Genomic DNA, 99,626 nt, shown 5'->3' on the forward strand with positions numbered 1-99,626 from the left:
TCCGCGGTCCGCCGCGGTGCAGGGCCACATCAAGGAGGATGGATGGACATCACAGGCAGCGTCGCGCTCATCACCGGAGGTGCGTCCGGCCTGGGTGCGGCCACCGCCCGGACCCTGTTCGACGCCGGAGCCTCCGTGGTGCTCCTGGACCTCCCCACGTCCGGCGGCGCGGACCTCGCCGACGAGCTCAATCGTTCAGCGGACGGAAGGACGGCTGTCTTTGCCCCCGCTGACGTGACCAGCGAGGCGCAGGTGCAGGCCGCCGTCGACACCGCTGTTGGGCTGGGACCACTGCGGATCGTGGTGAACTGCGCGGGCATCGCCACACCCGGAAAGGTGCTGGGGCGCGAGGGTGTGCTGCCCCTGGAGGCCTTCAACCGGGTGGTCCAGGTCAACCTCCTCGGAACGTTCAACGTGCTGCGCCTGGCGGCAGCGGCAATGGTGGCCACCGAGCCGGCCGTCACGGAACTGGGCGGGCCGGAACGGGGGGTCATCATCAACACCGCTTCCGTGGCGGCGTTCGAAGGGCAGATCGGGCAGCCGGCGTATGCGGCGTCGAAGGGCGCCGTGGCGGCCATGACCCTGCCCATCGCCCGGGAGCTGGCGCGCTCGCTGGTACGGGTGGTGACCATTGCGCCGGGAATCTTCGAAACTCCCATGATGGCCGGCCTGCCCCAGGACGCTCAGGCCTCGCTGGGCGCCCAGGTTCCGCACCCGTCGCGGCTGGGGAAACCGCAGGAATACGCCAGGCTAGTGGCGCACATTGTGGAGAACGCCATGCTGAACGGGGAAGTTATCAGACTGGACGGCGCCATCCGGATGGGGCCGAAATGAGCCCGGCCGCCGGGAACCTCGTGGACCTGCCCACCGCGGACTTTTTCGCCTACGAATCCCTGCTGAGCCAGCCGGAGCGGGACAAGCTGGCCGAACTCAGGGCCTTCCTGGCCACCGAGATTGCACCTTATGCGGGGGAGTGGTGGAACAAGGCCGAGTTCCCGGCCCACATCCTGCCGAAGCTGGCCGCCCTGGAACTGAGCACCCCGGCGCAGCGCGGCTACAGCCACTTGTTCGCCGGGCTGGTCATTGCCGAAATGACCCGCGTGGACACGTCCATCGCCACCTTCTTCCTGGTCCACCACGACCTTTTCGTGGAGTCCCTCTACGCCTTCGGCACCCCCGAACAGCAGCAGCGGCTGCTGGCGGACGCCTCCAGCCTGCGGATCACCGGCGCGTTCGCCCTCACCGAGCCGAACCATGGCTCGGACGTGGCCGGCGGGATGGAAACCCGCGCCAGGCGGATCTCCTCAGCAACAGGCCGGCCCGACGGCGGCGGGGACACCTGGGTGCTGAACGGCGCCAAGCGCTGGATCGGCAACGGGACGTTCTGTGACTACATGCTGGTGTGGGCGCGGGACGAGGCTGGCGGGGCGGTCCGCGGCTTCATCGTGGATGCCACCCTTCCGGGCGTCAGCCGGACCCGGATCGAGAACAAGATCGCCCTGCGGACAGTGCAGAACGCGGACATCGTGTTCGAGGATGTCCGGGTGTCGGAAGCCGACCGCTTCGCCGCGATCAGCAGCTTCGAGGACACCAAGGAACTCCTGCGCGGCTCCCGGATCATGGTGGCGTGGCAGACCGTGGGCCAGCAGTTGGCGGCGTTCGACGTCGCCCGGCAGTACGCCGTCGAACGCCACCAGTTCGGCCGTCCGCTGGCGCAGTTCCAGCTGATCCAGCAGCAGCTGGTGACCATGCTCGGCAACGCGGTGGCAAGCATGGCGATGATGGCGGGCCTGGCGCGGCTGCAGGACGAAGGCGCCGCGGACATGCCCCAAGTGGCTTTGGCCAAGTCCTACCTCAGCGCCCGGATGCGCGAGAGCGTGGCGCTGGGCCGCTCCATCCTGGGCGGCAACGGGATCCTCACCGACTACCGGATGGCCAGGATCTTCTCCGATGCCGAGGCCATCTACACCTACGAGGGGTCCTTCGAGATCAACACCCTGATTGTTGGCCGCGCCGTCACCGGGGTGTCGGCCATCGCCTGACTGCCGGTGGTTGAGCCTGTCGAAACCGGATTTCGACAGGCTCAATCGTTCGGGAACGGCAGCTTTTCACCGGCTTCCACCCGGATGTCCAGGCTGTTGTTCTTCACGGGCATGGGGCAGGTGCCGTACGGCGTGAAGGCGCTGGGGTAGTTGATGGCCCGGTTGAAGTCGAGCACCACCGTGGCACTTCCATCCACGCCGGGCCGGGGCCGGGGCGCCGAGAGCTTCCGCCAGTCGTCCGTGGTGTCCCCGTTGGTCTCATCGTGGAAGGTGACCGTGAGGGCGCCGAGCTTTTCCTCCTCCGCCTGGAGCCGGAATTCGTGTGGGCTGCCGGGCAGGCGGAACACCACCTCGCCCACGGTCCTGTGGACGCCGTCCACCAGCGGGTTGGCCGTGGCGATGGGCACCTCCACCGGCTCGGGGTACGGCTCGAAGCGTGCAGTGACTTCCCAGTCCGGGTCGTAGCCGTAGGTGGGCACGCCGTCGAACTCGGTGAACACGGGCGAGCCGGAGTCCCTGGTGCGGATCGCGTAACGCCCACCCCGCATGGCGAGCTCGACAACCACCCCGGCGCCGTCCGCCCCGCCGAACTGCACCCACATCAGCGACTCCTCGTCGGCGAGCACGGCTGTAATGATGCCGTCCACTGCTTCCCCTGTCTCCGCCAGCGTCAGCCCGTCCGCCGGGACCGCGGTGAGTGCCGCCGTCGTACCGTCCGTTGACCACAGGCCGGGAGCCAGGTCGACGGCGGCGGGGGAGGCGTCCAGCCACTGGAAGGAGGTGAGGGTGAGCCAGCCATGGGGAGCGGCGAGCGCTTTGTCCCGGTTGGCGCGGAAGCGCTGCCAGCGCTCCACCTTGGCGTCTGGGGTGATGGACATGATTCCTTCCGGTTGGCTGTGCCCACGCTACAACTGCCGCCACGGCGTCTTCATTCCTTATCCCGAACCTTGCCTGCCACGGACCGCAGAGTACCCTCGGAACAGCAGGTCCGGGTCAAACCATCAGACGGCCCGCTGCCCGTCAACGGGAGATGCCATGAAGATTGCCGTCCTGGGAACCGGAACAGTGGGACGCACCCTCAGCGTTGCGCTGGTCAAACTGGGGCACGAGGTAACCCTGGGCACGCGGGACCCCGAAAGTACCGCCGCCCGGAGCGTACCCGGCCGGACCGGCGGGCCGACTTTCAGCGAGTGGCATGCGGGCCACCGGGACGTCGCCCTGGGCACCTTCGCGGAAGCCGCCGGCAACGGCGAAGTGGTGGTGAACGCCACCACCGGCGCCGGTACCCTTGCGGCGCTGGGCGCGGCAGGGGCGGCCCGGCTGCGCGGAAAAGTCATCATGGACGTCGCGAATGCGCTGGACTTTTCGCAGGGGATGCCGCCGGTCCTGAACCCGGTCAATACAGACAGCCTGGGGGAGAGGATCCAGCGGGCGTTCCCGGACGCCCGGGTGGTGAAAACCCTCAACACCATGAACGCCCGGCTGATGGTGGACCCGCAGCGGCTTGCCGGCGGGGACCATTCGGTGTTTGTTTCCGGCGATGACGCGTCGGCCAAAGCCGTCGTCAAGGAGTTGCTGGAATCGCTGGGGCACCGGGACATCATCGACCTGGGCGACATCACCACGGCCAGGGGAGCGGAGATGGTGCTTCCCCTATGGCTGCGGCTTTACGGTGCACTGGGCACGCTGGACTTTAACCTCAAGGTGGTCCGCGCGGTTGAATAGGTGGTGTGGACATCCTGGCAGGAATCAGCAGCGAGTGGCTCAAAGCGTTGACATGGATCGCTGCGCTGGCCTGTGCCGCGGCACTGCTCTTCTGGCGGCCCCGCCGTCCGGACCTCGCCGCGCTCGCCGCCGTCATCGCCTACATGGCCGCCAGCGTCGGCGCCGGCATCTATGTCCTGAACCACCTGGGCGATGGGCGCTGGGGCGGCGACAAGGAAGCAAGGCTGGACCCGCCGTCGTTCGCTGAAACGCCACTGGTGGGGGAGGCCCTGCGGCCCCTGGACGGGGTGATGAACGGGATGGCCGACGGCGTCAACGACTTCGTCGACTTCCGTGCGGCCCTGCCCGTGGCGCTGGACTACTTTGCGGCGGCCGGTTGGGCGCTGGCCCTGATGGTGCCGCTGGGGGTGGCGGCATTCGCCACCAACACGGTGCGGGACCGCCGGCGTGCTGCGGAGTCGGCGGCGCAGGTGACGGAGGTGGCGCGTCTCCGGGCGGAGCTCGAGCTGGTGAAGCGCCATGTCGGGTACCCGGAGCACGACATTATCTGAGACGGATTGACCCTTGCCCCCGCCCTGCGGGTAGCATCTTTAGCTAGTAACGTGGCTCACAGTATCCAGCGCAGTGTACGAGCCAAGTCCGAAACCCTCGAAAGATTGCTTCCATGGCTCACACTGCAGCACACCCCGAAACAGACCTTGCCTCCGAACTGAGGGCAGACGTCCGGCGCGTTTCCACCCTGCTGGGCGAATCCCTGGTCCGCCAGCACGGGCCGGAACTGCTGGACCTCGTGGAACAGGTCCGCCTCCTCACCAAGGAGTCCAAGGAGGCCGCCCGCGGCGGCGCCGACGCCACAGGTCCCTGGAGCGCGCACGACGTCGTCGCCCAGGTCCGCGAGCTCCTCGGCTCCCTGCCCATCGAGCAGGCCACGGACCTGGTGCGTGCCTTCGCGTTCTACTTCCACCTCGCCAACGCCGCCGAACAGGTCCACCGCGTCCGCGGGCTGCGGACCCGGGCGGAAAAGGACGGCTGGCTGGCCAAGACTGTGGCAGACATTGCAAGCCAGGCCGGACCCGCGGTGCTGCAGGACGTGGTGAACGGCCTGGACGTGCGGCCCATCTTCACCGCCCACCCCACCGAAGCCTCCCGCCGTTCGGTTCTCGACAAGATCCGCAAGCTCTCCGACGTGCTCGCCCAGCCCACGGCCGAGGGCACCACGGCCCGCCGCCGGCAGGACCGGCAGCTCGCCGAGATCATTGACCAGATGTGGCAGACCGATGAACTGCGCCAGGTCCGGCCCACCCCCGTGGATGAAGCCCGCAACGCCATCTACTACCTGGGCGGCATCCTCACCGACGCCATGCCGGAGATGCTGACGGAACTGTCCGAGTTGCTGGGTGAGCACGGCGTCAGCCTCGCCTCCCAGGACGCCCCCATCCGGTTCGGTTCCTGGATCGGCGGGGACCGCGACGGCAACCCCAACGTCACCGCAGCCGTCACCCGGGAAATCCTGCAGATCCAGAACCAGCACGCCGTGCGCATCAGCATCGGCATGATCGACGAACTTATCTCCATCCTGTCCAACTCCACCGCGCTCGCCGGTGCGGACCGGGAGCTGCTGGAATCCATCGACGAGGACCTGAAGAAGCTGCCGGGCCTGGACAAGCGGGTCCTGGAACTGAACGCCCAGGAGCCCTACCGGCTGAAACTGACCTGCATCAAGGCCAAGCTCATCAACACCGGCAAGCGGGTGGCTGCCAACTCCAACCACGAGCACGGCCGGGACTACAGCGGCACCGACGAACTGCTGGCGGACCTCGAGCTGCTGGAGCTCTCGCTCCGCAACCACTCGGCGTCGCTCGCTGCGGACGGTGCCCTGGCCCGTGTCCGCCGCGCCGTGGCATCCTTCGGCCTGCACCTGGCCACCCTGGACATCCGCGAGCACGCCGACCACCACCACGACGCCGTGGGCCAGCTGATGGACCGCATCGGCGGACCGGGCCTGCGGTACGCCGAGCTGAGCCGCGAGGAGCGCTTCGAGGTGCTGGGCTCCGAGCTCGCCTCGCGCCGCCCGCTGTCCGGCCACCCCATCAAGCTCGACGGCGCTGCTGACGGCACGTATGACGTCTTCCGCGAGATCCGGCGTGCCCTGCGCACGTATGGCCCGGACGTCATCGAAACCTACATCATCTCCATGACGCGCGGCGCGGACGATGTCCTGGCCGCCGCCGTCCTGGCCCGCGAGGCCGGCCTGGTGAACCTCTTCGGCGAGAAGCCCTACGCCAAGCTCGGGTTTGCCCCGCTGCTGGAAACCGTGGAGGAGCTGCGCGCCTCGGCCGAGATCATCGACCAGCTGCTCTCCAATCCGTCCTACCGGGAGCTGGTGCGGCTGCGCGGGGACGTGCAGGAAGTGATGCTGGGCTACTCGGACTCCAACAAGGAATCCGGGGTGATGACCAGCCAGTGGGAGATCCACAAGACCCAGCGCAAGCTCCGGGACGTGGCAGCCAAGCACGGCGTGCGGGTCCGCCTGTTCCACGGCCGAGGCGGGTCCGTGGGCCGCGGCGGCGGACCCACCTACGATGCCATCCTGGCCCAGCCCAACGGCGTCCTGGAAGGTGAAATCAAGTTCACCGAGCAGGGCGAGGTCATCTCGGACAAGTACTCCCTGCCGGAGCTGGCACGGGAAAACCTCGAGCTGTCCCTGGCCGCCGTGCTGCAGGGTTCCGCCCTGCACCGCGATCCCCGCACCTCCGAAGACCAGCGGGAACGGTACGGGCACGTCATGGAGACCATCTCCGATGCCGCCTTTGACCGCTACCGGAAACTGGTGGACCACCCCGACCTGCCGGCCTACTTCATGGCGTCCACCCCGGTGGAGCAGCTGGGTTCCCTGAACATCGGTTCCCGCCCGTCCAAGCGCCCCGACTCGGGTGCGGGGCTGGAAGGCCTCCGCGCCATCCCCTGGGTGTTCGGCTGGACCCAGTCCCGCCAGATCGTGCCCGGGTGGTTCGGTGTCGGATCCGGCCTCAAGGCTGCCCGCGAGGCCGGCAACTCGGCGCAGCTCGTGGAAATGATGGAGCACTGGCACTTCTTCCGCTCGGTGCTGTCCAACGTGGAGATGACCCTCGCCAAAACGGACCTGGACATCGCCGGATACTACGTGGACACCCTGGTGCCGAAGGACCTGCACCACATCTTCCGGACCATCCGCGAGGAATACGAGCTCACCGTCACCGAGATCCAGAACCTCACCGGCGAGCACGTGCTCCTGGACGCCCAGCCCACCCTCAAGCGTTCCCTGGAAGTCCGCGACCAGTACCTGGACCCCATCAGCTACCTGCAGGTGGAACTCCTGCGCCGCGTCCGGGCCGAAAGCGGAACCATCAGCGGGGCGGAAATCGACGAACGGCTCCAGCGGGCCATGCTGATCACCGTCAACGGCGTGGCAGCAGGCCTGCGCAACACCGGCTAGCAGCTCCGACCATCCGTTGCGCTATCACTCTTGGTCCCTAACCGGGCGGGATAAGGACCAAAAGTGATGGCGCAACGCCGGTTTGGATAGGGTGGAGGGCATGCCTTCGTTCCAGACCCGCCTGAAGATCACCGGGCTCCGGCCGGGCAACCCGCCGGAGTCGGTCATGGATGCCGCCGTCGAGGCGCTGGGGATGCGCCATCACGTTGAGTCGCACCAGCTGCAGCTCTCCGGCGGGGTGCCGCAGCTTAACCTGCGCTTCCTCGTGGAGGCAACGGAATACAACGGCGAGAACCGCCAGGCGCGGGAATCGGCAGCGATGATGCGCGACGCCGTCGAACGCGTTGCCCTGACCGGTTCCCTCAGCGTCCTCCGGCGCAGCCGCGGCCGCTGGGCACCTGTCTAGGGCACGTCAGGCCAGCGGCCCTGGCTCCTCCACGGGAGACCGGTTGCCGCGGCGCCGGGTGACAATGATTCCGACGACGGCGCCGACCACCAGCCCGAGTCCCACCCCAATGAGCGAGCTGGCCCAGAACGGCAGCCCGGTGGCTGAACCCGTGAAGTAGCCCAGGCCCACCAGCCAGCAGGCCCAGAGCAAGGCGCCCAGGCCGGCGCACAGGCTGAAGCCCCGGACGGACACGTTGGCGATGCCGGCTGCCGCTGACGTGGCAAGCCGGCCGCCGGGGATGAACCTGGCGCCGATGATGGTGCCGTACGTGGATGACCGGCCCGCTTTGGCGATCGCGTCATGAATGCCTTGGTGGACCCGCCGTCCCCACCTCCAGCGGTCCAGGACATGGCTCAGCCGTTTCCGGAAGAGCTGGAAGACCACCATGTCGCCCACCCAGGACGCCACCGCAGACAGGGCCACCACCAGGAACACATTGGTCCTGCCATCGGCGGACAATGCCCCGCTGGTGATCACCACCATCTCGGACGGGATGGGCGGGAAGATGGCATCGCCGAGGACCACGGGGATGATCCAGAAGTAGATGGCCGCCCCCCAGCTGTCAGCGCTGCCGAAGTCCATTGCCACAAGGTACCGCACTTTTTAGCTCCCGGACGGCCGGGTTTTTCCGCACCCCCGAAGGGTGGACGTGCAAGGCCGCAGCCTCAGCGCGGATGGAACTCGGACACCAGATCGGTCAGTTGGTTCGAGGGCAGGACGCCGAGCTCGCCCTGCAACCGGCTGGCGAACATGGTGTAGGCCCGGACTGCGGCGGCCCTGTTTCCGCCGGCCAAGTGGGCCTGGACCAGGAGGAGATGGGCTGATTCCCGAAGCGGCTCGATGCTCACCGCGGATAACGCGGCGATGACAGCCTTGCCCGGCTCGTTTCCCGCCAGGTACTGCCGCGCCATGTGCTCCAGGGCGCTGAGGCGCAGCTGCCGCAGCCGTTCCTGCTCAAAGACCACCCAGTCGTCGTACCAGCCGGGCAGCAGCTCGGCCCGGGTCAGGTGGTCCAGGTAGCTCTCGGGGGCCTGGATCCCTGGCTGTTCCTGCAGCGTTGCCACATGCCGCTGCAGGGCGGCCACATCCACCTGGACCGACTCGTCAAGCTCAAGGGTGGCGGCGCCTGCCCGGAGCAGCTGCGGAAACGCATGGGTGATGCACCAGACCGTGGTGCGCAGGTTCCCGGCAGCCTGTGTTTCGCTGCTTTTCGGCCAGAGCAGGCCGGCAAGGAAACTGCGGTGGCGGCAGCCCAGGAGCCCCACACAGGCAATCAGCCGCTGCTCCCTGCTGGCTACCGCCATGGTGGTGTTGCCCCGTTGCAACCGCCAGGCGCCCAGCAGGCTCAAGTGCCATTCCTGCGCGAGAGCCCCCGTCATGCCATTCCCCTTTACGCGGCAACACTTGACCCCCTCACCATCGTGACACTTGGGCCCGTCATGTCAAGACGCTTTAGTAACAGAGGGGGTAGGGGGTTTTGCAAGGGATAGTCGACTGTCAGGTACCGCCGGCGCACATTCTTTCGTGGGCCGGGCAGGCATTCATCCCATGTCAGCCGGTAAGGTTGGGTCCCTCTGCAGCAGGTCAAGCCACCGCCGCACGGCCAGGAGGATTTCTTCCTTGTCGCCGGCCGCCTCGATCACTTCCTTGTCCTGGCCCGGCTGGCTGGAAATCAAGCGGGCCCGGAGTGCATGCTTTTGGGCCGGCTCTACCCAAGCGCGTATTACCATCGTGCCTTCGTTGTCCGCCATAAGCGGGCGCCTGCTTTCCCTTGTGTGCGCTTTGCTTTGTAATCTTCCACAAATATATAACCGCCGGGTATTACCTCCTAAATGCGCGCAATTTTGCTTCTGCACCCTTTGCTGTCACGTCCCAATTGCAAAAACAACGTAAAAATAACAGCGCAGTAATGTAACCGCCACGGGCCGCCGCGTTGACTGATCGGGAGACTTCGAAAGGGGGTGATTGACATGAAGGAACTCACTTTCCAGGAACTGGAAGGCCAGCAGGCGGAGCTGTTGCCTTCGCGGGAGACCCTGTACTTCGGAACCGACTACAGCTTTAATTTGGCCGCTATTGACGCGACCAATACGTCTGTAGCGCTGAACGCGGCTTCGCTGTGGTCGAATGCACACAGCACCGCACTGCAGGGCATCACTGTTGTCCAGTAGTAGTCCTTACCGTCCGAATACCTGGACCCGGGTAATACCCGGGGGAGAGGGATGACATGCAATGACCACTTCAACCGAGCTATTACCCGGGGAACTCGACGCCGAAGTCCTGGAACTGCTTCCTGCGAGGGAAACGCTGTGCTTCAACGTCAACGTCGCCCCCGTCATCGCTGTGAACATGTCGTTCGCCATCAACGCGGCAACGATCGGTTCAGTGGCGAACTCGGCTGCCGTGCAGGAGCTGCTGGTCCTGCAACAGTAGGCCTGCAGTAACCCTTATCCGGTGGGCGTGCTCCGATGCCGGGGCATGCCCACCGCGCTTAGTGTGGCTCAAGCTATGGGCGGGGAACAGTGACAACAGCACCGGATGCCGCGTTCGACCAGCGCTGGTCCCCTGCACCCGGGCTGGTGTTCCTCGGTCCGGTTGAGGGATCAGGCCTCAAGGACCGCAGTTACCTGCTCCGGCGCAGCGACGGTCAGATCGTGCAGCTCTCGGAGCTGCTCCACCTGGTGCTCGCTTCCCTTTCACCGGCGAAGTCCCCGGATGACGTGGCGCGGGAAGTCAGCGAGGCCTACGGGCGGGAGCTCGGTGTAAGCGGGCTGCTCCACCTGATTGACACCAGGCTGGCGCCGATGGGCCTGGTCCACAACACCGCTGGACGCGGCTCCGATCAGCCCGCCGCGTCAAAGCCCCAACCGTTGCCGAAGGCCAACCCGCTGTTGGCCCTGCGCCTGCGGGGAACCCTGCTGCCCGAAAAAGCCGTGAACGCGCTGGCCACGGTCCTGGCCCCGCTGTATTGGCCGCCGGTGGTGGTTGCCGTCCTGCTGGCGCTGGCCGCCGTCGACGTCCTGGTCATCACCCGGGGGGATCTGATGGCGTCGCTGCAGCAGGTGCTGCTCACCCCGGCGCTGCTTCTTGGCATCGTTGCCCTGCTGACGGCGGGAGCCGTGATCCACGAACTGGGGCACGCCACGGCCTGCCGGTACGGCGGGGCCCGGCCCGGGGTCATCGGCGCCGGCGTCTACCTGGTCTTTCCCGCCTTCTTCACCGACGTCACCGATTCCTACCGGCTGGGCCGGGCGGGCAGGATCCGTACAGACCTGGGAGGCCTGTACTTCAACTGCCTGTGCCTCATCGGGCTGGGCGGCGCGTACCTGCTGACCGGACAGGGGTTCTTCCTGCTCGCGGCCGCTTTGATGCATCTCGAGATGCTCCAGCAGCTGGTGCCCACCCTGCGCTTCGACGGCTACTTCGTCCTTGCCGACATTGCCGGTGTCCCCGACCTGTTCACCCGGATCCGCCCGGTTCTGCTCAGTCTCCTGCCAGGGCGGCCAATGGATCCGCGGGTCATGGAGCTCCGCCCCTTCGCCCGCCGCATCGTCACCGCCTGGGTTGTCACGGTAGTGCCGCTCCTGTTCCTGGCGCTCGGCTGGATGCTGCTGAGCCTGCCCGCCATCCTGGCGCAGACTGCCGGCGCCATCCGGCAGCAAGCAGGCACCGCCGTCGGCGCCATCGGGGCGGGCGACCCTGCGGCTGCCTCGCTCTCCATCTTGTCCATCCTCATGCTGTCCCTGCCGGTGATCGGCCTCGCCATCCTGCTGTACCGGCTGCTGCTGGTCCTCCTCACCCTGCTTCGCCAGCTGGCCAGGGGCACATGGAGCATGCTGACCGGGCATAAGACAGCACCACGGCTGGCCCCGGCAGGGAAGCCGCTACAGAAAGGAAGGCCGGCCATGGCTATCGAAGTCCCGTCCGCGGCCACGCGCGACGCCGTCCCCACCCTCCAGGATTTCCTCGCCGAACGGCCCACACCGCCGGCGATACTGGCAGAAGCGGGCTGGCAGGGTGCCGTCCGCCGGCTCAGCGGCAACGCCGTCAACCCTGCCCCCGGTCGCCGCGAACGCGCCCATCTGGATGCGAGGGAAGACGTGCAGCGCCGTTTGGACGGACCCAGGACGGTCGTCGTCGTCAACCCCAAGGGTGGCGCCCACAAGACCACCGCAACCCTGCTCCTCGCAGCCACGATGGGCATCGAGCGCGGCGGCTACACGCTCGCCTGGGACAACAACGAAACCCGCGGCACGTTGGGGTGGCGGGCGCCGCTGGCGGTACACCCGCGCACGGCCGTGGACCTGCTGCAGGAGGTGGACCGCTTCGAAAGCCCGGTCCTGGGGCGGATCGGGGACCTGGACCGCTACGTGCGCTACCAGGGTTCAACGCAGTTCGACGTGCTGGCTTCGGACGAGGACGCTGCGGGCGCTGCCACCATCGGCAGCCGCGAGTTCGACCGGCTGCACACCGCCCTGCGCCGTTTCTACCGGATCATCGTGGTGGACACCGGGAACAACATGCGGTCCTCGAACTGGCAGGCGGCCGTGGCTGCTGCCGACGAACTGGTGATCATCTCCACGCTGCGGGAAGACACTGTGGCCAGCGCCGTCTGGCTCATCGACGGACTGCGCGAGCGCGGTTTCCAGGCCAAGGTCAGCAACGCAGTCACCTTGCTCGCCGCACCGTCCCGGCAAACCGACGTGCAGCTCCATGCCCGGGCGCGCAGGCATTTCGCGAGCCTGACGAGGGAGGTGCTGGACGTTCCCTACGACCGGTCCCTCGTCTCGGGTGCACGGTTGAACTACCAGGCGCTGCAGCCTGCTACCCGGGAGGCCTGGCTGCGTGCCTCTGCCGCGGTGATGCGGGGACTGTGAGGAGCCCCGTCTTCAGAAACGGGCCCGCGCGGCCTCGCTGAGTTCCAGGCCGCTGCGGTACTCCACCGGCTGCCCGGAGATGGGATCCACGAACCGGATGCCGCGGGCCAGGAGCTGCAGGGGTTTGGCGTGATCGTCCGGTGCTTTGTCCAGCAGCTCAGGGTAGAAGGCGTCATGGAGGATTCCGAGCCCCAAAGACGCCATGTGCACCCGGAGCTGGTGTGTCTTGCCACTGTGCGGCTCAAGGCGGTACCGGGCGAGCCGGCCACCGGCAGCGCTGCCTGAGGCACTCATCGCAGGGCCGCCGTCGAACGTTTCCAGCTGCTCAATCCTGGTTTCGGCGTTCGGCTCGCCGTCAATCACTTCGGCGAGCAGGTAGCTGCGGGACTTGGTCATCCGGTTGCGCACTACCACCGGGAACTCGACGGCGGGATGCGCCGGGGCCGGCTCTGCGGCGGACACGCACTCGTATTCCTTCTGGACCTGCCGCTTTTCGAAGAGCACCTGGTACTTGCCGCGCGTCTGCGGATTGGTGGAGAACAGGAGTACCCCGGCGGTCATGCGGTCCAGCCGGTGCATGGGGATGAGGTCCGGCAGGCCAAGCTGGTTCCGCAGCCGGACCAAGGCGGACTCCTGGATGTACGTGCCGCCCGGAGTGGTGGGCAGGAAGTGGGGCTTGTCCACCACCAGCATGTGCTCGTCCTGGTGGAGGATGGTGATCTCCACGGGAATCCGCTCCTCCGGCGGCAGTGTGCGGTAGTACCAGATGAAGGTGTGGTCCTGGAGGGGCGTGCCGCGGTCCAGTGGAATGCCGCCCTCGCCGACGATCTCGCCGGCGTCGAACCTGTCCTCGATGCCCTGCGGGTCGATGTGCCCCCAGCGGTGCATCATGTAGTCCATCGCGGTGTCCCACGGGCCCTCTCCGGGGAGGCGCAGGCGGGTGGCGTTGACGCCGTCGCGCACGGGAAGGGGGGATTGCATCACCGGCCTATTCTACCGGGGGCGCTGTGGAGCCTTGCCGCGTCGCGGACCTGTGCCGACGGCGACGCGCACTAGAGCTGCCGACCCGCACATTGCCTGGCGCGTGTGACATACGGTCCGCGCCGGCCAAGGTGCGCGTCGGGACGGAGTTGGCGCCGCGGGAACGTGCCCGGACGCCTGTGATGTCAGGGGAGTCAGGCGGCCCAGCCGCGTGCGATGGCGTCCAGCGCGGAGTCGTAGGCCGCGGCCCAGTCGGCGTCAGGCGGACCCACCTGCGCCAGTTCCAGGCTGACCAGGCCGTGGACCTGGCCCCAGATGGCAACCGCCACCATCTCCACCGGGGCCTCTAACAGCCTGCCGGCCTTTTGGGCTGCGGCAACCGCGCTGATCAGGGGCACCATGGCCTCGGCGGCGACCTCCGGGCTGGGCTGGCAGTCGACGTACGCGGCCAGTGCGCCGCCGAACATCAGCCGGTACAGCGCCTGGTGTTCCAGTGCCCAGGTCCGGTAGGCCGCGCCCAGTCCCTGAAGGCCGCCCGGGGCTGCGGCGGCCTGCGACTCATGGAAGGACTGAAATCCGCTGTCAACCACGGCGGTGAGGAGCTGCGATTTCCCGCCGAAGAGCGAGTAGACCGCGGACGTGGAGGTTCCGGCTGCTGCGGCAACATCCCTGAGGGTTACCCGTGCCGGCCCGTGGCGGTCAACAAGGTCTGCCGTGACGGCCAGGAGCTCTTCACGCAGGGAACTGGTGTGCACCACAGGTCTTGCCATGGGTCCCATTGTTTCATAACCTTGTTTCGTAACGTTGTTATGAAACAAGGTTATGACCTTTTATCGAGGAGTTCTCATGGAACAGCAGGTATTTCCGGGCCGCTACACCGCGGATCCCGGGCGGGAGTCCGTAACGGTGTTCCTGATTGGAATGCGGGCCAACCGGTGGTGGAAAGTGGGCAAGGTGGCACAGGTGGCCGCCGCCATGCCGCGGATCCTCCGGCATCTTGCCACCGATCCTGCCTCCGGAATGCTGGGCTTCGAACAGTGGTTCGGGCGCACCACCATGCTGGTGAGCTACTGGGAGAGTCCCGAGCACCTGCGGAAGTTCGCCGCCGACCGGGAGGCGCCCCACCTGGAACCATGGCGGCGTTTCATGAAGGAGCTCTCCGGAACGGGGGACGTCGGCATCTGGCACGAGACATACCAGGTTCCCGCGGCGGGAATCGAGACCGTGTACAGCGGAATGCCGTTGTTCGGGCTGGCGAAAGCCACAGCGCAGATACCCATCGGACGCGGCACCAATACCGCAAAGCAGCGTATGGGACATTCCCGTGCGCGCGGTGACGGTGCGAAAACGGCCGGGGCGGGCCAGGCTTCCTAGGGGAGCGCAAACTCCTCAGGCGATGGCAGCCGCCGGCGCTTTCTTGAGGGTCTGCCGGAGCTGGGGGGCGGCGTCGAGCCTGTCCTGCGCGGCGCGAAGTGCCAGGACCGCAGTCTCGAGCCGGTCGGGCGGCAGCGTGAACGGCACGCGCAGGTTGCGTTCGAAGGCGCCGCCGATTCCGAACCGCGGTCCGGCCGCCAGCCGGATGCCGAAGTCCGGCGCGATGACGGCCAGGGCGGTGCTGGACGGCTCGGGCAGCCGGCACCAGACGGACAGGCCGCCGGCAGGCTGCATCGTTTGCCACTCCGGGAGGTGTTCCCCGAGCAGTTCAAGCAGTGCTTCCCGGTTGTCGCGAAGTGCCCGCAGCCGGGCGGGCAGCGGCTCATCAAGTGCCCGGACCAGATGGGCGGCTGCAAGCTGTTCCATGGCCGGACCGCCCAGGTCAAGCGTGGTGCGGGCCGCTGCGAACCGCTGGATCATGGGTTCGGACGCGCGGATCCAGCCGGTCCGGAGGCCGGCCCAGTGCGATTTGCTGAGCGAGCCGATGGTGACGACGGCGGAACTGAAGCCTGCCACTGGGGTGGTGGTGACGCCGTCGAGGTTCAGTTCACGAAGGGTCTCGTCCACCACCAGGACGGTTCCGGCCGCGGACGCGGCGCGGGCCAGCCTGCGGCGCTGGGAGTCAGGCATGACGAGGCCGGTGGGATTGTGGAAGTCCGGCACAACGTAGGCGACTTTAGGGCGTTGCCGGGAGAGGGTTGATTCCAGGGCCGGCAGGTCCCAGCCGCCTGGCGCGAAGGCCACCGGAACCGGGCGGCACCTGGCTGCCCGGATGGCGTCCAGCGCGTTGGGGTAGCTGGGGTGCTCCACGAGAACCCGGTCCTGCCGGTCCGCCAGGGTGCGGATAATGATGGTCAGCGCATGTTGGGCGCCGGAGGTAACCATGATCTGGCCGGCGTGGGTTGGTACTCCTGCTGCCATGTACCGGTCCGCGATCGCCTGGCGCAGGGGCAGCAGGCCGATGGCGTCGTACCCGAAGCCCGGCAGCAGCGCCGGAAGTTCCGTCAGTGCCGCGGCGAATGCGCGGTGCACCACCTCGCCGCTGGCCGGCAGGGCCGAGTACGCGAGGTCGATCAGGCCGTCCGGAGCAGCGAGCCCGGGAGCGGCCAGGGCCGGGTGGGGGCTGGACTGTGGCGGGCCCACAAGCGCCGGCCCGAACGGGGTGAGTTGGGGGATTCGCGTCCTGCCGCGGCTGCCCTGCCCGCTGCTCAGGAAACCCTGGTCGCGGAGGCTGGCATAAGCGGCGGTCACGGTGGTCCGGCTGACGCCCAGGGCTTCCGAGAGCGCGCGCTCACTGGGCAATGCCGTGTCCAGCGGCAGTCTGCCATCCAGGATGAGGAGGCGCACCACGTCCGCCAAACTGCGGTAGGCAGGAGCTGTCCCGTTGTTCCACGTCCCGAGGAGGCGGGACAGTGATGCTGCGGTAACGGAAGGCGCCATAGGGCCAGTATCTCAAACTGGCTATGCAATTCAATGCCAGTTCCATGGGAAGGTATGTGCATGATGACCCGCAGACTGATCCAGCTCTTCACCGGCCTTGCCATGTACGGCATTTCCCTTGCCATGTTCATCAGGGCCGGCATGGGACTGGATCCGTGGGATGTCTTCCATCAGGGCACGGCCAACCGGACCGGCCTGAGCATCGGCCTGGTGGTGATCATCGTGAGCTTCCTGGTCCTGCTTCTGTGGATCCCGCTGCGGCAACGGCCCGGCTTCGGCACGCTGTGCAACGCCGTCCTGGTAGGTGTGTTCGCGGATATCGGCCTGGCCGTGATCCCCGCCCTGTCCCACCTGGGCGGCCAGATCGGGATGATGGCGGGGGCGGTCCTGCTGAACGGCGTGGCCTCAGCCTGCTACATCGGTGCCCGTTTCGGCCCCGGAGCGCGCGACGGCCTGATGACCGGACTCGCGCGCCGTACCGGATGGTCGGTCCGCCTTTCCCGCACCCTCATCGAGATTACGGTCCTGGCCATCGGCTGGCTGCTGGGAGGTTCGGTGGGTGTGGGAACTGTGGTCTACGCGCTCGCCATCGGACCACTGGTCCAGCTGCTGCTGCCGCTGTTCATGGTTCCCGCCGCCGTGCCGGAGACTGCCGGCGAGGCTCCCGCGCCGGTCCGCTGATGTCCCGTCCGCTGATGTCCCGTCCGCTGAGCGCCGTCCGCTGAGCGCCGGCCACTGAAGGCGGCTCACTGAGCGCCAACCATTGAACGGTGTCCACAGAACGCCCCAGCCCAGGACCCGGCGTCCGCGGACCGGCGTACGAGGACAGGCCTACGCCGGAGCCGGCTGGCACCGGGGGCAGAAGTAGATGTCGCGCTCTTCATCGCCGTTGGGTTTGCCCAGCAGGCCGCGGCGGATGGGCGTCCCGCATTTCAGGCACGGCTGGTGCTCGCGCCGGTAGACCCAGTACCCGGGCCGTCCCGCCATCCTGCCTACTGGCAACCCGCGTGCATTGAGGATGGTGACGCGGCGCCCGGGGCCGAGGTTGACCTCCAGCAACTGTTTGGCGTCCGTCATCATGGTCCGCACATCTTCGACCCCGGAGACAGGAGTGGCGGGATGCACACCGGAGAGGAAGCAGGCCTCGCACCGGTAGATGTTGCCGATTCCGGCAAGGTTCCGCTGGTCCAGGAGGGCCACTCCCACGGGAACGTCCGGCGCGGCGCGGACCCGGCGTTCGGCCTCATCCAGGTCCCAGTCCGGGCCCAGGAGGTCCGGGCCGAGGAACCCCACAACGGAGTCTTCTTTGTCTGTGGCCACAACTTCCAGCAGGCCCAGGGAAAATCCGACGGCGTCCGCCGCTTTGGTGCGCAGGACGCACCGTGCGGTGAAGCCGGGTTTGCGCCACCTGCCGCCGGGTGGATAGACCTGCCAGGTTCCCTCCATCTTCAGGTGCGAATGGATGGTGAGCTTCTTGTCATCAGGGCTTACCACCCGCATCAGGAGGTGTTTTCCGCGGGGCACCACCTCGGCCACGGTCCAACCGGCCAGGTTAAGGGTGGCGAAGCGTGGGACGCGGAAATCGGAGGCCAGCAGGGTCTGCCCGGCCAGGGCCTGGTGCAGCTGGTTGGCGGCACGCCAGACGGAATCACCCTCAGGCACGGATCCGCAATCCCTTCGGCGTGGAGTAGGCCCCGGCGGAGCTGAGGGCGGCCGCCACGGGGGTGTCCAGAATGCCGTGCCCGTTCACTTTCTCCATGATCAGCTTGTCCACCGCGCCCCGCGCCACAACGCCCACCAGCGCCGAGCCCGCGGCGGCCAGGACGCCTTCGTCATCATTGAAAGCCAAAAGCGTCTTCCCGCCGCGTTCCACATAAAGGACCAGCGCCCCGTCCACCAGGACAACAAGGGCCCCGGCCTTGCGTCCAGGGCGGTGCCCGGTTCCGGCCTCGTCCTGCAGGGCTGGCCAGGGCAGGGCAGCGCCGTAGGGATTGGCGGGGTCGGTGGCCGCGAGTGCCAGAGCGACGGGATCGGGCTTGGCGAGCTGGGTGTCCTCCGCGTAGGAGCGGAGCCGGTCCACAGTGGCCGGAACAGCGAACTGGGCAGCCCCGAGGTGTTCGATGAAGTAGCCGCGGCGGCAGCGCCCTGCTTCTTCAAGCCGGGCCAGTACCTTGTACATCAGGCCGAAGCCGCCCAGGATCTGCTCGGCCATGACCGAACCCCGGGTGACCACCCCGTACCGGTCCAGCAGGAGTTCGGCGGTGGCGCGGGCATGGATGGTGGCGTCCAGCTCCGGTTCAGGAAGCGCAGACCAACGGCCAGCGGCCATGGGCGGAGTGGCGGCAGCACCTGAGGTGCCGTAGCGGCCGCCGGCCAGGCCCGGAGAGCCCATGAGCCCGGTGCCGTGTGAACGGCCCAGCCTGCTCAGCCGCGGTGCCCGGGCCCGTGGTGCGCGGGCCACCTGGCGGTGCGCAGTGTGGCCGCCCGCAATGAGGGCCCGGACGGGAGCGAAGGTGTCACCGGTGATGCGCCCTGCCCACGCCAGCTCCCACAGCGCCGTCACCACCTCCTGGTCGCTGAGTACGGTGTCCATGCCGCCGGCGACGTCCGTCAGCTGGCGGAAAAAGTAGCCGCCGCCGTTGTTCCGCAGATGGTCCAGGAGGCGCTGCCCGGCATCACCCGGCTCGTACTCCGGCGCCGGGTTCAGGGTCAGTTCCGCCGAATCCGCCAGGTGCAGGCTGACCCAGCCGTCGTTCCCCGGCAAAGCCCCGGCGCCGGACCACAAAACTTCCCCGGCAGCCATCAGCTCATCCAGCATGGCCGGCTGGTAGTTGGACACCCGGCTGGCCAGGATGAGCGGTTCCCAGGCGGACGCCGGCACCGGTACCCCGGAGAGCTGGTCGATGGCGGTGACGATGCCGTCGAGGCCGCGCAGCGACGGCTGCCCCCGGCCTGTTCCGGGAACCCTGACGTGCTGCCAGGCAGGCAGGAAACGCCCGTAGGCGGCGGCGTCCACCGGCTCAACTTCGGCACGCAGGGCAGCCAGCGAACGGCGCCGGAGCTTGCGCAGCACCTCGGCATCACACCATTCGCTGACAGCAGTGTGGGGAACGGCCTGTGGTGCCGGCGACAGGAGACTTTCTTCCGGCCCCGCTTCGACATCCAGCGCCGTTTCAGGATCTTCCGGGGCCTCCGCTTCAACAGGGTTGGAGGTGTTTTCCGGCTCCGTTGCGTGCGGGCGGAACTCACCCTCCACCACCCGGCCGTCCGCGGCGAGCCGTTTCAGGGCCGTACCCACCACCGCCACGCCGAGTCCCAGCCGCGCTGCCGCCTCACCTGAGGTGAAGGGCCCGTGGGTCCGGGCGTACCGGGAAACGAGGTCTCCCAGTGGATCGGCTACCGGCTCGATAAAGGCCAGCGGCACACCCATGGGCAGCGGGACGCCGAGGGCATCCCGGAGCCGGGCGGCGTCCTCGACGGCAGCGAAGCGCTCCACCCCGCCGATATTGACCTTGATGGCGCGGTTGGCGCGCTGCAGCGCGAGCAGGTGGGCAGTGGCCAGCGCGGCGTCGGCCGGCGCGTCGGCGTCTGCCTCCGCCTGGAGACGTGCTGCAGCCTCCTCCGGCGCCAGCGGACCGAGCAGCCGCAGCAGGTCGGCCACGCCTTCGAGGCCCCGCGCCCGCCGGTCCGGGACCAGCCGCTGCAGCTCACGTTCGGTGGCTTCGATGACCTTGGCGTCCAGGAGTTCGCGCAGTTCAACGCGTCCCAGGAGTTCGTTGAGGAGGGTGGAATCCAGGGCCAGGGCCGCGGCCCGCCGCTCGGCCAGCGGGGAATCGCCCTCATACAGGAACTGGGCCACGTAGCCGAACAGGAGGGACTTGGCGAACGGCGACGGCTGCGACGTGGTGGTCTGCACGATCCGCAGCTCCCGCCGTTCCACAGAGGCTGCGATGTCCTTCAACGCAGGGAGATCGTACACATCCTGCAGGCATTCCCGGACGGTTTCCAGCACGATGGGGAACGTGGGGTACTTCCGGGCCACATCCAGCAACTGCGCCGAGCGCTGCCGCTGCTGCCAGAGGGGCTGCCGCTTCCCCGGGGTCTGGCGGGGGAGCAGCAGGGCCCGGGCGGCGCATTCCCGGAACCGGGAGGCGAAGAGTGCGCTGCCGCCTACCTCCGCGGTGACAATCTGCTCCAGCTCCTCCGGATCAAAGAGGAACAGCTCGGCGCCCGGCGGCTCGTCCTCCATCATGGGAACGCGGAGGACGATGCCGTCGTCGGCCGCCATGGCCGAGCCGTCCAGCCCGTACCGCTGGTGCAGGCGCTGCCCGACGGCGAGGGCCCACGGGGCGTGCACGGGCATGCCGAACGGGCTGTGCAGGATGACGCGCCAGTCGCCCAGCTCGTCGTGGAACCGCTCCACCACCAGCGTGGTGTCGCTGGGGACCACCTCGGTGGCCTGCTTCTGTTCCGTCAGGTACTGGATCAGGTTGTTGGCAGCGAACTCGTCCAGGCCGCTCGCTTTGCAGCGCTCGGTGGCAGGGCCGGTGTCCGACGCGGAGAGTTCGCGGACGAACGCGCCGAGGGCGCGGCCCAGGTCCACGGGCCGGCCCAGAGAATCGCCCTTCCAGAAAGGCAGCTTGCCGGGCTGGCCGAAGGCGGGCGACACCAGCACGCGGTCGTGCGTGATGTCCTCGATTTTCCAGCTGGTGGCGCCCAGGGCAAAGACGTCCCCCACCCGGGATTCGTAGACCATCTCCTCGTCCAGTTCGCCGACGCGCCGGCCTCCCTTAGGGGCAGGGGCCGGCTTGCCGTCGGCGGACGGCGACGCCGAGCCCTCAAGCTCGGTCCCGATGATGTAGACACCGAACAGTCCGCGGTCAGGGATGGTGCCGCCCGACGTGACGGCCAGGCGCTGTGCACCCGGCCGCCCTTCGATGGTGCCGGCATTGCGGTCCCAGACGATCCGGGGGCGGAGCTCGGCGAATTCGTCCGACGGGTAACGGCCCGCCAGCAGATCAAGGGTGGCCTCGAACGCCGAGCGGGGGAGCGACGCGAAGGGGGCCGAGCGGCGCACCGTACTGAACCATTCCTCGACGTCGATGCTGCCCAGTGCGGTGGCGGCGACGGTCTGCTGGGCCAGGATATCCAGCGGGTTCGCGGGGATGCTGAGCCGCTCGATCTTGCCCCCGAGCATTCGTTCCACCGTGATGGCGGTGTGGACCAGGTCCGCGCGGTGCTTGGGGAACAGCACACCCTGGGAAACTTCCCCCACCTGGTGGCCGGCGCGGCCCACCCGCTGCAGGCCGCTGGCCACCGACGGCGGGGATTCCACCTGCACCACCAGGTCCACAGCGCCCATGTCGATGCCGAGTTCCAGCGAGGACGTGGCCACCACACACCGCAGCCGGCCGGATTTGAGGTCATCCTCGATGAGCGCCCGCTGGTCCTTTGACACCGAGCCGTGGTGGGCCCGGGCGAGCACCGGATCCGCTCCCGCCGAGCTTCCCGCCTGCGCCATCATGTGCGCCGGCGTGGCGGTGGAGGCTGGAACACCCGACGGCGGGGCGCCAGGCGTGGAGGCCCCGCCGGCTTCCAGCCCTTCCGCGCCGGGATCGTCCCAGCCGCCGCCTACGGCCACCAGCTGGCGTTCGGCGTAGATCTCGTTCAGGCGGGCAGTCAGCCGTTCGGACAGCCGCCGGGAGTTGGCGAAGACGATGGTGGACTGGTTGGCAAGCACCAGGTCAACGATCTTCTCCTCCACGTGCGGCCAGATGGACGCCTGGGGCTGGAGGCCGGAGGCAGGACCCGAATCGAAGGCCCCGGCCGCGCCCTGGAGGTCGGACATGTCCTCCACAGGGACCGAGACCGTGAGGTCCCAGTTCTTCTGCGCGGGCGGCGCAACGATTTCCACCGGCGCCGTGCCCGCCAGGAACTGGGCCACGAGCTCCCGCGGTTCCACGGTGGCGGAGAGCCCGATCCGCTGGGCGGGTTTGGGCAGCAGGGCATCCAGCCGTTCAAGGGAGACGGCGAGATGCGCGCCGCGCTTGGTTCCCGCCACGGCGTGGACCTCGTCAACGATGATGGTGTCCACCTCGGTGAGGGTCTCGCGGGCCCGGGAGGTCAGCATCAGGAACAGCGACTCGGGCGTCGTGATCAGGATGTCCGGCGGGTTGCTGAGCAGCGCCCGCCGGTCCGACGTGGTGGTGTCCCCGGACCGGACGCCCACGGTGATCAGCGGCGCGGGCAGTCCCAGCCGCTTGGCGGTCTGCGTGATGCCGATGAGCGGGGAGCGGAGGTTCCGTTCCACGTCCACGCCCAGCGCCTTCAGCGGCGAAATGTAGAGGACCCGGGTTTTCCGCTTGGGAGCCCGCGGGCGCCGGCCCTTTGCTGCTCCCTTTGACCCGGCGGCAGAAACCGCGGGACCGGCAGCTTCGGGTTCGGGGCTTGCTGCTGCAGAGGAGAGGAGCCGGTCCAGGGCCCAGAGGAAAGCGGCAAGCGTTTTGCCCGAACCCGTAGGGGCGACCACGAGCGCGTGGGAGCCCGAGGAGATGGCGTTCCATGCCCCTGCCTGCGCGGGGGTGGGTTCGGAAAAGGCGCCCAGGAACCAGTCGCGGGTGGGCCTGCTGAACTGGCCCATGGGCGCGGCCGCACCGGCGTCCGTGCCGCTGCCGGAAGGCTGTTCCTGGTTCATGCCTCCATCATGCCCCAAGGCACCGACAGGGATGCCGGTGCCTCCGGAACGCCCGCTCAAGCCTTTCCGGCCTGGGGGAGGTCCCGGGTGGCCGGGCCCTCCAGGAGCTTGCCCTCACTGCTGAACCGGGAACCGTGCAGGGGGCAGTCCCACGTCAGTTCACTGTCGTTCCAGTGCACGATGCCGCCCAGGTGGGTGCAGACAGCAGACAGCTTGCACGTGGTCCCGTCCACGGTCGAGGCAGCTACGGGCCGCGTTCCCTCCCGGTAAACCTCGCCCTGGCCTTCGGCCGGCACCACCGGCGCCGCCGCCGGGGCAGGTTGCTCCTTGCCCTTCTTCAGCGCCTTGGCGCCTTCGGTTTTCAGCCCTTCCGCGGCCAGCTGCCCCCAGCCGGATGCAAGCTTGGCGGCAACTCCGGCGTTGAGTGCTACCGCGGAGAGTGCACCGGAGGGGGACGTGACCCGGTGATGGATGGTATCCGCCCACGGCACCTGGCCGCCCAGGATATCCGCTGAAATTCCCACCGCTGCCGCAACAGCGTTGGTCATGCCCCATTTGTTGTAGCCCGTGCCGAAATAGACGTGCCCTTTACCCCGGGGGAGCTTGCCGAAGAACGGCATCAGGTTGGTGGCCATGTAATCCTGGGCGGACCACGTATGCGTGGTGACCGCACCCGGGTAGTGCTGCCGGGACCAGTCGAGCAGCCCGTCAAGATGGGCTTTTTCCGATTGTGCACGTCCCACGTGGTGTCCGTGGCCGCCCACCAGCAGGAGCCTGCGGCCGTTGTGCTCGAAGTCCCGGAGCGAGTGGGTGGGCTGCTCCACCGAGATGTACATGCCCGGAGGCGGCTCCTGCCCTTCCTGCAGCTGAAGTGCTGCGGCATAGGAACGGCTCGGCTTCAGCTTGGCGAAGTACAGGCCCCGGTCGAGGACGGGGATGCCGGTGGCGAGCACAACCCGGTCCGCCCGCACGCTGCCGCGGTCCGTCTTCACGGCTGAGGGAATGTCGCCGGTGACGTCCCGCAGGCGCACCCCGCTGACGATGGTGCCGCCGCGGCTCCGGATGTCCGCCATCAGTGTGTCCAGGACCTGCATCGGGTTGATCTGGGCCTGGTCGGGGAGCCGGACGGCGCCGTGCACGGCAAAGGGAAGGCCGGCGTCGCGCACGTACTCCATGTCCAGTCCGGCGGTGGTGCCGGCACTGACCTCCTCCCGCAGTTTCTCGGTGCCCTGCGGGGTGGCGGCGTAGGTGTAGGCGTCCCGGCGCTGGTAGGGCACCTGGTGTTCGTCCAGGTAGCGCAGCAGCCACGCCTGGCCTTCACGGTTCGCATCAACATACGCCTGGACCTGTTTGGCGGAGTACTGGCGGGCGAGCTGGGACAGGAAGGTGCCTTGCAGCAGGGTCACTTTGGCGGTGGTATTCCCGGTGGTCACAGCTCCGGGGAACCGTGCCTCGATCACCAGTACCTTCTGTCCGGAGCGCGCCAACAGCAAGGCGGTGACCAGGCCGGTTAGCCCGGCCCCTGCCACCACCGTGTCGTACTTGCTGTCGGGCTCAAACGGATCAGAAGTGAACGTTTCGCTGCGGTCCAACCAAATCGACGTCATGAGCTCAACCTGCCTCCGGTAATAAATCCGCTGGTGGGGGGCCAGTTTGTAATGGGTCTGTTATATACCCTGACCTATCCGTGGCGCACTTGATAAGTATACTTACCTTGTCGGGGTTTAAGTCTATGGTCAGGCACAGCCCGGCAGCCATGATGTGAACGTTTTCGACAAATAGCAGGAGAAACCATGACAAGCATGAGTTCCGACGGTCGAACCGTAGGCCGGACAAACATTCAAAAAGCAGCCCTCGCCGTAGGAGCGGTCTTCCTCCTGGTAGGCATCCTGGGATTCATCCCCGGGATCACCACCAACTACGAGACCATGAGCTTCGCGGGGCATGGATCCGGGGCCCTGCTGCTGGGCATCTTCCAGGTGTCCGTGCTGCACAACATCGTCCACCTGCTCTTCGGCGCAGCCGGTATCGCCATGGCCCGCAGTGCTGCCCAGTCCAGGAACTACCTGGTCATTGGCGGTGCCATCTACCTGGTGCTGTGGCTTTACGGCCTGCTGATCGGCCTGGACACCCCGGCCAACTTCGTCCCTGTCAACATGGCGGACAACTGGCTGCACTTCATCCTGGGTGTCGGCATGCTGGGCCTGGGCCTCGCCCTGTCCCGGGGCACGGCACGTGCCGGCCGCACCACCACGGCGCACTAGAAAAGCGCCGCACCAGGAATCATCCAACGAGGAATCAAGAACCAGGACCATCGGACCAGGCAGCCAGCCTGGTGGGCGGACATAGCACTGCAGGCGGCCCGGCTACACGCCGGACCGCCTGCAGTCGTTTGCGGGTATGGACAGGAAATGGCGCTAGGCCGGCTGGAACGCGCCTATGCTCAGCAGCGTGATGCCGGCGTTGCTGCATGCCTTGGTGGGCTGCGGCAGGAACAGGGACGCGGTGTCCTCCGGCGGGTAGATCCGGTAGCCCGCGGCGTCCACCATGGCGCAGTCAGTGTAGTTTCCGGCCTGGGTATAGCGCAGCACCGCGGAACCCGTCTGGCCCGGGGCCAGGAGGACGTCCACAACAGGGGCAGATTCGTCGCGGGTGGCGGGCGCGCCGATGGGAGCGCCGGCGTTGTCCGCGGCCAGGGATACACCGGGGAAGCCCTTGAGGATGCAGGATTCAGGGCCGGTGTTGGTCAGGTTGAGCTTCATGTAGACGCTGCCGGCAGCGCCCCCGCCTGATGCATCGGTGGCGGCGGACAGTGCCGCCGCCTTGCACAGGCCCGGTGACGCCGGGGTGGAGGTTGCCGGTGCAGCGCCCGACGGCGCGGACGACGGCGCTGCGGACGACGGCGGCGACACGGACGGTGCCTCCGGGCTGGCTGAGCCGGTGCCCGGCGCCGTCGTAGTGGTTTGCGCCTGCGGCGTGCTGCTGGGCCCGCACGCTGTAAGCATCAGGGCGGCAGCTGCTGCCGCCGTCGACACGGCTATCCCCTGGAAAATTCTCTGAGACCTCATGGCACCACCTTCGCGGCAGCCGCTGGCCGCGTCAACGATGCGGTGTGCCTGGCGGGCATTTGATGCCCGGATCGTGATGATCCGGGCATCAAACGGGCCATTAGTGTGGCGCCGGTTTGCGCGGCGCGGGCGGTTTACTTTCCGGCGGCGCCGGCCGTTGCCTTGTTACGGGCACCGCTGCGCAGCAGGGCTGCCCCGCCCAGGGCCAGGCCGCCGATGCCGGCGGCGAGTCCTGCCCAGCTGCGGGCCCCGGCTCCGCTGTCCGTGACGGCCGCGGCCTGCTCGGTGGAGTGGGATGCCGGGCTGGCGGAGGCCTCGCCATGGCCGGCAGCGTTAGCCGCCTCCGTGATGGTGATGGTCGGGGCGGGGGCCTTGAGGGAGTGCGGGTCCGCGCCGTCCTTCGCGATCTCCGACCAGTCCGTCTGGCCCACTTCGCAGGTCTGGAGGGTGGGGAAGTGCAGGGTTGTCCCGGCTGAGTCGGGGAGTTTGACGGACAGGACCAGGGCGTCCCGGAGTTCGTGGGGGAGGGGCGCCTTGGCGGTGTAGATGATCTGGCTGGTCCGCTTGGTGACGGAGGTGCCGTCCGCGAGCTTTTGAGGCTCGGGAAGCTGCTCCGTCACTTTTTCGACGGTCCAGTTGGGGTTGACCGTGGGCTGGGCGTCATAGAGTTCCGATGGCAGGGTGATGGCCACCTTGGTGGTGCCGGACTCCTCGCAGCCGTGCGGAATCGCGAAGGTCAACAGGGCGTAGGAGTTGGCTGAGGTCTTGTCCGGTGTGACGCCGACGTGTGCCGCGGCCCCGCCCGCTGCTGCCAGCAGCAGGGCTGCGGCGCCGCCGGTTGCAGCGGCAGCGGCCAGGGAACGGTGCATCAAGGAACGGCCCATCAAGGAACGGTGCATCAGGAAGCGGTGATTCAGGAAACGGTGGTTCAGGGAACGGCGAATCTGGGTACGGCGAAGGGATCGGATGTTCATGGGGTTGCCTTTCGGATGCATGCCCGGAACCGGGCGTGCAGGAAATGGGGGCCGCGGCCGGCAGGCGTCCGGGTGCGGTTAGGACGGGAGAACGACGGCGGAAGGCGGGCCGCGCCGGTTGTCCTGCCGGAGATTGCGCCAGGGACGCCGGGGCGCGGCGTCGGGCGGGAAAGTTTCGGCAACGGGGCCATCAGCGCTGGGCATTACGGCCTGGGGGAGGGCGGCCAGCGGACGAAGCCAGGCGGCAAGTGCCCAGAGGGCCGCCTCACCCCTGGCCAGCAGGAGCGCACAGCCGAGTGTTGCCACTGCGTGGGCCGCCAGCATCAGCGGCGCCGAGCCGGGGTCTGCAGGGCTCAGGTGCGCGGCCAGGGCCGCCAGTTCCGCTGAGGCTGCGTGGCTCCCGGCATGCTGGTGGCCGTCCATTCGGAACCCCGGTGCTGCCGCCGACCCCGGGCGGCCGAACGCGGTGAACAGCTCGTGCAGCACAAGCTGGCCGGCACCGAGGAGCGCTGCCATCGCAGGGAAGGCGAGCCGCAGCCGTGTGGCTGCGGTGCTGACGAGGGCGGTCAGTGCCAGGACTGCCAAGCAGGATCCCGGGGGCGGGCAGCCGGGCGCCGCCGGCAAGGTGGCCCCCGCCGCAAGAGTGAGGATGCCGGTTGCCAGCGCGGAGGAACGGAAGACGTGGAAGGGAGTCCGCGGGCGGTGCGTTGGCACGGCTACTCCTCTCCGGGCAGATGCGGAACTGCCGGGGGCAGAACTGCGGTCCAGGCCATGTTTTCGGTCCACCAGATACTATCGAAATTCGCCGTACAAACCGGCCGGGATGGGGTCTACGTGGATAACTGGCCGGGGACGCCGGCCAGCAGTTCGGCCAGGACGTCCGCGGCAGTGTCATGCCGGATCAGGCGTGCGGACTGGCCAGCCCAGAGGGACATCAGCTCAGTTTTTCCCTGCGCAGCGGCCTCGGGCCGGAAGCGGCCCGTGAGCCAGTTTTGGACCGGGAACGGTGCGACGGATGGGCAGTCGGCCAGTTCTGTGATGACGCGGTTGGGGATGCCGCGGGCCAGCCTGCCGCTCATTGCACGGGTAAGTACAGTGTGGCCGGCGGCGGGGCTGCGGAGTACTGCGCGGTAAGCGGGCACGGCGGCCGATTCGCGAGTTGCCAGGAACGCCGTGCCCACCTGTACGGCGTCGGCGCCGAGTGCACGGGCGGCGGCATATCCGCGCCGGTCGGCGATTCCACCAGCCGCAACAACCGGAATTGCCACGGCATCCGCCACCTGGGGGATGAGGGCGAAGGTTCCCACCAGCGATTCTTCGGCAGGCTTCAGGAAGGAAACGCGATGGCCTCCGGACTCCATCCCGCTGGCGACGACGGCGTCCACGCCGCCTTCCTCAAGGGCAACTGCCTCATCAACGGTGGTGGCGGTGCCGAGGACCTTGATGCCGCACCGGTGTGCTTCTTCCACAACCTCGGGAGCGGGGACACCGAACACAAAACTGACGACGGCGGGCCGGGCTTCCAGCGTGGCCTCCACCTGCTCCCCGTAGTCGGCAAGGTACCGGGCCGGCATCTGCGGCAGCGGAATGCCGAGCTCCTCGAAGTAAGGTTTGAGGCCATCGACGTAGCGGTCGAAGTCAGCCTGTGGCACGGACGTGGCCTCACTGCCGGTGGGCACCCATAGATTGAGCGCGAAGGGTTTGGCCGTGGCAGCGCGCAGGTCCGCCGCGGTCCGCTGGATCGCCTCGCCGTCGTAACCGTACAGGCCGTAAGAACCCAGCCCCCCGCCGTCGCTCACTGCTGCGGTGAGCTGGACGGAGGAAGCACCGCCAAAGGGGCCCAGGATCACTGGAACGTCTATACCCAGGAGATCGGTGAACCGTGTGGTGCCGGCGGGGCTGCTGTGCGGGGCCATGGGGGTCTCCTGACGGTTGGCTGCTGGGCTGGTGCCAGTCTTGCAGGACCGGCCGCGGCACCCAAGTCAGCCAGGACCCGCGTCATTCGGCATCCACATCAGTCAGTGCCCCCGCCAATCAGAGCCTCAGTCCGTCTCCGGGCCCCGGCAGTAGTGGCAGTCCTCCGGGCAGCTCTCCGTCACGCCGGTGCCGCTGCCAGGTGGTAGCCGTCGGCGATGTGGAACAGCCGGCGTCCTCCGCCAAGGGCAACAACCCACACCACGTCGCCGTCTTCCGTGCGGGCATCCACCAGCCCGGCGAAGACGGGGGCATCATTCCGTCGAAGTTCGACGTTGTCGCCAATTTCGACATCGTCCCAGCGGGCAGGGCTTGTGACGCGGTTCGCCATTGAAGTCACGGTTTTTTCCTTCGGTTTACGGCAGCGGCCTTACCACCGCTTCCTGCCATCAAACAGGTGCCGGGCCCGCTGCTTCAATGGAGGACTGACCACGGCCTCCGCTGCCTGTTTGTGCAGCCCTCCAGCACGCATCCGGGCCAGCCAAAAGGAGCTGGGCGCTAGACTGCCTGCGTAAGTGCCAGGCGATTGAAGGAGAAGTTCATGGACTACACCGGAAGCCAGTCAGAGAAGGCCGTTCCCGCAGGTGAACTGGACCGTTCCCATATTGGCCACACCGTCAGCTTTCAGCCGAACGAGTTCACGGTTGTCTTCGGCAGGATCGCCGGGATCGCCCGGACCGAGGCAATGGTCTACCTGTCGCTGGACGGGGTGGCGGGCGGCACGCACCTGAAGGATGAGTACGATCTTCCCCTCACGCACGACGTCTACCTGCAGGTGGACGTCATGACAAACGCCGAATCCACCATCAAGGACCTGTTTGGCAAGGTCCAGGAAAACCTCCGCGGGGCAGGCCACAAGGGCGGCGACGACAGGACGGACCGGCTTTAGCCGGCGGCTGGCAGGGCAGCGGACGACGCCGGGACCTCCCGGCGTCGTCCGCTTTCCCTGTGGCACTCGTTCAGCGTGCGGTTTCCTCAGTACGCCTTGACTGGCTAGTACGCCTTGACCCGCTGCGCCACCACCAGGTGGATGAGCGCGAACACGCCGTCCCTGTCGATGGCTGCCAGCGCCGCGTCCAGTGCTGCTGGAACATCCTCGTCCCCGGTAACCGTGATGCCGAAACCGCCGAAGGCCCGGGCCATGAGGCCAAAGTCGGGGTTCTTCAGCTGGGTGCCGGACACCCGTTCCGGGTAGTGCCGCTCCTGGTGGGTGCGGATGGTGCCGTATTCCTGGTTGTCCATCACGATCACCAGCGGAGTGGCGCCGTACTGCGCCGCCGTGGCCAGCTCCTGACCGTTCATCAGGAACTCGCCGTCCCCGGCGATGGTGACCACCCGCCGTCGTGGTTCAGCCAGGGATGCCGCGATGGCCGACGGGACGGAGTAGCCCATGGAGCCGTTGCGGGCGCTGATCATGGACGCGTAGCGGCGGGTGGGGAAGTACCGGTGGGCCCAGTTGGTGTGCTCGCCCGCCCCGAACGTCACCATCGCATCCTTGGGCAGCCGCGGCACCAGGTTTGCCATCAGTGTGTCCATCCGTGCCTGGCCCGGTGCAGGCGCCGCCGGGGGAAGCGCGGTGAACTGCTCCTGCTCGGCGCGCATCCGGCGGGTCCAGGCCTTCCACTCCTCCTTCACCGGGAGGCTGATGTCCGCCAGTTCACGCACAAACGCTTCCGGCTTGGCCAGGATCTGCCGCGACACTGGACCGGACCGGCCACGAAGGGACGGGTCGACGGTGACCAGGAAGTTTTTCTTGTTCCAGTCCTGCCGGCAGACAAAACCGTCCGTGATAACGTCGCCCGGCACCGTGCCCACGAACACGAGCAGGTCCGTTTCCTCCAGCAGGTCATAGGTGGGGCGCGGGCGGCCATAGCCAATCGGGCCCACATAGGAGGGGGAATCGAATGACACTGTTCCCTGGGTGCGCCATTCCGCCGCTGCGGGGATGTGGTGCCGCTCCAGCCATGAAGTGAGCTCGTCGGCAGCTTCCTGCGTCCAGTCGTTGCCGCCCGTGACGAAGAGCGGTTTTTTCGAGTCCGCCAGTGCAGCTTCCAGCGCCGCGGCGTCCGTCCTGCTCATTCCGCCTGCGGCAACCGGGATGGCGGGGTGCAGGGCAGGGTCAATCTGTTGCCGGATGATGTCCTCGGGCAGGCCAACCACCACCGGACCGGGCCGGCCGCTCATGGCAGCGAACATCGCTTCGGCCACGATTTCGGAGGCCCGCTCGGCATGGTCCAGGACCATCACGCGCTTGGCGCCGGTATCGAACCAGGCCTTGATGTCGAACTCCTGGAATGCCTCGCGGTCGCGGTGCGCGAAGGGGATGAGGCCTACGAAGAGCAGCATGGGCGTGGAGTCCTGCCACGCCGTGTGCAGCCCTACATGGGCGTTCGCCGCGCCCGGTCCGCGGGTCACCATGGCGACGCCGGGGCGCTGGTTCATCTTGCCGTCGGCCTCGGCCATGTAGGCCGCACCGCCCTCGTGCCGGCACACGACGGTCTCGATATCCGAGTGGTGCAGGCCGTCCAGGACGTCCAGGAAGCTTTCGCCCGGAACCACGTATGTGCGCTCCACGCCGTGGGCCGCGAGCGAATCGACGATGACGTGGCCGGCGGATTTGAGTGTTGCCGTGGGGACGTCGGGCCGCGCCTGCAGCGCGCCGTCCTGATGGAGGACGACGGCGGCGGGCGGGGTGGGGGAGGTGGTCACGGTGGACTGGGGCTCAGGTGTCATGGTCTTTCTTTTGTTGAGGGCGGGCTGGAGACGAATGCGGTTGATTCAGGAAATGGGCGTGCGGTTGGCGATGACGGGTGCGGTGCCGGTGAAGCCTTCGCGGGTTTCGGCGATGTCGCGGATGCGTTTGCGGCAGGCGTACCAGCCGAAGACCATGAGGATGGAGGCGATGGCGGTGACGAGCATGGTCAGGGGCGATTCGATGAAGACCATGATCAGGACCCCTAGGAGGAAGAGGAGGGAGAGGTAGCCGGTGTAGGGGGCGCCGAACATGCGGAATGTGGGGCGTTTGAGCCAGCCTTTGTTTGACCAGCGGTGGAGTTGGATCTGGCACAGGACGATGGTGGCCCAGGTCATGATGATGCCGACGGAGGCGACGTTGAGAACGATTTCGAACGCGTCGGCCGGGACGAGGTAGTTCAGCGGGACACCGAGGAGGGAGACGCCGGCGGTGATGGCGATGCCGCCGTAGGGGACGCCTGCTTTGTTCATCCGGGACGCGAACTTGGGGGCGGAGCCGTTGACGGACATGGAGCGCAGGATCCGGCCGGTGGAGTAGAGCCCGGCGTTGAGGGAGGACAGGGCGGCGGTGAGGACGACGAGGTTCATGATGACGTCCACGCCCTGGATGCCGATGGAGCCGAAGAAGGTCACGAAGGGGCTGACGCCTTTTTCGTAGGAGGTGTAGGGCAGCAGCAGGGCCAGGAGGATGACGGAGCCGACGTAGAACACCGCGATGCGGAAGACCACGGAGTTGATGGCCTTGGGCATGATTTTTTCGGGGTTTTCGGTTTCGCCGGCGGCGGTGCCGACCAGTTCGATGGAGGCGTAGGCGAACAGGACGCCCTGCATGAGGATGATCATGGGCAGCAGGCCGTTGGGGAAGATCCCGCCGTTGTCGGAGATGAGGCTGAAGCCGACCTGTTGGCCGTCCACGGGGGTGCCGAAGATGACGAAGTAGGTGCCGACGATGAGGAAGATGACCAGGGCTGCGACCTTGATCAGGGCGAACCAGAATTCCATTTCGCCAAAGACCTTGACCGAGACCAGGTTCAGGGCCAGGACCACGACCAGGGCGATCAGGGCCCAAGCCCATTGCGGGACTGCTGCCATCCAGTGGATGTAGTTGCCGAAGAAGTTCATGTACAGGGCCGCGGCGGTGATGTCCACGATGGTGGTGGTGGCCCAGTTGATCCAGTAGAACCAGCCGGAGACGAACGCGGCTTTTTCGCCGAAGAATTCCCGGGCGTAGGAGACGAACGAGCCCGAGGAGGGCCGGTGCAGGACCAGTTCGCCCAGGGCCCGCAGGATCAGGAAAGCGAAGAACCCGCAGACCGCGTACGCGATGACCAGCGACGGGCCCGCGGCGTTCAGCCGCCCGCCGGCGCCCAGGAACAGGCCGGTACCGATCGCACCGCCGATCGCGATCATCTGGATCTGCCGCGGTTTGAGGTTCTTGTGGTAACCCTTGTCCTCGGCATGCAACGCCGACTCGGAAGCATGGGCGTGGCCGCCGTCAAGCTGGGAAATCTCAACCTCGTCATTGGGGTTGTTGGGCATGGGTGATCCTTTCGATACGGAGAAGATCCTGCTGGTTGGGGAAAGAAGCTGTGGGCAGTGCAGCGGGGGTAACCTAGAAAACGGACCAGCCGGTGCGGTCCGAAAGATCAGCCAGGGCCGCGGTGCCGGCCAGGGAATTGCCCTTGGCGTCCAGGCGCGGGCTCCAGACGCAAATGGCGCATTGGCCCGGGACGATGACCAGGACGCCGCCGCCCACGCCGCTTTTGCCGGGCAGGCCCACACGGTAGGCGAACTCGCCGGCGGCGTCGTACATGCCGCAGGTGAGCATGATGGATCCGATCCGTTTCGCCTCGCTCCTGGACAGGACGGTGCCTTGGGTGCCCTGGCCGTTGTTGGCAAGGAAGAGTCCGGCCTGGGCCAGTTCAACGCAGGTCATCATGATGGAGCACTGCCGGACATAGTTGTGGACCACGGCTTCGGCCGGGCGCCGGAGGTTGCCGAAGTCCTTCAGGAAGTGGGCCAGGGCGAGGTTGCGGCTGCTGCGGGCCAGTTCGCTGGCCGCGGCGGCCTCGTCGATAAAGGGTCCCGCCTTGCCCGGCACCTGATTGCTCCCCGCCTGTTCGGTGACGAACCGCAGAAGCTGCGTGGCGGCGTCGGACGTTTCTTCCATCAGGTGGTCGGTAACCACCAGCGCGCCCGCGTTGATGAAGGGATTGCGCGGGATGCCGTGCTCAACCTCCAGCTGCACCAGGGAGTTGAAGGATGTTCCGGACGGTTCGCGCAGGACCCGGGCCCAGAGGCTTCCCGGGCTGCTCCCCTGGAGCGCCATGGCCAGCGTAAAAACCTTGGAGATGCTCTGGATGGAGAAGGGGACGTGCGCGTCACCGGAGCTGAAGACTTCGCCGCCGGTGGTGGCAACGGCTATCCCGAAGCTGTCGAAAGGCACTTTCGCCAGGAACGGGATGTTGGTGGGGACAGTGCCGGACTCCTGCCGGGGGCGGTGGCTGCGGACGATGTCATCGAGCAGCGGGCCCAGGGGCGGTGCCTCGAGAAGTGTGGTCATTTCCTGCCTGAACGATCGTTGTGCGCAGCGGCCCATTCCTGGAGGTGGAGCATGGCCACCAGCGCGTCGCGCGGGTTGCCGAAGTCCAGGCCCGTGCAGCGGGCGGCCTTGCTGACGCGGTAGTAGACGGTGTTTTTGTGAAGGGCCAGGCGCCGTGCGCACTCGGCAACGTCGAACGACGCCTCGAAGTACACCCGCAGGGTTTCGGCGAGTTCGGCGTCCCCCTGGAGCAGCGCCGCCAGGCTCCGGTGGCGGAAGGGCGAGGACATGAAGTTCGTGACGGCTTCGCGGAACAGGATTTCGCCTTCAAAGTCGTCCACGGTTGCCACGGCGGCGTCCGGCGATGTGGCAACGCAGGCCAGCAGGGCCTCGGTGATGCGGGTGGCCGAGTGGATGGTGAGCAGGTTCGGCACCACGGGGCTGATGGCCGCGAAGGGACTGATGCCCAAATGCTTGCGGGCGTCGCGGACGATGGCCTCGGCAAGCGTGCGCAGCCCCGGTTCCACGGCTGCAGACTGCAGGCCCGGTACGATGACGGCAGTGTCCCCGTTGAACTGCCCGACGACGGCGGACGCCTTGTAGGCAGCGGCGTGGATGGAGGCGAGGTTGGCAAGTTCGCCGTGCTTGAGTGCGGCGTCGTCGGCCTGGGACTGCGCGTCGGACATGCCGATCAGGATCAGCGCGGCCGGGTGCTCCGCCGGGATCTTTTCGCTGTGGGCGCTGGCTGCCGCCTCTGCCGGACCGGACAGGATCCGGACGATCCGGTCTTCGCGCATGTGCACCGATTGCTGGTTGCGGTAGCGGATCAGTTCGGCCGAAACGCGGGCGGCGGACCCGGTGAGGACATAGTCGACGTCCGGCCCGAAGCCGTCCCCGGTTTCCTGCAGCCAGATGTAGCCCATGATCCGCTCCCCGGCGAAGAGCGTGATGGCAACCCGTTCCCGCAGCCCGTCCTGCGGGCGTGCCGGAACACGGACCGGCAGCCGGGTGCGGTGAAGTTCGCGGTAGGCGCCAAGGTCCTTGAGCAGCAGCTCGTATTTCCGCGGCCCGCGCCGGGCCAGGATGGAGGCTTTCCGCAGCTCGTCGATGTCGTTCGAGACGGTGGAGTAGGCCAGGACCTTGTTGGCGGCATCCTCGATGACAACGTGGCTTGAGGTCAGCCGGGCCGTGGTCTGGGCGATGGCAAAAAGGTCCTCTTCCAGCAGCGTGAGGACTTCGCTCTGGTAGCTGGGCGGCTGGATGCGGTCCTTGGCGATGGACAGCAGCCGGTCCCAGTCGGCGCCCGGATGCACCACGAGCAGCCCGGTACCCGCGGCGTGGAGCAGTTCCTCGGCTTCGGCGAGGTCTTCGCGGCTGCCCTTGACGGCAACCACTGGCGGCGGGTTCCGCAGGAGCCTGCGGAGCGCGGGCAACGCGGAACGGCCCCGCACGCCGATCAGGAGGACAAAGGCCCCGCCGGCGTCGGCCGTTTCATCGTCGGCGTCCAGGATCAGGAACCGTTCGATGGCAGCGCCGGCCGGGCCGGGCCGCAGGATGAGGCTGGCGAAACCCAGGGGGAGATCCGAGAGGATGTCGTCCACCGTAACCGCGGCCATGGGGTTCCTTTTGCGCTCGATCGGTCCGGACGGCTCTGTCCGGTCACATCATGGTATCCAGCGCACAGGGCCTTAAATATGGAACCCGGTCCAACTCGGGCGGCCGTTCTTTGGGCAGCGTTCCGAGGAACCGGGTTCCGTACCTGGGGTTGAAAAAGCGCAGGTCAGAGCACGCAGGTCAGAGCACACAGCTCAGATCCAAGCAGGTGCCGCGGGCACCGGTGTGACCGGGCCGCCGTTGTGCCAAGCGGAGGTCCCGGCTGTGCCACGGCCGGTGGCCCACTGCGCGATGGCGGCGAGGGGGCCGGAGACCACCAGGGGTGAGGCGGACGCGGCATCCCCGAACAACAGTGCGGCGGGCTGTCCGGTGACTTCCACCCTCAGGCCCTGGTCGGTGCCGCGGGTGGCCCAGGCTCCGGTGACGTCCTGGAGGAGCCGTGCCAGGACGGGTTCCGGGATCTCGGCGAAGGAGGCGCCGTTGTCCAGGTCGACGGCGTGGAGCCAGACTTCGCGGGTTCGCATCCAGACCGTTTCCTCGGCAGCAACAATCCTTCCCTGGGCGGTTTTGACCTTGTGATGCCAGGCGTCGGCGGGCAGGTCGCGCCATTCGACGTTCAGGTGGATGGCGGAGTGGTCGAAGAGGTTCCGCAGCGCGATGGGGCTGAGTGTGGAGCCAAAAGCGATCTCGTGGTTCCGGGCCTCCGGGGAGGCATACATTGGAGTCTCCACCCCGGTGGCCGCCCACTCAGTCAGCCTGGCGATGGCGCGCGCGTTGTAGCCGACATGTGCCACGACGTGCCGGCGGGTCCAGCCCGGCAGCAGCGATGCGCCGTCCAGGTCCGCGTCGGAAAGCTCGTTGAGCTTGCGGGCGAAGAACGCGGTGCCCCGGCGCACCTGGAGCAGTGCGTCCAGGAGCGCCGGGTCCTTCGTCTGGTCGTGGCGGGCTGCCATCAGACTTCCTTGACCACGCGGTTGGTCAGCTGTCCCAGTCCATCGATCGTGGTGACCAGGACCTGGCCTTCCTGCAGGTAGCGCTTGGGGTCCTGTGCGTGCCCCACGCCGCCGGGGGTGCCGGTGGCGATGACGTCGCCGGGGTTCAGCGTGATGATGGTGGAGATGTAGGACACCAAGAATTCGGGGGTGAACACCAGGTCCGAGGTGGGGGTGAACTGCTGGACGTCGCCGTCCACCGCGGAGGTCATGAGGGGGCCTGGGGTGAATTCGTCCTTGGTGACCAGGGCGGGGCCGAACGGGGTGGACTTCTCCCAGGTCTTTCCCTGCAGCCACTGGATGGTGCGGAACTGGTAGTCCCGCATGCTGATGTCGTTCAGGACGGCGTAGCCGGCGATGTGGTCCGCGGCGTCGGCTTCGCTGATGCGGCGGCCCTGCTTGCCGATGACGACGGCGAGTTCGGCTTCCCAGTCCACGGTGTCTGATTCCTGCGGCAGGGCAAGGTCGTCGTTGGGCCCGATCAGGGATTCGGCGTACTTGGCGAACAGGGTGGGGTATTCGGGGACGTCGCGGCCCATTTCCTTGATGTGGTTGCGGTAGTTGTGGCCCACGCAGATGATCTTCCCGGGGGAGGGCACGACGGCGGCGAGGTCGGCGCCGTCGAGGGCGTGCGTTGCACCGTTGGCTGCCTTCGCCGTGGTTTCCCAGGCGGGGTCCTGCAGCAGGGCGCCGACATCGCCGAACCCGGAAATTTCGGTGAGGGTGTCGCCGTCCTGGCGGACCGCCGTCGTGCCTTTGGAAGTGCGGAGGGTGGAGAGTCTCATTACTTGGTGCGTCCTTCGATGTAGGTGCGGTTGAAGTTCAGGCGTTCAAAGATGGGGGCGTCGCTGAAGCGGAAAAGGTCGAATTCGGTGCCGGCCTGCAGGGACCATTCCTGCCAGGAGGGGACGACGAACAGGTCGCCCTTGGCCAGGTTTTTGGGTTCGCCGTTGAGCACCACGGTGCCGGTGCCTTCGAAGACCTGCCAGACGCTGGACCCCACCTCGCGGAGGGGTTCGGTGGCGGCGCCGGCGCGCAGGCGGTGGAACTCGGCGCGGATGGTGGGCATCACGTCCCCGCCGGTGGTCGGGTTCGTGAACCGGACGGCGGCGTGGCCCTGGGACACCGTGGCGGGGTGGCCCTCGTCCTCCAGCAGGAGCTGTTCACGGAGCGCGGCGTCCGTGTGCTCCCACCGGTAGGCGGCGATGGGGGAGTTGGTGGTGTCATCCAGGCCGGAGAGCGGGCGCAGGCCGGGGTGGGCCCAGAGGCGTTCGGAGCGGGAGATGTCCGGGGTGGCTTCGTCGGTGACGCGTTCGGTGCCGAACTCGAAGAACCCGGCATCCGTGTAGTGGACGAACGGGATGTCGAGGCCGTCGATCCAGGCCATGGGCTGGTCCGTGTCGTTGTGGTGGCCGTGGAAGTTCCAGCCCGGCGTCAGCAGGAAGTCCCCGCGGCGCATGGCCACCGGGTCCCCGTTCACCACGGTCCACACGCCTTCGCCCTCGACGACGAAGCGGAAGGCGTTCTGCGAGTGCCGGTGCTCCGGGGCGGTCTCATGGGCGCCGAGGTACTGGATGGCGGCCCACAGCGTGGGGGTTGCGTAGGGAGTGTTGCCAAGGCCGGGGTTGGCGAGGGCAATGGCCCGGCGTTCCCCGCCCCGGCCCACGGGCACCAGGTCACCGGCGCGGGCTGCAAGCGGGTACAGGTCGTTCCACCGCCACACATGGGGCACAGCCTTTGGCGACGGGACCATCGGCATCAGGTCCGCGATTTCTGTCCACAAGGGGATCAGGTTTTCCCTGTCGAAGTCCTTGTAGAGCTGCTCAAGCTGGGCAGCCTCTTCGGGAGTGGGGTCCGGAAGGGACATTCCCTGGGCTACGGACTCGTGCGTGTGGTTTTCAGCGCTGATGGACACGGTGGCCTTCTCCTTGCATGCGGACTGGTTGCGGTGTGCATTCGACACTAAGGAGAGCGGAGTGTGATCCCCATCTAATTCTGGTGTACAGAATTACTGCGGGGACGGGGCCGGCTTAGGTCCGGGCGGCGGGGTCCACCGGATTGGCCGCGATGTCGATCTCCAGCTGCCTCCGGGTTTCCATCATCACCGCAACGAGGCCGGCATCGAACAGGCGGCGGAACCTGGCCACCGGGGTTGCGACGCTGATGGCGCCCACCACATTGCCCCGGCCGTTGTGGAGGGCTACACCGAATGCGCTGATCCCCTCCTCGGTGCCTTCGAAGTTCGCCGCGAACCCGTTGTTCCTGATGGTTTCCAGCTCGCGCAGGAAGCCGGGATATTCGTCGTCCGGAATGTTGTCGCCGCCGATCTCCGCATTGGGGCTGCGGAACAGCTGTTCGAGCATTGCCGGATCCAGTTCGGCCAGCATCGCCTTCCCGCCCGAGGCCTTGTTGGCCGGCATAACTGTTCCCTGGCGGTCGCCCACCCGCAGCGCGTTGGTGCCTTCCACGGTGTCCAGGAAACGCACTTTGGTTCCCACCCTGATCATCAGGTTCACGGTTTCGCTGGTCCGGGAGCTGAGCAGCTCCATGTGCGGCCGGGCCAGTTCACGCAGCGGCCGGGTCCAGTTGACGCCCGCCGGGCCTGCGCCCATCGCCGGACCGGGAACGTAACGCCGCGTTTCGTCCTGCACCGCAAACCCCCGGTACACCAGCATGGCCAGCAGCCGGTGGGCGGTGGACGGCGCCACTTTCAGTTCTTCGGCGGCGTCCTTGAGCCGGAGGCTGCCGACGTCGCGCAGGAGCTGGAGGAGCTGCAGGGCGTTGTCCACGGCCTCGATGGGGTACGTGGGCATCCGGCGGGCCGGAAGATTCTGCATGCCAGAATCTTATAGGCGGTGCGGGGGAGCGGCCAGCACAGTAGTGGGATGAATCACACACCTTCCGCTGCAGTGCCGCAGCGCCCATCTGCGGGCACCATACCCGCCGGCACGGGTCCCGGGACTGCAGGCTCCGGGCCGGCCGCGTTTCCCAGGCGTTCTGTCATGGCCGTCCTGGTCTGCTGGCTGTTGGTCGTCTTCGACAGCTACGACCTCATCGTCTACGGGACAGTGCAGGGATCCCTGATCAACGACACCGATTGGGGCCTGACCAAAGCCACGGCGGGGACCGTCGGGTCCATGGCCTTCATCGGCATGATGATCGGTGCAATCTTCGCCGGCTGGATGTCCGACAGCTGGGGCCGGCGGCGGACCATCCTCGGGTGCGCGGTGGTTTTCTCCGTGTTCACCATCCTGTGCGCCTTCGCCCCGAACGCTCCGGTGTTCGGCGGCCTGCGACTCCTCGCAGGAATAGGACTGGGCGGCCTGGTGCCTTCCGCCAACGCGCTGGTGGCTGAACTGGTGCCGGCAAAGTGGCGGTCCACCATTGCCACCCTCATGATGTCCGGTGTCCCCATCGGCGGGTCCATCGCGGCCCTGGTGGGCATCCCGCTCATTCCCGCCTTCGGCTGGCCCATCATGTTCCTGGTGGCCGTCCTCGCGCTGGTGGTGGTCATTCCGCTGGGCCTGCGCTACCTGCCGGAGACACTGCCGCCGGCGGTAACTGGCGTAGCCGGGGAAACCGAAACCGCCGGGAACGGTGCCGGCAAGGAGCCCGTCGGCTTCGGATCCCTGCTCCGTGCACCGTTCATCGGCATGAGCGTGCTGTATGCCATCGCGACGCTCGTGACGCTGTTCGCCTGGTACGGGCTGGGGACGTGGCTGCCGAACCTCATGCAGCTTGCGGGCTACAACCTGGGCTCCGCCCTGACGTTCGCGCTGGCGCTGAACCTCGGAGCGGTGGCCGGTTCGGTGATCACCGCCTGGGCGGGCACCCGCTTCGGACCCATACCCACGGCCATCGCGGCAGCCGCCGTCGCCGCCGCCGGACTGCTGGTCCTGGTCACAGGGCCGCCGGTCGCCGTCGTCTATCTCATGCTGGTGCTCGCCGGGGTGGGAACGCATGGCACCCAATGCCTCATCATCGCCGCGGTGGCCAGCCACTATCCGGCGCACCTGCGGGGCACGGCACTTGGCTGGGCACTCGGCGTCGGCCGGATCGGCGCCGTCGCCGCCCCGCAGGTGGGCGGGCTGCTGCTCGCAGCGGGCCTGGGCGTCAACTCAAACTTCCTGGCATTTGCCGGGGCAGCCGCCGCAGCAGCCGTACTGCTCGGAATCATCGGCACCAAAATCGCATCGACCACCAAAGCAGTAGGAGTTTCACAATGACCAACATCAAAGCGTCCACCGATGTCCTGGTAGTGGGCGGTGGCATGGCCGGGCTTGCCGGGGCGCTCGCCCTGAAGGAGAACGGCGCCGACGTCACCCTGGTGGAGGTGGCCCCCGCCTTCGGCGAAGTTGGCGCCGGACTCCAGATGGCACCCAACGCCTCGCGGGTGCTCAAGCGCTGGAGCCTGCTGGAGAAGGCCCTGGAGATCGGCGTGCAGCCCAAGCACCTGGTGTTCCGCGACGCCGTCACCGGCGAGGAACTGACCCGCCAGACCCTCGGCGGTGAATTTGAGGAGCGCTACGGAGCCCCCTACGTGGTGATCCACCGCAGCGACCTGCACCGGATTCTGCTCGAAGCCTGCCAGGCAGCCGGTGTCACCCTGGTCAACGACGTCCTGGTCCAGAAGGTGGAGACCGACGGCGGCAAGGCCCGGGCCTACACCGCCGCCGGCGCAGTGTATGAGGCAGACGCAGTCCTGGCAGCAGACGGCCTGAAGTCCACCCTCCGTGGCACCGTGGCCAATGACGGTCCCGTCTCGTCGGCCTACGTTGCCTACCGCGGAACTGTGCCCATCACGTCCGAGACCCTCGCCGCGGACCTCGAGGACGTCATTGTCTACCTCGGGCCGAACTGCCACCTTGTCCAGTACCCGCTGCGCAAGGGCGAGCTGCTGAACACCGTGGCGGTCTTCAAGTCCGCCTCGTTCGAGCGCGGTGAAGAACAGTACGGGGGCGTTGACGAGCTTGAGGCCGCCTACGCCGGCTGCGTGCCCGCCGTGCAGGAAGCCCTGAAGAACCTGGCCACCGGCATCCGCTGGCCGATGTATGACCGGGATCCGATCGAAAACTGGGTTGCCGGCCGGATGGCACTCATCGGGGACGCGGCGCACCCGATGCTCCAGTACCTGGCGCAGGGTGCATGCCAGGCCCTCGAGGATGCAGCGGTCCTGCAGGACACTACCCGCGGCAGCGTCTTCACCGCCGACGGCATTGACGCAAGTGCGTGGGAGACTGCCTTCCGCGATTTCAACGAGGCCCGCGCAGCCAGGACTGCCCGGGTCCAGCAGACCGCCCGGATCTGGGGCGAGTCCTGGCACGTGGACGGCGTGGCCCGGGTGCTGCGGAACATGCTGTTCCAGAGCCGCGGCGACAACAACTTCCAGTACAACGACTGGCTGTACGGCCGCGGCGAGCCGGGCACCCCGGCTGCGGTTCCCGGCCAGGCGCCCGCCCACGCGGTCCTGGCAAAAGCCTAAGCAGCAGGTCAGGAAGGCCAGCGGCCGACGGCGGGTGCTTCCCGCCGTCGGCCGCTCTGCCGTGCGCGGGGCTGGTAAGCCGTCCTGGAAAGGTTCGCGCCGGGCTCTCCTATGCTTGAAGGATGCGCCAGTCCACGCCCCCTCACGAAGAAGCAGCGCCGCTGGACCACCGGCCACTGGCGGTGGCGGTCCTCGACATCTCCTTTGAGGTACGGCGGAAATCCCATGAGGGGACCGGGGTGCTGCCCTTGTCCAGTGGGGTGCTTGACGTCATCCGCGTCATCGAGCGGCATCCTGGAATCACGGTGGCGGACGTCGCCGCCCGCCTGGGCCGGCAGTTGAGCAACGTCAGCGCGCAACTGCGCGAACTGGTGGCACTCGGGCTGGTCACCCGGACGCGCGATGCCTCAGACAAGAGGTACGTTGCCCTGCATCCCACGCCCGAAGCCGTCCGGATCAAGGCTCTCCTGGAGGGGGCCTGGGCCAATACCCTCGCCGCGGCCAGCAGCAGGCTGCTGCCCGCGGAGCGTGAGCAGCTCATGGCCGCAGCTCCCGTGCTGGAGCGCCTGGCGTCCCTGCTGGCCGAGCCGGAGTAACCGGAATAACACCGAATCCGCTCAGCACTCCGCCGCCAAACACTTATACTTATGTAAGTATTAGTGAAATAGAAAATGGAGACGCGCGTGGCTACACCGTTAGCACCGGCTGAGGTTCAGCCTCGGAGCAAGGAAAAAGGGAAGTGGTGGGCGCTGGTTTTCCTTGCGCTTGCCCAGTTCATGGTGGTTCTGGACGGCACGATCGTTAACCTGGCGTTGCCCCGCCTGCAGGTGGAGATGGGCATCAGCGACTCCACCCGCTCGTGGGTGGTGACTGCATACGCACTCGCGCTGGGAGCGTTCCTGCTGCTGGGCGGACGGATCGCGGACTTCTGGGGGCGGAAGCGCACCTTCATCCTGGCAGCGGCCGGGTTCGCCGCAGCGTCCCTCCTGGGCGGAATCGCCCAGCAGCCGTGGGAGCTCATCGGAGCGCGGGCCCTGCAAGGGCTGTTCGCGGCACTTTTGGCACCTGCGGCCCTGGCACTGTTGACCGTTTCCTTTTCGGGCGGGAAGGAGCGCGGGACTGCCTTTGCCATCTTCGGCTCCATCAGTGGTGTGGGGGCAGCCGTGGGCGTCCTGCTGGGCGGCTTCCTGACGGACTATGTTTCCTGGCGCTGGTGCTTCTTTATCAACGTCCCCATCGCAGTGGTTGCCCTGCTGGGCGTTGGGCGGCGGGTCAGCGAGAGCAGGGCAGGGGGCTCCACCAGGTACGACTGGCCGGGCGTCGTGCTGGCCGCGCTTGGCCTGGGCTCCCTCGTGTTTGGCTTCACCAACGCCGAGCATGGCTGGGGTGCGCCGGAGGCGTGGGGCTTCATCCTGGCCGGTGTGGTGCTGATGGTGCTGTTCGTCGTCGTCGAAAAGAAGGTGCAGCACCCCCTGCTGCCCCTCCGCGTGGCAACGGAACGCAACCGGGCCGCGGCGTTCTGTGCCTCTTTCCTGGCCGGCGCCGTCCTCATCGGCGGCATCCTGTTCATCAACTACTACATCCAGATTGTGCTGGGGTTCGCCCCGTTCATCGCGGGCATCGCATCGCTGCCCATGACGGTGGTGCTGATCGTCACTGCAGGCATCGTCGCCCGGAACCTTCCGGTGCTGGGAGCGAAAATCCCCTCTGCCGTAGGCCCGGTGTTCATGGCTGCAGCCATGCTGTGGCTGACGCAGGTCACAGCAGACGGCAGCTATGCGGTCACCATGCTGCCCGCACTGATCCTCCTGGGTATCGGCCTGGGCATGGTCTTCGTTCCCATGCAGAACCTTGCGCTCTTTGGAGTGGACAAGGACGACGCCGGCGTGGCGAGTGCCCTTGTCAACGCGTCCCAGCAAATCGGCGGCTCCCTGGGGATTGCCCTTTTCAGCACCATTGCCGCGGCGGTAACGGCCGCGGCAGGAGGCACGCAGCTGGCGGCCCTGTCGGCCGGCTACTCCGCCGTGTTCCTTTGGGCGGCAGGCCTGGCCATCCTGGCCGCACCGATCGCCCTGCTGCTGATCGACATCAGCCGGAAGACGTTCAGCGGCGCTGCTTCCTCCGACGCGCCGGCGGTCCACCTTTAGGCAAGCCCGCTCCGGCAACCCCTTGCCCAATCCAGCCGCAGCAAGTGTCGTTGGGAGCCCTCGAAACGACACGTGCTGCGATCCGGTTGGGACGTTCGTCGTTAGGATGGGGCGGTGGCTGAAGGCTTCGATGCTCGTCTCTAGGCCAGCCGCTTCCTGGGTGAGCTATTCGTTCATCGCCCGCATTCCGTATACCAGCTCGACCAACCCCTGGTCATACATTGTTGCGCTCTGAAGCTTCAGCACGCTCGGGTCCTGCCCGGACGGAAACACACTCCGGCCCGCGCCGATCGCAATCGGCATCACTACGAGCCTCACCGAGTCCACGACACCCGCGGCCAGGAATGTTTCCGCCAGGGTCAGGCTGCCCCAGACGACAATATCGCCGTCGGTCTCGCCCTTGATCCGCTTGATCGCCTCGATGGCGTCGCCGGATTCGACGGCGGCCTCCGTCATATCTCCCCATGGCGCCTTTGCCAGGTGGCGGGAGAAAACGACGCGCCGGAGTCCGTTCAGCGACGGGGCGATGATCTCGTCCTTGGAGGCCGGGGTTGGCCAGTACTCGGCGAACTCCCGGTAGGTGTTTGCCCCGAGGACCATCGTGTCCACCGTTTTAAGCCACTTCAGCTGGCTGCGGTCGAACTCAGCGGTGCCCCCGTCCAGATATTCGTAGAAGGTGAACTGATTGTTGGCGTCTGCGGCGAAACCGTCGGCGCTGACGAAGTCCTGAATGATCAGTTGCCCCATGGCCTGTTCCTCGCTCCCGTGACGTCGTGGACTTTACGCCGGGGCTTGGAACCCATCAACCCCTCCGGGACAAAGCAAAAGGCCCGTTTCCCTGGTTGTCAGGGAAACGGGCCTTCTCATTGGCGGTGACGGTGGGATTTGAACCCACGTTGGCTTTTACACCAAACAACATTTCGAGTGTTGCACCTTCGGCCGCTCGGACACGTCACCAACCTCAATAGGGTACCGGAGCGAGGCGCACATCCCCAAAACGGGCGGTCAGGCGGGTGAGGCCCTGTGGCCGCTCGCATTGTCAGACCCTCGCGGGATGATGTTTTTATGGGAAGCGCGGCGGTGGTGAGGGCATTTGCGGATATCGATGCCGCTCTTGCTGTGCTGGCTGCGGAGGTGGCTGGGGCGGGTTTGGAGCCGTTTTCGGTGGCTGATCCGTTGCGTGGTTTGGCGGATGGTTGTCTGGATATCCTTGCCGGTGTTGCGGGGTGTGAGGCGCGGCTGGCGGGGTTGAAGGTCCAGGCTGTGGCGGCCTATGCGGAGAGCGACCGGGCGGTGACGCCGGCGGCTGTATCGGCGCAGGCGCAGGAGATGGCGGTGGTCGCCGAGGTCGCCGGTGTGTTGACCATTGGCGCGAGAGCCGCCGGGGTGCTGCTGGACCAGTCGCAGGTGCTGGCCAATGTTTTGCCGTTGACCTTGGCGGGGTTGCAGGACGGGAGCTTGTCGTGGGCGCACGCGAAGGCGATGGTGGAGGAAACCGCCACCCTGGGCCGGGCCGGGGCGGCGGCGTTGGAGGCGCACTTCCTGGGCCCGGACGCACCTATTCCGGCCCGCGGGTGTGCGGGGCCGGGTGAGTTGGTGCCGCACCGGTTCCGGCACAAGGCCCGGACCTGGCGGGAACGCCACCACCCTGAATCCCTTGAGAAGCGCCACGCTCGGAGTGTCGCGGAGCGGCGGGTGGAACACCGTCCTGACCTGGACGGGATGGCCTGGTTCCACGCCTACCTGCCTGCTGACACCGCGTCGGCGATGTGGAACCGCACCACGGCCATCGCCCGGGGCCTGCAGGGCCCGGACGAGTCCCGGACCCTGCCCCAGCTCTGCGCCGACATCTTCGCCGACGCCGTCCTCAGCAACGGACAGGACGGGCGCAACGGGCAGAACGGGCAGCGCCCCGACGGTGCGGTGGGGGAGGTCCGCACTCCGCACGCGGAGGTCCTGGTTACGGTGCCCGTGTTTTCGCTTATGGGGCTGACGGATGAACCGGCGATGCTCGACGGGCACGGACCCATCCCGGCGTCGATGGCAAGGAAGTTGGTCGCGGACGGGGCTGGCTCGTTTTACCGGGTGCTGGTGGATCCGCGGGACGGGGCGCCGCTGGAAATCGGCAGGACCAGTTACCGGGTTACGAAGGCTATCCGCCGGTGGCTGCGCTTGAGGGACGGGAAGTGCCCGTTCCCGGGTTGCAGCAACAACTCGTTGGACAACGAGGCGGACCACCTTTTGGCGTGGCATCACGGCGGGACCACCGGAATATCAAACCTGGGCCAGCCCTGCCGCAAACACCATCGCCTCAGGCACACCAGCGGTTGGACACCCACCCCGGCCACCAAAAACGAACCACCCGGCTGGATCTCACCCTCAGGCCGAAGATACAAAAGCGAACACCAGGACTGGGAACCACCCCAATGGCCTCGAGGATGCCTGCCCGGGGACAGAAGCCTTTTCGAAGAGGCGATACTGAAGCGACTGTCTGCCTAGCGGCCGGTTCTGCCTAGCGACTCTGCCTAACGGTTATGCGGGGGGCCTAGCGGTCCTGCCGCGGGCGGACGTTCCTAAGCTGCACCGGACACAACTTCTGAGAAGAGGCACGCCCTGGGTGTCAGACTTTCCCCGCGCCCATCGGTCCAGCTAGATTCATCAGCACAATGACTAACGCGCAGAATCCCGTCCACGCCACCGCTTACTGGACCACCGAACGTGAACACGGCGAGCTCCGGTCCGAGGAACTGCCGGCCCCCGGCCCCGGCGAGGCCCTCGTCCGCGCCCTCTACTCCGGCATCAGCAAGGGCACCGAAATGGTGGTCCACCACGGCGCTGTCCCGCCACGGGTCGCCAAGGAAATGCGGGCTCCGCACCAGGAGGGGCAGTTCCCCGGGCCGGTGAAATTCGGATACCTGTCGGTAGGTGTGGTTGAGGACGGGCCGGAGGACTGGAAGGGCCAGCGCGTGTTCTGCCTGAACCCGCACCAGGACCGCTACATCGTTCCGGTTGGCGACCTGACAAGGATTCCTGATAGCGTCCCCGCCCGGCGCGCCGTCCTCACGGGAACGGTGGAAACCGCAGTCAACGCGCTCTGGGAAGCCGGACCTCGGCTGGGGGACCGGGTTGCAGTGGTAGGGGCAGGCCTGGTGGGCGGCATGGTGGCCACGCTCCTGCGCACCTTCCCCCTGGACCGCCTGCAACTCGTGGACCTGGACCCCGGCAGGAAACAGTTGGCGGATGCGTTGGAGGTTGATTTCGCCCACCCCGATGACGCCTTGGCCGACTGCGACATTGTGTTCCACTGCTCCGCCTCACAGGAGGGCCTGGAACGCAGCCTGCAGCTGGCGGGCGACGAAGGGGACGTTATCGAAATGTCCTGGTACGCGAACCGTGAGGTCACCCTGCCGCTGGGGGAGGACTTCCACGCCCGCCGCCTGTCCATCAGGGCCAGCCAGGTAGGGGTGGTGGCACGCGCCCGCCGCCACCGCCGGACCAACGCGGACCGCCTGGACCTGGCCGTCTCCCTGCTGGCTGATCCGGTGTTCGACGCCTTCCTTACCGGTTCGTCGCCGTTCGACGAGCTGCCGAATGTGGTGCAGGGCCTGGCCGACGGAACCCTGGAGGCGCTCTGCCACGTCATCGAGTACCCGCAGGACAGCAGGCAGGCCGCCAGCCAGGGCACCAGCCAGGACGCCTGAAACAGCCAGGACACCAATAAGCCCACCCCGCCCATCGACTCCCAAGCCACGAGGTAATCCATGTTCAGCCTGACCGTCCGCCGCCACTTCATGATCGCCCACAGCCTGCCTCGGGAGGCCTTCGGCCCCGCCCAGGCCCTGCACGGCGCAACCTTCGTCGCGGAAGTGGCGTTCCGCCGTCGTGCCCTTAATGATGACGCCATCGTCCTGGACATCGGCGCCGCAGGCACGGTCATCGAGGAGGTGCTGGCAGGGCTGAACTACCGCAACCTGGACGAACATCCCGACTTCGCCGGCAAGCTCAGCACCACGGAAGCGCTCGCCCGGTACATCGCCCAGTCGGTCGCCGAAAAGATCAAAGATCACGACGACGGCCGCCACCTTGAAGGCATCGACGTCACCCTCCGCGAGAACCCGGACGCGTGGGCCACCTTCTCGCTGGACCTTTCCGCCTGATCCATGCGACCCATCCACCTGCTGGTCCCCGGCAACATCCACCATCATTCCGGCGGGAACGCCTACAACGCCCGGATGGTGCAAGGGCTGAAGGGATTGGGAACCGACGTCGAGGTGCTGGCCGTGGAAGGATCCTGGCCCGAGGCCTCGGCGAAGGATCGACGCCGGCTGGGCACGCTTCTCGGGGCGTGGGAACCGGAGGCGGGACGGGGGCCGGCGGTGGTCATCGTGGACGGGTTGGTGGCCGTGGGTGCCCCGGACGAGATGGAGTTTGCAGCCAAGGCAGGGCACGAGACTTGGGTGCTGCTCCACATGACAGTGCCCGATGGCCCTGGCGGGCCCGCATGGAAGCGGGAGGCGCGCGCTCTTCGCGCCGCTTCCGGCCTCATCAGCACCAGCAGCAGCACAGCGGCCACGTTGACGCAGCGGCACGGGCTTCACGGCATCAGGGTCGCACTGCCCGGCGTGGATCCCGCACCTGTTGCTTCCGGTTCCCGGCCACCCCACATGATTGCCGTGGCCGCCCTCCTGCCCAACAAGGACCAGCTGCTGACGGTTGATGCGTTATCCCGGATCCAGGACCTTGAGTGGACGGCGGCGCTGGTTGGGTCCGACCAGGCCGACCCCGAATACGCGGGGAAGGTGCGGGCCGCGATCGCCGCCTACGGATTGGAGGAGCGGGTGCGGCTGACCGGCGAGCTGGTGGGCGAAGAATTGGACCGGGAGTGGGACGCTGCCAACCTGAGCCTCCTGCCGTCCCGGGCTGAGGCGTTCGGAATGGTGGTTACAGAGTCGCTTGCCCGGGGCCTTCCGGTGGTAGTGCGCCAGGGGACGGGAGCGGTGGAAGCGTTGGGGCTTGCCGGACTGGCGGATGACGACGGCGGCCCCCGGCTTCCCGGAGTGGCAGTGCCCCTTGTGCCGGGCGACCGGGAGGGCCCGGCCAGGCTGGCTGAGGTGCTGCGCGGCTGGCTCGGGGACCCGGACATCCGTCAGGCATGGCGGCGGGCCGCCATGGAAGCCCGGACCCGCCTGCCGGACTGGAACCGGACCGCGGAGACTGTCCTGGAGGCCCTCGCCACACCCGGCCCAAAAGGCACGTCCGCCCGTTAGGCGCCCCGCTGAATCGGGGAACACAACCTAGCTTTTTGGTGTTAACGCTGGTGGAGACAAACATGGTGGACACCACGAAGTACACGGCACTGATCATCCCGGACGACGACGCCGAGGCTGTCCGCGTTGAGCGCCTGGAATACAACCCGGAGGTCCTTGAAGGCCTGGTGTGCGGGGTCCTGGAGGACGTCATCCGCGGCGACTGGTGCGTCTACCTGAACGCCGAAGGCCACTCCGCGAACCATCCCGTCAATGCCCGGGCCGCCCGACTGATGCAGGAGTGCGGCGTGGATGACGTGGTGGTGCCGCGCGGTACCGCCGTCTTCCTGGGCCGGGGCAGGAACTGGGGCTCTGCCGCAGACGTCCCGGAACACCTCATCCGCCGGGCGGAACAACTCTTTGGCGGATCTGGCATGGCCGCCTGACCTTACCGGCCGTCTGACAGATGCTAAAGCCGGCTCCGGTGCCCGGCAAAGAAATCGCGCAGCAGCACCGCGCACTCCGCTTCCCGTACGCCTGGATAGACCTCCACCCAATGGTTAAGGCGGCGCTCGCGCAGGACGTCGAACACGGAGCCCGCCGCTCCCGCCTTTTCATCCCACGCCCCGAAAACCACCCGGGGAATCCGGGCCAGGACAATGGCGCCGGCACACATGGCGCACGGTTCGAGGGTGACCACCAGCGTGCAGTCGGACAACCGCCAGCCGTCCGCCTGGCCGCCGTCGATCAGCGCACGCTCCCGCAGCCGCTCCGCAGCCTGGCGGATGGCAACCACCTCGGCATGGGCGGTGGGGTCGCCGAGCTCCTCCCGCTGGTTCCGTCCGGAACCCAGCACGGCGCCGTCGGGCCCCAACACCACGGCGCCGATAGGCACGTCCTCGGTAGCAAGGGCACGGCGGGCTTCCGTGAGGGCAAGCCCCATCCACGTGTCGTGTTTTTCAGCGGAGACCATGGCTCAATGATAGTTTCGAAGGATACCCAGAGCCCGTGACGAACATCCGCCGGGAGGCACACATGAGCACCGTCCGAGACCGCGTGGACCAGTGGATCAAGCCGTATGCGGCCCTGTGGCTGACGCTGATCATTGGCGGAGCCCTGGTGGTCAGCCTTGCCGCGCTGGGCACCGAGGTGTATTCCGACGTGGTGGACGAGGAAGGGCTGGCGGGCCTGGATATTCCCGCCCTCGAATACTTCCAGACGCTGCGGAACCCGGAAACGGACGCCTTTGTCACCGCCTTCACGAATGTGGGCGGCGGGGTCGGCATGCCCATCCTGGCAAGCGTCCTCACGGCCTGGCTGACCTTCCTGAGCAGGACATGGCGGCCCATCATTTTGGTCGGGGGTGCGGCACTGGTGTCCACCACGGCCACCACAGTGGGCAAGCGGCTCGTGGGCAGGACCCGCCCGGACCACACAGAAGCGGTACCGCCGTACGAGTCCTCTCCGTCGTTCCCCAGCGGCCATACCCTGAACACCACGGTGGTGATCGGTGTGCTGCTCTACATCATGTGCCTGCAGTTCCAGATGCTCTGGGCGCGGATCACCGCCATCACGGCAGGGGTCATCTTCATCATCGCCATGGGCCTGAGCAGGGTGTTCCTGGGCCACCACTGGCTGACGGACGTTATGGCCGGCTGGCTGCTGGGCCTCGCCTGGGTGGGAATGGTGATTCTGGCCCACCGGCTGTTCCACCTGATCCGGCGCCGGGAGCACGCAGGCCCGGCACCCACCTTCGAGCACCCCGTGGTGCGCGATGTCGTGGCGGATGCCATGCACCATGAGGGCCACGGCGGACGCGGCAAGGATAACGCCGGATGATAGTTTTGACGCATGCGCACTCTCGTTGTGGACCACCCGCTGGTCGCCCATAAGCTCACCGTTCTCCGGGACAAAAACACTCCGTCCCCGGTTTTCCGGCAGCTGACGGAAGAACTGGTGACGCTCCTGGCGTACGAGGCCACCCGCGAGGTCCGCACGGAACCGGTCACCATCGAGACGCCCGTCAGCACCACCGTGGGTACCGCGTTCACCAAGCCCACCCCGCTGGTGGTTCCCATCCTGCGCGCAGGCCTGGGCATGCTCGAGGGCATGACCAAGCTGGTGCCCACCGCCGAGGTGGGATTCCTGGGAATGGCCCGGGACGAGGAAACCCTGGACATCATCACCTATGCAGAGCGGCTCCCGGAGAACCTCACGGACCGCCAGATCTTCGTGCTGGACCCCATGCTGGCCACCGGGGGAACGCTGCGCGAGGCCATCAAGTTCCTGTTCAAGCGCGGCGCATCCGACGTAACGTGCATCTGCCTGCTGGCGGCGCCCGAGGGCCTGGCCAAGCTGGAGGAGGAGCTGTCCGGCGCCAACGTCACCATCGTCCTGGCCTCCATCGACGAGAAGCTGAACGAGAAGTCCTACATCGTCCCCGGGCTTGGGGACGCGGGCGACCGCCTGTACGGCATCGCAGGCTAGCTTCGCCCCGCTAAGCTCCGGTAGAGGCTTCCCGCCAAGCCGGGCAAGGGCGAAGCCTTCCGCATTCCCGGGCCCGGCCGTAGCCTGTGCCCATGGACTGGAAACTTGAACTTGTATATGTCCCTGTGTCCGATGTGGACCGCGCCAAGGATTTCTACGTCAACAAGGTGGGGTTCAACGCCGATTTCGACGAGCGGCCCACGGACTCCATCCGCTTTGTCCAGCTGACGCCGCCCGGCTCCGCCTGTTCGATCTGCATCGGCGACGGGCTCACGGACGCCGCTCCCGGCACGGGCTCCAACCTGCAGCTGGTGGTCAGCGACATCGAGGCAGCGCACCGGCACCTGAAAGGCAACGGGGTGGATGTCAGCGACGTTGATGTGCAGGACTGGGGCCACTTTGTCTACTTCGCAGACCCCGACGGCAACAGGTGGGCGGTGCAGTACATCCCCGGCCGTTAGGGCACGATGGGAAGCATGAGCCATTCCGCTCCCGCCAGCCAACGAACCCTGACCTGCCGTGCCGTCCTGTTCGACATGGACGGCACGCTGGTGGACTCCACCGCTGTGGTGGAAGAGGTCTGGGGTGAGTTCGCCGTGCGCTACGGCCTGGACTTCGAGGAGATCCTGCGGACGTCCCATGGTGTGCAGGCCATCGATACGGTCCGGCGTTTTGCCCCTGCCGGTGCTGATGTTCACGCCCTGGCTGCGGAGCTCGGGGCCATGGAGCGGGTCCGGACGGACGGCATCCTGGCGTTGGCCGGAGCGGCGCGGCTGCTGGCAGCCTTGCCCGCCGACGCCGTCGCGCTGGTCACCTCCGCCGACCGTGTGCTGGCCGACATCCGCATGGCCGCTGCGGGGCTGCCCATGCCGGCCATTGCAGTCACGGCCGAACAGGTAAGCCGCGGCAAGCCGGACCCGGAAGGCTACCTCAAGGCCGCAGCCCTCCTGGGAGCGGAGCCGGCGGAGGCGCTGGTGTTCGAGGACGCCCCCGCCGGCATTGCCGCGGGCGTTGCTGCGGGCATCCGCACCGTGGCTGTGGGCCCAAACACCGGACCGCTGCCGGACGGCGTGCTGCACATCGCGGACTACAGCAGTGTCACCGCCGTCGTGGATGCGGAAGGCAACGGCCAGCCGGTCATTTCTTTCCGGCTTTGAGGTCCGCCACAACCTTGGCGATCCGCCGCCCCCGGGTTTCCGGTGTCTTGGCGTCATCCAGCGGCTCTACATACCGCCGCTGGGCACTGTAGCTGAGGGTGGCGTAGAACTCCTGTGCGGCCGGCTCCGCAGCCATCGCTGCCGCAAGGTCCCCGGGAACCTCCACGATCCGCGGCTGGGTGTCCAGTTCCAGCTCCACGTCCACGGTTTCTCCAGCGGAGACCCCCGTGAACTCCCGGTTATGGGCGCTGAGGGAGATCATGTTCCGCCCGCCCATCGCCGCAATGCTGCTGCGGTAGCTCTTGCCGTTGATGGTCACCACCACCGGAGGCCGCCTGCCGGCCCCCAGCCCCTCCACAACATGCTCGGGAACCTCAATGCCGGTCTTATTGCCGCTGCCCTGGATGGTGGTAGTGAACTTCATGGTTCAAAATAAACCAGGCCCCGGGCCGGCTTCAACACAAGGGCTTCAACAGAAGTGGCCCCCTACAACAGAAGCGGCCCCCTTCAACGGAAGAGGGCCGCTTCAACAGACTGGTGCCGCTTCAACGGCGGCAGCGCAGGCTTAGTACCAGTTGTTGGCGTAGTGGAAGTTCAGGGCGCCGCACGGGGACTGGTAGCGCTCCTGGATGTAGTTCAGGCCCCAGTTGATCTGGGTGCGGTAGTTGGTGAGGTAGTCGGCCCCGGCGCTCGCCATCTTCTCGGCGGGCAGGGACTGCACGATGCCGTAGGCGCCGCTGCTGGGGTTGGTGGCCGTAGTGGTCCAGTCCGATTCCTTGTCCCACAGCGTCACCAGGCACTGCATCTGGTCCGCGGCCCAGCCGTAGGATGCCAGCTGGCCGGCTGCATAAGCCTGGGCACCTGCGGGGTCATTAACCGCGACGACGGGAGCCGGCTCGGGTGCCGGTGCCGGTGCGGGCGCGGGTTCAGGGGCGGGTGCCGGAGCAGGTTCTGCCGGAGCAGGCTCGGGTGCGGGGGCCGGTGCCGGCTCCGCGGCCTGGGGCACAACGTTGATCGCAGGGGGCGCGGGTGACTCGGCCGGGTTGGACCGGATCTCGCTCTTCTCGATGCTCATCTGCGCGTCCGAATCCGCTGTGGACTGGGCGCTTGATGAGGCCGTGGTCATGGCATTGGTGGCCTGGCCTGCGGCGCCTACTCCGACCAGCAGTGCACAGGACGCTGCCAGGACTGCGGCACGCTGGCCAAAGGTGAAGTTCTTGCCTTCAGGGCGCTCCGCATTGCTGTCAGAGCCGTTTTTCGGGCGCGGTTTTACCGGGAATTTGAACATGATTGATCGCCTCTCACACCTGCGGAGTTAGCTGTCGGGTTCGGATGAGGGCATCCGGCCACACGGAAAGATCACGTGCTGGCTTAACCCCAAGGGCGGTACATGCCCGGGACGGTGGGTCCCCCGCCTCTGCCTTGGTCAATCGGGGAGATCCGGGAAGTGGCAGAGCTTGGCGTCATCCGGATATGCGGTCCGAACGGGAACCGCACCCAATCGACGGTACAGGAGTGGAACGCTTAAGTCACATTTAGGTAACGGAGATCACGACGACGGCGCGTCGTCTTGCCCCTGTTGCTGCAGGAGTGGCAGTTGCAGGGCGAACTCCGTATGGCCTGGCCGTGACGTCACCGTTACCCGGCCGCCGTGGGCTTCCACGATTGACTGCACGATGGACAGGCCCAGGCCGCTGGTGCCTTCGGCCGCGGAGGCTCCCGCCTGGTCTCCCGAGCCTTTCCGGGCCGCGTCTGCGCGGGCAAAGCGTGAAAAGACATGGTCCACGAATGCGGCAGGGATGCCCCCGCCGTCGTCCGTTACCGTTACGATCGCCGCACCCTCGGGCGAGGTGCCGACGCCGGTCACCACTGTGGTGCCGGACGGTGTGTGCTTGCGGGCGTTGGAGAGCAGGTTCACCAGCACCTGGTGCAGCTGGGAGGCATCGCCGTTGACCACCACCGGCTCATCGGGCAGCTCAAGGCGCCAGGTGTGTCCGGGGGCCATCACCTTCTCGTCACTGACGCTCTCCACCACGAGCTGCGTGAGGTCCACTTCGCTGAGTTTCAGGGGCTGCCCCTCGTCCAGGCGGGCGAGCAGCAGCAGGTCCTCCACCAGCGCCGTCATCCGTTCGGACTGGCTCTGCACCCTGGCCAGCGACTTCTGGCCGTCCGGAGTTAAGTCCTCCGTCATCCGCATCAGCTCGGTGTAGCCGCGGATGGCGGTCAGCGGGGTCCGCAGCTCGTGCGATGCGTCCGCCACGAACTGCCGCACCTTGGTCTCGCTCTTCTGCCGTGCCTGCAGCGCACTGGCCACGTTGTCCAGCATGAGGTTCAGTGCATGGCCAACGCTGCCCACTTCCGTTCCAGGGTTGGAGTTCGACGGCGGCACGCGCACCGCCAGCGCCACCTCACCCGCGTCGAGCGGCAGCTGTGACACCCGGGTGGCCACCTCGGAGAGCTGTTCCAGCGGCTTCATGGTGCGCCGGATCAGGATGGTTCCGGCCAGCCCCGCCAGCAGCAGGCCCCCCAGCGAGACGAAGACGAAGGTCCACACCAGCGACGTGAGGGTGCTTTCTTTGCCGGTGAGGGGGAGCCCGGTCACCAGGACATCGCCAAAATTTGTTCTCACCGCAACGAGCCGGTAGCTGCCGTTGGAGAGGGCGCGGTCCACCGGTTGTGCGTTGGCGGCCAGCGCCAGCAGGGTTTCCTTGTCCTCGGTGGACAGCGCGGAACGGGTGGTGTCTGACGCCAGGAAGCCGCCGCTGTTGACCTGGCCGTTGAGGATCCTGGCGTTGACCGTGCCGACGCTCTGCCCGCGCGCGTCCAGCGGGTCGCGTCCGTTGAAGCCGCCCATCGGCGGACGGCCGGGATCATTGGCCCTTTCTGCAGCCTGGCTCAGCTGCTCATCAAGCTGCCGTGTCAGGAAGGCATCCATGGACGCGTAGCTGACCACTCCCACAGCGCCGCAGATCGCGATCAGCAAGGCCATGGCCAGGAGGATCAGCCGGGTGCGGAGGTGCCAGGTGGCGGGTTTGAGCCAGCTCCGCCGATGGGACTGCGGAGCTTCGGGGGAGACCATGGCGCCTACTCCGCCGGCTTGATGACGTAGCCGGCCCCGCGCACGGTGTGGATCATGGGCGGGTGCACGGCATCGATCTTCTTGCGCAGGTAGGAGATGTAGAGCTCCACGATGTTGGCCTGGCCGCCGAAATCGTAGTCCCACACCCTGTCCAGAATTTGCGCCTTGCTGATCACCCTCTTGGGGTTCTCCATCAGGTAGCGGAGGAGCTCGAACTGGGTGGCCGTGAGCTGGACATCGTCACCCGCCCTGGTGACCTCCCGGGTATCGACGTTGAGGACAAGGTCGCCCACCACCAGCTCGGCGGTGTCCATGGCAGCAACCCCCGAACGCTGCACCAGGCGGTAGAGCCTGAGCAGGACTTCCTCCATGCTGAACGGCTTGGTGACGTAGTCGTCGCCGCCCGCGGCCAGGCCCACGATCCGGTCCTGGATAGCGTCCTTGGCGGTGAGGAAGAGCGCTGGCACCTCCGGCGCAAAGGCGCGGATCCTGGCCAGCAGCTCGACGCCGTCGAACCCGGGAAGCATCACGTCCAGCACCAGCACGTCGGGGCGAAAGTCCTTGGCGAGTTTCACCGCCTCCGGGCCGTCGGCGGCCACGGCGACGGACCAGCCGGCCATCCGCAGGCCCATGCTCATCAGTTCGGAGAGGCTGGGCTCATCGTCCACCACCAGGGCACGGATGGGGGAGCCGTCCGGGTGCGAGAGCGTGGGGAGGTTGTTGGTCATGGAGTGCGAAGTGGCCATGGGACAACTCTCCGATCATTCGTTTAAGCCGGGCTATGCGCTTCCTGTGCCCAAGCTGTGAATCCCAGCCTAGCCAGCTGAATACTGCCCCCCTTCTGCTGCAGGACTTTCACCAGCTCGTGCGGAACTCCTTACGGTCCTGCTGCTGGAGCCATAACGCGCTTTCGGTGCCCCACACCTGAAAATTTTTCTTGCCCCGTCCGCGCGCCGCTGGACACGTCCGGAAAGTAAGGAGGCTGATTTTGGGATTCGTCCCTCAGTTGAATAAAAAAGTAGGAAAGCAGTGTTTGGGCGAAGAATGTTCCGATTTCGCGCCTTTTATGGCCTTTTGTCGGATAACGAACGTTATTCTTTGGCCACTTCTAGAATCGTGATCTGCGCCACAATGGAGCATTTTGTCTCACCATGCGGACGATCGCGTCCATTGTTACTTGCAAGTTGCCATTGTTACGCTGCACACTTCCAATGTGAACAAGAACTCAACAGCACCTGCAGCCGCAGAATATTGGCCCAGCACATCAGCTGCTGCCGACATGCGCTGTTGTCGAATGCACGCCTGACCTTCCCACCCGCCGAAGTTCCTAGGCATTCGCCCCCCAGCCCAGCGTCGGGCGCCCCTCTCCAATTCGCATTGCGGGGAAACCCAGCATTCGAGCCGCTACTGCGGCCATTCACATTGAGGTAAGCATTCCATGTCAGTTGCATCCGGATACGTCCACATTTCCGTCCGTAACGCCGCCAAGGCCGGCCAGCCCTCCGGTCTGCGCCCCGGCTTCGGGCCCCGCCCGTCGCTCTCGCCGTCATCCGGAAGCAGCTTCCCGGCCCAGGGCTACGCCCCGCAGGGATACAACCCCAACTCCTACGGACAGCTGCGCGCTGTTCCGCCGGCCGAGTCTGCGCCCGTGACCGCACCCACCCCTGTAGTAGCAGGACCCAACGCCGTACGTCCCGTCGCAAACGACACCGTGGCCCGCGGGTTCGTCCTCTACATGGGCATCGACGAGGAAACCGCGGCCGCTGCAGGCACCTCCATTGCCAAGCTCGCCCAGGAAATCCGCGCCTACGCCCAGTCCCTGGTGACCGGGGCCGAGAGCTACGCGGCCGTGGCCGTTGCCCCCGCCGGCACCCCCGGTTCCGCGCTCGACGTCGTCCGTTCCACCTTCGGCGACCCCACCGTCAACTCCCGCCAGCGCACCGAGGCGCCCCGTCCGCAGCAGCCGCAGGAGCCGCGCCCGTCCGGTGTCCTCATCGACCTCGCCCGCCGCGAAGTGCACCTCGACGGCGAGTCACTCAACCTCACGTTCAAGGAGTTCGAGCTCCTGAACTACCTCGTGGAGAACGGTACCCGCACCGTGGGCCGCGACGAACTCCTCGAAGGCCTGTGGCGCAACGCCGAAGAAGTGCCCAACGAGCGCACCATCGACGTCCACATCCGCCGGCTCCGCTCCAAGCTGGGCCGCCTCGCCAACACCGTCCGCACCGTCCGCGGCCAGGGCTACCGGTTCTACGAGCACCCCGAAGTTGTGGTCTGGGCCGCTCCGGAATACTCGATCTAGTACTCCTGTTCGCACGCCTTAAGGCGGCACGATCCCTCTGCGCCTGCGCTCGTACCGCCCCACCGCCTCCCTGGCCTCGCAAGCTCGGCCAGGGAACCCTGGCAGTGTGGGCCCAGCAACAACGGCGCTTTCGGGATGTGCCGCCTTTGGCGTTTACCCAGCCTCTCCGGGCATGTGCCTCTGCGGCTGGTTGGGCTCCGTCGGTGCGCCCCGTAATTTCCGGGCCGACTAGGCTTGGGGCATGAGTGAGCACCATCTTCGACGGCTTGTGATCATGCGGCATGCCAAGGCCGACTGGCCCGGGGGCGTGGCTGACCATGAGCGGCCACTCGAGGAGCGCGGGCACCGGGAAGCCCCGCTGGCCGGGCGCTGGCTGCTCAAGCACAACATCGTTCCGGATTTCATCCTGTGCTCCAGCGCGCTGCGGACCCGGCAGACCTGCACCTGGGTGTGCTCCGAACTTGGCGACAAGGCCCCCACCCCCAAGCTGGAGGACGGGCTCTACGCTGCTTCGGCGCTGCGGATGCTCACCGTCATCAACCACGTGCCGGACACCGTCACCACGCTCATGCTGATCTCCCACCTGCCGGGCGTCCAGGACCTGGCCATGCACCTGGCCTCACGGGACTCCGACCACGACGCCTACATGGATGCCGCCACCCGCTTTCCCACCAGCGCACTGACCGTTCTGGAGACCGAAAAATCGTGGGCGGAGCTGGACGGACAGGACGCCCGCATCACGAAATTCAAGGTTCCCCGCGCCCATTGACCCATGTAGGTCGCGCCAAGTGTCGTTATGGGCACTCTAAACGGCAGATAGCGCTACCCAGTTGGGGCCGCGATTTCCCGCAGCAGCCCCGCAATGTGCCCGTGCTCTGACACAGTGGGAGCGTGAACCTCCGAGATTCCCTCCTCGCCGCCCTGGTTGCCGTCCTGTGGGGCCTGAACTTCGTTGCCATCGACGTCGGGCTCCACCCCGAAGGCCACGAAGTGCCCCCGCTCCTGTTTGTGGCAATGCGCTTTGTGCTCGTCGTCTTCCCGTGGATCTTCTTCATCAGGAAACCGGACGTCAGCTGGAAGGCGATCATCGGCGTCGGGCTGTTCATGAGCGCGGGCCAGTTCGGCCTCCTGTACCTGTCCATGGCCATGGGCATGCCGGCGGGCCTCGCCTCGCTGGTGCTGCAGGCCCAGGTGCTGCTGACGGTCCTCCTCGCCGCCGCCTTCCTGGGGGAGCGGCCGAACCGCAGGCAGCTGGCAGGTGTTGTCCTGGGCGTGGCGGGCCTGGCGGTGGTTGCAGTGGGGCGCAGCGCCGTGGCACCGCTGTTGCCCCTGCTCATTGTGCTGGCCGCGGCCCTCTCCTGGGCTGCCGGAAATGTTATTGCCCGCAAGGCCAAGGCTGCCTCCGGACTTGGCCTGGTGGTCTGGTCCGGTGCGGTGGTGCCGTTGCCCTTGGCCGCGCTTTCCCTGCTCGTCGACGGCCCGGACGAGGTCATCGCCACGCTCACCACCCTGCAGCCGCCCACAATCCTCAGCGCCCTCTACACCGCGGTGTTTGCCTCGCTCGTGGGCTACGGAATCTGGAACCGGCTCCTGGCCAACCACCCGTCGTCGGCCGTTGTCCCATTCACTTTGCTGGTCCCCGTGGTGGGGATGACGGCTGCCTGGCTGGCGCTGGCGGAGGTTCCGACGCCCACCGAACTGGCCGGCGGGCTGCTGCTCCTGGGCGGGGTGGCGACGGCGGTGCTCACCGTTGGCGGCCGGCGGCATCAGCGCCGGGGTGCCGAACCGGCACCCGGCTTGGGTGCCGGCGTGCGGACCGGCGGGACGGACGACGACGGCCGCTTGGCTGCCGCGGGCACCCTCCCCGGAACGCGTGAACCGGAGGCCCGCTGAGCTGTTGCTGTGTTCCTTGCGGCAGGGCGCCCCGTTGTGGCGGCCGGACGCCGCTGTGCCGGGGACTGCCTGCCGCTCGGGGTGCCGCGCCGCCGTCCGGCGGGCCAGGCGGCGCCGAGGAACAGGACCAGCAGGGTGGCGACGGACGAGGCAGCGGCACCAATGAAGTAGTTGTCCGGGTCGCTGGTGGGCAGGGGAGTACCCAGGAATGAGGACTGTCCGTCGTATGCCAGTTCCCACGTGCCCATAAACGCCAGGGCGAAGCCGACCGTGAGGCTGGTGCCGGCGCCGGCGGCCAGCAGCATGAACCGCCGCCCCCGGGCAAGGATCTCGGCCACAGCGGCAACGTAGGCCACACCCAGGACGCCCAGGAACGCGACGAACACCGGTTCCGCGAGCGTGATTCCCGTGAGTACAAGCAACCCGGCAGCGACGATGCCGCAGATGACCGCAAACTTTCCGCTGTTCCCCATATGCCGCATGTCAACCATCATTCCTGAGGAGCGGGCGGCTTCAGCACGTAGCCGCGCATGATGGCCATGATTGCTGCAACGCTTTGGTCACGGGTGCGCTCGGGATTGTAGGTCTGGCGGTCCAGGCCCACCACGAAGCAGGCACCAAAAATGGCCGTCTCCAAACTGCCCCTGGAGACCGATTCGTCCACGGGGTAGGCCTTCGCCACGCCCTCCACCGCTTGCCCGATCACGGCCAGCAGCTCACCGCGCAGTACCGTGAACGTACCCTGCCATTCACTGGGCGTCCGCCAGTTTTCGCTGACCCAGAGGCGTGCGAAGGACGGATACTCGGCCATAAAATCCATGGCCTGCCCAATCATTGCCTCCATGGCCAGCAACGGGTCTCTGGTTGTCCCTGGACCGGTTGTCTTTGGGCCCGCTGTCCCGTCCTCTGCCGTTCCCAGCAGGCGGGCCTTGAGGATGTCCACGCCGTGCCGCAGCAACTGGGCAATGAGCTCTGACTTGCTGCCGAAGTTGTAATAGACCGTGCCCTTGGACACTCCGGCGGCGGCGGCGATCTCGTCCACGGTGACGTTGGCGGCACCGCGTTCACCGATGAGTGCCATGGAGGCGTCGAAGAGCTTCTGCCGGGTGGCGGTGGTCCGTGCCGGGCGCTGTCCCTTCGGCGCCGACCCCTTTGGTGCCGACCCCTTTGGTGCCGGTGCCCCGGGGGTCATACCGCGATCTCCGGTTTAAGCGTCTTCAGGGTCCAGTACTTGTTCTTGCGGACGGCCAGCGTGGACAGGACCGTGCCCAGCAGGGTGTAGCCCAGGAGCCCGGCCACCGTGGGAACAATCATGGAAAGGTCGGCGCCGTAAATCAGGTGCCTCATGCCCGTGACCACGTAGCCCATGGGCAGGATTTCGTGGATCACGTGGAGGGGCTGCGGAGTGGTCTGCCAGGGGAATGTTCCGCCGGAGGACACCAGTTGGAGCACCAGCAGGATCAGCACCACCAGTTTGCCGGGTGAGCCCAGCAGCGCCACCACGCCCTGGATGATGGCGCTGAAGGCCATGGCTGCAGCCAGCATAAAGAGCCACGTCAGGACCGGGTGGGCCGGGTTCAGGCCGAGGGCCAGGTTCACCACCAGGGTCAGGAGGGTGGCCTGCACCACGGAAACGGCAAGGAAGGGGAGCCAGCCGCCCAGTGCGATCTTCCAGGACGGGGTGTTGGAGGCGAGCGCCCGCCGGGTGATGGGGCGCATTGCCTGCACCAGCATAAAGATGCCGATCCACAAGGCGAGGGTGAGGAAGAACGGCGCCAGCCCCGCCCCATACGAATCGGCTTTTGCCTGCGAGACGTTGCTGACGGCAACCGGGTCCGCCATGACGCGGGACAGGTTGCTCTTTTGCGCGTCATCCGGGTTGGGCACCTGCCCCGCTCCCTTGCCGATCTCGTCGGCGAGGGTCCGTGAGCCGTCCGCGGCCGTGCCGGCGCCTTCCTCCAGCTGGGCTGCACCCGCGTCCAGCTTCCGCGCTCCGTCCACCAGGGCGGCGGTGCCGTCCAGGGCTGCCTGCCCACCGGTGGCGAGCGTGGCTGCACCGGTGTGCAGCTGGTCGGCTCCACCGGACGCCTGCTGAATTGCGTCCCGGAGCGCCGGCGTACTGGCGGCCAGCTGGGCGGCACCCACACTGACGGCTTCGGCGCCGTCGGCCAGCTGCTGGATCTGGGCCGCGTCGGTCTCGATTTTGGTTTTTGCCGCTGCAACAGGGCTGGATGCTGCCACCGCATCAAAATCGGCCAGGATGCTGTCGGCCTGTTCCTGGGTCAGGACGCCCGAGGCGATTAGCCGGGTATTGGATTCGATGACCCGTGTACGGAGGCCCTGGTCGGCGGCGTCCAGCTGGGCTGCCACGTCCTGGACCTTGGTATTCAGCTGGGCGTTCCCCGCGGCCACCCGTGCGGCGCCGTTGGCAAGGGTCTGCGAATCGGTGGGCAACGAGGCGGTCTTGTCCTTGAGGGTGGACAGTCCGCTGCTCAGCTGCCCGGCGCCGTCGGTCAGCTGGTTGGCGCCGTCCCGCAGCTTCAGCTGTCCGGCATACAGCTCGGAGGCTCCGCTGCTGAGCCCGGTGGTCCCCTCATGGAGGGTGACCGTGCCGTCGCGAAGGCCTGCGACGCCGCCGGCCAGCTGTCCGGCGCCTTCGGCTGCCTTGACCATCCGGGTGTGGATGGTGCCAAAGCCGGTGAGCAGCTGGTTGGCAGTTTCCTCGCCCACCTCGGTGGCCACCGTGGAGTGGACCGACGTTGTCAGTTTGTCCACGATGGTGCTCAGGAGGTAGTTGTTGGCATCGTTGGTGGTGACGTTGAGCATTGCTTTGCTGGCCGAATCAAAGCTGCCCGGCGATACCAGGTTGGCCGAGAAGTCCTTCGGAATCTTCAGGGCAAAGGCGTACTTGCCGTCGCTGACGCCCTGGTCGGCTTCGGCCGTGCTGTCCACGGGGACCCAGTGGAAGACGTTCCCTTCCACCAGGCTGTCCGCCACCTTGGTGCCGGCCGAAAGGCGGCTGCCGTCGCTGGCTGTGGCGCCCGAATCCTCCACCACCAGGGCGGCATCCAGGTGGTCCAGGTTGCCGTACGGATCCCAGTTGGCGTACAGGTACACGGCGCCGTACAAGAGCGGCACCATGGTCAGGGCAAGGATTGTCAGTTTGGGCAGCAGGCCGCCAGTCATGCGCTTGAGTTCTGAGCGGGCCAGCCGCAGTACGGTCACTTGGCAACCTCTGTTTCGAGTTCGGTGTCCTGGTTGTCCGGCTGGGCCGTGGCGCTCCGTTGCTGTTCTGCCTGCCGTGCGGGCTGATGCTGGACGGCATTGCCGATCGCGGCGGTGGGCCCCGTCCACGACGGCGGGAGGGCACTGACCGCAGCGACGACGGCAAGTTGCCTGCCGCCGTCGGACGCCAAACGCTGCAGCCGTGGCAGCCAGTCGCCGTCGTCCGCGCTGTGCCGGTCAGGGGAGTCGACAACCAGCAGGTCCGTGCGGGGGTTGGCCAGCGCCAGTGCCGTCAAAAGTTCCAGGCGCCTGCCGGGCGCCAGTTGCTCCGTCCAAAGGTCCGCGATGTCCTCGAAGCTGTTCACTTTGAGCCACGGCTTGCTGAGCAGGGCTCCCCGGTAGCGGCGCGGCACCAGGGCAAGGTCCTCCGTCACCAGGTCACGGACACTCAGGTGCTGCTCGGGTTCATTGACCCCGGGGGAGTCCACCAGCGCACTGGCCAGCCGAAGGGGCCTGACGCGCTGCTGGTTGTCCCAGCTGATGAGGCCGCTGCTGGCCTTCATCCTGCCGCTGAGAACGAGGGAGAGGGATGTCCGCTGGTCCTGCCGGCCCCCGGTCACAAGCAGCAGTTCGCCACGGCTGACCTGGAGTGAGGTGGGGGGAAGCAGGGGATCGCGGCGGCCTTTGACGTGAAGCTGGTGTGCTGAGAGCAAGGTTGCCTTTCACAGAATGCATCTGCTTCCAGCCTAGCTAAACTGACCAGTCAGTACAAATAGGTCCTAGAGGCCGTACTTCTCCAAAAGACGCAGCCATACCTCGCTGATGGTGGGGTAGGAGGGGACGGCGTGCCACAGACGGTCGAGCGGAACCTCACCCACCACGGCGATCGTGGCGGCGTGCAGCAGTTCGGCCACGTCGGGTCCGGCGAAGGTAGCACCGAGGAGCACCCTCCGTTCCTCGTCCACCACCAGCTGGGCCCAGCCTTCGTAGTTCTCTGAGTGCAGCGACGATCCGGCAACCTGGATGGGAAGCTCCACGGAGGAGGCGTTGTACCCGTCGTTCCGCGCCTTCTCCAGGGTCCTGCCCACGGAGGCCAGTTCGGGGTCGGTGAAAACGACGCTCGGCACGGCGTGCTGGTTGGCCGTCTGCGCGTACCGGCTCCAGGCGCCCGGCGTGCCTTCAAGTTCTCCCTTTGCCCGCGCGGCGATGGCATCGCCGGTGGCGCGGGCCTCGTACTTCCCCTGGTGGGTGAAGAGGTTCTTTCCGGCGGCGTCCCCCACCGCGTAGAGCCAGGGTTCATCTCCGGGAGTTCCGCGCACCAGGCCGGACTCGTCCGTAGCCAGGACAAGTCGGCCGTGCCCGTCCGGTTCGAAGCCGACGCTCTCCAGGCCAAGGCCTTCCAGGGCAGGATGCCGGCCGGTGGATACCAGGACCTTGTCCACGGTGAGGGTGGTTCCGTCGCCCAGCTCGAGGCTGAACGTGCCGTCGTCGTTCCCGCTGATGCGCTCCGTGGCTGTATCGAGGCGCAGCTCCACGCCGTCCGCACGCAGGCCGGCCGCCACCAGGCCGGCAGCCTCCCGGGGGAAGTTTCCGAGCAGTCCGCTGCGCGCGACGAGGGTCACGGCTGATCCCAGCCGGGCGAAGGCCTGGGCCAGCTCGGTGCCTGCCACGCCGCCGCCCAGTACGGCAAGCCGTTCCGGGACCTCACTGGCCGACGTGGCTTCGCGGGTGCCCCACACCTGCACGTCCTGCAGTCCCTCGATGGGAGGCATGGTGGGCATGGCACCGGTGGCCAGGACTACTGCATGACGTGCCTGCAGTTGGTGCGACGTGCCGTCCAGCCCCGCCACCTCGACCATTTTCGGCGCCGTGAGCCAGCCGTGGCCGCGCACCAGTTCGATCCCGGTCTCCTTGACCCACGAAACCTGGCTGTCGTCCTGCCAGTTGGCGGTGAAGTAATCCCTGCGCTTCAGGACGGCGGCGGCGTCCAGTGTACGGGTGACCGCTTCCTTGGCTCCGGGCGTGGTCTGTGCTCCGTGCAGGGCGGTGCCGGGCCGGAGCATTGCCTTCGACGGCATGCATGCCCAGTAGGAGCATTCGCCGCCCACCAGCTCCGCCTCCACCAGCACAGCGGTCAGTCCGCCCTGCACAACCCGGTCGGCGACGTTTTCCCCCACGGCGCCTGCGCCGATCACCACAACATCAAATTCGCGTTCAACAGGCTGGGGCGTCATGGGGAAAGCCTACGCCCGGAGGTGGGGCGGGAAGCGCGGGTTGGCGGCCAGCCCGGGAGGCGGTAACAAAACTTAAAACAAAAGGTCCGCACCGGCGAACCGGTGCGGACCTTGTCTGTGCGCCCAAAGGGATTCGAACCCCTGACCTTCTGTTCCGTAGACAGACGCTCTATCCAGCTGAGCTATGGGCGCATCTCGTGTTCCTGGAGAAGAACCGCTCTCCCTGAACCTCGAATTACTTTACGCGAGGGTTGGCCGTAGTGCCAAATCGAAAGGCATGTAATCTGCACGACTAGACCGGTATAGGTGACCTTCGTCACTTAATCGACCTATTTCCAGCAACTATTCCTTGGATTTACGCGGATTCCCGTCTGAAGCTGCAGATTCCCTAAGCATGCTCCCAAAAAACGGCAGTGGTCCGGACCATAGCATTTAGGACACACCGATGAACCCGAGGAAGGGAACCGCAATGGGCGATCTGGCGCAGAAGCCGCTGCTTGAGAATGCACCCACCACACATGCCGGTCTGCTGGCATGGGTCGAAGAGGTTGCTGAGCTTACGCAGCCGGACCGCATCTACTGGGTTGACGGGTCCGAAGAGGAAAACACCCGTCTCACCGATGAGCTTGTTGCAGCCGGCACCCTGACCCGGCTGAACCAGGAGTTGTTCCCGAACTCCTTCGCCGCCTTCTCGGACCCCGCTGACGTCGCCCGGGTTGAGGAGCAGACCTTCATCTGCTCCGAAAACAGGCACGACGCCGGCTTCACCAACAACTGGATGCCCCCGGCCGAGATGAAGGACAAGCTTCGCGGGCTGTTCGCCGGCTGCATGCGCGGCCGCACCATGTACGTCATCCCGTTCGTCATGGGCCACCTCGACGCAGAAGACCCGAAGTTCGGCGTCGAAATCACGGACAGCGCCTACGTTGTTGCCTCCATGCGCATCATGGCCCGCATCGGCACCGATGTCCTGAACCGGATCACCGAAACGAACGCCTTCTACGTGCCCGCGCTGCACTCCCTGGGTGCTCCGCTGGAAGCGGGCCAGGCGGACGTGCCGTGGCCGTGCAACCCGGACAAGTGGATTGTCCACTTCCCGGAGGAGCGCTCCATCTGGTCCTTCGGCTCCGGCTACGGCGGAAACGCGCTGCTGGGCAAGAAGTGCTACGCCCTGCGCATCGCCTCCGTCATGGCGCACGATGAAGGCTGGCTTGCTGAGCACATGCTCATCCTCAAGCTCACCTCCCCGGAGCAGAAGACCTACTACCTGTCCGCGGCGTTCCCCTCCGCCTGTGGCAAGACCAACCTCGCCCTGCTCGATCCCACCATCAAGGGCTGGAAGGTGGAGACCCTCGGCGACGACATCACCTGGATGCGGTTCGGCAAGGAAGGCGAGCTGCGCGCCGTCAACCCCGAAGCCGGCCTCTTCGGTGTTGCCCCGGGCACCGGCTGGGGCACCAACCCCAACGCCATGCGCGCCATCGCCAAGGGCAACAGCATCTTCACCAACGTGGCGCTGACCGACGACGGCGGCGTCTGGTGGGAGGGCATGACCGAGGAAGTGCCCGCACACCTGACGGACTGGCAGGGTAACTCCTGGACTCCGGACTCGGACAAGCCGGCCGCCCACCCCAACTCGCGCTTCTGCACCCCGATCGACCAGATCGACATGCTGGCCGAGGAATACCACAGCCCCAACGGCGTGGAGCTGTCCGCCATCCTGTTCGGCGGCCGCCGCAAGACCACCATCCCGCTGGTCACCGAGGCCCGCAGCTGGACCAACGGCATCTTCATGGGATCCACCCTGTCCTCCGAAACCACTGCCGCGGCAGCCGGTGCGGTGGGCGTGGTCCGCCGCGACCCGATGGCCATGCTCCCCTTCATCGGCTACGACGCAGGCGACTACCTGAACCACTGGGTCAACCTGTCCGCCAAGGCCAACCCGGAGCGCCTGCCAAAGATCTTCCTGGTCAACTGGTTCCGCCGGAACTCCGAGGGCGGCTTCGCCTGGCCCGGCTTCGGCGACAATGCCCGCGTCCTGAAGTGGGCCATCGAGCGCCTCGAAGGCAAGGCCGACGCCGTGGAGACCCCCATCGGGTTCGTCCCCACCGGCGATGCCATCGACCTCGAAGGCCTGGACATGACCCCGGCTCAGGTGGAGGAAGCCGTCAAGGTTGACCCCACCGAGTGGGCCGCAGAGCTTGCCTCCATCGAGGAATGGTTCGCCAACTTCGGCGACTCCCTCCCGGAGGCACTCCAGTCCGAGCTCGCCGGGCTGAAGAAGCGCCTGGGCCAGTAGCCGCAAAGGCCAGTAGCCAAAAAAAGTACGACGACGGTCCCGCGCCTTTGCGAAAAGGTGCGGGACCGTCGTCGTTCCTCAATCGATTGCTCCGTAATTGCCCTTTTCGCTTGTCAAAACGGCTATTTCGGAGCAGTCGATGAGGACGTCAGCTGGCCAGCCAGATGTCCGGTCCGAAGACCTCGTAGTGGATCCGGGTGGCCGGGATGCCGGCGTTGATGGCCTCGTTGCGGATGCTCTTCATGAAGGGCAGCGGCCCGCAGAGATAGAGGGATGCGTCGGCCGGCAGGTCCACTTCCCGCAGTGACATGAAGCCCTCCCGGGCGCCCGCCTCAGGCTTTTCCAGCCATAGCTGGAGTTCGGCACTGTCCAGGCGCTGCACGTCAGCCGTCATCTGGCCGCGCAGGGCCCAGCTGTCCAGGGTACTTTCGGCGTGCAGCACCAGGACCTGCCGGTCCGTTCCGGCCTCGGCGAGCGAACGCAGGATCGAAGCCGTCGGGGTGCAGCCGATTCCTGCGGAGGCCAGGACCACCGGGCCGTCTCCGTCCTTGAGGGTGATCTCGCCGTACGGGTTGGAAATCTCGAGGATGTCGCCCACCTGCACATTGTTGTGAAGCACGGGGGAGACCTCGCCGCCGTCGTCCAGCTTGGTGGTGAAGGTGCGGCTGGTGCCGGCGTCCGCGGACAGGGAATACTGGCGGACCTGCCGCAGGCCTTCGGGCAGGACTACCTTGACGCTGATGTACTGGCCCGGGAGTGCCGCGGTGACCGGCGTATCGTCCGCCGGCTCCAGCGTGAAGGTCATGGCACCCGTGCCGGCCGGAGTCTTGGCCGCAACCCGCCAGGGCATCCACATCCGGTCATTGGCCTGGCTGGCGTACAGCCCCTTTTCGATCTTGACCAGGGCATCGGCCATCAGCCAGTAAACCTCGGTCCAGGCTTCGGCGATCTCCGGGGTGATGACCTCGGCGAGGTCCTCGGCGATGGCGGCGAACAGGTGCTCGTAGACCACCTGGTACTGCGGCTCGGTGATGCCCAGGGAAGCGTGCTTGTGCGCGATGCGGGACAGGACGGCCTCAGGGAGCGTGCCCGGGTTGCTGAGCAGGTGGCCCGCGAACGCCGCAATGCTGCCTGCCAGGGCCTGCTGCTGGTTGCCTGACCGCTGGTTGGAGCGGCTGAAAAGTCCGTCCAGCAATTCGGGGTGGGCCGCAAAAAGGCGGGAGTAGAACTTGGGCGTGATCGCGCCGATCCGCGACCCGACCAGCGGAAGGGTGGCTTCAATGACGGGGCGGGACTTTTCCGAGAGCATACGGACTCCTGAGATAGCGGCCGGGGCCTTCGTCCGGCCAGTCACGAATACAAGCATTTGAAATGCGTGTATTCACACCTCAAGTTCTACAGCCTGTAGAAGATGAAATCAACTTACGCGGACGGACGTTGCCGCCGTGTTCCGGGCCATGGTGCGGGGAGGCTAAAGGCCTGGCCGGAGGCCGATCATGGAGAAGACGGGAGCCATCTGGCGGGAGCCCGGCAGGTCTGCGATCACCACGGAATCGAGCTCCCGGTAGAACGCCTCCCGGGCCCGTGCCAGGGCGCCGCGCAGATGGCACTCGTTGATGAGCGGGCAGTTGCCGCTGGGTGCGACGCACTCCGCCGGGTCGCTGCGGGTGTCGAGTTCGCGCAGGATTTGCCCCACGGTTGCCGTTCGTCCCGCGTGGCTCAGGCGGGATCCGCCCGCCCTGCCCCGGACTACCTCGATCAGGCCCATGATCCGGAGCTTCGCCATGGCCTTGCTGACGTGATTGTAGGGCGTTCCCACCGCATCGGCGATGTTCTGGGTGGTGAGCAGCTCACCGCCGGGAACGGCAGCAAGCACCATCAATGCCCGCAGGCTGACGTCGGCGAAGGCGTTGATCTTCATGGCCGGACCGCGGTCTAGTCCACCCAGATTGAGGGTTCGTTGGTGTCCGCACCCAATTCGCCGAACTCCCAGGTCCTGGTGGCCGGGTCGGCTGCATAGGGCAGCACGGCAGCAAAAACCGATCCGTCCCGGTGTTCCGCGGCCACGTGGATGGCGTCCGAATCCTCTTCCACCAGCAGGATGTCGCAGACCACGGCGGCCGCCCGGAAGTCATCCCGGTTCTGCCGCAGCAGGGCCTGCAAATCGCTGATCATGGCGTCGGCGTCGAAGTCCGCGTCCGTTCCCTCCGCCGCGTCGGCCGGGGAGACCGCCACGAGCCGCACCTCGCCGTCGTTCTGCACCGTCAGGGCGAAGGGCATGAACCCGCCGTTGCGCTGGAGTTGCTCCTGGGCGGCGCTGACGCCCGTTCCCAGGAGGTTCTCCAGGTCAGTCGCCGTGCCTTCCGGAACAGAATCACGCCACCCGGACTGTTCTTCCGCTTCTGGCCGCGTATGGTCCGCCATCCCGGATTAGGCCCGGACGATCGACAGGACGCGGTCGCGGATCCGTTCCATGGTGCCACGGTCCGTTGCTTCAGCGTTGAGGCGCAGGAACGGTTCCGTGTTGGACGGGCGCAGGTTGAACCAGTAGCTGCCGTCGTTCGCCGTGAACGTGCTGCCGTCCATGGTGTCGATGGTGATGTCTTCGCCGGCAAAGGCTGCACGCACACGCTCGACGGCGGCGGGCTTGTCGTCCACCTCCGAGTTGATTTCCCCGGAGCTGACGTAGGGCTCGTATTCACGGCCGAGCTCCGACAGGGGGCCGTCCTGCTCACCCAGGGCGGCGAGGACATGCATCGCAGCCAGCATGCCGGTATCAGCGTTCCAGAAGTCGCGGAAGTAGAAGTGTGCTGAATGCTCGCCGCCGAACACGGCGCCTTCCTCTGCCATGACCGCCTTGATGAACGAGTGGCCCACACGGGTGCGGACGGCGCGGCCGCCGTCGCGCTCCACCAATTCGGATACGGCGCGGGAAGTGAGGAGGTTGTGGATGATCGTGGGAGTGGTCTCGCCCAGGGCCTTGGCCCGGGCGATTTCCCGGCGGGCCACCATGCCGGTGATGGCCGACGGCGAGACGGGCTCGCCCTTCTCGTCCACCACGAAGCAGCGGTCGGCATCGCCGTCGAACGCCAGGCCGATGTCCGCACCGTGCTCGACCACGGCGGCCTGCAGGTCGCGAAGGTTCTCCGGCTCCAGCGGGTTGGCGGGGTGGTTGGGGAAGGAGCCGTCCAGCTCGAAGTACAGGGGAATGATGTCAAAGGGCAGCTTGGGGAGCAGGGCGTCACCCAGGACCGCGGGGGTGGTGAGGCCGGCCATGCCGTTTCCGGCATCCACCACAACCTTCAGGGGCCGGGAGCCGGAAAGGTCCACCAGCTTGCGGAGGTACTCGGAGTAGTCCTTGAGGACGTCGCGGACGCCGATCAGGCCCCGGGCGCCGGCGGCGGGGATGGAGCCGGTGTTGAGGTAGTGCTCGGCGAGGGTCTGGATGTCCTTGAGGCCGGTTTCGGAGGAGATGGGGACGGCGCCGGCCTTGGACATCTTGATGCCGTTGTAGCCGGCCGGGTTGTGACTGGCGGTGAAGGTGGCACCGGCGCGGTTGAGGAAACCGCAGGCGAAATACAGCTCATCGGTGGAAATCAGGTCCAGCAGCTCGACGTTGGCGCCGCGCGTGGCTGCCCCGTTGGCGAAGGCCTTGCTGAATTCGGGGGAGGACGGACGCATGTCCCCGCCCACCAGGATGGTCTGGCCTTCGAGCTGCAGGACGTCCACGAAAGCGGCCCCCACGGCTTCGACGATTTCGGCGGTGATGGACTCGCCCACAATGCCACGGACGTCGTAGGCCTTGAAGGATGCCGAGAGATCAAAAGTCGTTGTCTGTTCGCTAGTCACGGGCTTTATCTTACGTGGACGCGGAAGGTGCCTGTGGAGGAGGGGTGGGGGCTGCAGAATATGACGGTCGCGACTGTTCCCGGCTTTCCACATGCGTGCTGCCGAGGTGCCGGGTGTCGGAGGGGGCTGGGATACTGAATCAATGGTCGATAACCAGCACGCCACGCTCTCTGACACGCCCCCTTCAACAGTTGCCGTTGCCGATGCCGCCCTTTCCGGCTCCGCTTCTTCAGCTTCCGGAACGCACCACCAGGCGCTGGAGGTCCTCCGGGAGCTGGTGGGACACCCCGAAGCCGGTTTCCACGAGGGACAGTATGAAGCCATTGAGGCGCTGGTGGACGGCGGCCGGCGGGCTTTGGTGGTCCAGCGCACCGGCTGGGGAAAGTCGGCCGTGTACTTTGTCGCGTCCCTGCTTTTGCGGCGCCGGGGTGCCGGTCCCACCCTGATCGTCTCGCCCCTGCTTGCCCTGATGCGTGACCAGGTGGCCGCCGCAGCCAGGGCCGGGGTCCGCGCGGTGGCCATCAACTCCGCCAACCAGCTCGAATGGGACACCGTCCGGGAGCAGCTGGCCGCAGACGAGGTGGACGTCCTGCTGGTCTCCCCTGAGCGGCTCACCAATCCCTCCTTCCGTGAAAACCAGCTGCCCGAACTGATCCGGCGGACCGGCCTGCTGGTGATCGACGAAGCCCACTGCATCTCCGACTGGGGGCACGATTTCCGCCCGGACTACCGCAGGATCGCTGATCTCATCACCCGGCTGCCGGAGTCGGTCCCGGTGCTGGCCACCACGGCCACCGCGAATTCGCGCGTGGTGCACGATATCGAGGAACAGCTCGGAGCGGGGGTCCTCACCATCCGCGGCGCCCTGGGCCGCGATTCGCTGCGGCTGGGCGTCCTGACGCTGCCCGACTCCAAGCAGCGCCTGGGCTGGCTCCTGACGCACCTGTCCGACCTCCCCGGCAGCGGCATCATCTACACCCTGACGGTTTCGGCGGCGGAAGATACTGCCAGGCTCCTGGCCGAAGCGGGCCACGAAGTCCTTGCCTACACCGGCCGCACCGACCCCGCGGACAGGGAACGCGCCGAACAGCTGCTGAAGGACAACCAGGTCAAAGCACTGGTTGCCACCTCTGCCCTCGGGATGGGATTCGATAAACCGGACCTTGGTTTCGTGGTGCACCTCGGCGCACCGTCCTCGCCGGTGGCCTACTACCAGCAGGTGGGCCGCGCGGGACGTGGCGCCGCCAACGCAGACGTCCTGCTGCTGCCCGGCTCCGAGGACCGCGAAATCTGGCAGTACTTCGCGACCGCCTCCATGCCCTCGGAGGAAAAGGCGGCGGCTGTCCTTACTGCTCTGGCCGAGGCCGGTACGGCGCTCTCCACGGTGGCGCTGGAAGCGCGGGTGGACCTCCGCCGCACCCCCCTTGAGCTGCTGCTGAAGGTCCTGTCGGTGGACGGTGCCGTGGAACGCGTCGGCGGCGGCTGGCGGTCCACCGGGCAGCCGTGGGTCTACGACGCGGAGCGGTACCAGAGGATCGCCGAGGCCCGCGTAGACGAGCAGGACTCCATGATCATCTACCAGGACACGGCTGGCTGCCGGATGGAGTACATCACGTCGGTCCTCGACGACGAAACGGCACACCCCTGCGGGCGGTGCGACAACTGCGCCGGGCAGTGGTTCCCGGCGGAGGTGGCGGCCGATGCCACGGCCGCGGCGAACCAGACCCTCAGCAGGGCGGGTGGCGTGCTGGAAGTACGGCTGCAGTGGCCCAGCGGGATGGACCGCCTGGGCGTCCCGGTGAAGGGCAAGCTTAAGCCCGGTGAAGGCCTTGCAGAAGGGCGTGTCCTCGCCAGGCTCACCGATCTGGGGTGGGGCGGCGCCTTGCGTGAGCTTTTTGCTGCCGGCGCTGAGGACCGGCCCGTGGACCCGGGCATGCTGCAGGCATGTGTTCAGGTCCTGAGGGAATGGGGTGCCGGTGATTCACGCACGCCGGGCTGGAGCGGGGCCGGGAGGCCCGCTGCCATTATCAGCGTCCCGTCCCGGAGCAAGCCGCAGCTGGTCGGATCCCTTGCCAGGGGGATCTCGGAGATTGGCCGTATTCCCTACCTTGGCGAGCTGCGGCTTGCGCACGGCGGCCCCACCGGAGGCCGGGGCGGCAACAGCGCCTACCGGCTGGCCGGGGTCTGGGACCGCCTGGTGGTTGGGCCGGAGCTTGCAGCGGCGATGGGCGGTATCCAGGGGCAAAGCGTGATGCTTATTGATGACCTGGCGGACAGCCGGTGGACACTTACGGTCGCGGGCCGCGCTCTTCGGCAGGCCGGGGCTGGAGCTGTTCTTCCGCTGGTCCTGGCCCAGGCCGGCTGACCTCTGGACCGCTGGGCACAGGATTGTTCACTCCAGGCCGGCTGACCTCAGCCCCCGCATGCCGCGGCAGGAACAGGCTGTCGACGGTGCTGGCGAGCATCAGGGCGGCCATGACCATGAACGCCCCGCGGAATGGGCCCGCAGGGTCCTGGGGAAATGCGGCCAGCCCGTCGAAGATCCGGATCAGCAGGGCCCCCACCGCTATGCCCGCCCCCGTGGCCAGTTGAACGAGCGTGGCGGAGACGGTGTTCGCGGATGTCAGCTGGGCCGGCACGATGTCCGCGTACTGCACGGAGGCGTAGGCCGAGAAGCCGATGGACCGGAAGGCTCCGCTGCAGACGAGCAGGGCGAACATCACGGCCTGGGGAGTCTCAGGCGTCAGCAGGGCACAGGCGGCGAAGGTTGCGGCCGACGCCAGCGACGCGAACACCAGCATGGCCTTGAAGCCGAAGCGCCGGATCAGCGGCGTGGTGGCCGGCTTGATGCCGATGTTGCCGATGAAGACTGCCGCCACCATGATGCCGGCGTGGATGGGGGACCAGCCGAATCCTGCCTGGAACATCAGCGGCAGCAGGAATGGGACCGAACTGATGGTGAGCCGGTAGACGAACCCGCCCGTCGCCATGGCACGGAAGGTCCGGGTGCGGAACACGTCCAGGTTGAACAGCGGATTCCGGGTACGGCGCATCCACAGCACGGCGGCGGCAAGCGACGCGGCACCGGATGCTGCGCTGATCCCGGCCCAGGGCGTGTCCGGGTGGGCGCTCGCCAGTTCCAGGCCTACCACCAGGGCGCCGACGCCCACCGTGGTGAGGAACAGGCCGGGCCAGTCGAGCCGGCGGCCCGGGTCCCCTGCTGACCTGGGCACCAGCCTCAACGCGGCAAGGAAGGCGGCAAGGCCAAGGGGAAGGTTGATCAGGAAGATCCAGTGCCAGGACAGGTAGGTGGTCAGTGCGCCGCCCACCAAGGGTGCCAGGACCGGTGCCAGGAGTCCCGGCCACACCAGGAAGGCAGTGGCGCGGAGCAGTTCGGATTTGGGTGTGCCGCGGAGGACCAGCAGCGTTCCCACTGGAACCATCATTGCGCCGCCTGCCCCCTGGGCGATGCGGCTCAGGGTCAGCGTGGCCAGGTCCTGGCTCAGCGAGCAGGCCAGCGAGGCCACGGTAAAGACGGCGATGGCCAGGCAGAAGATCCGGCGGGCTCCGAACCGTTCCGCCAGCCAGCCGCTGATCGGAATGCCCACGGCCACGGTCAGCAGGTAGGCCGTCATGGTGATGTTCACGTCGGCCGCGGGGACCCGGAAATCGGCGGAGATGTTGGGGATGGCGGTGGTGAGGACCGTGCCGTCCAGGAACTCCATAAAGAACGTTGCCGCCACCAGGAGGGCCAGGCGGGGGCTCCACACATGCCGGATACCGTCGGGTCCGTTGTCCGGTGCGCTTGCTGCCATCCGATTATCGTGCCACCCGAGGGGCATCTATCAGAAACACCGGCGGATCAGAAGCGTGTTCGCGAATCCGAATCCAGAAGGCTCTGATCTGCGAACAAGCCCAGGAAATGAGGCCGCGGAAGTACACCGGAGACGCAAAAGGCCCCGGTCCGGGGACCGGGGCCAAACGCGGAGACGGGGGGATTTGAACCCCCGGTCGAGTTTAACCCCGACCCTTCATTAGCAGTGAAGTCCATTCGGCCGCTCTGGCACGTCTCCAATTGCTATTCCTAGCCCACCAAGGATACGCAGATCCGGGCATGCAGTGCAAAACGGCTGTCCGCCGGTGGCAGGAGATGGCGGCAGGACGCGGGCAACATCAGGAGGCGGGCTGCGCCGGGCGGACCATCCGGATCTCCCGGAGGTTCTCCCAGCTGGGAATCACTTCCGCCGCCCCGTCCGGTGCAAAGCCGAACCGGCGGTAGAAAGCGATGGCGTTGCCGTTGTCCGCGGCCACCCAGAGTGACGCGGCTGCGGCGCCCAGGCCGGCCTCCAGCAGCCGCCGCCCCAGGCCGAGACCCTGGTGCGAGGCCAACAGGTACAGCCCCCACAACTCAAGATCGCCGGAAGACGGCGGCGGCGACTCGTGCCAGGGATCGACAGCCGGCACATGCCGGACGCCGGAGAACCCAACGATCGTGCCGCCGTCGCACCCCACCCATGCCTCGGCCGGTTCCGGCCGGTCCAACAACGCCCGCCACATGGCCGCTCTGTCGGCAGGGTCCGCTGCTGCGAGGTGCGCGTCGGACAGCATGCCCCGGTAGGTTTCCTGCCAGCAGCGCAGGTGCACCTCCGCCAGCCGCTCCACGTCACCTGCCACGGCCTGCCGTACCGACAACTCCGGGGTCACGAGGTCCCGCCCGCCAGCGCCTTCCACAGGAAATGCTGGCTGCGGGCCTGCAGCGCGGCGGCCTGCCGGTTGTCGGACGCACCGGCGTGGCCACCCTCCAGGGCTTCGTGGAACCACACGTTGGGAATGCCCATGGCCAGCATGCGCGCCGCCATCTTGCGGGCCTGGACGGGGCCCACCCTGTCATCCGACGTCGCCGTCCAGATGAACGTTTCCGGATACTCCACCCCGTCCTTGAGCAGGTGGTAGGGAGAGAACGTCCTGATGTACTCCCACTGCTCCGGCACGTCGGGGTCACCGTATTCCGCGATCCAGGAGTGGCCGGCAGATAGCTTGGTGTAGCGGCGCATATCCAGCAGCGGAACGCCGCACGAGACGGCGCCGAAGAGTTCCGGGTACTGGGTGAGCATGTTTCCCACCAGCAGTCCGCCGTTGGAGCCGCCCACGCAGCCCAGCCGTTCCCGTGACGTGACGCCGCGAGAGATGAGATCGCGGGCCACGGCGGCAAAGTCCTGGAACGCCTTGTGCCTGTTCTCCTGCAGGGCTGCCCGGTGCCAGGCCGGGCCGTATTCGCCGCCGCCGCGGATGTTGGCCACCACGTAAACCCCGCCGCGGGAGTGCGGGGTCTGGCCGTCGGCGCCCGGCAGGCCGGTGGTCCTGCGCTCCAGCCAGGCCCTGCCCACGGTGCCGCTGTAGGAGGGCGTACGGGAAATCTCAAACCCGCCGTATCCGGAAAGCTGGGTGGGGTTCTGGCCGTCAAGCGGCAGGTTCCGCGCGGCCACCTGGAAATACGGGACGCGTGTGCCGTCGTCGGAGACCGCGAAGTGCTGCTGTACTTCGTAGTCGCCGTCGGCGAAGAACGACGGCGACGTCTTCACGGCCGCATGACGGCTCACCACGCCGGGCGTTCCGGCGTCGCCGTGGTTGCGTTCCAGCGTGCCCCGCATCAGCGTGCTGGGGGTGGTGAACCCGGTGGCGACGAGCCAGAAGTCATCGCCCGCACCGCCGTCGGCCGCAACCTCATCCTCGTCGTCCACCGCGTAGGCGTTGACGTCGTGCAGGGGCGGGCAGGCATCCAGGGGAGCGGACGCCCACGCGCCTTCAGGTCCGTTCTGGCTGTCGGTTCCCTCAGCCGGTCGGGACGGGTCGAGGACCCGGATCTGGGACGAGACGTCCTTGAGGAGGTTGAGCAGCAGGAAGTTCCGGGTCCAGCTCCAGGACTGCAGCGAGGTGCTGGCATCCGGGGTGAACAGGACCAGGACGTTCCGGGCGCCGGCCAGGTAGTCCTCGAAGTTGGCGGCCAGCAGCGATCCTGCGGGGTAGGTGGTTCCGTCCAGGACCCAGTCCTGCTGCGGGCGGAACAGCAGCCATTCCCGGTGGGCGCTGACATTGACATCGGTGGGGACATCGATCGCCACCCACTCCCCGTCCCGCAGCACCAGGTTGGTGCGGTTGAAGAAGTCGATGTAGTCCACGGCAAAGGTGCGTTCGAAGCCGGGGGTGGAATCGTGCGCCACCACCGCCATCATGTGGTCCTCGGGGACCTCGAAGAGCCGGGGCGCGGCAGGAAGAACTGCGCCCCGCTTGAGGGTCACCGCGGTACGGGCGTAGGAAGAGGCAGTCTTGGGGAGTCCGTCGGCGGTGGAGGCGACCAGCAGCGTATCCGCGTCGAGCCAGGACACGTTGCCCTTCGCCGTCGGCAGGTCAAAGCCGCCGCGGGCCGGGTCCACGAAGCCGCGTGCCTCGACGTCGTATTCGCGGTAGCGGTTGGCGTCGCCGCCGTCGGGGGAGAGCGCCAGCAGGGCCAGCCGGTATGGCTCGCCGGGAGCGGGCCGGAGGAACGTTGCGCCGTGGAACACCCATTCCTCGCCTTCAGCGGCGGCCAGGGCGTCCACGTCCAGCAGGATGTCCCACTCGGGCGAGTCAGTGCAGTAGCTCTCCCACGTGGTGCGGCGCCAGAGGCCCTTGGGGTTCTGCTGGTCCTTCCAGAAGTTGTAGTACCAGTCCCCGCGCTTGCCCACCATGGCGATGCGGTCCGTGGAGTCCAGGACCTCGAGGATCCTGCCCTCCAGTTCCACGTAGTCGGCGTCCTCGAGCAGGTCCTCGGTGCGGGAGTTCTGCTCCTTGACCCAGGCAAGCTGCTCTTCGCCGTAGATGTCTTCGAGCCAGACATTCTCATCCGTAGGCTCGGGTGCGATGCCCGCAGGCGTGCTGCCGGGGGTGGCCTGGCCGGAACCTGGGACGGACGCTGAATCAGCTGCAGTGGTGGTCATGCGCCCCATCCAAACAACATCCCCGGGGGCTGGCAAGTCAAGCGTTCGGCGCAGACTTGGTTCACAGCCCGTACTCTGGATGCCGTGGAAATAACGCAGAGCATCCGGACAGCCATCATTGGTGCCGGACCGCGCGGCACCAGCGTACTGGAACGCCTGCTCGCCCACGCCGCCGCACACAACACCGCCGCGTTGAACGCAGCCGGGACGACGGGCGGCGCCATCAGGCTCCACATCGACGTGGTCGACCCCTACCCGGCCGGCTCCGGGCATGTCTGGCAGCCGGAGCAGTCGCGGCTGTTCCTGATGAACACCCAGTCTTTCTACCCCACGCTGATTCCGGAGGACCCGTCACTTCCGGCGCCGGTGGCCGGCACCACCTTTGAGCAGTGGCGTGCCCGGCAGCAGCACCACCCGCTCCCGTTCCTGACAGCGGACGAGCGGGCCGAACTTGCCGTGCTGGGTGCCAACGATTTTCCCAGCCGCGCCCTCTACGGCAGGTACCTTCGCTGCACCCTCGCGGATCTGCTGGACAAAGCGCCCGACGGCGTCACTATCGACTTCCACGAGGCGACCGCCTTGTCGGTGCGCCCCTCAAAGGACGGAACGTTCGACGTCGGCCTGGCCACCGGCGCTACCCTCCGCGCCCATTCAGTGGTCCTGGCGCTTGGCCACATCCCGTCCCGGCTGAACCCGGAACAGCGGGAACTCCAGGCCTCCGCCGGGCAACTGGGCCTGCGGTATCTGCCGCCGGCTGTGCCGGCCGACGTGGACTGGTCACAGATCCCGGCGGGCGAACCGGTCCTGGTCCGCGGCATGGGCCTGAACTTCTTCGACACCATGGTGCAGCTCACCGAGGGCCGCGGCGGAAAGTTCGTCACCAGCGGCGGACGGCTGGAGTATGAACCGTCCGGCCAGGAGCCGCTCATCATCGCTGCGTCGCGGCGCGGAACCCCGTACCGTGCCAAGGCAGCGCTGGAAGGCTACTACCCGCGCTCAGTGACCCTCCGGTACTTCACCGAAGCAGCGCTGGAGCGCTTCCGCAAGGCCGGCATCCGGCCCGGGTTCGACCACGATCTGTGGCCCCTGCTGCACCGCGACACCCTCTGGGCCTACTACTCCACCCTGGTGCGCTCGCAGCCCGGCGCCGTCCCGGATACCGCCGCCTTCCTTGCCGCCCTGGACGAGGCGTTGCATCCCCACGCCCACAGTGCGGCCAACTGGGAGGACAGCGTGGAGAGCGTGCTCGCCATCCACGTGGGGCCCCGGCACCGGCTGGACCTCCCCGGACTCGCGGCGCCGCTGGCAGGGCGTTCCTTTGCGTCGCGCTCAGAACTTGATGCCGCGGTCGTGGAGTACCTGCTGGACGATGCCCGCCGTTCCGCCCTGGGGGAGGACGACCCCGTCAAGATGGCCATCGGCGCCCTCCATCACGGACGGGCTGTCCTCAAGACGGCAGTGGCCGACGGCGGCATCACCGATGAATCGTGGGTGGCCGGCCTGCGTGGCTGGTTCGAGTCCTTCGTTGAAGGCCTGGCCAGCGGGCCGCCGGCGCTGCGCTCAGAGCAGTTGGCGGCCCTGGCCCGTGCCGGAGTTGTCAGCTTTGTGGGCCCGGACCCCAAGTTCGGTGTCGACCGCCGGAACCGGATGTTCACGGCGTCCTCGCCGTGGGTGAGTGGGGCCCCGGTGTCGGCCGCGACTATGGTGGAGGCGCTCGCACCCGGCAACAGGGTCTCGGCCAACGATTCTCCGCTGTTGGAGCAGCTCCTGGCCGACGGCGCGGTCCGGCCCCGGCTCATGATGACGGCGGAAGGCGCGCCGGTGCAGTCCACGGGCCTGGACGTGGTGCCGCACCCGTACCGCCCGGTCGCGGCGAACGGGTCCGTCACCGAGGGCCTGTACGTGCTGGGCCTGCAGCTGTCCTCCACCCAGTGGGGGACCGCCATTGCCGCCGAAGCGGTCCAGCCCGGCGGGCCGGTGTACCGCAGCGGCCAGCGGACACTCCGGGACGCCGACGAGATCGCCGCCGCCATCCTGGGTTCCTGACGTACCACCCGGACGCTCTCTCACGTCCTGCAGCCGAACGCCCAACGCTCTATCACCTCTGGCGCCTAAACCCCCAACGCTCTATCAGCTTTGGCGCTCGAATGCCCAACGCTCCCTCACCTTTGGTGCTTAAATTTCCAACGCTCTATCACCTTTGGCGCCTTAACGGCCAACGCTCTCTCACCGGAGTGAAAGAGCGTTGGGCGAAAACCTGCAATATGTGAGTACGGGGTGGCTGATGCCGGGCGGAAGCCCGGCATCAGCCACCGGCCATTAGCCGCGGAGGCAGGCCTGGTACTGCAGCCAGGCGATTCCGTAGCGGATCCAGCCCAAGACGTCGTACCACCTCGTGGGCTTTTCGGGCGGCGTGCAGACTGGCGGGACGCTGCCGTCTGCAGCCACCTGCACGTCCACGGTAACTGCCGTGCCGGATTCGGCTGCCGTAAGCACCAGCGTGGCCAGGCCGGCGGCCGCTCCTGCGGGAACCGCGAGGCTGACGTCGGCGGTACCCGCAGTGACGGGCACCGTGCCCAGCTGCGTGACAGTACCTGCCGAGTCGGTGAACACGGCCGACAACGCGGTGTTGACCGGGCTGCCGAGCGACGTCAGGTCCAGCTTGGAGACCGTGAGCGCCACGGCTTCACCGGGCTTGACCTCGGTGGGCGTCGTGTTGGTGACCGCCACTGAACGCCGGGCGAAGTCCGGTGAAACGGGACTGGTCTTTTGCAGGTAGCCGATCCAGGCGTCCCGGTCCACCAGTCCTGAGTCACGGGTGTTGGTGCCCTCCGTGAAGATCCGGAAGTTGTCACCGCCGGTTGCAAGGAAGCTGAACGTGCCCACCCGGTAGGACTTCGCCGGATCCAGCAGCTCTCCGTTGACACGAACCGACGTGATGCGGTCACCCGCCGCGCGGGCCGCGTCGTAGGTGTAGTTCACGTTCTTGGACAAGCCCAGCTGGAGGTAGGCGCGGCTGGGAACCGTGCCGTCCGCGTTGGTCTGCCATTGCTGCTCCAGCAACGTCTTGAACTGGGCTCCCGTCAAGGACGTGGTCCACAGGTTATTGACGAACGGAAGCACCGCGTTGGCTTCGGCGTAGGTGATGGTGCCGTCAGGTGCGTAATAGAGCTCGTTCCGCAGCCCGCCCGGGTTGACCACGCCGATTTCCGCACCCCCCAGCTCGGTTGGCTTCAGCGAATCCAGCAGGGAGTCGGCCACCAGGTTGCCCAGCGTGGATTCGCTGGCGCGGTCGTCGCGCTTGGCGGCGCCGGTGGCGTCCGTAGTGAAAGCGGTGGTGATGTCCGCAGTGACGGTGCCTACGGGCTGGTTGCCGATGACCGCGGCGTCAGCCAGGGCCTTTTGGACGATCGCGTCCACGGCGGCAACCCGCGGGTAGGCGGCAATGAGGTCGGCAGCGGGGTCGCTGGTGCGCTTGACGTTGCCGGCCTTGTACGCGGTGACATCCTTGGTGGTGGTGTCGACGGTGAGCTGGATCTGCCCCACGTTCTCGCCGTAGTTGCCGGTCTGCACGATGGGGCGTGTCTTGCCTTCACTGCCCGGAACAGGGGCATCCCACGCGTATTCCTTGTGCGTGTGGCCGGTGAAGATGGCGTCCACGTCGGCGGATGTTTCGGTGACCAGTTTGGCGAAGGGGCCGCCGGCAGCGACTTCCTCCTCCAGCGTGGCACCTTCCACAACTCCCGAGCCGGCGCCGTCGTGGTTTTCCACGATGATCACGTCGGCAAGGTTTTCCGCCGTGATCCTGGCGGCCGCGCGGTTGATGGCGTCCACGGGGTCACCGAACTCGAGGTCGGCGACGCCGGCGGGGGTCACCAGCGAGGGGACCTCCTGGGTGACGGTGCCGATCACCGCCACCTTGATGCCGTTCAGTTCCAGCACCGTGAACTCAGGCAGCACGGGCTCCGTGGTGCCCTTCCGGTACACATTGGCTCCCAGATAGGGGAACTTCGCGTTGCTGCCACCCGCGATGACGCGGTCCCGCAGGTCCGCCCAGCCGCCGTCGAACTCGTGGTTGCCCACGGCGGATGCCCGCAGCTCCAGGGCGTTGAGCACGTCGATGGTGGGCTGGTCCTTGGCGACAGCGGAGGCAAACAGCGAGGCACCGATGTTGTCACCGGCCGAAAGGAACGCTGTGGCACCCGGAGCTGCGGCCGCGCGGAGCTTTTCGATCGTTCCTGCGAACTGGACCGTATTGGTATCGATCCGGCCGTGGAAGTCGTTGACGCCCAGGAAATTCAGATCCACCGTGGCAGGCGCAGAAGTCAGGTTCAGGCCGACCACCACCGGATCGTGGTCGCTGGCCCGGAACTGGTCCGGCGCGTAGTAGTTGGTGACGTTGTTGTTGTAGCGGCTGTACTCCAGCGCCACGGACTCCACGGAGTTGATGTTCCAGATGTCCGCACCCGTGACCACGGCATTGGCGGCAGGGGAGGCCAGGATGTGGTCGAGGGAGCCGACCATCCCGCCGAAAAGGTAGGAATGCTTGGCAGAACCGTCGGCGTTGCGCGCCTTGTCGTCCTGGTTGACGTATCCCGCGGATGTGAAGACGTTGATGGGGTCTTCCTTGCCATACGCGTTGAAGTCGCCGATCAGGAACACCTTGTCCGTGCCCTTGGCGGACTGCAGGGAGGTGGCGAAATCCAGCAGTGACCTGGCTTGGGCGGTACGGGCCAGGTTTGAGGCGCCCTGCCCCTTGTCCGTGTCGTCCGGGGTTGCAGCCGATCCCTTGGACTTGAAGTGGTTGGCGATGGCGATGAATTGGGTGCCGGCGCCGCCGCCCACGGGCTTGAACACCTGGGCCAACGGTTTGCGGGCACTTGCGAAGGCAACCGTGTCATTGTGGATGATCGATTCGCCCACCGGTTCGGCCACGGCCTTCTTGTAGATGAAGGCGGTACGGATCATGTCCTCGTCGGCCAGCGGGGGTGCGTTGGCGGGCGAGCGAACGTAGTCCCAGATGCCGGGGGTGGCGGTGTTCAGGGCGTCCACGAGCTTGGACAGGGCATCGTCGCGGTTCTTGCCGAACTGTGCTGAGTTTTCGATTTCCATCAGGGTGACGACATCTGCGCCCGCCTTGGTAATGGCGGACACAATCTTGTCCTGCTGCCGCTGGAAGTTCTCGGCGTTGGCTGCCCCGCGGGCGTCGCAGCCGCCACTGACCGTGATCGGGTTGCCGTCACGGTCCTCGTAGAACGTGCATCCGGCCAGGACGTCGCCCGTGGTGGGGAAAAAGTTGAGCACGTTGAAGGAAGCAATCTTCACATTGCCGCCCACCGCAGCCGGGGCGTCCGTCCGGGTGGCACCGAAGCCCGCCGGCTGGACGGTGGCCTTGTTGGTGCCGGTCAGGTGCGTCAGCGGCTGGAGCTTCCAGGCGTTGTTGGCGTAGCCCAGGACCACGTTGGTGGTGAACGTCGCGGGGGAACCCACGCGGACGGGGTCTTCCGTGGTCAGATACGGCAGGACCGTTGCCTTGGTAGCTGCGTCCCGCAGGAAGTTGGTGCTGGAGCCGTCATCGAGCTTGATGCCGCGGGCGGCGTTTTCGGCCACGACGGCGGCATGCTCCGGCGTGCCGATCGGCGCCACCGCGGTGGGCTGGACCAGGGGAGTGGTGCCTCCTGCCAGGCCGATCTCGCCGTACTGGTTGAGGCTGTAGTTGTCGGTGACGGTCAATGGCCCCTGGGGTGCCAGGAGCATTCCTTCGAGGGATTCCCGGAACGTCTCGTTGGCCGGCAACGTGAAAATGGTCGGCTTCACTTCAGGGGCAGCTTCGGTCAGCATGGCCAGCCCTGCGGCGGCGGTGACATTGAGCTGCGTCATCCCGTAGTACTCGGCCACCGTGCCGGTCACCTGCACGTAGTCACCAATCCGGACGGAGGCCACGGTGGCGGGGGAGTAGACGAAGATGCCGTCCGATGCGGCATGGGTGGTGGCCGGAAGGTCTCCGCCGGTGCCGGCCGTCTGGATGTAGTAGCCGTTCAGCCCGCCGGTGGGGAACGCCGCAGTAACTTTGCCGGTGGTGGTGACAGTGGCGCCCACCAGCGGGCTTCCGGCACCGGTTCCCTGGATGTCGGCGATGGCCTTGATGACCGGATCGGGGGTCGGTTGGGGCGTGGGACCGGGGTCGGGGGCAGTTCCGCCGGAGGGAGTGGGGGTGATGGCGGCGCTGAGTGTGAAGTCTGCAGTGTTGCTGTTGGTGTCCGCTCCGCCGGTCCTGTTGAGGCTCTTGACGTCACTGTTGCCCGCGGGGGCGGCGGCTGCCAGGGTCTCGTAGGTGTTGGACGTGCCATAGCCGAGGAGGTCGGCCACACCGGCGGGCTCCACCTGCGAACCGGTGGAAAGTCCGACGGCGGTTGGCTGCTTTGCGAGGACGAGGGTACCTCCGCTGCCGCTGACGTTGAGGGCGCCCGTCACGAGGTCGGCGGCCGGCAAGTCGGCGCCGGTGGTCCCGTTGCTTCCGCCCTGCACCAGGTAGTGGCCCTTGGCGGGGATGGATCCGGACAGCGGGGCCACACTGGTTGGTGCGGCAGTTCCGGTGGCTGAGCGGTACTGCAACGACCAGCCGTCCAGGGGTACCGCAACGTCAGAAGTGTTGTAGAGCTCCACGAATTTGTTCTTGTACGCGGCGCCGCTGCTGCCGCCGCTGAGGTAGGCCTCGTTGATCACAACAGGCGAGCTGCCTGCCGCGGCTGAGACCTCCGCGGCCGCCGGGACAACTGCCAGGGGAGCTGCGATGAGCCCCGCGGACAGGGCTGTTCCCAGCGCTAGTTTCCAAGGTGTTTGATGCATCCGCTCTTACTTTCATAAGGGTGTCCCGGTGGGGGACCCGATGGAGTGTGTCCGGGTTGTACCGACGGACAAGTGGCCCCGGACCCTGCTCCTGGTCAAGTGGTTTCCGGCACATCACAACAGCGCTGAATGAACGCAGGGTGGATAGAGCGTGCATTCGGTGGGACGTTCCCCAGCGGAACGTGCCGCCCACCGGCCTGGAGCCCCCGTAGCCCGGTTCCGGTGATGCTGCTGGTTTTGGTTTTATGGCCGGCGCCTTCCCCCAAATGTGCCGGTCATCACAAAGAATACCGGCCGGTAGCTTCCAGAAAAGAGGTGCGCCGCGGATAAGTCCAAAGAATTTACGGGGCGGCAACAAGCGGTCTGAAAAGGTGTGGCCGGCCCGGCGGAATCGATGCGCCTCACCCGAGGGGCAAGGCCGGGCTTAAAACAAAGGACCCCTGCCGGCCAGCATGCTGGCGGACAGGGGCCTTCTTTGCGGAAGGTAAGAGATTCGAACTCTTGGTACGGGGTTACCGCACACTAGTTTTCAAGACTAGCTCCTTCGGCCGCTCGGACAACCTTCCTCAACTAGTAGTGTTTCATAGGCACTTGCCTGCAACAAAACAGAGCCCGGAAGGCTGCCGGTGCACACTGGTTGCAGCCAGTATTCAGTCAGGAACGGAAGTGGTCTATGAAAGCCGTCTACATATCGGAACCGGGCGGCCCGGAAGCCCTCGAGGTCCGCGAGGTGGAGGCGCCGGTGCCGGGTCACGGCGAGGTGCTGATCGATGTGGTTGCCGCCGGCCTGAACCGCGCGGATGTGCAGCAGCGGCGGGGCTTTTACCCGCCGCCTCCCGGCGCGTCGGACATACCGGGCCTGGAGGTTTCCGGCCGGATCGCGGGCTTTGGCACGGGGGTTACCAAGGCGTTCTCGCTGGGCGACAAGGTGGTGGCGCTGCTGGCCGGCGGCGGCTATGCGCAGCAGGTGGCGGTCCCGGCAGAGCAGGTGCTGCGTGTGCCCGACGGCGTTGACCTGGTGACGGCCGCTTCGCTGCCGGAGGTTTCCGCCACGGTTTATTCCAACCTGATCATGACGGCCCAGCTGCAGCCGGGTGAGACGGTCCTTATCCACGGTGCAACCGGTGGAATCGGCACCATGGCCATCCAGCTCGCCAAGGCTTTCGGCGCCAAGGTGGCCACCACGGCAGGAACTGATGAAAAAGTCAGCACCGCGAAAGCCTTCCTGGGCGCGGACATTGCCATCAACTACGCCGAGGAGGATTTTCCGGAAAGCCTCCGCCGGCAGAACGGCGGAAAAGGCGCGGACGTGATCCTCGACGTCGTCGGAGCCAAGTACCTCCAGCAGAATGTGGATGCCCTGGCAGACTACGGCCGCCTGGTGGTCATCGGCCTGCAGGGCGGCACCAAGGGGGAACTGGACCTGGGGCAACTCCTGAAGAAGCGCGCCGCAGTGGTGGCCACGGCGCTCCGGCCCCGGCCCGTTGAGGAAAAGGGCGCCATCATGAACGCGGTCAGGGACGCCGTATGGCCGCTGGTCACGGACGGGCGGATCCGCCCGCTGGTGGCGAAGACGTTCCCGCTGGACCAGGTGCAGGCCGCGCACCGTTACTTTGACAGCGGGGACCACGTAGGCAAGATCCTCCTCCTGATGTAGCCAGTAGATACTCAGTATTGTGCTGCGGCGCGGGCTCGGCTAGGCTTCGAGGCATACGCGGTATGCACGGGTCTTGGGGGTCCGTGCATACCGGCGGTAACCAGCCGAAGGAGCAGCATGTCCATCCGTCACAGCCTCCTCGCCCTGTTGCAGGACCAGCCGCGTTACGGCTACCAGCTGCGGGTCGAGTTCGAAAACCGGACCGGGGCCACCTGGCCGCTTAACATCGGTCAGGTGTACACCACGTTGGACCGGCTCGAGCGGGACGGCCTCGTTGCCAAGGAGGGCGACGACGGCGAGGGCCACGTGGTGTACAGCATCACGGCCGCGGGCAAGGCGGAGGTGCAGAGCTGGTTCGCGGCGCCGGTGGAGCGCGCCAACCCGCCGCGGAACGAGCTCGCCATCAAGCTGGCGCTCGCCGTCACCCTCCCGGGGGTGGACGTCCAGTCGATCATCCAGGCACAGCGGGTGGCGTCAATCAGGTCGCTGCAGGACTACACCAAAGCCCGCAGGGACACGGCGGCCAGCCAGCGCAGCGGTGATACGGCTTGGCTGCTGGTCCTTGACTCCCTGATCTTCCAAACGGAAGCGGAGGTCCGCTGGCTGGACCTCTGCGAGGCCCGGATGGTCCAGCAGGCGCAGTCAGCCGGCACGGGTGCGGCACGCAAAACGTCCAACGGGGTCACGGAAGACGCCACCCCGCTCAACGCGGACAGCCGCCGGTGAGCGTCCGGGGGCCGCAGCAGGTCCTGGAACTCGCCAAGGTCAGCAGGACGTTCGGGGAAGGCGCGACGGCGGTGGCCGCGCTTCGGGACGTGGACCTTGCCATCAGCGCTGGCGAGTTTGTTGCGGTTATGGGACCGTCGGGCTCGGGAAAGTCCTCGCTCCTTGCCCTGGCCGGGGGACTGGACCGGCCGACGTCGGGCGCGGTCTTTGTGGAGTCAACCCCCCTGGCCGCGTTGGGTCTCAATGAGCTGGCCCGGCTGCGCCGGCGTGCGGTGGGATACGTTTTCCAGGACTTCAACCTGGTTCCCACGCTGACCGCCGCCGAAAACGTGGCGCTGCCCCTGGAACTGGACGGCACCGCTTCGAAGAAGGCCCAGAGGCAGGCGGCGGATGCCCTCCGCCAGGTGGGAATTCCGGAACTCGCGGACCGCTTCATGGACCAGATGTCCGGTGGCCAGCAGCAGCGGGTGGCCATCGCGCGGGCCGTGGTGGGGAAGCGGCGCCTGATCCTTGCCGACGAGCCAACGGGCGCGCTGGATTCGACCACGGGCCAAGGCGTCATGGAGGTGCTGCGCTCGCGGGCTGACGCAGGGGCCGCCGTTATGCTGGTCACCCACGAGGCGAGGCACGCGGCCTGGGCCGACCGGGTGGTGTTCCTCCGCGACGGGCGGATCGTGGACCAGGCGACCGCCATGCACGATCCTGCACTGCTGCTCTCGCAGGCCGGCCACTGATGCCCCTGGACCTCACTCCGGCGCCGGGAGGGCGCCGGAGCAGTTTCCGGGTTGCCCTTCGGATGGCCCGGCGGGACATCCGGCGGCACCGGGGACGGTCGTTCCTGATCGTGCTGCTGATCATGCTGCCGGTGGCCGGGATGACCGGGGCTGCCACGTTGTACCAGAGCTCGCAGCGCACTCCCGGGGAGATCGTCCGATACGAACTGGGCAACGCGCAGGCCCGGTTCAGTGCCTTGGCGTCAGTCAACGCCGAATCAATCCAGGACCCGCTGAACGACGTCGTGGTGGCATCCAGCACAGGGAACGTGGACCCCGACTTCATCGCCACGCCGCCTGAAGAATTGCTTCCCGAAGGCTACGATGTGCTGCCGATGCGCCAACTGCAGCTCACCACCACCGTTGGGGAAGCGTTGGTGTCGCTGAACGGCGTGCAGGTGGACGCGCTGAATCCCGCGTTCACAGGCAAGTTCACCCTCCTCGATGGCCGCGCTCCCGAATCCAGCCAGGAAGTCCTGGTATCGCGTGGGCTGCTGGAACGCTTCCACTTGCAGCTCGGGGAGGAATTTACGACGTCGGCAGGAATTTTTGTGCCGGTGGGCACCCTTCGTGACGCGGACGCCTCCGACAACAACAGCTTCCTGTACGTTCAGCCCGGGCAAGTGGCGCCTGCTGTCCTGGACCGGGAGCGTGAGCTGCCCCAGTCGGTGTCCTACTACCTGGTGGGACCGGAGCCCGTCAGCTGGCAGCAGGTCCGGGCGGCCAACCGCCAGGGGGTCGCGGTGCTGTCCCGCAGCGTAGTGCTTGATCCACCGCCCCTGGACCAGCGGGTGGTCAGTGGTGCACAGCCCAGGTACGAGTCGACGGAAGCGCTGACCCTCTACGCCTCCTTCGGCCTGCTCGGAGCCCTTGCCCTCCTGGAGGTTGGCCTGCTTGCCGGTGCGGCCTTCGCGGTGGGCGCCAAGAGGCAAGTGCGGGAACTCGCGCTGTTGGCTGCATCGGGGGCTGAGACGCCCACTGTCCGTGCCGTCGTAACGGCGGCCGGCTTGTGGCTCGGTGCCATTGCCGTCATGGCAGGCGCAGGCCTGGGACTCGGGGCGGCAGCCGTCGTCGTACTCTGGGTCCGGTCCACCGGCTCGGCCCGGCTGGCAGGACTGCACCCGGACATACTGCTGACGTCGGTTGCAATGCTCATGGGGCTGGCCGCCTGCATCCTCGCCGCGGTGGCTCCTGCCGGCCAGGTAGCCCGTCAGGCAGTGCTCGGTGCCCTCAAGTCCGGGCGCGCTCCCGCCGGGAACGGAAAGCGGACGAGTATCACGGGGGCGGTGCTGCTGGTGGCGGCCGTTGGGCTGCTGGCAGCCGGCTGGCTGCTGGGCCAGTCAGCGAAGGACCCGGACCGGCAGGCAGAACAGCTTCCACTGGTGGCCACGCTGCTGATCGGCGGGACAGTGCTGGCCGTGGCTGCGCTGGTGCTGCTGACGGGTTGGCTGATCGTCCGCCTGACATCCCGGACGCAATGGTTGTCCCTGCCCCTCAGGATGGCGGCGCGGGACTCGGTTCGAAATCGAGGACGGACCGTCCCGGCGGTGGCGGCGGTGCTTGCCGCCGCCACGCTGGCCAGCGCCGGCCTGGTGCTGTCGGCAACCCAGCAAACCTGGATGCGGGACAACCACTCGTGGAGCGCGCTGGAAAACCAGACCTTCCTGCCGCTGTCCCTGGACCAGCCCTTATCAGCCGATGGGAGCACGCAACCGCCTGTGGAGGTGGATCCAGCCGAGCTTTCTGCCGCCGTGGAGCGCGCCATCGGCACCGTCGCCTGGACCCAGGTCATCACTGCGCCCGCCTACCCACGGAATTGCGGCGACGGGCCACTTCCCAGCCCCGAAACGCCGGCGCGGACAGCAACCTCCAACTGCCTGCAGTATTCACTGGCCAGGCCTGAGGGCAACGAGTGCGCCATGACCCCGCAGCGCCGCATCAAGGATCCGGCCGACTGGCGCTGCCAGGGAGCGCTCGCCCAGTGGTCAGGCTCCCACCGGGCGGTAGTCGTGGGTGGAGCGGATGAGATCAGGGCAGTCCTGGGCAGGGAAGCCGGTCCTGAGGCTTTGGCGGCTCTGGACGCAGGGGGCATGGTGGTCACCAATCCCGTTTTTGTCCGGGACGGCACAACCGTCCTGCTGGGCCAGGACGTGCGCACCTGGAATGAATCGGTGTCGGACCCTTCCCTCACCCACGACACCGTCAGCAGATCCGCGTTGCCTGCAGTGGTTGTGGAACCTGCTGAAGCCGTTCCCTACTACGGGGTCATCTCGCCGGAGACGGCGGAACGGTTGGACCTGCGGGCTGAACCGGCCGAGCTGCTGGTCCAGCTGGACCGGCGGCCGTCAGCCGCCGAAGCTGACGCGGCGGCCGCGGCGGTGGCAGCTGTTTACAAGCAGCCAGGTGCCGGGTTCTGGGCGGAGCCGGGAGTCTCACAGGACAACCAGTGGATGTTCTGGTTGATCGTGGCTGCCAGCGCAGTGATAACTCTCAGCGCCGCCGGCATCACCACCGGCCTGGCACTGGCTGACGCCCGGAACGACCATGTGACCCTTGCCGGAGTGGGGGCCTCACCCCGTCTTCGGAAGGGGCTCGCTGCGGCGCAGGCACTGCTCACTTCCGGTCTTGGGGCCGCTCTCGGTACCATCGCCGGGGCGGTGCCTGCGGTGCTTATTGTGGCCTCGACGGATATGCGGACAGCCGTGGAGATCCCCTGGCTGCACCTGCTGGCGCTCGTGCTGGCCGTCCCGCTCACGGGATCGGCGCTCGCGTGGATCTGTACGCGGGCTGTGCTCCCGATGTCCCGCCGAGGGCTGGTTGGTTAGGGCAGAACCACACACCGGCGGGGTCGTTCGGCGCCCCGTGGCTGCCGTTCGCCGCACCGGCCGGCGGCGGGCGGCGCAACCCATCCCCATCTGCAACCGGCGTTGGTAAGGTGCCTTAGTAAGGGGAGACCTGCACCCACTCAAGGAGGAGACATGGCCGGAACGCCTGATGATCGGAACGGTTCATTCCGGAGGGAGGGTGCTGTGGCCACAGATCAGGCCCTTCCCCCTGCTGCCGTGGATGAGAATGCCCGGGAGGCAGAGGAGAGGAAGTGGACGCCCGGCAAAATCGCCTTGTGGGCAGCCATCGCCCTGCTCGGCGGCGTGGCGTGGTTCATGCTCGCCATCATCCGCGGGGAGACCGTCAATGCGATCTGGTTCGTGTTCGCATCGGTGTGCACCTACCTGATCGGCTACCGTTTCTATTCCAAGGTGATCGAGCGGTACATCACCCGGCCGGATGACCGCCGGGCCACCCCCGCCGAGTACAAGGCCGACGGCAAGGATTATGTCCGGACGGACCGCAACGTCCTGTTCGGCCACCACTTTGCCGCCATCGCCGGCGCCGGGCCCCTGGTTGGCCCCGTGCTTGCAGCCCAGATGGGCTACCTTCCCGGCACCATCTGGATCATCATCGGCGTCGTTCTCGCCGGCGCCGTTCAGGACTACCTGGTGATGTTCTTCTCGATGCGCCGCGGCGGACGTTCCCTGGGCCAGATGGCCCGTGAGGAACTCGGCGTCATCGGCGGCACAGCGGCCCTCATCGCCACCCTGCTCATCATGGTGATCATCGTCGCCATCCTCGCGCTCGTCGTCGTCAATGCCCTGGGTGAAAGCCCGTGGGGCGTGTTCTCCGTCAGCCTGACCATCCCCATCGCCCTGTTCATGGGCATCTACCTTCGCTACCTCCGGCCCGGCAAGGTGATGGAGGTTTCACTGATCGGTTTCGTGCTGCTGATGGCGGCCATCATCGGCGGCGGCATCGTGGCAGAAACCCCGTGGGGCGCGGACATCTTCAGCCTGGACAAGGTGACCATCGCCTGGGGCCTGATCGTGTACGGCTTCATCGCCGCGATCCTGCCCGTGTGGCTGCTCCTGGCACCCCGGGACTACCTCTCCACATTCATGAAAATCGGCGTGATCGTGATGCTCGCGCTGGCCATCATCGTTGTCCGCCCGGAAATCACCGTGCCGGCCTTCAGCGAATTCGCCAGCAGGGACAACGGGCCGGTGTTCCCCGGATCCCTCTTCCCCTTCCTCTTCGTCACCATTGCCTGTGGCGCGCTGTCCGGCTTCCACGCCCTCATCTCCTCCGGCACCACGCCAAAACTCGTGGAGAAGGAACGCCAGACGCGCTTCATCGGCTACGGCGGAATGCTGATGGAATCGTTCGTGGCCATCATGGCCCTGGTTGCCGCCATCTCGATTGACCGTGGCCTGTACTTCGCCATGAACTCGCCCACCGCACTGACGGGCGGAACAGTGGAAACGGCCGCCACGTGGGTCAACAGCCTGGGCCTGAGCGGCGTGAACCTCACTCCGGAATTCCTGTCCCAGACGGCAGCCAACGTGGGCGAGGAAAGCATCGTCTCGCGCACCGGTGGCGCTCCCACCCTCGCTGTTGGCCTCGCGCACATCATGCAGCAGTTCATTGGCGGCACCGCCATGATGGCGTTCTGGTACCACTTCGCCATCATGTTCGAAGCCCTGTTCATCCTGACGGCAGTGGACGCCGGCACGCGCGTGGCGCGGTTCATGCTGCAGGACTCCATCGGCAACTTCGTCCCCAAGTTCAAGGAAGCCTCCTGGCGGCCCGGAGCCTGGCTCTGCACGGCGATCATGGTGGGTGCCTGGGGCGCGGTGCTGCTGATGGGCGTGACCGATCCGCTGGGCGGCATCAATACACTGTTCCCGCTGTTCGGCATCGCCAACCAGCTGCTGGCGGCCATCGCCCTGTCCGTGTGCCTGGCCATCGCAGCCAAGCGCGGAACCTTCAAATACCTGTGGATCGTCGCGCTGCCGCTGGCCTTCGCCGCGGTGGTCACCATCACCGCGAGCTACCAGAAGATCTTCTCCCCGACCCCCGCCGTAGGCTACTTCGCCAACAACGCCGCCTTCAGCAAGGCCCTTGCCGAGGGGAAGACCGAGTTCGGCAGCGCCAAGACCGTAGTGGCCATGGAGGCCGTGGTTCGCAATACCGCCATCCAGGGCTGGCTCTCGGTGATCTTCGTGGTCCTGAGCATCATTGTCATTGCGACGGCGTTGCTCGCCACCGTCCGGGCGTTCCGGAACAGGGCGGCCGGCGTTCCCACCAAGGACAACGAAGACCCGGCCCTCCCGTCGCGCGTCTTCGCTCCCGCCGGGCTCATTCCCACCCGTGCCGAGCGTGAGCTGCTGGCGGAATGGGAAAAGGTTCCCGCCAACCTGCGCTTCGAGCGGGCAGGACACCACTGATGAGCACCGGACTTGCAGCGCTCTCCAACGGGTTCAAGGGGTTCGCACGATATATGGGGGGTGTCATGGGTGCCGACGCCTACACCAAATACCTCGAACACCACAAGGAGGCCGGCCACAAGGAACCGCCACTCAGTGAGCGGGAGTTCTGGCGCGACCGGACGGACCGCCAGGACGCCAACCCGCAGGGCAGGTGCTGCTGATTGGGCCCGCAGCGGACAACCGTCAGGCGGCTTCATCGAGTGGCGTTCGGACGGATTCCACGTGAGAGTATGAACCCATGAGCGATCCGAAAGACACTCAGGCACCTGAGGACCTCCCGGTAGAAGGCACCACCATCGACGACAGCCAGCCGCCGGTGCCGGCGACCCAGCCGGACGGCACCAAGCCCAAGGGCAGCAGCCTGCAGGACCTGGTGGACGAACCAGCCAAGGTAATGCGGATCGGCACCATGATCCGGCAGCTCCTGGAGGAAGTGAAGTCCGCCCCGCTGGATGACGCAGCCCGGGGCAGGCTGGCCGAAATCCATGAGCGCTCCATCAAGGAGCTGGAAGACGGGCTGGCGCCCGAGCTGGTGGAGGAACTGGACCGGATCAGCCTTCCCTTCTCGGACGAGGCCACACCCTCCGACGCAGAGCTTCGCATTGCGCAGGCGCAGCTGGTGGGCTGGCTGGAAGGGCTGTTCCACGGCATCCAGACAGCCATCGCAGCCCAGCACGCAGCCCGGGAACACGCGGCAGCGCAGATGCAGTTGCGCCAGCTTCCGCCGGGCACAATGATCGCCCCGGGCGTGGTGATCGGCGAGAACGGCGAGCCCCAGCGCGCGCCCGCCGGTCCCCGCCCAGGCGCTCCGGGACGCCCGGGGCAGCAGAACGACCCGGACCACGGTCCCGGACAGTATCTGTAGGTTGCGCTTGGGCTTTTTCAGCGCTGCCAGGCAGGGGCGCAAGGACGACGCGGAACTGGGGAAGGGGTTGTGGCGCCGGGCGCACGACCGCTTCCATCGGGGACTGGACCGCTTCCACCAGGTGCTCGAAGGCGTGGAGGACGACCAGCTGTACGAGGAGCTGGTGGAGATCGCCAACGAACTGGCCGCGCTCCTGGACCGGGTGAGGGCTGTCTGCGTGGAAGCGCAGCGCCGCTCACCCAGCGAGGGGCTGGACATCCCGGCTGCCCTTTCCGGCGTTCACCGGGCCTTGTCCAAGGCGGGCAATTCGCTGGCCACCACCGCTGAAGCGGCGGCAATGCTGCGCCTCGCCGTCGGGCCCGTGCCGGTAGGGGCCGCGTCCGTGCGCCGCCGTGCGGAGGCCGTTTACCAGCAGGTGTCCGACGCCGAGAGGCACCTTCATGAAGAAGCCTCCTAGCTGCACCGGCCGGAATATTCCCTGTTAAGCCGGGAAATTCCCCGTTAAGCGTGCGGCTTAGCGGGACCCGAATGCCCCGGCGCAGGGTGGATTGTTTGGCAGGATAATTCCATGACTTCTTCACCTACACTGACTTTCAATGACGGAAACACGATTCCCCAGCTCGGCTACGGCGTGTGGCAGGTTGAGGACGGAGTGGCTGAAAAGGTAGTCCGCCAGGCGTTTGAAGCCGGCTTCCGCCACATCGATACCGCAAAGATCTACGGCAACGAAGCGGGAGTGGGCCGTGCCATCGCCAGCTCCGGCCTGTCCCCGGAGCAGATCTTCATCACCACCAAACTGTGGAACTCGGACCAGGGCTACGAGTCCACCCTGGCTGCCTTCGAGGAATCGATGGACAGGCTTGGCCTGGAGACCCTGGACCTGTACCTCATCCACTGGATGCAGCCCAAGCAGGACAAGTACGTGGACACCTGGAAGGCGCTGATCGAACTCCAGAAGCGCGGCCGGGTCAAGTCCATCGGCGTTTCCAACTTCACCGTGGAAGGCCTGCAGCGTTTGATCGATGAAACAGGTGTCGTCCCGGCCATCCACCAGATCGAGCTGCACCCGTACTTCAGCCAGCGTGAGCTGCGCGAATTCGGGGCCTCGAAGGGCATCCTGACGCAGGCGTGGTCGCCGCTGGGGCAGGGCGGTGAGCTGCTTGAGGACGCAACGGTGGCGCGAATCGCCGCCAAGCACCAGGCCACCCCCGCCCAGGTGGTCATCGCCTGGCACCTCGCCATCGGCAACGTGGTGATCCCCAAGTCAGTCACCGAGTCACGGATCCGTGAAAACTTCGCGGCGCTGGAGGTCTCCCTGGACGCCGAGGACGTTGAGGCCATCAACGCCCTGGACCGCACCGGTAACGGTGAAGGCCGCATCGGCCCGGACCCGGCGGTTTCCGACTTCGCGTAGGCGACGTCCCTGCAATAGGGCACCGTTGCAATAAGCGGTATGGACCCGCACTGCCTGATTCGGGCAGTGCGGGTTCCTGCTTTAAGCCGTAACCTCCCGGGGACGGTCAGGCAGCGATCTTGATGTGCTCCACGCTGACAGTATCGATGACAGCCCAGCTGTCCTCGCCGGAGCAGTGCCTGTTGGCGAACCGCTGCGCCTCTGCCAGGGTGTCGAAAATTTCAGCCCTGGACCGGCCGCAGTCGGCATCGAAGTAGGTGACGTGAAATTCCTGTACGGGTTGGTTTTCCATAAATCCAGTGTGCAAGAGGGGTCTGACAATTCCCGGAATCAGCCCCGCGTGTTGCCCAGCCGGAGGACCCGCTCCTGCGCCAGCATGGCCGTCCGCCCGGCTTTGTCCGCTGCCCGTGCAGCCTGCTTTGCCTCGGCAGCCGTGGTGGTGAGCCGCCTGCGGGAGCGCTCCAGCTCTTCCTCCGCGGCCTTCAACCGGTCACGGAGTTCGGCTGTTTCCCGCTGCAGGGCGGCAATGTCCGTCCTGGTTTGTTCCGCCTGCTCCTGCAGTTCCCGGGCCAGTTCGTTCGTCCTGGCCTCCTCCTCCCGGGCTTCCGCCAGGGCTGCCTGGGCCTTTTCCAGCGCCGGCGGGGACGCCGGCCGGGGCGTCTGCCGGACTGCCTCAAGCCGCGGTTTGGTTGCCTTGGGCTGGGAGGGGCGCTCCGCCGTCGTGCGTTGCTTCTTGTCGGCTGTCGGTGCCGGTTTCCGGGCCGGGGTCGCGGCCGGGGGAGCGTCCGGCGGGGCAGCAGGAAGCGCCCCGGGAACCGCCACCGCCCCTTCGAGGTCGGCGGCGCCCACGCCATCCGCCGACAGAGTCTTCACAAGGCGCCCGCTTCGGACGGCAGCCGCGGCCCCTGCGTCGGCCGTCAGGGCCCGAAGGGTTTCTTCGACATCCCCGGCAATGGTTTCGCTGATGGCGCGTCCCTGCTGCTGGACCACCGATTTGGCGGTGTCGACGGCGGCGGCCAGCATGGTGCGGCGCTCCCGGCCCAGTTCGCGGAGCGACGGTGCGTCGAGTGCGGCCTGCGCGGCGCGCATCCGGGAGCCGAGGTCAGCCAGTCCGTCGAGGACCTCGGGCTGGTGCAGGGCGAGCATGTTCACGGCCCAGGCCGCAACCGACGGCTTGGGAAGCCCTTTGACGGCGGCGCCCAGCTCTTTGTCCTTCCCGGCGGCTTCCTTTGCTGCAGCCGTCCGGGCCGCCACAAAGTCCTCCAAAGGCGCGGCGTACAGCCCGTTCGCGATGTCTGCCAGGGCCTGCTCTTCCATGTTCGCCATCTTAGGCGGCACCTTCATCAGTTGCCGTTTCGCCAGGCCCTGCCGGCCCGCCAGGCAGTCCTCCGGCCCGGCCTTCTGCCCCTTGCTGCGCCGAAGGCCCATCCAAATGGTGTTGGACGGGCCTTCGCCTGGTCACAGCCAATCAGCTGGTGGTGCAGGAGCCGGTGCTGTGGTTGTAGCCGCCGGAGACGTTCGCCTCCACGAAGTTGGTATCCAGGACGCAGGTCAACCCATCCGAGTAGGACAGAACGTCTGAACCATCAACCCGCGTCACCTGGGGGTCGAGGTAGTAGATGCCATCCGGCACCTCGACCGACGACGTGTAAACGACAAGGTACCTGCGCGTCCCCTCAGACGTGTGCGACCCGCCCGGGTACGTGGTGGCATCTGAATACTCGCGGTAGCCCTGGAATATCGTGATCCCCGACGGTGTATGGACTTCGATACGGCGTTCGGTCATGGCGCTGCATGTTGTTACCTCAGGTGCCAGCTCGGTGCACGTATCACGGATTGTGAATGTGGTGCCCTCGGTGCTGGCCGCCGTGGCCGGCGCGGCCACGGCGCCCATCAATGCGGCTGCTGCTGCCCCGCAGGCCGAGAGCCGGAGCATGGTTTTTGCAGGCATGAGATCCCCCAGTTTTTTCAGTGCGGCCCCAGCGGCCGCCCGCGTAGCCTAGCAGCCACTAGAACCGGGTGGTGCCGCGCAGCCGGCGGGGGCGCCCGTCCGGGTCCACGAAGAAGCGGTTTGCAGGCTCCGCCCAGAGACGCTGAAGTCGCGGCACGGGTTTGGTGGTGTGGTGCCGCACATGCCCGTTGGGACGGGGCTGGCGGCGGCCGGCTTCGTGCCAACCGTCAAGGGCGTCCGCGGCGGCGTTCCACAGTTTGAGCCCATCCTCCGGGGCATGGAGCTGCGGGTCGTTCTGGTCCAGGCCAAGGTGTTCAGCCCAGAGCTGGCGCCGGAGCGCGTAGGCCAGCGGCCGGGAAGCGCCGGGGTCCGCGCCTGTGGCGGGCGCATCCCGGCCAGGGGCAGAGGTGTCGATGACGGCGCAGGTGAGCTCACTGTCGGTGGTCCAGGACCGGCGGTTGAAGTTGTCCGATCCGCAGGTGAACCAGGTGTCGTCGATGATGCAGATTTTGGCATGGATATAGATTGGGGTTCCGGCTCTGTTTTCCAGATTGAACACGCCTGTAAGCGGCAACTTTAAACTGACCGGAGACGGCAAAACTGATTGACCGTTCGCGGCAGTGGTTTTGACCATTGGCGGCAAGCATTTTTGGACAGCA

At 67.0% G+C, this 99,626-nt stretch carries 86 protein-coding genes, 4 tRNA genes and 1 riboswitch; of the genes, 41 read left to right on the forward strand and 49 right to left on the reverse strand.

Annotated features, from left to right (window positions below):
* Positions 1-42 precede the first annotated feature (42 nt).
* Both AC5RWA_RS06800 and AC5RWA_RS06805 read left to right on the forward strand, forming a co-directional pair.
* Entirely contained in the window at positions 43-834 is a 792-nt protein-coding gene (locus tag AC5RWA_RS06800) for an SDR family NAD(P)-dependent oxidoreductase (RefSeq protein ID WP_494057011.1), read from the forward strand.
* Complete coding sequence (locus AC5RWA_RS06805; RefSeq protein WP_494057012.1) at positions 831-2,042, forward strand: acyl-CoA dehydrogenase family protein; 1,212 nt, start codon at positions 831-833, stop codon at positions 2,040-2,042. The genes AC5RWA_RS06800 and AC5RWA_RS06805 overlap by 4 nt, the downstream gene beginning before the upstream one ends.
* Before the next feature lie 41 nt (positions 2,043-2,083).
* On the opposite strand, the gene AC5RWA_RS06810 is transcribed toward AC5RWA_RS06805, so the two are convergent.
* Entirely contained in the window at positions 2,084-2,920 is an 837-nt protein-coding gene (locus tag AC5RWA_RS06810; RefSeq protein ID WP_494057013.1) for a DUF1684 domain-containing protein, read from the reverse strand.
* A 157-nt stretch (positions 2,921-3,077) separates the two neighbouring features.
* On the opposite strand from AC5RWA_RS06810, the gene AC5RWA_RS06815 reads away from it, so the two are divergent.
* The 4 genes from AC5RWA_RS06815 to AC5RWA_RS06830 all read left to right on the forward strand — a co-directional run bounded on the left by AC5RWA_RS06815 (position 3,078) and on the right by AC5RWA_RS06830 (position 7,648).
* A complete protein-coding gene (locus tag AC5RWA_RS06815) occupies positions 3,078-3,767 on the forward strand; it encodes an NADPH-dependent F420 reductase (protein ID WP_494057014.1) in 690 nt (229 codons plus the stop codon).
* A 5-nt stretch (positions 3,768-3,772) separates the two neighbouring features.
* Entirely contained in the window at positions 3,773-4,318 is a 546-nt protein-coding gene (locus AC5RWA_RS06820) for a hypothetical protein (protein WP_115526191.1), read from the forward strand.
* A 113-nt stretch (positions 4,319-4,431) separates the two neighbouring features.
* Positions 4,432-7,242 (forward strand): phosphoenolpyruvate carboxylase, encoded by a 2,811-nt coding sequence (gene ppc, locus AC5RWA_RS06825; RefSeq protein WP_079598104.1) that lies wholly within the window; start codon positions 4,432-4,434, stop codon positions 7,240-7,242.
* A gap of 100 nt (positions 7,243-7,342) precedes the next feature.
* Positions 7,343-7,648 carry a hypothetical protein gene (locus AC5RWA_RS06830; RefSeq protein ID WP_494057015.1) on the forward strand — a complete coding sequence of 102 codons (306 nt, stop codon included), beginning with the start codon at positions 7,343-7,345 and terminating at the stop codon, positions 7,646-7,648.
* Between the two features lie 6 nt (positions 7,649-7,654).
* On the opposite strand, the gene AC5RWA_RS06835 is transcribed toward AC5RWA_RS06830, so the two are convergent.
* The 3 genes from AC5RWA_RS06835 to AC5RWA_RS06845 form a co-directional block, all read right to left on the reverse strand.
* On the reverse strand, positions 7,655-8,272 hold the full coding sequence (locus AC5RWA_RS06835; protein ID WP_079598102.1) for a DedA family protein: 618 nt from the start codon (positions 8,270-8,272) through the stop codon (positions 7,655-7,657).
* Between the two features lie 83 nt (positions 8,273-8,355).
* Positions 8,356-9,069: an AfsR/SARP family transcriptional regulator gene (locus AC5RWA_RS06840; protein ID WP_494057016.1), complete on the reverse strand. Its 714-nt coding sequence runs from the start codon at positions 9,067-9,069 to the stop codon at positions 8,356-8,358.
* Positions 9,070-9,231: 162 nt separating this feature from the next.
* Positions 9,232-9,441, reverse strand: coding sequence for a hypothetical protein (locus AC5RWA_RS06845; protein WP_494057017.1), 210 nt, complete (start codon positions 9,439-9,441; stop codon positions 9,232-9,234).
* 219 nt (positions 9,442-9,660) lie between these two features.
* Here AC5RWA_RS06845 and AC5RWA_RS06850 point away from each other — a divergent pair, with 219 nt between their 5' ends.
* The 3 genes from AC5RWA_RS06850 (at position 9,661) to AC5RWA_RS06860 (ending at position 12,567) form a co-directional block, all read left to right on the forward strand.
* Positions 9,661-9,861 carry a hypothetical protein gene (locus AC5RWA_RS06850; RefSeq protein ID WP_494057018.1) on the forward strand — a complete coding sequence of 67 codons (201 nt, stop codon included), beginning with the start codon at positions 9,661-9,663 and terminating at the stop codon, positions 9,859-9,861.
* A 61-nt stretch (positions 9,862-9,922) separates the two neighbouring features.
* A complete protein-coding gene (locus AC5RWA_RS06855; protein WP_115526195.1) occupies positions 9,923-10,123 on the forward strand; it encodes a hypothetical protein in 201 nt (66 codons plus the stop codon).
* An 89-nt stretch (positions 10,124-10,212) separates the two neighbouring features.
* Positions 10,213-12,567 (forward strand): MinD/ParA family ATP-binding protein, encoded by a 2,355-nt coding sequence (locus tag AC5RWA_RS06860; protein WP_494057019.1) that lies wholly within the window; start codon positions 10,213-10,215, stop codon positions 12,565-12,567.
* A 12-nt stretch (positions 12,568-12,579) separates the two neighbouring features.
* On the opposite strand, the gene AC5RWA_RS06865 is transcribed toward AC5RWA_RS06860, so the two are convergent.
* Positions 12,580-13,548, reverse strand: a complete 969-nt coding sequence (locus AC5RWA_RS06865; RefSeq protein WP_494057080.1) for an RluA family pseudouridine synthase — start codon at positions 13,546-13,548, stop codon at positions 12,580-12,582.
* 194 nt (positions 13,549-13,742) lie between these two features.
* The gene (locus AC5RWA_RS06870; RefSeq protein WP_494057020.1) at positions 13,743-14,318 is read right to left on the reverse strand and encodes a TetR-like C-terminal domain-containing protein; all 576 of its coding nucleotides are present in this window, start codon (positions 14,316-14,318) and stop codon (positions 13,743-13,745) included.
* 76 nt (positions 14,319-14,394) lie between these two features.
* Here AC5RWA_RS06870 and AC5RWA_RS06875 point away from each other — a divergent pair, with 76 nt between their 5' ends.
* Entirely contained in the window at positions 14,395-14,922 is a 528-nt protein-coding gene (locus tag AC5RWA_RS06875) for a DUF4188 domain-containing protein (RefSeq protein ID WP_494057021.1), read from the forward strand.
* A 15-nt stretch (positions 14,923-14,937) separates the two neighbouring features.
* On the opposite strand, the gene yczR is transcribed toward AC5RWA_RS06875, so the two are convergent.
* Positions 14,938-16,422, reverse strand: a complete 1,485-nt coding sequence (gene yczR / locus AC5RWA_RS06880) for a MocR-like transcription factor YczR (protein ID WP_494057022.1) — start codon at positions 16,420-16,422, stop codon at positions 14,938-14,940.
* 60 nt (positions 16,423-16,482) lie between these two features.
* Here yczR and yczE point away from each other — a divergent pair, with 60 nt between their 5' ends.
* Positions 16,483-17,103 carry a membrane protein YczE gene (gene yczE, locus AC5RWA_RS06885; protein ID WP_494057023.1) on the forward strand — a complete coding sequence of 207 codons (621 nt, stop codon included), beginning with the start codon at positions 16,483-16,485 and terminating at the stop codon, positions 17,101-17,103.
* 150 nt (positions 17,104-17,253) lie between these two features.
* On the opposite strand, the gene AC5RWA_RS06890 is transcribed toward yczE, so the two are convergent.
* From AC5RWA_RS06890 to AC5RWA_RS06900, 3 genes are read right to left on the reverse strand one after another with little or no spacing between them, the layout of a single operon-like run.
* Positions 17,254-18,084, reverse strand: coding sequence for an Fpg/Nei family DNA glycosylase (locus AC5RWA_RS06890; protein ID WP_494057024.1), 831 nt, complete (start codon positions 18,082-18,084; stop codon positions 17,254-17,256).
* A complete protein-coding gene (locus AC5RWA_RS06895) occupies positions 18,077-23,116 on the reverse strand; it encodes an ATP-dependent helicase (RefSeq protein WP_494057025.1) in 5,040 nt (1,679 codons plus the stop codon). Before AC5RWA_RS06895 ends, AC5RWA_RS06890 begins: the two co-directional genes overlap by 8 nt.
* Positions 23,117-23,172: 56 nt before the next feature.
* Positions 23,173-24,723: an FAD-dependent oxidoreductase gene (locus tag AC5RWA_RS06900; protein ID WP_494057026.1), complete on the reverse strand. Its 1,551-nt coding sequence runs from the start codon at positions 24,721-24,723 to the stop codon at positions 23,173-23,175.
* 195 nt (positions 24,724-24,918) lie between these two features.
* Between AC5RWA_RS06900 and AC5RWA_RS06905 the strand changes: the two genes are divergently transcribed.
* Positions 24,919-25,380, forward strand: a complete 462-nt coding sequence (locus AC5RWA_RS06905) for a DUF4383 domain-containing protein (protein WP_079598175.1) — start codon at positions 24,919-24,921, stop codon at positions 25,378-25,380.
* 153 nt (positions 25,381-25,533) lie between these two features.
* Here the strand turns inward: AC5RWA_RS06905 and AC5RWA_RS06910 are convergent, their stop codons facing one another.
* The 5 genes from AC5RWA_RS06910 to AC5RWA_RS06930 all read right to left on the reverse strand — a co-directional run bounded on the left by AC5RWA_RS06910 (position 25,534) and on the right by AC5RWA_RS06930 (position 29,463).
* Positions 25,534-26,184 carry a DUF4232 domain-containing protein gene (locus AC5RWA_RS06910; protein WP_494057027.1) on the reverse strand — a complete coding sequence of 217 codons (651 nt, stop codon included), beginning with the start codon at positions 26,182-26,184 and terminating at the stop codon, positions 25,534-25,536.
* A gap of 134 nt (positions 26,185-26,318) precedes the next feature.
* Complete coding sequence (locus tag AC5RWA_RS06915; RefSeq protein ID WP_494057081.1) at positions 26,319-27,068, reverse strand: YcnI family copper-binding membrane protein; 750 nt, start codon at positions 27,066-27,068, stop codon at positions 26,319-26,321.
* A 168-nt stretch (positions 27,069-27,236) separates the two neighbouring features.
* Positions 27,237-27,872: a hypothetical protein gene (locus tag AC5RWA_RS06920; RefSeq protein WP_494057028.1), complete on the reverse strand. Its 636-nt coding sequence runs from the start codon at positions 27,870-27,872 to the stop codon at positions 27,237-27,239.
* Positions 27,873-27,988: 116 nt separating this feature from the next.
* Positions 27,989-29,074, reverse strand: coding sequence for an NAD(P)H-dependent flavin oxidoreductase (locus AC5RWA_RS06925; RefSeq protein ID WP_494057029.1), 1,086 nt, complete (start codon positions 29,072-29,074; stop codon positions 27,989-27,991).
* Positions 29,075-29,253: 179 nt separating this feature from the next.
* Positions 29,254-29,463 (reverse strand): hypothetical protein, encoded by a 210-nt coding sequence (locus tag AC5RWA_RS06930; RefSeq protein ID WP_079598092.1) that lies wholly within the window; start codon positions 29,461-29,463, stop codon positions 29,254-29,256.
* A gap of 210 nt (positions 29,464-29,673) precedes the next feature.
* On the opposite strand from AC5RWA_RS06930, the gene AC5RWA_RS06935 reads away from it, so the two are divergent.
* On the forward strand, positions 29,674-30,021 hold the full coding sequence (locus AC5RWA_RS06935) for a hypothetical protein (protein WP_115526207.1): 348 nt from the start codon (positions 29,674-29,676) through the stop codon (positions 30,019-30,021).
* 104 nt (positions 30,022-30,125) lie between these two features.
* Here AC5RWA_RS06935 and AC5RWA_RS06940 read toward each other — a convergent pair whose 3' ends face one another.
* From AC5RWA_RS06940 to AC5RWA_RS06975, 8 genes are all read right to left on the reverse strand, one after another.
* Entirely contained in the window at positions 30,126-31,865 is a 1,740-nt protein-coding gene (locus AC5RWA_RS06940; RefSeq protein WP_494057030.1) for a thiamine pyrophosphate-dependent enzyme, read from the reverse strand.
* Positions 31,866-31,910: 45 nt separating this feature from the next.
* Positions 31,911-33,425: an amino acid permease gene (locus AC5RWA_RS06945; RefSeq protein WP_494057031.1), complete on the reverse strand. Its 1,515-nt coding sequence runs from the start codon at positions 33,423-33,425 to the stop codon at positions 31,911-31,913.
* Positions 33,426-33,498: 73 nt separating this feature from the next.
* Positions 33,499-34,449, reverse strand: coding sequence for a glutaminase (locus tag AC5RWA_RS06950; RefSeq protein WP_494057032.1), 951 nt, complete (start codon positions 34,447-34,449; stop codon positions 33,499-33,501).
* A complete protein-coding gene (locus AC5RWA_RS06955) occupies positions 34,446-36,044 on the reverse strand; it encodes a PucR family transcriptional regulator (RefSeq protein WP_494057033.1) in 1,599 nt (532 codons plus the stop codon). The genes AC5RWA_RS06950 and AC5RWA_RS06955 overlap by 4 nt, the downstream gene beginning before the upstream one ends.
* 192 nt (positions 36,045-36,236) lie before the next feature.
* Complete coding sequence (locus tag AC5RWA_RS06960) at positions 36,237-36,995, reverse strand: maleylpyruvate isomerase family mycothiol-dependent enzyme (RefSeq protein WP_494057034.1); 759 nt, start codon at positions 36,993-36,995, stop codon at positions 36,237-36,239.
* Complete coding sequence (locus tag AC5RWA_RS06965) at positions 36,995-37,819, reverse strand: fumarylacetoacetate hydrolase family protein (RefSeq protein WP_494057035.1); 825 nt, start codon at positions 37,817-37,819, stop codon at positions 36,995-36,997. The genes AC5RWA_RS06960 and AC5RWA_RS06965 overlap by 1 nt, the downstream gene beginning before the upstream one ends.
* Positions 37,819-38,949, reverse strand: a complete 1,131-nt coding sequence (locus AC5RWA_RS06970; RefSeq protein WP_494057036.1) for a cupin domain-containing protein — start codon at positions 38,947-38,949, stop codon at positions 37,819-37,821. The genes AC5RWA_RS06965 and AC5RWA_RS06970 overlap by 1 nt, the downstream gene beginning before the upstream one ends.
* A gap of 115 nt (positions 38,950-39,064) precedes the next feature.
* Positions 39,065-39,871, reverse strand: a complete 807-nt coding sequence (locus AC5RWA_RS06975) for an IclR family transcriptional regulator (RefSeq protein WP_115525881.1) — start codon at positions 39,869-39,871, stop codon at positions 39,065-39,067.
* Positions 39,872-39,919: 48 nt separating this feature from the next.
* On the opposite strand from AC5RWA_RS06975, the gene AC5RWA_RS06980 reads away from it, so the two are divergent.
* From AC5RWA_RS06980 to AC5RWA_RS06995, 4 genes are all read left to right on the forward strand, one after another.
* On the forward strand, positions 39,920-41,260 hold the full coding sequence (locus tag AC5RWA_RS06980; RefSeq protein ID WP_494057037.1) for an MFS transporter: 1,341 nt from the start codon (positions 39,920-39,922) through the stop codon (positions 41,258-41,260).
* Positions 41,257-42,516 (forward strand): FAD-dependent oxidoreductase, encoded by a 1,260-nt coding sequence (locus AC5RWA_RS06985; protein ID WP_494057038.1) that lies wholly within the window; start codon positions 41,257-41,259, stop codon positions 42,514-42,516. Before AC5RWA_RS06980 ends, AC5RWA_RS06985 begins: the two co-directional genes overlap by 4 nt.
* A 122-nt stretch (positions 42,517-42,638) precedes the next feature.
* Positions 42,639-43,112 (forward strand): MarR family winged helix-turn-helix transcriptional regulator, encoded by a 474-nt coding sequence (locus AC5RWA_RS06990; RefSeq protein ID WP_115525878.1) that lies wholly within the window; start codon positions 42,639-42,641, stop codon positions 43,110-43,112.
* Between the two features lie 87 nt (positions 43,113-43,199).
* Complete coding sequence (locus tag AC5RWA_RS06995) at positions 43,200-44,663, forward strand: MFS transporter (RefSeq protein ID WP_494057039.1); 1,464 nt, start codon at positions 43,200-43,202, stop codon at positions 44,661-44,663.
* A 165-nt stretch (positions 44,664-44,828) separates the two neighbouring features.
* On the opposite strand, the gene AC5RWA_RS07000 is transcribed toward AC5RWA_RS06995, so the two are convergent.
* Positions 44,829-45,410, reverse strand: coding sequence for a dihydrofolate reductase family protein (locus AC5RWA_RS07000; RefSeq protein ID WP_494057040.1), 582 nt, complete (start codon positions 45,408-45,410; stop codon positions 44,829-44,831).
* Positions 45,411-45,530: 120 nt separating this feature from the next.
* A tRNA-Ser gene (locus AC5RWA_RS07005) sits at positions 45,531-45,620 on the reverse strand.
* Between the two features lie 108 nt (positions 45,621-45,728).
* Between AC5RWA_RS07005 and AC5RWA_RS07010 the strand changes: the two genes are divergently transcribed.
* The 5 genes from AC5RWA_RS07010 (at position 45,729) to AC5RWA_RS07030 (ending at position 50,355) form a co-directional block, all read left to right on the forward strand.
* Positions 45,729-47,162: an HNH endonuclease signature motif containing protein gene (locus AC5RWA_RS07010; RefSeq protein ID WP_494057041.1), complete on the forward strand. Its 1,434-nt coding sequence runs from the start codon at positions 45,729-45,731 to the stop codon at positions 47,160-47,162.
* Between the two features lie 167 nt (positions 47,163-47,329).
* Positions 47,330-48,364, forward strand: coding sequence for a zinc-dependent alcohol dehydrogenase (locus tag AC5RWA_RS07015; RefSeq protein ID WP_494057042.1), 1,035 nt, complete (start codon positions 47,330-47,332; stop codon positions 48,362-48,364).
* A 60-nt stretch (positions 48,365-48,424) separates the two neighbouring features.
* The gene (locus AC5RWA_RS07020) at positions 48,425-48,820 is read left to right on the forward strand and encodes a 6-pyruvoyl trahydropterin synthase family protein (protein ID WP_079598323.1); all 396 of its coding nucleotides are present in this window, start codon (positions 48,425-48,427) and stop codon (positions 48,818-48,820) included.
* A gap of 3 nt (positions 48,821-48,823) precedes the next feature.
* On the forward strand, positions 48,824-49,930 hold the full coding sequence (locus AC5RWA_RS07025) for a glycosyltransferase family 4 protein (RefSeq protein WP_494057043.1): 1,107 nt from the start codon (positions 48,824-48,826) through the stop codon (positions 49,928-49,930).
* A 62-nt stretch (positions 49,931-49,992) separates the two neighbouring features.
* Positions 49,993-50,355, forward strand: coding sequence for a hypothetical protein (locus tag AC5RWA_RS07030; protein ID WP_079598321.1), 363 nt, complete (start codon positions 49,993-49,995; stop codon positions 50,353-50,355).
* 23 nt (positions 50,356-50,378) lie between these two features.
* Here AC5RWA_RS07030 and tadA read toward each other — a convergent pair whose 3' ends face one another.
* Positions 50,379-50,882, reverse strand: coding sequence for a tRNA adenosine(34) deaminase TadA (gene tadA / locus AC5RWA_RS07035; protein ID WP_115525913.1), 504 nt, complete (start codon positions 50,880-50,882; stop codon positions 50,379-50,381).
* Between the two features lie 62 nt (positions 50,883-50,944).
* Here tadA and AC5RWA_RS07040 point away from each other — a divergent pair, with 62 nt between their 5' ends.
* The 4 genes from AC5RWA_RS07040 (at position 50,945) to AC5RWA_RS07055 (ending at position 53,553) form a co-directional block, all read left to right on the forward strand.
* Entirely contained in the window at positions 50,945-51,748 is an 804-nt protein-coding gene (locus AC5RWA_RS07040; RefSeq protein WP_079598344.1) for a phosphatase PAP2 family protein, read from the forward strand.
* A 12-nt stretch (positions 51,749-51,760) separates the two neighbouring features.
* Positions 51,761-52,396 (forward strand): uracil phosphoribosyltransferase, encoded by a 636-nt coding sequence (gene upp, locus AC5RWA_RS07045; RefSeq protein ID WP_079598319.1) that lies wholly within the window; start codon positions 51,761-51,763, stop codon positions 52,394-52,396.
* A gap of 92 nt (positions 52,397-52,488) precedes the next feature.
* The gene (locus AC5RWA_RS07050; protein WP_494057044.1) at positions 52,489-52,857 is read left to right on the forward strand and encodes a glyoxalase superfamily protein; all 369 of its coding nucleotides are present in this window, start codon (positions 52,489-52,491) and stop codon (positions 52,855-52,857) included.
* Between the two features lie 15 nt (positions 52,858-52,872).
* Positions 52,873-53,553, forward strand: a complete 681-nt coding sequence (locus AC5RWA_RS07055; protein ID WP_494057045.1) for an HAD-IA family hydrolase — start codon at positions 52,873-52,875, stop codon at positions 53,551-53,553.
* Here the strand turns inward: AC5RWA_RS07055 and AC5RWA_RS07060 are convergent.
* From AC5RWA_RS07060 to AC5RWA_RS07075, 4 genes are all read right to left on the reverse strand, one after another.
* Complete coding sequence (locus AC5RWA_RS07060) at positions 53,534-53,977, reverse strand: YdeI/OmpD-associated family protein (RefSeq protein ID WP_494057046.1); 444 nt, start codon at positions 53,975-53,977, stop codon at positions 53,534-53,536. The genes AC5RWA_RS07055 and AC5RWA_RS07060 overlap by 20 nt on opposite strands.
* 141 nt (positions 53,978-54,118) lie before the next feature.
* Positions 54,119-54,841, reverse strand: a complete 723-nt coding sequence (locus tag AC5RWA_RS07065) for an aggregation-promoting factor C-terminal-like domain-containing protein (RefSeq protein ID WP_494057047.1) — start codon at positions 54,839-54,841, stop codon at positions 54,119-54,121.
* 5 nt (positions 54,842-54,846) lie between these two features.
* Positions 54,847-54,999: riboswitch (cyclic di-AMP (ydaO/yuaA leader) on the reverse strand.
* Between the two features lie 103 nt (positions 55,000-55,102).
* Positions 55,103-56,632 carry a HAMP domain-containing sensor histidine kinase gene (locus AC5RWA_RS07070; protein WP_494057048.1) on the reverse strand — a complete coding sequence of 510 codons (1,530 nt, stop codon included), beginning with the start codon at positions 56,630-56,632 and terminating at the stop codon, positions 55,103-55,105.
* A gap of 5 nt (positions 56,633-56,637) precedes the next feature.
* Entirely contained in the window at positions 56,638-57,378 is a 741-nt protein-coding gene (locus tag AC5RWA_RS07075) for a response regulator transcription factor (RefSeq protein WP_494057049.1), read from the reverse strand.
* A gap of 692 nt (positions 57,379-58,070) precedes the next feature.
* On the opposite strand from AC5RWA_RS07075, the gene AC5RWA_RS07080 reads away from it, so the two are divergent.
* From AC5RWA_RS07080 to AC5RWA_RS07090, 3 genes are all read left to right on the forward strand, one after another.
* Positions 58,071-58,934 (forward strand): winged helix-turn-helix domain-containing protein, encoded by an 864-nt coding sequence (locus AC5RWA_RS07080; RefSeq protein ID WP_494057050.1) that lies wholly within the window; start codon positions 58,071-58,073, stop codon positions 58,932-58,934.
* Positions 58,935-59,175: 241 nt separating this feature from the next.
* Positions 59,176-59,703 (forward strand): SixA phosphatase family protein, encoded by a 528-nt coding sequence (locus AC5RWA_RS07085; RefSeq protein ID WP_476247422.1) that lies wholly within the window; start codon positions 59,176-59,178, stop codon positions 59,701-59,703.
* Positions 59,704-59,825: 122 nt separating this feature from the next.
* Complete coding sequence (locus AC5RWA_RS07090) at positions 59,826-60,827, forward strand: EamA family transporter (RefSeq protein ID WP_494057051.1); 1,002 nt, start codon at positions 59,826-59,828, stop codon at positions 60,825-60,827.
* A 490-nt stretch (positions 60,828-61,317) separates the two neighbouring features.
* Here AC5RWA_RS07090 and AC5RWA_RS07095 read toward each other — a convergent pair whose 3' ends face one another.
* The 5 genes from AC5RWA_RS07095 to AC5RWA_RS07115 form a co-directional block, all read right to left on the reverse strand.
* Positions 61,318-62,019, reverse strand: coding sequence for a TetR/AcrR family transcriptional regulator (locus tag AC5RWA_RS07095; protein ID WP_494057052.1), 702 nt, complete (start codon positions 62,017-62,019; stop codon positions 61,318-61,320).
* The gene (locus AC5RWA_RS07100; RefSeq protein ID WP_494057053.1) at positions 62,016-64,052 is read right to left on the reverse strand and encodes a YhgE/Pip family protein; all 2,037 of its coding nucleotides are present in this window, start codon (positions 64,050-64,052) and stop codon (positions 62,016-62,018) included. The genes AC5RWA_RS07095 and AC5RWA_RS07100 overlap by 4 nt, the downstream gene beginning before the upstream one ends.
* The gene (locus tag AC5RWA_RS07105; protein ID WP_494057054.1) at positions 64,049-64,765 is read right to left on the reverse strand and encodes an ABC transporter ATP-binding protein; all 717 of its coding nucleotides are present in this window, start codon (positions 64,763-64,765) and stop codon (positions 64,049-64,051) included. Before AC5RWA_RS07105 ends, AC5RWA_RS07100 begins: the two co-directional genes overlap by 4 nt.
* Before the next feature lie 66 nt (positions 64,766-64,831).
* The gene (locus AC5RWA_RS07110) at positions 64,832-66,286 is read right to left on the reverse strand and encodes a dihydrolipoyl dehydrogenase family protein (RefSeq protein WP_079598307.1); all 1,455 of its coding nucleotides are present in this window, start codon (positions 66,284-66,286) and stop codon (positions 64,832-64,834) included.
* Between the two features lie 118 nt (positions 66,287-66,404).
* Positions 66,405-66,478: transfer RNA gene (locus tag AC5RWA_RS07115), tRNA-Arg, on the reverse strand.
* Between the two features lie 277 nt (positions 66,479-66,755).
* Here AC5RWA_RS07115 and AC5RWA_RS07120 point away from each other — a divergent pair.
* Positions 66,756-68,585: a phosphoenolpyruvate carboxykinase (GTP) gene (locus AC5RWA_RS07120; RefSeq protein WP_115525922.1), complete on the forward strand. Its 1,830-nt coding sequence runs from the start codon at positions 66,756-66,758 to the stop codon at positions 68,583-68,585.
* Positions 68,586-68,733: 148 nt separating this feature from the next.
* On the opposite strand, the gene AC5RWA_RS07125 is transcribed toward AC5RWA_RS07120, so the two are convergent.
* The 4 genes from AC5RWA_RS07125 to AC5RWA_RS07140 form a co-directional block, all read right to left on the reverse strand.
* Positions 68,734-69,894 carry a globin domain-containing protein gene (locus tag AC5RWA_RS07125; protein WP_494057055.1) on the reverse strand — a complete coding sequence of 387 codons (1,161 nt, stop codon included), beginning with the start codon at positions 69,892-69,894 and terminating at the stop codon, positions 68,734-68,736.
* Between the two features lie 162 nt (positions 69,895-70,056).
* Positions 70,057-70,506, reverse strand: coding sequence for an RrF2 family transcriptional regulator (locus AC5RWA_RS07130; protein ID WP_494057056.1), 450 nt, complete (start codon positions 70,504-70,506; stop codon positions 70,057-70,059).
* Positions 70,507-70,520: 14 nt separating this feature from the next.
* Positions 70,521-71,009: a hypothetical protein gene (locus AC5RWA_RS07135; RefSeq protein WP_494057057.1), complete on the reverse strand. Its 489-nt coding sequence runs from the start codon at positions 71,007-71,009 to the stop codon at positions 70,521-70,523.
* Positions 71,010-71,015: 6 nt separating this feature from the next.
* Positions 71,016-72,434, reverse strand: a complete 1,419-nt coding sequence (locus AC5RWA_RS07140) for a phosphomannomutase/phosphoglucomutase (RefSeq protein WP_476247430.1) — start codon at positions 72,432-72,434, stop codon at positions 71,016-71,018.
* Positions 72,435-72,576: 142 nt separating this feature from the next.
* On the opposite strand from AC5RWA_RS07140, the gene AC5RWA_RS07145 reads away from it, so the two are divergent.
* On the forward strand, positions 72,577-74,799 hold the full coding sequence (locus AC5RWA_RS07145) for a RecQ family ATP-dependent DNA helicase (protein ID WP_494057058.1): 2,223 nt from the start codon (positions 72,577-72,579) through the stop codon (positions 74,797-74,799).
* Here the strand turns inward: AC5RWA_RS07145 and AC5RWA_RS07150 are convergent.
* The 4 genes from AC5RWA_RS07150 to AC5RWA_RS07165 all read right to left on the reverse strand — a co-directional run bounded on the left by AC5RWA_RS07150 (position 74,723) and on the right by AC5RWA_RS07165 (position 79,411).
* The gene (locus tag AC5RWA_RS07150; protein ID WP_494057059.1) at positions 74,723-76,249 is read right to left on the reverse strand and encodes an MFS transporter; all 1,527 of its coding nucleotides are present in this window, start codon (positions 76,247-76,249) and stop codon (positions 74,723-74,725) included. The two genes, AC5RWA_RS07145 and AC5RWA_RS07150, sit on opposite strands and share 77 nt — an antisense overlap.
* A gap of 169 nt (positions 76,250-76,418) precedes the next feature.
* Positions 76,419-76,507 (reverse strand) — tRNA-Ser (locus AC5RWA_RS07155).
* 100 nt (positions 76,508-76,607) lie between these two features.
* Positions 76,608-77,138: a GNAT family N-acetyltransferase gene (locus AC5RWA_RS07160; RefSeq protein ID WP_494057060.1), complete on the reverse strand. Its 531-nt coding sequence runs from the start codon at positions 77,136-77,138 to the stop codon at positions 76,608-76,610.
* Entirely contained in the window at positions 77,135-79,411 is a 2,277-nt protein-coding gene (locus tag AC5RWA_RS07165) for a prolyl oligopeptidase family serine peptidase (RefSeq protein ID WP_494057061.1), read from the reverse strand. The genes AC5RWA_RS07160 and AC5RWA_RS07165 overlap by 4 nt, the downstream gene beginning before the upstream one ends.
* A gap of 84 nt (positions 79,412-79,495) precedes the next feature.
* Here AC5RWA_RS07165 and AC5RWA_RS07170 point away from each other — a divergent pair, with 84 nt between their 5' ends.
* Positions 79,496-81,457 carry an FAD/NAD(P)-binding protein gene (locus AC5RWA_RS07170; RefSeq protein ID WP_494057062.1) on the forward strand — a complete coding sequence of 654 codons (1,962 nt, stop codon included), beginning with the start codon at positions 79,496-79,498 and terminating at the stop codon, positions 81,455-81,457.
* Between the two features lie 273 nt (positions 81,458-81,730).
* Here the strand turns inward: AC5RWA_RS07170 and AC5RWA_RS07175 are convergent, their stop codons facing one another.
* Positions 81,731-86,260 (reverse strand): ExeM/NucH family extracellular endonuclease, encoded by a 4,530-nt coding sequence (locus AC5RWA_RS07175; RefSeq protein WP_494057063.1) that lies wholly within the window; start codon positions 86,258-86,260, stop codon positions 81,731-81,733.
* A 478-nt stretch (positions 86,261-86,738) separates the two neighbouring features.
* A tRNA-Ser gene (locus AC5RWA_RS07180) sits at positions 86,739-86,826 on the reverse strand.
* A 107-nt stretch (positions 86,827-86,933) separates the two neighbouring features.
* On the opposite strand from AC5RWA_RS07180, the gene AC5RWA_RS07185 reads away from it, so the two are divergent.
* The 9 genes from AC5RWA_RS07185 (at position 86,934) to AC5RWA_RS07225 (ending at position 97,016) form a co-directional block, all read left to right on the forward strand.
* Positions 86,934-87,917, forward strand: a complete 984-nt coding sequence (locus AC5RWA_RS07185; RefSeq protein WP_079598297.1) for an NAD(P)H-quinone oxidoreductase — start codon at positions 86,934-86,936, stop codon at positions 87,915-87,917.
* A gap of 117 nt (positions 87,918-88,034) precedes the next feature.
* On the forward strand, positions 88,035-88,643 hold the full coding sequence (locus tag AC5RWA_RS07190; RefSeq protein WP_115525930.1) for a PadR family transcriptional regulator: 609 nt from the start codon (positions 88,035-88,037) through the stop codon (positions 88,641-88,643).
* On the forward strand, positions 88,640-89,377 hold the full coding sequence (locus AC5RWA_RS07195) for an ABC transporter ATP-binding protein (protein ID WP_079598295.1): 738 nt from the start codon (positions 88,640-88,642) through the stop codon (positions 89,375-89,377). Before AC5RWA_RS07190 ends, AC5RWA_RS07195 begins: the two co-directional genes overlap by 4 nt.
* On the forward strand, positions 89,377-92,241 hold the full coding sequence (locus tag AC5RWA_RS07200) for an ABC transporter permease family protein (RefSeq protein ID WP_494057064.1): 2,865 nt from the start codon (positions 89,377-89,379) through the stop codon (positions 92,239-92,241). The genes AC5RWA_RS07195 and AC5RWA_RS07200 overlap by 1 nt, the downstream gene beginning before the upstream one ends.
* 153 nt (positions 92,242-92,394) lie before the next feature.
* Positions 92,395-94,695: a carbon starvation CstA family protein gene (locus AC5RWA_RS07205; protein WP_181884869.1), complete on the forward strand. Its 2,301-nt coding sequence runs from the start codon at positions 92,395-92,397 to the stop codon at positions 94,693-94,695.
* The gene (locus AC5RWA_RS07210; protein ID WP_494057065.1) at positions 94,695-94,898 is read left to right on the forward strand and encodes a YbdD/YjiX family protein; all 204 of its coding nucleotides are present in this window, start codon (positions 94,695-94,697) and stop codon (positions 94,896-94,898) included. The genes AC5RWA_RS07205 and AC5RWA_RS07210 overlap by 1 nt, the downstream gene beginning before the upstream one ends.
* Positions 94,899-94,975: 77 nt before the next feature.
* The gene (locus tag AC5RWA_RS07215; RefSeq protein ID WP_494057066.1) at positions 94,976-95,602 is read left to right on the forward strand and encodes a bacterial proteasome activator family protein; all 627 of its coding nucleotides are present in this window, start codon (positions 94,976-94,978) and stop codon (positions 95,600-95,602) included.
* A 7-nt stretch (positions 95,603-95,609) separates the two neighbouring features.
* Positions 95,610-96,059, forward strand: a complete 450-nt coding sequence (locus AC5RWA_RS07220) for a hypothetical protein (protein WP_079598339.1) — start codon at positions 95,610-95,612, stop codon at positions 96,057-96,059.
* Between the two features lie 111 nt (positions 96,060-96,170).
* Positions 96,171-97,016: an aldo/keto reductase gene (locus tag AC5RWA_RS07225; protein WP_494057067.1), complete on the forward strand. Its 846-nt coding sequence runs from the start codon at positions 96,171-96,173 to the stop codon at positions 97,014-97,016.
* Positions 97,017-97,122: 106 nt separating this feature from the next.
* Here AC5RWA_RS07225 and AC5RWA_RS07230 read toward each other — a convergent pair whose 3' ends face one another.
* The 4 genes from AC5RWA_RS07230 to AC5RWA_RS07245 form a co-directional block, all read right to left on the reverse strand.
* Entirely contained in the window at positions 97,123-97,308 is a 186-nt protein-coding gene (locus tag AC5RWA_RS07230) for a hypothetical protein (RefSeq protein ID WP_079598291.1), read from the reverse strand.
* A 38-nt stretch (positions 97,309-97,346) separates the two neighbouring features.
* The gene (locus tag AC5RWA_RS07235) at positions 97,347-98,342 is read right to left on the reverse strand and encodes a hypothetical protein (RefSeq protein ID WP_258868599.1); all 996 of its coding nucleotides are present in this window, start codon (positions 98,340-98,342) and stop codon (positions 97,347-97,349) included.
* Positions 98,343-98,484: 142 nt separating this feature from the next.
* Complete coding sequence (locus AC5RWA_RS07240; RefSeq protein ID WP_079598290.1) at positions 98,485-98,967, reverse strand: hypothetical protein; 483 nt, start codon at positions 98,965-98,967, stop codon at positions 98,485-98,487.
* Between the two features lie 58 nt (positions 98,968-99,025).
* A complete protein-coding gene (locus AC5RWA_RS07245; RefSeq protein ID WP_494057068.1) occupies positions 99,026-99,526 on the reverse strand; it encodes a phospholipase D-like domain-containing protein in 501 nt (166 codons plus the stop codon).
* Positions 99,527-99,626 lie beyond the last annotated feature (100 nt).

The sequence above is a fragment of the Arthrobacter sp. 210 2 genome (assembly GCF_059093025.1).

Excerpts from the sequence above, each read along its gene's own strand:
- AC5RWA_RS06800 (WP_494057011.1), top strand. The coding sequence starts at position 43 with ATGGACATCACAGGCAGCGTCGCGCTCATCACCGGAGGTGCGTCCGGC.
- AC5RWA_RS06805 (WP_494057012.1), top strand. The coding sequence starts at position 831 with ATGAGCCCGGCCGCCGGGAACCTCGTGGACCTGCCCACCGCGGACTTT.
- AC5RWA_RS06810 (WP_494057013.1), bottom strand. The coding sequence starts at position 2,920 with ATGTCCATCACCCCAGACGCCAAGGTGGAGCGCTGGCAGCGCTTCCGC.
- AC5RWA_RS06815 (WP_494057014.1), top strand. The coding sequence starts at position 3,078 with ATGAAGATTGCCGTCCTGGGAACCGGAACAGTGGGACGCACCCTCAGC.
- ppc (WP_079598104.1), top strand. The coding sequence starts at position 4,432 with ATGGCTCACACTGCAGCACACCCCGAAACAGACCTTGCCTCCGAACTG.
- AC5RWA_RS06830 (WP_494057015.1), top strand. The coding sequence starts at position 7,343 with ATGCCTTCGTTCCAGACCCGCCTGAAGATCACCGGGCTCCGGCCGGGC.
- AC5RWA_RS06835 (WP_079598102.1), bottom strand. The coding sequence starts at position 8,272 with ATGGACTTCGGCAGCGCTGACAGCTGGGGGGCGGCCATCTACTTCTGG.
- AC5RWA_RS06840 (WP_494057016.1), bottom strand. The coding sequence starts at position 9,069 with ATGACGGGGGCTCTCGCGCAGGAATGGCACTTGAGCCTGCTGGGCGCC.
- AC5RWA_RS06845 (WP_494057017.1), bottom strand. The coding sequence starts at position 9,441 with ATGGCGGACAACGAAGGCACGATGGTAATACGCGCTTGGGTAGAGCCG.
- AC5RWA_RS06850 (WP_494057018.1), top strand. The coding sequence starts at position 9,661 with ATGAAGGAACTCACTTTCCAGGAACTGGAAGGCCAGCAGGCGGAGCTG.
- AC5RWA_RS06855 (WP_115526195.1), top strand. The coding sequence starts at position 9,923 with ATGACCACTTCAACCGAGCTATTACCCGGGGAACTCGACGCCGAAGTC.
- AC5RWA_RS06865 (WP_494057080.1), bottom strand. The coding sequence starts at position 13,548 with ATGCAATCCCCCCTTCCCGTGCGCGACGGCGTCAACGCCACCCGCCTG.
- AC5RWA_RS06870 (WP_494057020.1), bottom strand. The coding sequence starts at position 14,318 with ATGGCAAGACCTGTGGTGCACACCAGTTCCCTGCGTGAAGAGCTCCTG.
- AC5RWA_RS06875 (WP_494057021.1), top strand. The coding sequence starts at position 14,395 with ATGGAACAGCAGGTATTTCCGGGCCGCTACACCGCGGATCCCGGGCGG.
- yczR (WP_494057022.1), bottom strand. The coding sequence starts at position 16,422 with ATGGCGCCTTCCGTTACCGCAGCATCACTGTCCCGCCTCCTCGGGACG.
- yczE (WP_494057023.1), top strand. The coding sequence starts at position 16,483 with ATGATGACCCGCAGACTGATCCAGCTCTTCACCGGCCTTGCCATGTAC.
- AC5RWA_RS06895 (WP_494057025.1), bottom strand. The coding sequence starts at position 23,116 with ATGAACCAGGAACAGCCTTCCGGCAGCGGCACGGACGCCGGTGCGGCC.
- AC5RWA_RS06900 (WP_494057026.1), bottom strand. The coding sequence starts at position 24,723 with ATGACGTCGATTTGGTTGGACCGCAGCGAAACGTTCACTTCTGATCCG.
- AC5RWA_RS06905 (WP_079598175.1), top strand. The coding sequence starts at position 24,919 with ATGAGTTCCGACGGTCGAACCGTAGGCCGGACAAACATTCAAAAAGCA.
- AC5RWA_RS06910 (WP_494057027.1), bottom strand. The coding sequence starts at position 26,184 with ATGAGGTCTCAGAGAATTTTCCAGGGGATAGCCGTGTCGACGGCGGCA.
- AC5RWA_RS06915 (WP_494057081.1), bottom strand. The coding sequence starts at position 27,068 with ATGGGCCGTTCCTTGATGCACCGTTCCCTGGCCGCTGCCGCTGCAACC.
- AC5RWA_RS06925 (WP_494057029.1), bottom strand. The coding sequence starts at position 29,074 with ATGGCCCCGCACAGCAGCCCCGCCGGCACCACACGGTTCACCGATCTC.
- AC5RWA_RS06930 (WP_079598092.1), bottom strand. The coding sequence starts at position 29,463 with ATGGCGAACCGCGTCACAAGCCCTGCCCGCTGGGACGATGTCGAAATT.
- AC5RWA_RS06935 (WP_115526207.1), top strand. The coding sequence starts at position 29,674 with ATGGACTACACCGGAAGCCAGTCAGAGAAGGCCGTTCCCGCAGGTGAA.
- AC5RWA_RS06940 (WP_494057030.1), bottom strand. The coding sequence starts at position 31,865 with ATGACACCTGAGCCCCAGTCCACCGTGACCACCTCCCCCACCCCGCCC.
- AC5RWA_RS06945 (WP_494057031.1), bottom strand. The coding sequence starts at position 33,425 with ATGCCCAACAACCCCAATGACGAGGTTGAGATTTCCCAGCTTGACGGC.
- AC5RWA_RS06950 (WP_494057032.1), bottom strand. The coding sequence starts at position 34,449 with ATGACCACACTTCTCGAGGCACCGCCCCTGGGCCCGCTGCTCGATGAC.
- AC5RWA_RS06955 (WP_494057033.1), bottom strand. The coding sequence starts at position 36,044 with ATGGCCGCGGTTACGGTGGACGACATCCTCTCGGATCTCCCCCTGGGT.
- AC5RWA_RS06960 (WP_494057034.1), bottom strand. The coding sequence starts at position 36,995 with ATGGCAGCCCGCCACGACCAGACGAAGGACCCGGCGCTCCTGGACGCA.
- AC5RWA_RS06965 (WP_494057035.1), bottom strand. The coding sequence starts at position 37,819 with ATGAGACTCTCCACCCTCCGCACTTCCAAAGGCACGACGGCGGTCCGC.
- AC5RWA_RS06975 (WP_115525881.1), bottom strand. The coding sequence starts at position 39,871 with ATGCAGAATCTTCCGGCCCGCCGGATGCCCACGTACCCCATCGAGGCC.
- AC5RWA_RS06980 (WP_494057037.1), top strand. The coding sequence starts at position 39,920 with ATGAATCACACACCTTCCGCTGCAGTGCCGCAGCGCCCATCTGCGGGC.
- AC5RWA_RS06985 (WP_494057038.1), top strand. The coding sequence starts at position 41,257 with ATGACCAACATCAAAGCGTCCACCGATGTCCTGGTAGTGGGCGGTGGC.
- AC5RWA_RS06990 (WP_115525878.1), top strand. The coding sequence starts at position 42,639 with ATGCGCCAGTCCACGCCCCCTCACGAAGAAGCAGCGCCGCTGGACCAC.
- AC5RWA_RS07000 (WP_494057040.1), bottom strand. The coding sequence starts at position 45,410 with ATGGGGCAACTGATCATTCAGGACTTCGTCAGCGCCGACGGTTTCGCC.
- AC5RWA_RS07010 (WP_494057041.1), top strand. The coding sequence starts at position 45,729 with ATGGGAAGCGCGGCGGTGGTGAGGGCATTTGCGGATATCGATGCCGCT.
- AC5RWA_RS07015 (WP_494057042.1), top strand. The coding sequence starts at position 47,330 with ATGACTAACGCGCAGAATCCCGTCCACGCCACCGCTTACTGGACCACC.
- AC5RWA_RS07020 (WP_079598323.1), top strand. The coding sequence starts at position 48,425 with ATGTTCAGCCTGACCGTCCGCCGCCACTTCATGATCGCCCACAGCCTG.
- AC5RWA_RS07025 (WP_494057043.1), top strand. The coding sequence starts at position 48,824 with ATGCGACCCATCCACCTGCTGGTCCCCGGCAACATCCACCATCATTCC.
- AC5RWA_RS07030 (WP_079598321.1), top strand. The coding sequence starts at position 49,993 with ATGGTGGACACCACGAAGTACACGGCACTGATCATCCCGGACGACGAC.
- tadA (WP_115525913.1), bottom strand. The coding sequence starts at position 50,882 with ATGGTCTCCGCTGAAAAACACGACACGTGGATGGGGCTTGCCCTCACG.
- AC5RWA_RS07040 (WP_079598344.1), top strand. The coding sequence starts at position 50,945 with ATGAGCACCGTCCGAGACCGCGTGGACCAGTGGATCAAGCCGTATGCG.
- upp (WP_079598319.1), top strand. The coding sequence starts at position 51,761 with ATGCGCACTCTCGTTGTGGACCACCCGCTGGTCGCCCATAAGCTCACC.
- AC5RWA_RS07050 (WP_494057044.1), top strand. The coding sequence starts at position 52,489 with ATGGACTGGAAACTTGAACTTGTATATGTCCCTGTGTCCGATGTGGAC.
- AC5RWA_RS07055 (WP_494057045.1), top strand. The coding sequence starts at position 52,873 with ATGAGCCATTCCGCTCCCGCCAGCCAACGAACCCTGACCTGCCGTGCC.
- AC5RWA_RS07060 (WP_494057046.1), bottom strand. The coding sequence starts at position 53,977 with ATGAAGTTCACTACCACCATCCAGGGCAGCGGCAATAAGACCGGCATT.
- AC5RWA_RS07065 (WP_494057047.1), bottom strand. The coding sequence starts at position 54,841 with ATGTTCAAATTCCCGGTAAAACCGCGCCCGAAAAACGGCTCTGACAGC.
- AC5RWA_RS07070 (WP_494057048.1), bottom strand. The coding sequence starts at position 56,632 with ATGGTCTCCCCCGAAGCTCCGCAGTCCCATCGGCGGAGCTGGCTCAAA.
- AC5RWA_RS07075 (WP_494057049.1), bottom strand. The coding sequence starts at position 57,378 with ATGGCCACTTCGCACTCCATGACCAACAACCTCCCCACGCTCTCGCAC.
- AC5RWA_RS07080 (WP_494057050.1), top strand. The coding sequence starts at position 58,071 with ATGTCAGTTGCATCCGGATACGTCCACATTTCCGTCCGTAACGCCGCC.
- AC5RWA_RS07085 (WP_476247422.1), top strand. The coding sequence starts at position 59,176 with ATGAGTGAGCACCATCTTCGACGGCTTGTGATCATGCGGCATGCCAAG.
- AC5RWA_RS07095 (WP_494057052.1), bottom strand. The coding sequence starts at position 62,019 with ATGACCCCCGGGGCACCGGCACCAAAGGGGTCGGCACCAAAGGGGTCG.
- AC5RWA_RS07110 (WP_079598307.1), bottom strand. The coding sequence starts at position 66,286 with ATGACGCCCCAGCCTGTTGAACGCGAATTTGATGTTGTGGTGATCGGC.
- AC5RWA_RS07120 (WP_115525922.1), top strand. The coding sequence starts at position 66,756 with ATGGGCGATCTGGCGCAGAAGCCGCTGCTTGAGAATGCACCCACCACA.
- AC5RWA_RS07125 (WP_494057055.1), bottom strand. The coding sequence starts at position 69,894 with ATGCTCTCGGAAAAGTCCCGCCCCGTCATTGAAGCCACCCTTCCGCTG.
- AC5RWA_RS07130 (WP_494057056.1), bottom strand. The coding sequence starts at position 70,506 with ATGAAGATCAACGCCTTCGCCGACGTCAGCCTGCGGGCATTGATGGTG.
- AC5RWA_RS07135 (WP_494057057.1), bottom strand. The coding sequence starts at position 71,009 with ATGGCGGACCATACGCGGCCAGAAGCGGAAGAACAGTCCGGGTGGCGT.
- AC5RWA_RS07145 (WP_494057058.1), top strand. The coding sequence starts at position 72,577 with ATGGTCGATAACCAGCACGCCACGCTCTCTGACACGCCCCCTTCAACA.
- AC5RWA_RS07150 (WP_494057059.1), bottom strand. The coding sequence starts at position 76,249 with ATGGCAGCAAGCGCACCGGACAACGGACCCGACGGTATCCGGCATGTG.
- AC5RWA_RS07165 (WP_494057061.1), bottom strand. The coding sequence starts at position 79,411 with ATGACCACCACTGCAGCTGATTCAGCGTCCGTCCCAGGTTCCGGCCAG.
- AC5RWA_RS07175 (WP_494057063.1), bottom strand. The coding sequence starts at position 86,260 with ATGCATCAAACACCTTGGAAACTAGCGCTGGGAACAGCCCTGTCCGCG.
- AC5RWA_RS07185 (WP_079598297.1), top strand. The coding sequence starts at position 86,934 with ATGAAAGCCGTCTACATATCGGAACCGGGCGGCCCGGAAGCCCTCGAG.
- AC5RWA_RS07190 (WP_115525930.1), top strand. The coding sequence starts at position 88,035 with ATGTCCATCCGTCACAGCCTCCTCGCCCTGTTGCAGGACCAGCCGCGT.
- AC5RWA_RS07200 (WP_494057064.1), top strand. The coding sequence starts at position 89,377 with ATGCCCCTGGACCTCACTCCGGCGCCGGGAGGGCGCCGGAGCAGTTTC.
- AC5RWA_RS07205 (WP_181884869.1), top strand. The coding sequence starts at position 92,395 with ATGGCCGGAACGCCTGATGATCGGAACGGTTCATTCCGGAGGGAGGGT.
- AC5RWA_RS07210 (WP_494057065.1), top strand. The coding sequence starts at position 94,695 with ATGAGCACCGGACTTGCAGCGCTCTCCAACGGGTTCAAGGGGTTCGCA.
- AC5RWA_RS07215 (WP_494057066.1), top strand. The coding sequence starts at position 94,976 with ATGAGCGATCCGAAAGACACTCAGGCACCTGAGGACCTCCCGGTAGAA.
- AC5RWA_RS07225 (WP_494057067.1), top strand. The coding sequence starts at position 96,171 with ATGACTTCTTCACCTACACTGACTTTCAATGACGGAAACACGATTCCC.
- AC5RWA_RS07230 (WP_079598291.1), bottom strand. The coding sequence starts at position 97,308 with ATGGAAAACCAACCCGTACAGGAATTTCACGTCACCTACTTCGATGCC.
- AC5RWA_RS07235 (WP_258868599.1), bottom strand. The coding sequence starts at position 98,342 with ATGGCGAACATGGAAGAGCAGGCCCTGGCAGACATCGCGAACGGGCTG.
- AC5RWA_RS07240 (WP_079598290.1), bottom strand. The coding sequence starts at position 98,967 with ATGCCTGCAAAAACCATGCTCCGGCTCTCGGCCTGCGGGGCAGCAGCA.